Below are 115,343 nucleotides of genomic sequence, written 5' to 3' on the forward strand. Positions count from 1 at the left end.
ACTTAAACAAAATTGGATTGCATAACTGCGCGAACGCAGCTGATTAATTAGTTTAGTTTGGCGTGAGCCACTAAACGAATACTGTCAAAGTAAGCTTTTGTACCTTCCGCTGGGCTACCGGCGTAGAATAAATCAAACTCATCAACGCGTATTTCATCGCCGGTCGTTGAATTAAACTCGGCAAAAATGGTAACAGCCGTATTGTCGCCAGAATTAAAGGTGACTGTGTCTTGTTTAAAGCTATCTTCACCTGTTGGGGTATCACTCAAATCAGCATAAGTCGAAACTTTACTGTTTATGATTGTGGCGGCATTGAGTAATACATCGGTATCGCTACCATCCACGGCTTCGGCAAAAGCACCAAAGTTAATGGTTGAGTTTGTATGCGAGCTTTTTAATAATTGATACATCGCTAAGGTGTAATCCGTATTTGGATTAACCATCACGGTTTGCGCAATGTATGGGTCATGTGGTGTGCCATCATCACCTTTACTTGAGTCATATTTAAACTTAATTGAGTTATCGGTTGAGGTCGATGAGTTACTCGAGTCTTGTACTTGGCCAATGCCCGTACCTTCAACCACAACCCAATCTGTTTGCTTGTCATCAAAGTTTGCATTTTTAATACTTGCTTCGTTATTGACAAAATCATCGACAGTGGCTTTTATGACCGCTGTTGTTGCCGCACCTGAGTTAAAGCTGACCGACGCAAACTTATAATCGTTGCTGCTTACATCAACAGAATAAGGCGTGCCATCTACCATCACGCTTAGCTTCGCGATCCCTTTCATAAAGGCCGATAATGTGTAATTGGTATTGGCATCAAGTGTTATGGTTTGATTTACATCTGCACTGTTGCTATCAAGCATTAAGCTTGCACCGCGAGAGAACACTTCATCTGCGTTAGTGGTTACTGAGCCGCCATTGTTTGTCCAACCCGTTAAGTCGCCGCTATCAAAGTCATAGTTAGTAATGCCCAGTTTAGCAATATGCGGTGTAATGCTTGGCGGTGTGTAGTTTATTGGACCAACAAGTGCAGCGGTAAGTGGGCCACGTACCGGCTGAGCTGTCGTGGTTTCATCAGCGCCAATAGTTGTTGTTGCCGAACGTGTGTCGCCATCCATATCGACTGTTGGTAAGCTAAATGAACCCGTGTTAGCGGTTAAATCAGCACTTAAATCTGGGCTCTCTGCTGAAGGGCGGAATAAACCGGAATCACCTTTCACTAATTTTGCATCCGCAAATGTCATCCCAGGTAGAGAAGTTACACTGCTGTCATCTGAAAAAGCCTGACCAAAAACAAGGTTACCGGCGTAAACTGAATTAGTGGGTAACTTGTTCGCGCTTTTTATAACGGGGCCAATTGCGTTAGCAATAATGTTATTTACAAAATAGATGCTATCGGGTTGTGTGCTTTCTTTACCACCGAAAACGTTAAAACTATTAACACTATCAACAATCGTATTGTTGGCAATTAATACGTTTTCAACATCTTGATAACCGTTGCTAGTCGAACCATTAGATGACGATAAAACGATACCGCCATTCCAGTTTGTGCTCACGTAGCGAGCGCCTTCAACGTAGTTATTGGTAACCGTATGGTTGCCATCAACTAAACGGATACCGCCCGAGAAAGGATAATCATCACCAAAAATGAAATTGTTATCGATCGTTGCATACTCACCATGCCGAGTCACAATTGAACCATAACTGTCGCGGATCGTGTTGTGGCGAATGGTGTTATGGCCTGATTTATTTGAGATAACTTCAGCTTCACCTTGAATACGCTCAAAGTAATTATGCTCAACAACACTATAAGAATCGCCAGTATGTGAGTCACTGGTGCCTAAGCGAATACCTTCATATTCGTTGTCATTGCTAGCAGGGTAGGCGTTGCCGTTAACTGGAGGGCGATCACCAAAATAGTTATGATCAATTTGTGCGCGATCTACCTCAAATGTATCATCAACTACCACACCATCCGCAACATAACGGTCTACGGCTAATAAAGCACCGCGAGTTGTTTTACCGGCAAACCAGTTATGATCGATACGGTTGTTAGTACCATAGATGTAAACCCATTTAGTTGAGCTATCGATACCTTGATCCATATTGATAACGGATATTTCTGTGATACGGCAGTTATTACAAGGTGTATTACTGTTACCACGTGTTTGGATTAAAGTATTGTTCATGGTGCCATCTTTAAAGATGAAACCCTGTAACGTAACAAACTCACCACTCATCGCCACAGAAACTTCACCTGATATAGTCACTTTACCAGGTTCTGCTGCGGCAATAGTCACGGGCTGATCAGCTGTACCTGTACCACCAAAACTTAAATCTAAGCCGCTATATTCACCTGCGGCTAAACACAAGGTGGTGCCTGCTGCCATGCTATAACTGGCGGCATCTTCAAGTTGAGAGGTCGAGGTCACGGTTTCAGTACAGTTGATAGCGGGAACCGAATCGTTATCGCCAATTGACCCCTTAGCAAGTGAGCCTACTGGATGAGTCACGTCAGGTGTTTTACCTGCAATAATAATGTAGACAAGGTGTTCTGTACCATCTACCGATGTAACATCTATAGTTTCTGTTAATATTTTATCTTCGGAATCAAGCCCAATAAATTCTGCATTTGTCTCGTCTATTGTATATTGCCAAGCACCCGCTTCAGTCATACTGAATGAGCCATATGTTGTATCCAGGGTAGGGATCGCATTCACTAATGCTTGATTAGCATCCGCATCTGTCACGACCAACATACCTGAAATTGATTGGTTAACCCCTTTTGAAAGCATCCCTGAGTCAACTAATTCACCTGATGAAAATACCGCTTGATCGTTTTCGCCGGTGATACTCACACTAATATTTTTACTTGTGCCGTCTTTAGCTGAAATAGTAAAGGTTTCTGTTACCGTCTCATTTGCGGTTAATGCTTGTAATGCGGTGTTTGTTGTATCGACGACATAAGACCATTCACCCTCTGCGTTTAAGTTAAAAACACCATAATCACCCGGCGTATTGGTTTGCGCAATAAATACGGCTTCGCCTTCATCAGGGTCAGTAACTAAAATATTTCCAGAGAACGAAGTCGCTGAATCTTCAGTTAATGTTGCGGTTAAATCGCCTGAAATAACCGCTGAAGTAGGCGCCGCTGGGTCATCTGATTTATCACAAGCTGCAAGTGCCGATAACAAAGCGAGGGTAATTAAATTCCGGTTCATGTCTTATGTCCTAATTATTATTGTGGTTGATATAAATTGTTGTTTTATTATTAGTGCTTTAAGGTGTACATATTATTGGTAAAACCAATTTAAATTTAATTTTTAATTTTAACAATAATTAAATAGAGGATAAACATACCAATTATATTGACCATTTCAAGTTATATTTTAGTGTTTTTAATGATTTATTGGTAAGTCCAATTTGTATTTTTACAGTGGGGATATAGTGAGAAAATCGTGCTGTTTATGAGAATGAAATGAACTGGCCATGAAAAATGATTTTTTTCAATAAGTTAGGTTAAAAAAACAGATTGTTAGCGTGTTTAATTCAATTTTAAAAAGAAGATCGGGTTAAATAGCAATTTAAACGAGGTTGCTTTTTTGATATAAAAAAACCGGCAGGGTAGCCGGTTTTAAAATTTTGAACAATACAAAACGAATCTATAGCTTAAAGGCGACTCAGTATAAAAATCGTTAAGCTTGTTTGTGCATATTCATGACTTGTTTAGTTACGCTCGTTAATTCATTAACTAATTTCAGTTTCAGCTTCGTTTTCATTTACCACGCCATCTTCAACTTCACGCACGTTAAATTCAATTTTGTAAGCTTCTTGTGTTTCGCGATCAACACAGAATAATTCAAGCACACCGATATCGGTGAAGTGGGCTCTTAAATCTACTTGAGCCACACGGCTTTCGCCTTTAATTTCGGCTTCGATTGGTTTATGAAACTCTAGTTCTTCTTCATCTATTTCACATAACTGACCGGCTTCATCTTGCATACGACCTGTACTCGAAAGAAAATCGAATTCACCGACTTGACCCGTCCATAAACATAAATCGACCTCTTCGCCCGAGATCTCAAGCGTCGATCCTTCTTCCATTCCGTAAGGCACAATGCACATGGCGAGCATAGGTGGCTCAACACCCGGAATAGCCGGTTCAGCACTTTCTATTGCGATGTAATAACTGCGAGCACTACCGCCTTTAATTCGCACGCCTTGGCCTTGACGAGCCATGCCTAAATAGGCCGCGCCATTGGCAACGGCTAAATCTAAACTCGTGGTGGCTAAACTACAGGGTGCTGTTTTTTGTTCGGCTTGCGACCATTCGCTTAGTTGGTTCATTACGCGTTCGCGTAATGCATCGGCTTTAAATACGCCACCATTAAATAACACAGAAGTTGGAATAACCGTATTTGTGTGTTCGTAATTAGGTAATACATTTTCAAGCAAATCAGCATGCTGGGTTAAAAATTTAGCTAAATGCTTAGTAATGGCAGGTTCGCTAGAATAAGGTAAACCACTTGATTTAAAGCCCCAACGGCGCTTTTCTTTAGGCATGGCGCTTGAATCAACCATCGGAAAGAAGCCTTCAAGCAATAAGCTGTTTAGCTCTTCTCTGGTTAATTCTGTTTTAATTGAGCCACCAATAACCGAAGAGCTACGGCCTAAAATGGTTAACGGGCAATGTGTTAAGCTTGCATCCGATAATAACTGTTCTTTTGCAACACGGCATTGTTGTACAAGACCGGCTAGTTGCCAATCGTCTAATTTTTTGCTGCCTTGTTGTTTAAGCTTTTGTGCAACACTGTGGGCGAGGGCAAGATCCATGTTGTCGCCACCGAGCAAAATGTGCTCGCCAACGGCGATACGACGCAACTCTAATTGGCCTTCTTCTTCGGTTACCGCGATTAAAGAAAAATCGGTGGTTCCGCCGCCCACATCAACAACTAAAATAAGGTCATCTTTTTCAACTTTACTGCGCCAATCTCGTCCCATTGAGGCGATCCAACTATAAATAGCGGCTTGGGGTTCTTCTAATAAATGCAGGTTAGTAAAGCCTAATTCTTCTGCTACTTTTACCGTTAAATTACGTGCTCGTGCATCAAAACTGGCCGGTACACAAATTGTCACTTCTTGCGCGGTTAGGGCATAGTCGGCTTCGCCTTGAGCCACTTCATCATTCCAAGCTTCAATCAAATGTTGCAAAATCATTTTAGCGACATCAGCAGGTGATTGCTTAATGGCTTTTTCAGGTGTGCCTGGCGGTAACAACTTTTTCTCTGGATCAATACCAGAATGGCAAAACCAACTTTTAGCTGAATGAATATAACGAGTCGGAATTTTAGTGCCTTGCTCACGTGCAAAATGACCTACAACAACTTTATCTTCAGTGCGCCAAGGTAAATTTAATGAACCTTTTGGCAAATCATCGCCCGAGCTTAAATACACAGCAGAAGGTAATGACGGTTTATTTTCAATACTGCCTGAAGCAACCACTTGTGGGATGGGCATGCTCACCACATCGATGTTTTCACCGCTTTGTACGTTTTCTTTCTCAACATAAGATAACGCCGTGTTACTGGTGCCTAAGTCGATACCTACTACAAATTTACTCATGATTAAACCTCCACTTGCGCAGGCGCAACAATTGATTCATCTTGACCCGCTGCGATGGTGGGTAATTGAGTTTGGGTAGCCACCCAACCGCGATGTATTAACGTGCCTTTTAAGCCCGTTTGTTTGGTATCGTCTTTAATTAAATTGCCGACGAGTTCAATACGAGATGGATCAAATTCGGCGGCTACATCAACGGTGTCGCCTTCGTTTTGTTCAATTACCGGTTTAAGGGCGAAGTGCTTATCGAGCACTTTACGACAACCGCTGTGAATATCTCGTACAGCCGCGCCCACATCGGCGTCATCAAATTGGCTAATGTCTTCTTGTAAAAAATCGATTAAACGGCCATTTTTTTGCAAAAGGTTTAATACTTGAACAGCAGGAGCAGACGAAACCGTAAATTCAGGTCGAGGGGCTTCGTTTGAGGTCTCTGTGCTTTGGCTTGCTTTTAATACCGCGATACGAGCATCAAGCACGCTAGCTTCACCTTTAAAAAGAATTTTAAAAAAATATGAAAATGCTGAAAAAATACGCATAAGTACTCCAAAATTGTAGAAAAGGCTGGCTAAAACATTTATTTATTTAGCCAACACTTGTTATATAAGGGGGATTTAAATCTATGGTCGGAAATTTAATCAGCTATTTGAAACGGGGTCAAATAAATTAATAAAAACAAAATGTTACAGGGTTGTTTTATACTTGTTGCATAGGTTTGTTTGTTAAAAAAATAAAAATAAAATCGTTAAGTAAATTAAAGGGTTAGGGCGCTTTTTTTATAGCTATTTTAATTGATAGGCGTGTTAAGTTACCTGTTACTTTATTTTCTTTCTTATTGTTTAAATAACCCTCTGTTTATTTGGGTTGGTTTTTCGGGGTATTAAAATTGATAGCCTAAATATAGAACGCTATTTTTGACTTTAAAATCGAATGTTATTGCGTGATAAGGTATGTTCATCTGCGTGGCATTATATTCAATGCCTATGTAGGTTGTTGAGCTTATTTTGTATTGTACCCCGAAGCCATAGTAGAAGCTTTTGCCTTCGTAAACGATAGTGGATTGTGGAATGTGAAATTCGTTTAATCTATTTGTTTCACGGTTTATGTCCCATAACGAGCCACCAAACCGGCTGTTTAACGATAGCCCATTATCAAAAGGCCAAGATGCTTTAAGTCCTAAATTATATGACGTAGACATTAATTCACCTTTAGCAAAAAATCTTGACGGCGGTTCGTCACTCGATTTTTCTGCAAAGGTGTTAATACCCAACTCAACAGCAAAATAGCGATTTAATTCGTACAGACCTCTTAGTCCAAATGATGAGTATTTCCCATTCCGCATAGGAATATACGACCCCCGCTCGCCTAATGATTGCTCCGTATTTCCGACCAATAATTCACCTGATAATATACGGGCTTCTGCATCACTTGAAATGGCCGCCATTATGGCTGTAAATAAAACGGCAAGCAGAATACTTATTTTCAACATTTAATTATTCCTTTAATTTGGGATTTATGAGTGCAAACATAAAGATTAGCCGCGATGTTACTCATAATAGAGTAAGCGTTTAATAGCCGCTCAAGGCTGTGAAATATGCGAAAATATTAGCTTAGTTTGTTTTAGACGACAATGTAGATTTCGTTTTTGTAAGCTGAAAAGGGTATGCATACGTATGCGCAGGCCGGTTTCTGAAGAGTGTGTAATAAGCACTCGTAAGCATCATTTGATTCTTGTTGGTAATAAGAAGGTTGTATCGGAGGTGTTTTTTTGGGGAATGGAGAATTAACTAGGTCAACCACAGTTAATTTTTAATAACGTTTTTATTTAAATAAAAAAACGCAGAAAGCTAAAGCAGTTAATTTCTGATCTGCTACTTTTTTATCCTTAGCTGTCTGTTATTTTAGTTGCTTAACATCAGCCGTTAAGTTGATTGTTGTTTAATTAATGTGTGTCCTTGATATACTTATTTTACTAGCATGAGGTCAAGACTGACGAAAATGGAACATTAAAGTTTAATGAGATAAATGAGTTCAACGATATACAAGCCCTCGGTTTTAAGCGTTTTGTTAATCACCGCCACCGCTATCTCCTCCATTAGCGCTACTGCCGTTATCACTGCCGATAATTTCAACTAAATCGAAACCCCAATCATGGCGTTCTCGACACCGTTTATTTTTCCAACACGCTAAAATAAAACCGATCACGATTAAGCATAATATTTTTGGCTCATAGGCATGATGATAGCCATAAGTAATGGAACCTATCATTAATATTAAGCCTGTGCTGCGTATGCTTATTGATACTTTTTGGGCGAGCAACCCGCCGATGAAAAATACGATAATGCCAAGAGTCAGTTCGCCTTTATAAAGAAATAACCCCCCTAACGTGCTGATGAAATAACCCATTAATGTCGTCATGGTTACAATCCTTTGTCGTAAAAATAAGAGGTAATGTAAATGGAAATAATCCAATAATTGCTTCCTTAAAGGCTTGAACCTAAAATTTGTGTTTAGCCTTTCTCTTGTATGCAAGCGTATTTAATGGCTTATTGTGCTTTTATTTCGGTTTCGATAATAACGATTTCTGTATTACCGACATTTTTTACATTGTGTGTCGTTGCGGGTAAAAACAGTGATTTACCGTCGGCAACCGTAATTATTTTTGACGCTTGCGCTGCGTTTTCAGGCACTAATTCGAGTTTTCCGCCTTTAACAAAATACACTGCGCGGTTTGGATGGCTATGTGAATGCATGCCTGATTCGGTGCCAACCGGGTAGGTTAGTCTAACGACTTCGACAGAAGCATTATCCAGTAAGACTTCACGTGTACCCAGGTTATTTTCAGCAAAACTAAAAGCTGAAAGTGAAAATAATAAGCTTGTTAAAACAACGCATTTTAATGTTATCGTTTTATCTATCATGGTTGGTCTCTAAGTGGTTTATTTTTAAACGCATAGTGTAGTTAATCAATACGGTATTATGTTTAATTATTGTGTTTTCTTGTTCTGTTGTAAAACCATTGAGAGCAAAAAAGGGTTTCGCTATTGTTGATGCTTCAACATAGAGCTCTGTGATATTGGCTTTTTGGGCGCACATTATCGTGTGGTTAAGCAAAGCGGTTGCAATGCCCTGGCGCTGAAACTCAGGTGCTACATATGCGCAGTTTATATGGCCATCGTATTCTAGCTCAATAAAGCCAGCTATTTGGTCTTTTATTTGGGCTATATAAGGTTTTGTGCGAGCAAGACGTTGAGCCCAATAATGGTAATCAATGGGTAATGGTGCCCAAGCTTGTTTTTGTTGTTCAGAATAAACTGAGCTGTCGATTGCGTGTACTGACTGATAAAATAGCTCAGCAATATTATGGGCGTGGTTAGCGGTGTAATTGATTATTTTCACGACGACTATTTTAATATATAGGTGGTGGTTAGGTGGAGGCGAGATGTCGGTGTTAAAAACGAGAACAAAATGATTAAAAAGGTTTCACCTGTTCACGTCAATTTTATCTTATCAGCGCGGGTTATGTCAGCCCTGATGTTAAGCCCGCCCTGATTTAAAATACGGCCAAACGCCTTATTTATAAAAAGCTTCAACTTTGCCTTTTAATTTAATTAAAATCGGCTGACCTTTGCGATCTAATGCTTTAGGAGAAGGCACTTTTACCCAACCTTCGCTAATGCAATATTCTTCAACATTTGTGTAGTCTTTGCCGTTAAGACGGATCCCAATTTCATGTTCAAAAATTTCTTCTATGTAATTAGGGCTACGGGGATTGCCCGAAAGGTGATCGGGTAAATCCGGACGTGATACAGCATCGCTCATGTTATTAACCTGCAATAAATAAAAAGTGCGCCATTGTAGGCAATATCCGCTTAACGCTCAAGAAATTCACGATCGAATACTTGGAAACGGCTTTAGAGCAGTTAATAAAGAAGAACGAGCAAGTGACAACGTTGAGTTAAAAATGCTTACAAGGCAGTCACCGATAAATTATATCTTCACGCATAACATTTTTACCTAGGGTGCTGAAAGCTTGTGAACCACCATTATGTAATATCAAATAAAACCAATGGTTTATTTGTGCCTGTTCTACACGAATTTCTTGCACATTTTAGCGCAACAACTTTTGCGTGTTTAGCAAAGTGTTGGGTCATGTGCTCGACCTCAGTCACTCTAAGAGTCACTGGGCCAGTGTCATCAGTTTAAAAATATCGATGACTGTCCTGCTCGATTAATTACGGGTTTAATAGTTAAGTCAACTTCCTTTAAAAAGCAATTTCCTATAGCATTAAGCATTCTAATTTAAAGTTGGGCTTAGGCATCAGATTCGTTCAACAAGACATTATGCGATCACACACTACGTGTCGCATGAATGCTAAGCGTTAAGGGCTTTCCGCACAATTCGTTTAGTTCTGGAGATATCATGAAGCATGAAGAGTTACCTGAAAACACATCAGATAAATTATTGAATTTATTACACGCTAATATTAAATTTGCAATTAAAATACTTGCTATATTGATGGTGTTAGTTATCTATTGGAGTATTGCTGACGTTGTTTATGTGCTTTATATGAGATTATCAGCACCACCATACTTTCTTCTAGACGTAGAAGATATCCTTCAAGTTTTTGGTGCATTTATGATTGTATTAATCGCAGTTGAAATATTTATTAATATTCGGCTATACCTTGGGTCACATATAATTCCAGTTGAGTTGGTTGTGGCAACTGCACTCATGGCGGTAGCACGAAAAATTATAGTGTTAGACCTTAAAATTGTTTCAGCTGAACATGTTATTGGACTGGCTTTGGTTACTATCGCTTTAGGTGGGACCTATTTCCTACTAAAACGTAGGCCTCAATCAAGCCCAAACAACCAAATTAATCAGGACAAATAGCACGTGGTTTTTGCTCCAAATTATCAGGTGCAGGTTATCTAAAATTTTTGAGGTATTCAAAAAGTTTGTTGAATTCTTCACAATACGCACTTATCGCTATTTTACTGAGCCTTTGCCTTTATTTCGCCCTGTTGTCTCAGGGCGCTAATGAGCAATCTTTTGAATTGGCTAAACCTGCTATGTGTGCGTATCATCATGATGAGTGTGGTCATCATTACATTACTATTGATGAAGGGTTTCGGTTATTTTTAGAAGATAAACCTGTTACAAAAATAGACCTTTTTGAACATTTAAAACATCACGTCGATTGTGAAATGAAAAGTATAAGCATGGTCGTAAATGAAGATATACTCGCCGGAGAAGTAGTAACGTTTAACGAAGAGTTAAAACAACTAATGCCCAAAGTGCTATTTACATGGGCAAGCAAAGAAAAATAATGTTTTTTATGTAGGTGGCTTACACCTAATCAATAAGCAAAGGTGTCGCGAAGTCGGCACTTAATTCAATTGTTGAATAGGTCCGATCGCGCAAGTGATGCTATTTATAGGGAATTGCTTTTGGTAGGTAAGTCTGAAATGTATCGATGACTGTCCTGTAAAAAATTAGCTGATAAACTCAGATACTGTTTAACGCAATTAAAAATAACCATAAAAACGAGTAATTCTACAAGCTCGTTATGTTTCTTGGAGTAACCTAGTAGATGGAACCTAATTATGACGGTTATACGTTAGATGAGCTTCATGATATTTATCACAATGTTGATAGAGATAAATACCCTGAACGATTTAAAAAATTTGTGAAGCTATTAAGCTTAAAGACCTCCTTGAAGAAAAAGACGTTAATCAACCCCAAGTAGAAGAATCAGATGTTCCCACTAGAGCAGTAGATTCTGACGGAAATTATGTTCCCAATAGTATTTCTTCTATTGATAGGTTTTGGAATATTTTGCTTGCTCTAGTTTTTACATTTTACGGAGCTTATGGAATTTATAAAGATGACTTATACATTCCCTCTAAAAGAGGTGGTATACATTTAAGTGGGGAATCTGCTTGGATTATGTATGCAGCATTAATTTGTGGATGTATTTATTTTCTAACAATAATCGTTGATCATTATGATAAACGAGATAATGAAATTAAGTATTATATGTTTGGCAAAGGTGTTAAATACGTGGGTTTAGGCTTGGCTGTTATTGCTATTTTTTATTCGCTTTATAATAGTTGACGAAACATAAAATATACATGCGGGACACTCATCGATGTATAGCCGGTAAATCTATATAATATCAAATAAAACCAATGGTTTATTTGTACCTGTCCTGCAAAAATTTATTCTACCATGACTGTTCTAAGGAAGATTAGTGCCAGATTATAAATTTTGTGTTTCTTTAAAAATATCGCATCCTGAAATTGAACCAGAAGATATAAGTAAGGAACTAAATCTTGCACCTCACATAGCCCATAAAATAGGTGAACCTCGAATTACACCAAATGGCAGACGCCTTAAAGGTAATTACGAAAGTATGTTTTGGACTTTCGACTTTTGTAATGGTGATAGATTAGATGCTGAAGATATTCTTTTTGAAGAGTTTGTTGCCGCTAGAAATAACGAACTTGCTAAACACAAAAGTTTTTTCGAAAAGCTGAGAGTAACCGGAGGAACTATTGAGTATTTTGTTGGTTGGTTTAGTGTCGGTAGTATCAACATGAATATTTACCTAGAGCCACCCGTTCTAAAAAGTACAGCGGATTTAGGTATCTCAATTGTTTTATGTGCGTACCCTTCAAATGACGAAACATAATAAATAAAGATAGGTGTCGCCAAGCCAGCACTTAACCCAATTGTTGAACAAGCCCGATTGACCTGATGACACTATTTTATAGTAAATTGCTTTTGGTGGGTAAGCCTGATTTTAAGCCCTTTTTTGACTGTTTTTTCAGTCCACACTGAGCCAGTGGCGGTGTCGCTAATTTTACACTTTTTGGCAACGCTTAAATCTAAACTTTATGTTCGGTTGCTTAATTCATTTTTATCGTCTCGTTTATCTCGCTTTGAATGGATCGCCAGTCTTCATTGACCAATAACATCCTTATACACCATCCTCATTGGCTTACCCATCCTCCTCATTAAAATATCCATCAGTCCCTCACAATGTGTGCCGTGTTTTATCTATGCTACGTGCTTAGGTTTTTCTGGCTGTAAGGGCTGTTTAACTTTTAACATCAGCTGTAACAAAACGCTGATAAACGTTTAATAAGTTGAAGCCAACCGTGTTTACTCTACTTTTTCGCGGAAAATTCATTTATCTTTCTATTGTCCTACCTGTCTGCCTATCTGTCTTCACTGTCACTATTGGTCATATTGGGTTTTTTAACGCCATGCCTGTGTGTTTTTTCAGGTTTTTTTTGTTTTTATAGTTGTTTTATGGGGTTTGTTGATCTGTTGTGTTTGTTTGTGGTTTAATGTGATTGTTTGTTATGTTGTTTTTATAATAATGTTAATAAATGAGCGTGAAGTCATTAACACTTTTCTTCTAACAAAGAAGAATTTAAAACATTTGAGAAATAAATGAAAAAAATAACTAAATTAAAAAAATGGCTATTGCTTGCCTCTTTAGCGGGGCTTTCGTTGCAAGCAAGTGCAGCTGTTACATTAGAGCATCAAGTTAAAATTTCAGATCAAGGCTTACATTTTGATGGCGTTGATTTAGATTACAATAATGTGGGTACGCCTGATACTGGCGAGAAGTATGACTTTTTCTTTGGTCGTAATATTTCGGCTCACGGTGATGCGGTAAAAACATATAAACATTATGTATTTATGACTTGGTATCGTGGCGGTAAAGACGATCGTCATGTCATGTTATCACGTTATAATACACAAACCGGTGTCGTTAAAACAATTGAGTTTCCTCATCAACATACCGGTTTTAGAGGCGACCCTTTAGTCGGCGAATCTCATAACACGATTGGTTTATCGGTGAGTCCAGTTAATGGCACTATCCACATGGTTTATGACATGCATGCCTATGATAACAATAATCATGGTGGCAAATTTAAAGATGATTTCTTCCGTTATTCATTCAGTGTTCCGGGCACGGCTGAAGTTGCCGATGATGATTTCACGCTAAACCAGTTTGTTAAAGATACCAGTTCGGTAAGCCAAGGTGATGATGATTATAAGCATTTAACCATGACCGGTGATATCGCAGATAAAGGTAATTTTGCGCGTTTAACTTACCCTAAATTTTTTACTAATACCGATGGCACGTTATTGTTGTATATGCGTTTGGGTGGCAATAATAACGGCGGTTACGTTTTTAATCGCTACGATGCGGCTGCGCAAAAATGGTCTAAATTTACGGCCTTTAATGTGGTTACCGCTAAAAACTTCGGTAACGATTACAACTGGGGCCTTTACGGTAATATGAAGTATGTGAATGGCAAACTTCGTGTTGGTTTTCAACAACGTTCAAGCGATAACTCAGACCGCTATAAATATCAGAACGGGGTTTATTACGCTTATTCTGATCATCCAGAAGGTTTTGGTGAGTGGAAAAACCATAAAGGCGAGCCAATGACTTGGCCTTTAGTTAATTCAGACGAAATCAAAGTATTAGAACCGGGTGATTATATTAGTCACACCGAGGCTAACTCTGTGTATATTGTGGGTAGCTTTGATTGGACGGTAACCGCCAAAGGCGATGTGCATTTTATTAGTTTAGTGCGCTCAACCGATAGAAGCCGCCCTGACTACGAGCAAGTGTATTTACACTCATACAAACCAGCTGGCGCTGACGAATTTATCACGACAACTGATTTCACGGGGGCGAGTAATATCTATACATCGGGCGATAATATTTACATTATTGGCCTGAGAAATGGTTACCCATATGTTGAAAAAGCCGTGGGCGGAACTAATGATTTTGTGCGTATATATGAGCAAACCGAAGGGATAAAATTTGATCATGGTACGGTTCATATCAAAGATGGCAAAGTTTATTATTACTTGATGGAACGTGCATCGGGTAGTGCGATGCCACTTCACTTGCAAGTGATTGATTTAGATCTAGAAGGTGAAACGAATGCGCCTTTAGTCTCTTTTCCTTCATCTTCAATGACAGTAGAACAAGGTTATGAAAAACTCGCGTTAACTTTAGCCGCTTCAAGCCCTGTTGCTGATCGCACGATTGATACGGTGACGTTGTTTATCAATGGCGAAGAAGTGCGTGTTGATAATTCTGTGCCTTATCTTTTTGGTCATGGTTCTAAGCCACATGAAACTGGCGCGATGGGCTGGTTAGACACACATGCTGCTAACCCAAACCCGTTAGAAGCCGGCACTCACCTTTTTAAAGCGGTTGCGACCGATAGTGAAGGTGCAACGAGCTTTGCAACGATGCAACTAACCGTATTATCTAATGCGCCGATTGTGAGCTTTGCGCAGTCAGAAATGACGTTAGAGCAAGGTTACGAAAAATTTGCGGTGAGTATTGAAGCCGCGAGTGAAATTGAAGGCCGTACGATTGAATCGGTTAGTTTATACATTAATGATGAGTTTGTGAGAACTGATGATTCTGTTCCTTACCTTTTTGGCCATGGTAGCAAACCTCATGAAACGGGTGCGATGGGGTGGTTAGAAACACATACCGCAAACCCTAACCCATTTGTTGAAGGCGTTTATACGTTTACGGCAGTGGCTGTTGATAGCGAAGGTGTTGAAAGCACTGCTCAGATGACGGTGACCGTTAACGGATTACCCAAACCACCAACGGTTGTGTTTCCTAACGACGTTGTAACGGTTGTTGAAGGTTACGAAAAATTAGGCGTAACGATTCAAGCTGAATCGCCAGTTGAAGGACGCACCGTTGAATCCGTGGCCTTATATAGAAACGGTGAATTGGTACGTGTTGATACTAGACCCGTTTGGAACTTTGGCCATTCTCATGCGCCTTATGAATTAGGTGCAATGGGCTGGTTAGAAACTCATGAGCCAAATCCTTCGCCATTAGGTGTGGGTGAACATACTTTCACGGCTGTCGCAACAGATAGTGAAGGCCTAACCGCTGAAGGCTCGATGACACTTATTGTTAACGCATTACCAGCGCCTACGATACATTTTGTTGAATCAGACATTGAATTAACAGAAGGTTACGAAGCATTATCATTATCTGTTGATACTCAAACTGCTAATGAAAACGTCGATGTTGTTAGTGTTATTTTATACCTTAATGATGAACTCGTTCGCGAAGTATTCGAAGCACCTTATACTTGGGGTGATGAGACTCACACGCAAGAATTGTTAGGTTTAATGGCTGGCTCTCATGTTTTCAAAGCTGTGGTTACTGATAGTAATAACCGCATGAGCGAAGCTTCTATACTGGTGGATATAGCGGAAAGACCTATGTTAGGTGACTTAGATTTTGATTTTGATGTTGATCGAAATGATGTTAATGCCTTTAGAACCGCTATCCGTGAAGGCTCTATTAGTGACATGCGTTATGACTTTAACAACGATGGTGAAATTGGTTATAAAGACATGCGCGGACTGGCTTTATTATGCACACGCAGTGGTTGTCGAGTAGAAAGTGCAGTACCGATTGTTATTGACCTTGAAGGTATATTAGGTGATTTTGACGGTGATGAAGATATCGATCGCGTTGATGTGCGTACCTTTAGCGCGGCTATCCGAGAAGGACTCATCACTGATTTGAAATATGATTTCAATCAGGATGGTTTTATTAGCGGTAAAGATGTGCGTGGTGTAGCTTTGTTATGCACGCTAAGTGGTTGTAGAACAGAGTAATATAATGGTTTAATCGGTTTAATCGACTTAGTCTGGTTAAACTGACATCATTAACATTATTGAGCTTAAAAAATAAAAACCACGGCCCTGCGACCGTGGTTTTTCTTTAAATCCATTTGTTAAAATGTATTAAGTTTTAATGGGTTAAAGTGTTTTAATAAATTTAACCACTTGAGCTTGCTCTTGTGTGCTTAAACTATTGAAAGCAGCACGCGAGGCGGCACCATCATTAGAGTGTTGTTGGATAGCATCTTCTATTGAATCGGCCCCCCCATCATGCATGAACAAGGTTGCTTTACCGTTACGTTCGAGTAAGTCGATGTTTTGACCTAAACCCCATAAAGGCGCAGTACGGAAGTTACCACCATTGACATTCCATAATTTCATATCCGTGTAAGGGCGGATCGCAATATTACGGAACTCAACTGGCGCATCTTCACGCGTGACTTGTGTAACTTGATGACAGGTTGCACATTGAGCTTCATGGAATAACGCTTCACCTGCGGCGATATCGTCATCGGCATAAGTGGCGTATTCACGCACAGGCACATGGAGCGTTTCGGTATAAACCACGACTTGATCAAATACTTCTTCGCCTATATCGGCTGGTGTTAAGCCTAAATCAGCTAATAATGCATTTTCAGCTTGCTCACGCACGGTAGCGGCTGAGCCGTCCCAAGTTAGGCCAACCTCTGCGCCTTTGATCCACTCGAGTAAACCCACACCGTAAGTTGGTGGTGCTAAACGCGGGCCTTTAGCGGTTTCAACAACGAAGTCTGAACGACCATCACGAAAGTGACAATCTCCACATGAGCCTTGACCTGCATCTTTTTGACTGATGCCATTGATGTCTTTAATTTCACGACTGCCAGCAAAACCAGTTGAACCTGGCTTGGCTTGTGATACTTGTGCCATACCATGAAACGCATCATGCCCTTTCAAGAATGCATCCACTTTTTCTGCTTCTTGCACGGTTGTGATTTGTTGGGTAAAGCGTGCGTTACGCTCGTCGGTATCAACAGGGTTACAACCATCTGAATGCACCATTCGTACACCGGCTCGCCCTGATGAGTTAAGCCGAGGATCACCCGTTGAAGTGGTAAAACCTTGACCTACCGTGGTGTTTTGCATGGTGTTGTAGATTTGTGAACTAATCGATGTGCCACCCGGGAAGTTGTTTTGAGCGCTACCAAAGGTCGCTTCCCAACTGATTATTTGACCATAATCAAATTTACCCGGTGCCATTGGGTTATTAGCATTGATCATATATTGTGGACCTTGGCAATTACCCGCGCCCCATTCAAATGCTTCTATGCGTAAAATACTACCGTTTGCATGTGGTTGAATTTGAAACTCATTAGGGCCATCAACATAGGTTGTGGTGTAACGCTCTAAACCGCTAAGTAAAGAGGTGTTGTAAGGCATCGCATCAAAGGTGATGAACTCTTCAGGACGATCACGTGAATGTGGATGACCATGTCTTTGCCAGTTAGCACTGGTGTATGTTTTAGTATCACGATTTCGTGGATCAAATCGATCGGTTGGATTGGTTTCGTCATAAACAAATAAGGCCGTATAAACCCAATTGTCTTCTGGTTGGTTGTTAACCGTGCCAAAAATGCGGTAGCGCAAGAAGTAATAAAATTCACCGTAGCATGATGCAGGTATTTCAGCTTTATAAGGACCCGCTAACGTACCGGGCATAGAAGCTTTATGGAATTGTATTTGGTTATTTGAACAATACAGCTCAAGCTGTGGATCTTTTGCTTGCACAGGGGCACCTGGACCACCATAAGGTGAGAACTGCGTAATTAAACCTGCTGTGTTGCCGTTAATTGCACTTGGACGCCACGTGAGTTCACGACCTTCGATGTCGATTGCAAAACCAAAACCACTGGGTTCTAAACCGTTAACGGCCGCTTTAAGCGCTGGTGCCGGGTTTTTAACAAGCGGTAATTGTGGAATTAAATCAGCTTCGGCTAATGCCCAACCTGAAATATTTGCTCCGGCTGTTGTCGCCGCAGAGGTGTCACCAATAAAGAAGTAGAGCGGTTGTTGATTATATGTGACGTGATAATCGGTTACCGTGACGGTTTCATCACAAGCATTGGTTGTCGTTGTTGTGCGTTCAATCGTGCCAAACGTACCGGTTAAACCGCCTGCGCTGTTTAAATCTGACGGTTTGGCTACGACAACTTTAGGCCAGTTTTCTTCACAATTACCTGAACAATGACTGATGTTGTCTAAATCATTAGCAAAGGTATATAAAGCATAACCTTGTTGACCGGTTGCTTCGCCACCAATTAAGCGTGCTTTTGAATTTAACGCATCCGTAACCACCATGCCAACGGTTTGCTTAGGTGCTGCAATTGTAGGCGTATTGGCTGTGTTGCTTGTGGTATTGCTTGCGGTGTTACTTGGCGAATAACATTGTGCATCGTTAATGCCTTCACCGGGCTTAACTGAGAATGAATGAATACATTGACCGGTATTAAATTCACCGCCTTGTAAACGCATTTCTAGTTCATAGGTTGTGTCGGTATTAACCGAGCCTAAATCGACTTCGTAGCGATAGTAGCTTTCACCCGATTGTGTTGTATGTAGAACCGTTTGACCCGCTACGTTAGGTGCGCTGCCGATAAGTCCCCATACTGCAAAACCTCGTGATGCGCCGGCGACTTCTTGATGATAAGCAATGCCACTTGTTGTGATACCCGCTTCAAAACCATCACCAAATTCAGCTGCTGGATCACTTGAGCCTGTATCGCCGTTATCAATATTGCACTGATGTGGGTCAACAGGGTCGACAGGGTCAACAGGGTCAACAGGGTCAACAGGGTTGACTGGGTCGAAAGGGTCGACAGGGTCGACAGGGTCAACAGGGTCAACAGGGTCAACAGGGTCAATAGGGTCAACAGGGTCAACAGGGTCAACAGGGTCAACAGGGTCAACAGGGTCAACAGGGTCAACAGGGTCGACAGGGTCGACAGGGTCGACAGGGTCGACTGGGTCAATAGGGTCAATAGGGTCAATAGGGTCGACTGGGTCAATAGGGTCAGACACTACGTTCCCGCCTCTGAAGTCAGTACAGTCGGATTCAAAAACACCTGAACCGACTTCGATATTCGCGCCAAAAATACACTGACCAGTTGCATTGTCTTGTATTTTAAACTCAATTGAATGTGTACCTGTGGTCAAATCACTCGAACGCTCCCAACGGTCGCCTACGAGAGTCGCTGCACGACAGTCACCGCCAATACATAGGTAGTTCCAACTGGCTGATTGATTACCCGCATAGTGATATACCGTGCCATCAGCTTTTATCCCAAAAGCGTAAGTAATTTCTTCTATTGAACCTTCATCACTGAAATCACCATTATCCGTGTTATCCGTGTTATCCGTGTTATCCGTGTTATCCGTGTTATCCGTGTTATCCGTATTATCCGTATTATCTGAGTTATCAGAAGATCCATTACCTGTGAAATCATTACACTCAGAGATTAATGATCCCGAACCCACTTCAACCGCGGTTGCGGCAAATAAGCATTGACCTGTCGCATTGTCTTGTACTTTAAATTCAATATTATAAGTACCTGATGTAACGCCTGTTTCACGTTCCCAGCGGCCATTAATTAATGTACCTGGACGACAATCACTGTCTAAACAGAGGTATTGCCAAGTCGCACTTTGCCCACCATCGTAGTGATATAAGGTGCCGTCTGCTTCAAGACCAAATGCAAAACCATTTGGCGTGCCGGTATTACTTGAGTTACCTAAGTTATCGGTATCACCCGAATCGTCGGTATTACCAGAGTCATCGGTATTACCTGAATCGTCAGTGTTACCTGAGTCATCAGTATTACCTGAGCCATCGGTATTGTCATCTTGAGTCCAAACTTCAGCTCCATTTAACAAGGTATCAAATAAAGTAACTGATGCATTTAACCAATCGCTTTGTGTTGTTTCGGCTAGCCATTTTGCTTGGATCGTTGAGTTTGCTTCAACGCGGGTATCACCCCAGTAGCCTTCACCATAAGGAGGAGCCCATTTTGCTTGACTGTCCCAATCGGCGTTTATGTAAGCGGCAATTTTAATAACATCGTCGTTAGCATCAATAAAATCAAAATAGTTTACAAACCATTCATCCCAAACTTGTTCAGCACTTTTTTGAATATCGGCTGCTTGGCGTTGTACTTGCGGATTATAGGTTAAATCACTAATGTCATATCGTTGTGAAGCTGATTCTGCAATCATCAACGGTTTGTTTTTAGCGCGTGCAAAGTCAACAATCGGCGTTATTGCTGTGTTGTTACAATCTTGCGGTGTAAAGTAAGAAAGACCGATCCAGTCAACATATTCATCACCTGGATACCAATCTTGGAAACTACGCCCCTGATAGGCCCCCCCACAGTAACTCGCGCTTTGCCAAACCATGGCAATATTGGTTGCACCCGCTGCGGCTATTTTGTCATGCATGCGTTTCCATGCATTAATAAAAGCTGGGGCATCATAATGATTCCACTGGCCATCAAATTCATAGCCCCAACGAAGATAAATAGGGCGCTCCCACGCTTTTAACGTGCCAATGAGTTCATCCATTTGGCCGTCGAGTGCGCCGCTATTGATTTGATCTAATTGATTAACTAAATACACGGCAATCGCTAATGTACTGTCGCCGTAATTTGAGAATAACCGACCTGCATTATTGTTACCTGCGCCATTATCAACATCGGTTACAAAACCACCTAGGTCATTTAAACTGATGTAACCTGTCACACCACCCGGTTGTACACCGACGGCTGCAACATAGTTATCAATGCTTGTAATATCTTGCCCGACAACGAGTAATTTTTTGCCATCGGGTGGAAGAAGAGGGCCTTCAACAGCGACTGCTGATGTACTCATCGCCATCATTAACGCGGATAATTTGAACCCCTGTAATACACTTTTTCTAAAATTTTTATTATGTGTCATGAAAAACCTTACCCTAATTTGAGTTGGCTTGAAGTTAACTTCTTAATTATGTGCTGTATTAGCAATGATGAAATTACAGGTTGTTATCGTTAACATCAAGTTGTAAAAGGTATGAGTTTTGTAACATTTTATTAACTACGTAAATTTAAACTAATTGCACTTTTTAGAGATAATTAAAACCCGATTTAAACAAAGACTTGTACGTTTAGGATCAAGATTAATACCTTCAGAGACTGCATTTTAAAGCCACTTGAATAAACGTTAAGTCAACATGGGTTATAAAATGAATATATGTGTTTAGCAAATATAGACACTCAAGATAAATACGGCCTAAATAAAATATACTGCGCTGGTAACCCCCAGCTTATTGACTCAATAATGCTATTTTTGAAACGGGTTTCATGCTGTTTTTCTAAAGTGACTTGGAGTCATGCCAACGTTTTTTTTAAACAAGGTATTAAAAGACGATTTACTATTAAAACCAACTTCTTCATAAATGAGTTGAATTGATTTACGCCGCCAAGTGGGATCTTTAAGTAATTTTTTTGCATCGTTGATCCTGAACTCATTTACAAATTCGTAAAAATTCTTTTCATAGTATTGATTAATAATTTGTGAAACTTCACGAACCGGCAAGTTAACCACTTCGCTAAAAGCTTCTATTGTTAAGTTATGCTTTCGATAGCACTTTTGCTCTTGCATGATGTTAAACAAACTATCAATTTCGCTTTGAGGGTTAGCTAAATCGGTTTGAGAGGGGTGATCTGTTGTCGGGTACGGAATATTTTTTATTTTGTTGCTATGCAACAAATGTGAAAAAACAACATAGCTGACTAAGACTAATTCCCCCACATTTTTGAGGTGTGTCGTTAAATGATGTACGTACCAGTTCGCTTGGTTATACATAAAGGGGGCTAATATTTCGAGCATCCAAACGGTTAAAAAGCCGATAGCGACATTTTTTATCCATGCAAAATCAATGGTGTTTACATCTGCCGTTTGTTGTTTTAATTGGTTTGAATAACGTTTTAGATGCCAAATAGCCAATAACCCAAAAGCGGCACTTAACATAAACCCGACCATGGTAATAAAAACATGGTCGCGCCAAAAAATATCGGCCCACAAACCTTGATAGCGTTCAACAGGGTGCCAGATATAAGCCGCTATAAACATCACAAATGGGATGACGTGATATTTTTCAAATTCAAACTTGCCATAGGTCAGTGTTCGAACAAACTCATACAACAATAAACCGGGAAAATAAAATAAGAAGGGGGTTACACAAAAAATTTCTGTACTCACTGTATTATAAATTGTGTTGTAACTGCCTTTATAATAAGTCAAAAAGAAATTAAGTGACCCTAAGCTGATTGTTGCCATAAACACAGTAAACACTTTATGCGCCAACGTACTTTTTTTATGTAAAGCGAAAATCAGAGCAAATAGTAAACTTTGCGTAAAAGTGATTAATAGGATCACGTCATAAAAATTAAACGTGATGGTATGCGCACTTAACAGTAATTGAGCAACACTGCCCATTTCTGTGACCGTCGTCATAATGACTCCTAATTAATCAAAAAATAATAACCTCAAACCATTATCCTGATGTTTGGTGGTTGTTTATTGTTTGTTATTTGTTGTGTTTGTATCAATTGCGTTTTTTTATTGTGGCGAATATGATTTTTGCGTAAGGGTTTTGTGGTTTAAGGTTTTTTGGGCTTTTATGTTGTGTTTGGCGAGCTCAGTGCGACCTTCATTTTGCATAAATTGATAAAATAACGTCGCTAAATTTGAAGGGTTGCGGTTTTTGGTTCGAACTAAAAACCAAGTACTTTCGATCGGCATTTCATCTACCGCTAAAATCACTAGCCCACTTTCAAGAATGTAATCGAGGGTGTGACGACTAAGAATAGCTAAACCTAAATCGGCTACAACGGCGTGTTTTATGGCTTCGTTACTTTCGATTGTCATTTTTTCTTTAAGTTTTAGGTTATGTTGTTTGCAGAAAATATCGATGGTTCTACGTGTGCCTGAACCGTGTTCACGCATAATAAAAGGGTAATGAGCTAATCGAGCTAGACTAATGTGAGGTTGACGTGTCAATTCGTGTTTTTCTGGTGCCACGACGACCAGCGGGTTATCTAAAAAAGGTTCACTTATGATATTTTCATTATCGGGACAATGGCTGAATATATAAAAATCGTCTTTGTTTTCTTTGAGTCGTTTGATGACCTGCGAACGATTACCAATGTTTAACTCTACATCAATTAGTGGATATTTTTTGCAAAATGAACCAAGCAATAAAGGTAAAAAATATTTGGCCGTTGAGACGACACACAAGCGTAACTTACCTGATTTTATTCCCTTTAAATCATCTAACTGGCTATTTAAATTATCGAGTGAATCAAAAATTTCATTAGACGCTTTTAATATAGCAAAGCCAGCTTCGGTTAACTCGATGGTTTTACTATTGGCTTGATATAGGCTGACCTCATAAAGCTCACTTAACTTTTTAAGTTGGATAGAAACCGAAGGTTGCGAGATGAATAACTTTTGGGCAACGAGCGAAATATTTTTATAGTGAGCCAATGCTTGCAGTATTTGTAATTGCCGCAAAGTGGGTGTTCTATTTTGCATGGTATAGCCTTTTGTCTATTGTTGTTATATTTATTATATATTTTTAATTATTGTGTTGGCAGCATAATATCGCGCTATCTTATTTTAACAACGTTGATCTTTATGCCTGATATTTTAGCTGTCTTCTTTTTAGTTGCTTTAGTGACAAATCGTTTAGGCGTAGATTTACGCTTGCCTGATGCTGCCTATCAATTATTAACTTACATATTATTAATCACCATTGGGTTAAAAGGTGGGCAAGCAATTAGTGCTAATACGAGTTTCACTTTGGTTGGCCACAGCGTTGTTGTTATGTTTTTAGGTGTGGTGCTAATGTTTGTTGCGCTTGCCTTGATTCATTTATTTTCTAACCTTAATAAAGCAGACAAAGTGTCACTCGCTGCGCATTATGGCTCAGTGAGTGTCGGAACATTTGCTGTTGCGGTGAGCTATTTAGAAGTTAACAACATTGAATACAGTTCTGTTATAAATTTATTTGTCGCGTTGCTTGAATTACCGGCCATTGTAGTAGGCTTATGGTTATTAAGTGATAAGCAAAGCAAAGTGAATTTACGAACCATTTTGGCGCATAAAAGCCTAGCACTTATCGTAATGGGGATGTTTATTGGTGCATTGTATGGTGATGTTGCTCAACCTATGATTAAAAATTTGCAGCCTATGTTCGGGGTGATGTTGGCGCTATATTTAATTCACATGGGGGCTCTAGCGGGTGAGCAGCTTGATAAGATAGGCCCTAATAAAATATTTATCTGTTTATTTGCACTTGTGATGCCACTGGTTGGCGCTGCAATTGCATTCTTTTTTGCAATGTTAATGCAATTAGATGTGGGAACGGCGGCATTACTCGCAACCTTAGGTGCAAGTGCATCGTATATTGCGGTGCCAGCTGTATTTTCACAAGTTCATCCAGAAGCGAATATTAGCCAAGCTTTAGTGGCTTCTTTAGCGATTACTTTTAGTTTTAACGTGATTTTGGGTATTAAGTGGTACACCCAAATAGCATTTTATCTTTATTCATAATGGAGTACGTATGTTAGAACCCATTCAACAGAATGTTCGTGATTTAGGTGTGTTATTGGGCAAAACGATTGCAGCCGATCAAGGTGAGCAGTGGTTAGATAGCATTGAGACGGTGCGCTTACAAGGTCGAGATATTGCATTAGGTGATAAAGACGCAATAAAGGCACTACAAGATAAATTTGCAGGTTGTACCGAGCAAGAATTACTTATTTATGCTCGTGCATTTAGTCAGTTTTTAAACTTGGTTAATGTGGCTGAACAACAATATACAACAAGCCAACAAGGTTTAGCTGAGCTTGAAGTGCCGCATCCTTTAGAAGCATTGAAAGATAAAATAGGTCAAGTCTCTCCGGCCAAATTTAAACAAGCACTTGATAAACTGCATATCGAATTAGTTTTAACGGCACATCCAACAGAAGTTAACCGCCGCACGTTTATTCATAAATATAACCAAATTGGCCAAGAGTTAGATATTCATAATGATGCCAATTCAGATCGCGTGGCAGAGTTAGTTGAGCAAGCTTGGTATACCGGCGAAATTCGCCAGCAACGCCCAACACCGCTTGATGAATCACGTTGGGGTTTAAATACCGTGGCCAATAGTTTTTGGCATGCAGTACCTAAATTTATTAAAGAGTTAGATACGTTAGCATTAGAACTGACAGGTGAGGTTTTACCCGAAAGCTACACGCCTGTAACTATGGCTAGCTGGATGGCGGGTGACCGTGATGGTAACCCTTTTGTTACTGCCGAGTTAAGCACGCAAGCTTTAATTAATGCACGTTTAATGGCGTGCAAGTTATATTTAAAAGATTTTGAAAAGCTATATTTAGAATTATCGATGACAAAGGCGACGGCTGATTTAATTGACGCTGACGAAAGCCAAGTAGGGCCTTACCGTAATCAATTAAAGCAAGTAATTGATTTATTAAAAGTGAGTATTGACCAACTGCAGCAAGGTGAAACTAAGGCGGTGCTTGATGATTCAGAGCAGTTAAGAAAGCCACTGCAAAAATGTCGTCAAAGCTTACTTAACGTGGGTTTAAAGCATGTGGCTAATTCATTAGTACTTGATTTGATCCGTAAAGTTAACTGTTTTGGTATCTCGTTAGTTAAATTAGATATTCGTCAACACAGTGAAAGACATGACAGTGCATTAAGTGAGATAACTCAAGCGCTTGATATGGGCGATTATTTAACGTGGGATGAAGCTGAACGCCAAACTTTTTTATTAGCTGAGATTAATAACCCGCGTCCACTCTTACCAAAGCGCAGTTGGAGTGCGGATACGCAAGAAGTATTAAATACGTATGCGATGATTGCTTCACAACCGGCTGAATTATTCGGCTTGTATATTATTTCAATGGCGAGTGAAGTCAGCGATGTGCTAGCGGTTAATTTGTTATTAAAAGCCTCAGGTGTGAACTGGAATATGCCAATTGCACCCTTATTTGAAACCTTAGATGATTTAAATAATGCACCGGCTGTTATGTCTGAGTTGCTTAATATTGAAAGCTATCGCGGATATTGTAACGATCAGCATAACGTGATGATTGGGTACAGTGATTCGGCTAAAGATGCCGGAGTGTTGGCGGCAACGTGGGGGCAATATCAATGCCAAGAGAAATTAGTTGAGGTTTTTGTTGAGCAAAATATTGAACTAAAATTATTCCATGGCCGTGGTGGTACAATCGGGCGAGGGGGCGGGCCTGCTCACACAGCGATCGCGTCACAACCGCCAGGTACACTTGACGGTGGTTTACGGGTAACAGAGCAAGGCGAAACAATCCGTCATAAATTTGGTACACCTAATTTAGCGACACGTAGCTTGCACTTATATGCCTCTGCTATTTTAGAATGTTTAGTTACACCACCGCCAGTACCGACAACGGCATGGCGTGAATTAATGGAAACGATGTCTGAGCAGAGTTGTCATACTTACCGCCAATATGTGCAGGGTAATCCAGATTTTGTTAAGTATTTTAGACAAGCGACACCCGAGCAAGAACTGGCTTCTTTGCCATTGGGTTCACGTCCGAGTAAACGTAAATCAGACGGTGGTATTGAATCATTACGGGCAATCCCTTGGATTTTCGCTTGGAGTCAAAATCGTTTAGTTGTACCCAGTTGGTTAGGTTTAGGCAGCGCATTAAAAACGGCTTATCAAGATAATGCGCAATTAATGAAAGAAATGCTTAAACAGTGGCCTTACTTTTATTCACGTATTTCGTTAACCGAAATGGTTTATGTTAAGTCAGACAGTCAAGTGTCGGCTTTATACGATGAAGCGTTAGTGAGCCCAGAGTTAAAATCAATGGGCTCAGACTTACGTCAACAATTATCAGACGATGAAGAAACGGTATTAACTTTACTGGATCAAAAGCAATCGCTTGAACATAACCCATGGATATTAAGCTCATTTGACTTAAGACGTCCTTATTTAGCGCCGCTGCATATTTTACAAATTGAAGCACTAAAACGTTTACGCGCTCAACCAGAACACCCTGATAATGAACAGGTCTTAATGGTGACTATGGCTGGTATTGCCACCGGCATGCGTAATACGGGTTAATTATACCGGTTAATCATACTGATTTTGATCGTGTAAAATCGTTCTACGTTGAAACCGTGATCTGTAAAGGTCACGGTTTTTTTATGTGTTTTTTATTTGAATGCGATAAATTCGGCGTGCTAAAGTGAAGTCATTATGGTTACATATAGTCAAAGCGATCGGGTTTTAGGGGCAGGTTTCTAGTTCCAGACGAAACCTAAGTACTTACATCCATGTAAGCAAAGTCGTCAAAGCTACCGCGTCCTGCTCTCGCCCCTTACCTGCATCCATGCAGGCAAAGCTACCGCGTCCTGCTCTCGCCCCTTACCTGCATCCATGCAGGCAAGCTTCGAGACCCCATGAGCATATGCTCTATTATGTGATTGGGGCCGCCTAAATGGATTTAGGTGTTAGAACGACGCAGGAGCCAAAGTCGAGAGTAAGCGCTGACAATGAACCATAAAACCTGAGCGAGAAGACTATACAAGTGATATCAACCTAAGTCGTTGTTCTGTAGGTCGGTTTTAAAACGCGGTTATCGCGTTTGTTAACCCGTTAAAGCGATCTGCAATTAATGATGGTTGTATTAGACTCAAGTGACTTGGAAATACATTTATAAAAGGCTAGCGAAATGAGTGAATTGTTAAAAGAGTCTAACGCTTTTTTGCAAACCATGGGCATGCAGCAAATTGTTGATATGTTTGATTTACTACCGGATGCTTTATTTTGGGTTAAAAATACAGATAATCAATTTGTTTATGCTAATCGCAGTTTTCTCGACTTACATGCATTAAAAACACTCGACATGTTAATTGGTAAAACAGATTATGATCTGTCACCTGCTTATTTAGCTAAACAATATGCAACCGATGATGAAAAAGTCAAAGCAGGGCAGGTCGTGACTGATCGCCTTGAAATGAACGTAACTAAAAAAGGTGATGTGGCTTGGTTTTCGACTTCTAAGCGGGCGATCATTGACGGTGATGAACAAGTGATGGGCACGTATGGCGTGACCCGACATTTATACAAAAAAACGGCGGCTTTAACCAGTGTAGAGGCCGTGCGCATTCCAGTGGATTTTGTGCGCTCTCATTATGCAGATAATATTACGGTTGAGCAATTGGCAGAGGTGGCACATTTATCAGTTAGTGCTTTAGAGCGACGCTTTAAAAAATATTTAAGTAAAACACCTAAACAGTTTATTAATGAAGTGCGCTTAGAAAATGCCCGACAGTTATTAATGGAAACCGATAAAACCATTTCGCAAATTGTATTTGAATCCGGTTTCACCGATCATAGTTATTTCAGCAAGCAATTTAAAATATTGTTTGGTGACATACCGTCTGTTTATCGCTCTAACCAAGTTTAATTCATTTATAGTCTTCTCGCTCAGGTTTTATGGTTCATTGTCAGCGCTTACTCTCGACTTTGGCTCCTGCGTCGTTCTAACACCTAAATCCATTTAGGCGGCCCCAATCACATAATAGAGCATATGCTCATGGCGTCTCGAAGCTTGACGGCTTTGCTTACATGGAAGTAAGTACTTAGGTTTCGTCTGGAACTAGAAACCTGCCCCCTAAAACCCGATCGCTTTGACTATAATAGCAATCCGTAATAATAAGTGCCCACTCAGCGAGCGTTTAAAATGCGCTTAAATGAAAGAGTAGTGGTGCTCTTTTGAGTTTGAGCAATACAGAGTAAGCGCATTTAAAACTCGCATGAAAGGAATGCCCCAGCGGCTTTTGACCTGCGTTATCGGTATTTGAAAGGGAACAACCATTCCTGTACACCGACGCCTTGTTCAAAAACCGCTGGATGCATTCTGAGAGATCACTTATTTATATGAATTGGTATAACAGTGGGATCTAACTTTCGATATATGCTTCATCGGTATTTATTTTTATTTGAATCGCCAGTGTTTTAGCTAAGGCGATACCGTGTTCAAACTGCTCGGTATACTTTTCTTCCATTTGTTTAACCTTACTTGCAGCCGGTTTTAAACCATTCTCTGCCGCCAGTTGTAACCACGCTATTGCTGTTTCTATGTTTATTTCGGTGCCTTCACCAATAAAATAAGCGCGACCTAGTGCGCCCATGGCTTTTGAATTACCATTAATAGCGGCTTGTTCAAATAATTCGGTTGCTTTGGTAAATTTGTTTTCTTCCCTGTACTGATAAGCTTGTTTGACTAACTGGTCAAAATCTAATTTTTCAGGGACATCGGTATTTGCTGTGTTATTGACTTTATGCCGTTCAGACGTTAATGGTGTTGATTGCGGTTGATCTAAATTTTTAGCAACCGGGGTGATGTCACGCTCGATTGGATTTTCTTTATCGCGTAAAGCCAAAACAACCGTATCGTATCGGTTGTTGAGTTGCGCTAATGTATTTTGTTGCGCTAGCATTTGTTGTTGATAAAAATCAGAATCTTTTTCTAGTTTTTCGATGTGATGACTTAATGCAAGCAATTGTTCTTTATGTGCCGCTTTTATATCGTCAATATGGTCTGCATACTGCTGCTTGGCTTGAAGTAAGCGGTCTTGATAATGTTGTTGAATATCTGAAGTGTGATCGTCTTTTACTTTTTCAACACGCCGTAACATAGTTTGCATACTGACTTCATAAGCACGACGTAATTCATCAAACCATTTAAAAACGGTTCCGGGAATTTTTTCTTTTTCAACGGGGTTAGATGAATTAGGAAATAACGATATCAGTTGGTTTTTATCGAAATAAACTAAGTCCTGTTCCGTTTTGGTTAAGGGCATTATGCTGTTTATATTATGATCGGGTTTATATCGATTAATCGTATCTAATATGATGGCTTGTGAGGCGCCTGTTATATCTGTTGCTTGCTCAAGCGTTATCCATTCAACTTGCATTTTGATGACCTAAAACTAATTTGAGCGAGATTTTAGCAAAACTTGCATAAAGTTACAGCTTTATAAAGCCTGTTACTTTATGCAATTGTGCAGAGCGTTTAAGGTTGGTGTTTAAAATGCGTTATAAAAAAGCTTCAGGTTTTAATAATAAGCTGTTTTTACCGGCGGTGGTAATTAAGCCAATAATCATATTTTTTACTCGGCCATCAATCGCACCAGTATGAACCTCTAAATCTTTTAGCTCTCTGATCTCTTCATCTTCAACGTGTAATGAATCTTCAACGTTGTCTACAACAAAACCTAGAGAAGGTTGACGACCATCAATGGTCGTAAACACCGTGACCGGTTTATATGACGCTTTTACGTGTTCACGAGCGGTTTCAAATAAACGTTTGATAGTGGCTAAGCTGCCATTGCGTTCTTGGGTTAATAATTGCAATGCCTTTTGTGTTTCGCCATCATTATTAAGGGCGATAACCTGACTCGCGGCATTAAAAAGCTGTTGGCGAGGCGCTTGCATTTTTTGTAAAACATCGATGAGGTCAACATTTTGGCTGTTAAAAGTATCGTACCATTTGCCAAACTCTGTTTGTATTGGGTCAGTTGGTTGCGAAAATACCTGTTTATTACCAATAGCATCTTCTAATAAATCAAGCCAATGTGCGTGTTCTTTTTCGCCTTTATGAAGAATATCAATTAATACTTGATTGGTTTTTTGTGTAGATTGTTTGTTCATTGCAATACCCAAATCATAGATAGGAGTAGGCACGCCCATAAAATCTTTTATACCTAAAAATGATGCATCTTCTGAGGGAACCGATGTTTGTGCATTATCAAATTTTTCGGTTAATAATATATTTAAAATATTGAAAGCAACGATGCGATTGCCAACACTAAAATTAACAACTTCCATATGATTTTATTCACTATTTAGTAAGTGTAACGATGTATAGCTTAACTTTAGCTAATGAATGCTAAAATACCCAATATAATATGTTTTAAAAATGTAATTAAGTACAATAAAAATTAATTAGTCTTAAATGTCATAAGGAAAAGACGCTATGCGCTCCCCTCTCTTTTTAGGTCCATTATTCGCGATGGGTTTATATTTTATTTGTACTTATTTCGAGATTAGCCACGAAATCAGTATTACGCTTGCCATTACTCTGCTGGTTGCAGCTTGGTGGGTAACCGAAGCATTACCTATTCCAGTGACTTCATTGGTTCCTTTTGTTTTGTTTCCGCTTGCTGGCATTATCGATCACAAAACGGCAGCAAGTGCGTTAGGCAGCCATGTCATCTTGTTATTGATGGGCGCTTTTATGTTATCAAAAGCGGTTGAAAAAAGTGGGGTTAACGATAGGTTGGCTTTAAGTTTGGTCAACTTTTTAGGTAAAGATAAACCCCAGCGCGTGGTATTAGGGTTTATGATTTCAGCCGCATTAATGAGTATGTGGATTAGTAATACTGCCACGACCTTAATGCTTTTACCGATGGCATTAGCGGTTATCGCGTCAGTTAACAACAAGCGTTTTGCAACGGTTTTACTGTTAGGTATTGCCTATGCAGCTAATATTGGCGGTATGGGCACACCGATTGGCACTCCGCCCAACGTTATTTTATTGGCTATTTACGAACAAGAATTTGGTCGGAGTATTTCATTTTTAGAATGGATGAGCATGGGATTACCGGTTGTTTGTATTGGTGTGCCACTCTGTGCTTATTGGTTAACGCGAGGGATGACGTTAAATTTATCGTTTGAGTTACCCAAAGTACAGGCTTGGCGCTCGGCTGAAAAAAGAGTGTTGTTAGTATTTGGTTTAACCGCCTTAGCGTGGATTTTTAAACAAGCGCCTTTTGGTGGATGGACAGGATTATTGGGGGATATCAAAGTCGGTGATAGTACGATTGCGTTAGCAGGCGTTTGTTTGATGTTTTTAATTCCTGAAGGTGATAACAAAAAAGGGCGTTTGCTTGATTGGCAAACGGCAAATCAAATACCCTGGGGGATGTTGCTTTTATTTGCAGGCGGTATTTGTATTGCTAAGGCGTTTCAGGCGAGTGGCTTAAGTGAATTAATGGGCGAAGGATTATCCCAATTAGCCTTTTTCCCACCGTTATTAATGATTGGCCTCATTACGTTGTCAGTTGTGTTTTTAACTGAAATTACCAGTAATACGGCGACAACCACTTTGTTGATGCCGATATTGGCTATTGCGGGTATTTCAGCTGGCCTTGACCCTATTTTGTTAATGTTACCTGCCGCATTAAGTGCGAGTTGTGCTTTTATGTTACCAGTGGCGACCGCACCTAATGCAATTGTTTATAGTACAAATCGTTTTAAAATTGCCGACATGGCAAGAGAAGGCTTAGTGATAAATTTATTGATGATTGTCGTTATCACATTAATGTGTTTTTGGCTAATATAGTGGTTAATGTAATGGGTTTGTAAATAAAATGTAAATGCAGATAAAAACACTGTCTTTTTGAGATATGTCTTACATGCACTTTTTGAGGCGCTGACTACAATCTATTTACCACCAGCAAGAAGGAGATTGAAATGTCGGGTTTGGTAAGTATCTTTGCTTTTTCTATGATGATTGTGATGGCATCAGTAGTTATTGGTTGTACTTCAATGTTTTTCAATTCGTTACTGCAACGAAGTGATAATGTTTTAGGCTGGATAAATTTATTGTTGCGTGGTAAGTAAGACTTAGGCTTTATTTGATTGAACGGATTTCATGATAATAAAGGCTAATTGATTTAAATGTTGTTCTCTGTGTGTTGTATAGTCCCAACCTTAAGCTGCATATTTTATGCAGCTTTTTTTTTGTTTAAAATTTAAGTCTGCTTATTGGTTTTTTTGCTTCCATAATTTATCAAATTCTATTTTTTGTGCTTTTTCTAGCTTATTACACCAAACAAACATTTTTATTTCGAGTGTACCGGTGCATTCCGGTGAAGGTGTAAACCATGCATTCCAGGCTTTTAATTTTTTAGAAATAGTCGGTTTTGCTCTGGCTTTATTTACCCTATCACTCGCTGGGCCAATCTCCGCTATCTGTTCTTCGCTTAACTCTATATTATGTTTTTTTAAAATAGCTTTGCTGGATAGCTTTGGTTTCGTATTACTTAAATCTATATTTTGCTGTTGACCTCGCTTAACCACTTTTTTGGGTTTGTTTATGGCTGCGACGCCTGTTTCAGGAAAACACGTTTTATCAACATGCTTAAATAGTTCATCTTGGTAGCTAACTAAATCTCGCCCCCATTTTTTAGTTTCGCCTTGCTTTAATAATGCTTGCACACGCTTTAATTGGGTTTGCGAGAAATTACATTCTGGGGTGTTGGTATTCGCTTGGTTTGCATGAGCAGGATTAATCAATGTAAAAAAGATTAGCAGGCTAATATACGGGGTTATTTTCATGTTTTAGTTGTTATTAATTCTGAATTGCCGACACCTTAACGACTTATCACAGGTGGTTCAAGATAAGATTAGGCGAGTAGGGAATTATTCGCGCTTAATGTTTTGGTTTTAATCAAAAAATCATTTGGTTTTTTTATCTGATTGTTACTTTTTAAAGCTTTAGAGACTAAACTTACTTTGAGTTTATTTAAAACATAAAACCACTAATATATACCCAAGTGACTTCTCATATTACTGTGATTGCACGGAGTTTAATATTTTGACAGCCAAGCTAACATTAAGCCGCTTTACCACCGCTGGATTTCTCTGTGTTTTTATCGTTGGTTTAATTGTTATTTTGGGGTGGTTTACAAATAATACATTATTGGTACAAATACACCCTTCTTTTGTACCGATGCAATTTAATACCGCACTTGGTTTTGTTTTACTGGGCGGTGCAGGTATAAGCCTTTTGGGTGTAAACAGCCCATATAAAAAAATGACTTTAGGTTTAGCTGCTTCGTGTTTTGTTTTGTGTTTTTTAACATTATTACAATATTTGTTTGCGCTTGATTTTAAAATTGATGAACTTTTTATGGCGCACGCCATCACCACTAAAACTTATCACCCTGGGCGTATGGCGCCGAACACAGCGGTTTGTTTTGTTTTAGCGGCGAGTTGTTTTTTAATCTTGCAAGCAGAAGGTTTAAAAAAGGTACTGCAATACCAACTATTAAATATATTGAGTTATTTTGGCTTTGTGTTATCGCTCATTGCGTTAAGTGGTTATGTGATGGGGCTCGAAACGACTTACGGCTGGGGGCATTATACACGCATGGCGTTGCATACCTCGGTGTCATTTGTTCTTTTTTTCAGTGCTTTTATACTTTATGTTTTTATTCTTAGTCGCCTTAAGAAGAATAAAAATAACCATTATGCGAATATCGTTGTTGCTTTATGTGCCGTCTGTTCGATCAGTATTTGGCAATATTTAAATCAAAAAGAAAACGCCGATATTCAAGCTAGAATTGATTTAATTAGTCAAAACGTAAGCTCTTCAATAGATATAGAGTTGAATAGTATCGATCGCGCATTTACGCGTTTATCTATTCGTTGGATGCAGCAAAATGGCACCCCAAAAGTACTTTGGCAAGCGGATGCCAGCCAATATATTCAAGATAATTCGGCTTATCAATTTATTACCTGGGTTGATGCGAGCCATATTCCTCAATGGCAATCTCTTAATCCCTCACTTAAAGGTAATAGCGTTGATGTTGTATTAACGGCGTTAACTGAAATGCAAATACTCAATCAAATCAAACTCGCTAAACAGTGCCAGATGGTGATCGTTGATAAGGACAATGTGCGTCATAATGCCTTTGTTTATGTGTGTCCACTTTGGTTGAACAATCAGACATTTGATGGTTTTATGTTAGGCAGTGTATCTATTGACACCGCCTTAACCATTATATTAGATCGTTATAATTACCACTTGGTTTCGACAGCTTTAGCCTTTAAAAATAAACCGTTATTTAGTAATGCGATAGCCACTGAAGTATCGACGTTAAAGTTGAGTAAAAAACAGCCTATCACGTTAAAAAATCAAACATTAATGGTTAATGTTCAGGCAACCAATCGATTATTTGAATCATTTAATAACGCGTTAGATGAAGTTGTATTGTTTTTTTGCTTAGTCTTATCTGTTTTGCTTGGGTTTACTCTGCAGTACTGGTCGGTTGCTAAATTTAGTTTATTTAAATTAAATAAATCAAAAGCGGCATTAAGTCATTCACTGGTTATGCAAAAAGCAATTGTAGATAATTTAGGTGAAGCTTTAATCATTATAGATCAAAAAGGGCTGGTTAATCGTTTTACCGCAGCGGCTGAAAGTATTTTTGGCTATAAAATGGACGAAGTGGTTGGTCAAAGTGTTACTTTATTAATGCCTGAACGGTTTCAAGCCGCTCATGATAAAAAGCTTGCGGTGAGCGATATTCAAGAGCCTTCATTACAGTATGGTCAAGCTGCTCAATTATTTGCTAAACATAAACGAGGTCATGAGTTCCCAATTGAGTTGGTTATCACTAAAATTAATGGAAGCAACAAAACTTATTTTATTGGCTTAATTAAAGATATTAGTGAGCATGTTGAGACGCAAACACAGCTGATAACAGCTAAACATAATGCCGAGCTAGCAAGCGAAGCTAAAAGTCACTTTTTATCTAACATGAGTCACGAAATTAGAACACCATTGAACAGCATCTTCGGCACGTTGCAAATATTAGAAAAATCAGCCGATGACAACACGGATAAGCCTTTAATTCAAAAATCACTTTATTCAGCTCGCTCACTACTAACCATTATTAATGATATTTTAGATGTTTCAAAAATTGAGGCTAATCAGCTTAAAATCGAAAACTGTAATTTCGCGATGAGCCAACTTGTTGATTCTATAAAAAGTGAGTTAGCGGAGGTTGCCAATAAAAAGGGGATTGAATTTAAAGTCGAACTTGATTTACAAGGGCATGATTATTGGCAGGGAGATCCCGTTAGGATCCGTCAAATCATTCTAAATTTTGCTTCTAACGCGGTTAAATTTACTGAAAAAGGGCTGGTTACGATAAAGGCTGCCACCGTATTAAATAGCCATTCAGGCCTTAATAATAAACTCGAATTTTATTGTGAAGTTTCTGATACGGGTATTGGTATGACTGAGGAGTATTGCCAGCGCTTGTTTAATCGCTTTCAACAAGCGGATGAATCAATTACACGTCGTTTTGGTGGCACGGGTTTAGGCATGGCGATATCCAAAAGTTTAATTGATTTGATGGGTGGGCGTGTCGATATATTGAGTGAAGTTAATGCAGGCTCAACCTTTAAGATTTGGCTACCTTTGGCATTAGGTAAAGAAGAAGCGCAAACCGAGTTGTTGAAAGTCGATGATCTGGATTTATCAAATGTCACTATTTTGCTGGCAGAGGATAATGAGATTAATCAAATTGTATTTCAAGCCATGTTACAAAAAACGCAAGCGACGATCCATGTTGCTAATAATGGCCAAGTCGCTGTAGAAATGGTAAATCAGGTTAAGCCCGATTTGATTTTTATGGATATTCAAATGCCAGTAATGGGGGGAATAGAAGCAACTGATATTATCAAGCAGTCGCATCGTCACATTCCGGTTATTGCGTTAACCGCAAATGCCATGGCCGAACATCAGCGTTTATATGCAGAAAAAGGGTTTGATGATTTTGTGGCTAAACCAATTGAAATGGACGTGTTAAATCGAGTGATCAATAAAATGTTATTAAGGCATCGTTGATTTAAATAGTTAGCCTTAAGGGTAGTACTTTCTATATATCTGTATACCGCTTGCATTAGCGACGTGTCGATTAATCGATTAACGTCGCCCAAGCTTGTTCAACAAATTCGGCATCTTGTGGTGATAGCTCGCCAGATTGTCTTGCTGTAACCAAAGCTTTGTTCATACTGTTGATAAGTGTTTGTTCATCGAGTTCATTATCCATTTCTAATCGGCCGATAATGAGTGTAACGTGACCCCGTAAATAGCCGCTAATAAATAATGCATCGGCATCTTCTGATTGCATCATGGCATCAAGGCCATCTAATATTTTTTGTACATATAGCGGTTCTGCTGTGGTGCTCATTAATTTATATCTCCTTGTTTGTTATTTGATTGGCTACCGGATAAATCACATAGTCGTGATAACCCGTAACAATGTTAATCGGCCCGGCTAACTGCTGATTGAGTATTTCATCTCCTGTATCACAGATTAAAGGCTTACCATTGAGTTTAGAGATTTTACTTTTGGTTGCAACTACTATTATATTTTCTCGGCTAATATATTTGATTATTGAAGGACTTAGCTGTTGATTCCCCCTGCCAAATAAGTGACCTTGACCGCCAATTAGGGTCATGATTAATTTAACTGATGTGTATTGAGTGAAAAGCGATTCGATATCATGGCTTGTCAAATCAGCATTAATTAATGATTCTTGATAAACCGCATCGACACCGAGTAAGGTGCCGGTTATTCCCATTTCATTCAGCACTGATTGCGTTGTTGAACCAGAGCCAATTAAAAATAATGTGTCGGGTTCATCGTTCATTTTATCAATTACATCGGCGGCAATATCAGCTAAAACCAATTCATCTGATTCTTTTCCGCCCATTTTAACGGCTTGCATGTAACGCAAGTCCATTGGAATGCGCATGTCGCCATAGCGTTTGGCTTTTACCTGACCTTGGCGGAACAATTGCTCATCGATATCCATCACATCGGCTTCACCCAAAGTTAGTGCTTGGCCTTGAATTAAATCGGCCATCAACAGGCCTGCCGCTTTTGGGGTTATTGCGTAAACGCCTGAATGAATTTTACAACCAGCAGGTATACCCAGCACAAGCGTGGCTTCTTGTACTTGATTATAAATATTGCGCGCGGTGCCATCACCCCCTGCAAAAACGAGTAAATCAACTTGTTGATTTAAGATGGCTTGCACCGCTTGTTCTGTATCATCCGCTTCGGTGATGGGCGTTTTACTGTGATAAACCACTTGATGTTCATAGCCGAGTGCATTTAAGGTGCTTTGTCCCATTTCGTTGCTAGCGGTATAAAATACAACGGATTGATGCCAAGTTTCGATTTGTTTTAACGCGACTGTTGCTCGTTGGTTGGCTTGTGGGACCGCGCCCAGCGCGAGTGCTTTATCTCTTATTTCAGTTCCGTCACTGCCTTTTAATGCAACCGAACCGCCTATACCCGCATACGGGTTAATAATTAAACCTATTTTGAGTTTACGCATGTTTCGTCTTCTGTAAAATTATCGAGGGTAAGCGGGAGAGGTGTTTGATAAAAATGCGCTAACGCGTTAACTAACGTTGCCACTCTTTGTGGCAAACCCTTGGCTAAATACAAAGCGACTTGCTGATGAACTAACCGCCTGAAAGCGTACCGATCGGGCTCTGCAGTCCCATTTAAATTGTCAGTGCTAACCCTAAAGGTAAATTGCGCGGCGGCACTTAAAATCCATTCGATAGCTTGTGGTTTTATTTCAACTTTTTCAAATTTTTGTTGTTGTTCATGATCGCGACCATCTGCCGTATACCAGTAGCCATAGTCTTCTAATTTTCGGCGGGCATCGCCCGCGACACACCAATGCGCAATTTCATGCAACGCGCTGGCATAATAACCATGCGCAAAAACAATTTGATGATGATCAGATTGGTTCGCCTTAGTTCGGGCCGGAAGATAAATGGGTTCTTCATCACCTTTGATCAATTGAGTGTTATAGTGCTGAAAAAAAGCGTGTTCAAACAAGTTGATGAGGTCGGTATAACAATGCTGCACACTGGGTTTCACATTAATGGGTTTCACGTTAATAGTTTAAACGAGCATTTTACTTAAGTTGCTTGTGTATAACAACACACTGCCGGTTTTACTCTAATGCAGCTAAACGTGGTGTGATTGTTTTTATCGTATTATCGATAGGCTATATTGTGAAAGTGAGTATTGTGAAGTGAGGTATTTATTCAAGCGTTAATCGTTTGAGGTGTAATGCCGGTTAAATTGCTTAAGCGACATCTTTTGAACTGAGCAATAGCATCAATTCTGGCTTTAATGAATGGTAACGGCGCATGTTATTTTCAGATAAATCTGATTGCTCAATAACACTGACGCATGTTGTACACATGCTTTTCATTTCTTTAGGGCTATGGCCTTGAGTTAAAAAAGTACCGACTTTCGTGATCGCTTGCACCAAATTAAGCGCTAAGCTAGCGTTATTTGGCATGTAACCATAAGCTTCAACAAATAATTCAACCGATTGCGGATATTGCCCCGCTTGATACATTTTTAAACCTTCACTGTTTAAAACTCGAATACGCTCACGTAGTTCTTCATGGCTGTCTTTTTCTTTATCAATTAACACTTGTAGGGTTGCTGATATTAAATCGTCTTTATCGGCGACACTTTGCAATGACTCCATTATTTCATCACTACGCGATAAATTACCGGTTGCAAAGTAGGCCTTTGCTTTATCCAGCCGGTCATCGGCACTATCAAATGGCGAATCGTGTTTTTCACTTTCTTCAAGTAATTGGCGAGCATCGGTCATGTTGCCTTTAATTACATGCACTCGCGCTTTTATAACATGCTCTTGTGCTTGTACGGCTTCAGCGTAGAAACGTTTGTCGATATCTTTTAATAAGTCAGTACATTTGGCAATTTGTTTGGCGACTTCTAGTTTGTTTGAATCGTTACACAAATCGAGAATGCAACGAGCAAAGTTTAAATAATTTTCAGGGGTATCAAAAACGGAATAACGGCTGTTATTTAATATACGTGAATAGGCTCGAACCGCTTCATCTACTTCGTTATTAGCGATCGCCAAATTGGCAATCGCCCGTTGACGACTGATATTGCGTGGCGAAATTTTACCAGCCTCGATAAACATTTCAAAAGCGGTGACTGTGTCGTTGCGTGCTATGTTTAAACGGCCTAACCAATCATAAGCTTCTAAGCGTGTTTCGGGTCGGTCGAGCAATTCAAATAATTGGGCTTCGGCGGTAAAAAACTCTTCTAATTTAACGGTGGCAATGGCTTTGCCCATTAATGCCCAAGTGACAGAGCGTTTTTCGAGCACGCTTTCGTATATTTTTAACGCTTTTTTATATTCTTTAATGCCAATTAATAATTCGGCTTTTACCCGTAGAGCGACTAAAGCGTTTTTGGGTGTTTTTTTTATTATTTCATTACATTCAGTAATTGCGAGTTGGGTGTTTTCGTTACCAATTGCTTGATAGACATTACTCAACACTTTCTTTTTAGCTAAAGCGCGCGCAAAGCGTTTTTCGATGCCTTGGTATGTAAACGGTTTAAGTAAAAAGTCATCGGGTTGTAATTCAACTAAACCATGCACGTGTGGACGACGGTTTTCAGCTGAAATAATAAAAAAGCAACAGTGGGGGGCGAGGTAGTTTTTAAACTTAAGCTCTTCAAAGAGTTGATAGCCATCTTTACCATCACCTAAATTAAAGTCGACTAAGATAAAATCCCAACGCACTTCTTGTGCTTTTTGCAATGCTTGGTTGCCGTTATTAGCCGATTGTATATTAACAAAGCCTATTTTTTGCAGCATACCTTTTATAGCCGAGCGGATTGGCTCACAGTCATCTACCACCATGACTTTCTTTTTGGCATAAAATGCACTTTGCAAGATCATACTGATAAGCCACCCCCCCAATCGCATGTTGAAACGTTCATTATAGTAAACGCAGAAGAATAACTTAACATTAACTTAACAAAATTGACACTGATAAATAACGCGATTTTTTATCTATACATGTAGTCAATTACAGTTAAGGTGTGAATAAATAACGTACAGCGGAAAAATCATTATTCGCTTATGCAATTTAGGAACAAAGTCTTCCATTTTGAACGCTGATTTTTATATTTATTGTTGTATAATACGCTCACTAAAATTCTACTAATATGAACACACATAAACAGGAATAGAAGTATATGACAACCAAATTAGACCAATTACGTGCAGTAACAACTGTTGTTGCCGACACGGGCGATATCGAAGCAATCAAAAAATTCACACCAGAAGACGCTACAACTAACCCTAGCTTGTTATTAAAAGCATCAGAGATCCCTGAATATAAGTCATTAATTGACGACGCAATCGGTTGGGCAAAAACACAATCAAATGATGTTGAACAGCAAGTGATTGATGCGGGCGACAAATTATCAGTTAATATTGGCTTAGAAATTTTAAAAATTGTCCCTGGTCGTATCTCAACTGAAGTTGACGCTCGTTTATCTTTTGATAAAGATTCATCTTTAACTAAAGCGCGTAAATTAATGAAGCTTTATAACGATGCTGGTATCAGCAACGATCGTGTATTAATCAAGTTAGCATCAACTTGGGAAGGCATTAAAGCGGCTGAAATTTTAGAGCAAGAAGGTATTAACTGTAACTTAACGTTATTGTTTAGTTTTGCTCAAGCCCGTGCATGTGCTGAAGCCGGCGCTTTCTTAATCTCTCCATTTGTTGGCCGTATCTTAGATTGGTACAAAAAAGCAGAAGGTAAAGATTCATACGCACCATCAGAAGATCCAGGTGTTGTTTCGGTAACGGCTATTTATAACTACTATAAAGAACATGGTTATAACACGGTTGTTATGGGCGCTAGCTTCCGTAACATCGATGAAATCACTGAATTAGCCGGTTGTGACCGCTTAACCATTGGTCCTGGTTTATTAGACGAGTTAGCTTCAGCTGAAGGTGATGTTCCGGTTAAATTAGCATACGACGGTGAAATCAAAGAGCGTCCTGCTGTTATGACTGAAGAGCAGTTCCGTTGGGAACATAACCAAGATGCAATGGCTACCGAGAAACTTGCCGAAGGTATCCGCAACTTTGCTATTGACCAAGTTAAGCTTGAAAAAACATTAAGAGCTCAACTAGCTTAAGTAACAATAAATAAAAAAGCCGCGCTCACAGCGGCTTTTATATTTACAGCCTATAATAATGTTCAAATCGCTTTTAGGTTGGCTCTAGGCCAGCAAGCACATCAACTATTTAATTTCAGCAATTGCTTCGTGCTCGCGATCAGAACAAATAATACTGTGGCTACACCCATAAAATAACTCAACGCAGAAGATAATAATTATGGCGCAATTTACAAAATTAAAGAGCTTTGAAGCTTTGCAAGCTCATTTTGAACAAACTAAAACACTCCATATGCGCGACTTGTTTGCACAAGACGCAACTCGATTTGAAAAATTTTCAACCAAAGCCTGTGATATCGAATTAGATTATTCTAAAAACCGTATTACTGAAGAAACCATGGCTAAATTGTTTGATTTAGCGCGTGAAACACAGGTTGAAGAAAAGCGAGACGGTTTATTCGCTGGTGCAAAAATTAACACCAGTGAAGATCGTGCAGTATTACACACGGCTTTACGTAATAAATCAGGCGAGCCTGTTATTGTTGACGGCCAAGATGTGATGCCTGAAGTAGAAGCCGCATTAGCTAAAATTAAAACCTTTGTAAATGATGTACATAATGGTGTACGTAAAGGTTATACCGGCAAGCAATTTACTGATGTATTAGCGATCGGCATTGGTGGTTCTTTCTTAGGGCCTAAAGTGATGACCGAGGCGCTTAAACCTTATCGTCATGAAGGCATTAATGTTCACTTTGTTGCTAATGTCGATGGCACTCATATTCATGATGTGTTGGCTAAATTACCGGCTGAATCAACATTAGTGGTTATGTCGTCAAAATCATTTGGCACGCAAGAAACCCTTAAAAATACTGAAACTGCTCGTGAGTGGTTCTTAGCTAGTGGTGCAGAGTTTGGTGATATAGCGAAGCACTTTGTTTGTGTATCTTCAAATATTGCTAAAGCAACTGAATTTGGTATCGCAGAAGATAACATCTTCCCAATGTGGGATTGGGTTGGCGGTCGTTATTCTTTATGGTCAGCTATTGGTTTACCGATTGCATTATCGTTAGGTTTTGAAAATTTCTCTGAGTTGCTTGAAGGCGCTTATGAAATGGATGTTCATTTTAAAACCACGCCATTAGAAGAAAATTTACCGGTTATTTTAGGTGTGCTCGGTGTGTGGTACATCAACTTTTATGGTGCACAAAGCCACGTTTTATTACCTTACGATCATTACCTACGTGCGTTTCCGGCTTATGTACAACAACTTGATATGGAATCAAATGGTAAATCGGCAACACCGGGTGGCGAATATTTAGATTATGCGACTGGGCCGGTTATTTGGGGCGGTGAGGGCACAAATGGTCAACACGCATTCCATCAATTAATTCACCAAGGTAAAGTCTTGATCCCGGCCGATTTCATGTTGCCGTTGCAATCACAGCATGAAGTGAGCAATCATCATGCTATGTTGGCTTCTAACTGCTTTGGTCAAACCCAGGCGTTAATGCAAGGTAAAACAGAAGCAGAAGTGATTGCCGAGCTTAAAGCTAAAGGTTATAGCGAAGACGATGCTGCTAAAGAAGCGCCACAACGTGTATTTGAAGGTAACAAGCCAAGCAACACGTTATTGTTTTCTAAAATTACGCCACGCACATTAGGTAATATCATTGCGTTATACGAACATAAAGTGTTTGTTCAAGGTATTATTTGGGGCATTAACTCATTTGACCAATGGGGTGTTGAATTAGGTAAAGTATTGGGTAACGATGTGTTAGCTAAGCTTGAAGATTCAAACATTGCTTTAGATGGCGACAGCTCAACTAACGCGTTAATTGAGCGTTTTCGTCAGCGTTAATTTGTATTAAATTACATTAACTTGCCTTTTTAAAAACGCTTAGCTTTAAACGCTAAGCGTTTTTTTTATGCCTTAAATTTAATCATTAAGCTTTATACCAATCCGCAATAATAAGAGCCCACTCAGCGAGCGTTTAAATGCGCTTAAATGAAAGAATAGTGTTGCTCTTTTGAGTTCGAGCAACAAAGAGTAAGCGCATTTAAAACTCGCCTGAAAGGAATGCCCCAGCGGCTTTTGACCTGCGTTATCGGTATTTGAAAGGGAATAACCATTCCTGTACACCGACGCCTTGTTCAAAAACCGCTGGATGCACTCTGAGAGATCACTTATTTATATGAATTGGTATTAATCGGGTGAAGAGGCACGGCTATTTTAGAACCTTTTTAATATCGTATTATCGTGAGTTGAGGCTTATTTTAGGTTCATATTCAGTTATTTTGACTGTAAAGCGTATATTTATAGATTCTTATTTGTGTTCTGAATTAGCAAGCGTAAAATACGCGCCAGATAACTTTTTATTTATAGAATCGAAGACTCATACCCTATGACTGATTTTTTTGCCCTTGAACTTGATGACGATATTGTAAAGGCCGTAACCGACGCCGGTTATACAACGCCTACGACCATCCAATCTTTAGTTATTCCGAATGCTATGAATGAGTGCGATATTTTAGCGAGTGCGCCTACGGGTACCGGAAAAACAGCCGCTTTTTTATTACCGGCTTTACAACATCTCATTGATTTTCCGCGTGCAAAAAACAGTATTGGCGCTCGTATATTAATTATGGTGCCAACCCGTGAGCTTGCTGTGCAAATTTACGATAATGCGTTAATTTATAATAAATACACTGGCGTGACGTGTGGCTTAATTACCGGTGGCATTAACTATGGTTCGCATAAAGAGATACTCGAGAGCAAAGTTGATTTATTAGTGGCGACCCCTGGTCGTTTATTAGAATACATCGAAGATGAAAAATTTGATTGTCGTGATATTGAATGGCTTATTCTTGATGAAGCTGATCGTATGTTAGACATGGGCTTTCGTGGCACCATGCAACGTTTAGTTGATGAATCACGCTGGCGTAAACAAACGATGTTGTTTTCAGCTACATTAGAAGGCATTGGCATTCGTAAATTTGCTGAAGACGTTTTAAAAGATCCGGTTATGCTTGATGCAAGACCACCCCGTAAAGAGAGTGCAAAAATACACCAGTGGATCCATATTGCTGATTCACGCGCGCACAAACGTGCAATGTTATTTCATTGGTTGCGTGATCCGAGTGTAACCAAAGCGGTGGTGTTTGTGAAAACGAAAGATCAAGTTAATGAACTTGTTGGGCATATGAGTTCATCAAATTTATCTTGTTGTTGGCTAGAAGGCGATATGCCACAAGATAAACGCTTAAAAGCGATAGCGCGATTAACTAACAACACGGTTAAAACGTTAGTGGCTACTGATGTAGCTGCCCGTGGGATTGATGTTGATGACATTAGCCACGTATTTAATTTTGATATGCCACGTTCTGCCGATGTTTACGTGCACCGCATTGGCCGAACCGGCAGAGCGGGTAAAAAAGGCACTGCAATTTCATTTGTAGAAGCGCATGAAGCGGGTGTTTTAGGTAAAGTAGAGCGCTATACGCAGCAAGGCTTAAAACGCCGCGTGATAGAAGGTCTCGCGCCAACGAATAAAGAAGCTCGTCCGCCAACTAAAAAGAAAAAGCCTAAATTATCAAAAGCGGCTAAAGCGGCTCGCACTAAAAAGCAGCTTAAAAAGCGCAAGTAAAGCACGCCGATATACAGGATATAGAGTGGTATATTAACGCTCTGGGTCATTAAAATGCGTAGTCAGTGTTGTTTTAAGAATAATTAAAACAACACTGTTAATACTTAAACCTTCGATTTAATACTCTTCTTCAAACCTTTCTCGTTAAGCGCTTTTTATTAAACCTTTATCATTAAGCTGAGCCCGCTAAAAAATTATTTTAATTGTTAAACCATAACTCTTTGCGTTCGATTGGTGTTTGTGCAGTTAAGCCTGGATTTTCTAAATTAATGATCACTCTATTACCTAAGTTGGCTAATTGGATCGCATCTTGAATTTCGGTATGTGAATTAAATATTTCTTCATATTCGCCTGAGGTAATTAGGGCATTCAATTTTTCTGTTAAGTAATGAGCTAATTGTCGGTTTTCTTTATTCACAAAAAAGTAAAAGGGTGCCGTGTATTTAATTAAAAGATGCGGCTCAACAACTAAATTATATTCTGATTCGCGGTCTATCTCTGCCCAAGGTTCAGGTATTCCACGCGGAAAATAATCAAAACGCTCACCTTCTAGCATCGGAAATAAGTTGTTATATTTTAACTCTTTCACCACCGTTAATTCATTGTGTTCTAATATTTTTGTGTCTGCCCATAGGCTCCCTTGACCCGCTTTAAATGCACGTAGCTGATCTAAGTTACTGATATTAGAAAACAAGTTTTTATTTTCTTGTTTTACGATCGCAATGCGCATACCCAGCATGCCTTTGTAAAGCGGTATGTATATAGCTCTAAATTTTTCTTCGTGCTGCTTGCTGGTTAGTGTCCAAATAATATCGATATCGTTGTTTTGCACATCGGCATGTAGTTTTGTTTCACTGCTTAATGTTCGGTGTGCATCATCAGGAAAATTTAATCGGTAGGTTTTATCTTGGTTTATTATTTTTTTTAACACGGTGATTGGTAAACGGGTATCGTCAGAAAACCCTTGTACATTTAATTGCTCAGCAGCATGACTTACTGACGACGCTATAAGTCCTATTAATAAAAATAAGAAAGACTGTTTTAAATACTTCATATAGTACTCACTTTTCATAGCTGTTAATTAAAGTAAGGAGGCTTTATTTAGCTATCCTCGTTTTTATTAATCTTAGTGATGTGAACATTAAAGTCAAGTGGACTATAACTTTATTGGTTAGGTGATTAATTGGTTTTTATTTATCTTCATGTTTTTAAAGAGTAAATAGGTTTATATATTTATCCTTTAAAATTAAATACAAAAAACACTTGTAGTCAAATTAACAATAATCTACATTGTATGTATATTAATTGTTAAAATTAGGTAGTTCAATATGATGCAATTCAAAGTAAGTTTATTATCGCTCGCGATTGTTATGACGATGACAACAGGATGTGGAGAAAGAGATAAAGCGGTAGAGCCAGATTTTTCTGCCATTACGGCTCCATCGGGTAATGTACCAGTAGATGACACGCCAGTAGACGATACGCCAGTAGATGATACGCCAGTAGATGATACGCCAGTAGATGATACGCCAGTAGATGATACGCCAGTAGATGATACGCCAGTAGATGATACGCCAGTAGATGATACGCCCGTTAATGTTGAGCTTTTAGATAATGCTGACTTTGAAAGTGCAGATGGTAGCAGTTGGTTTGGTAATAATGCGGGAATTACGATAACGGCATCTACCGAGCAAGTAAAAAGTGGCACTTATAGCGGTAAGGTTGCGGGTCGCACTGACACATGGAATGCCCCCGCGCATTCACTTGTTGGTAAATTAACCGACGGTTATGCCTATACAATCTCGGCTTGGGTTCGCTTAGATAATGCCAGTGCTGATGAAGTGAAATTGAGCGTAAAAGTAACTGCAAATGGCCAAGACAGCTATATTGGTATCGCTAATGCGACGGCCACGAATTCAGATTGGGTTTATTTAGAAGGTTTGTACATTCATACAACGCCAACACCTTCTGACATTTTTGTTTATTTAGAAGGTCCTGCATCAGGTGTTGATTTTTATATCGATGATGTATCGGTTAAAGCACATGCCGCTTCTGGTTTAACGCAGATGACGCCCGTTACGGCAACTAATTTATCAAGCTTAGCTACCATGCCGATTGGCGTTGCGGTACCGGCCGGTTCGGCCAGTAATAGTTTATTAAACAGTGATGATCGTAAAACGGCGGTAACAACCCACTTTAATCAATTATCAGCTGAAAATATTATGAAGATGGATGCCATGCAGCCATCAGAAGGTCAGTTTAACTTTACCGAATCCGATGCATTAGTCTCGTATGCGGCCAATGCGGGTTTAACGATGCATGGTCATGTGTTGGTTTGGCATAGTCAAACACCCACTTGGATGCAAAACTACCAAGGTGATACCGATGCTTGGGTAGGTATGATGGAATCACATGTTTACAACATTGCTAAACATTTTGAAGGTAAGTTAGCGAGTTGGGATGTGGTTAATGAAGCGTTTAATGAAGACGGTACGTATCGTAAAGGTGCCTCTGATTCTGGTCACGGTGAAGGGCAGCGTGTCCCCTCTATTTGGTATGAAAATATCGGTGAAAGCTTTATTGAAAAAGCGTTTTTAAAAGCACGCGAAGCGGATGCCGCCGTTGATTTATATTACAACGATTATAATATTTCATGGAACTCGGCTAAGTTAGACGGCATTATCACCATGGCTAAAGACTTCCAAGCTCGCCAAATACCGATCACCGGTGTCGGGTTCCAAATGCATGTGGATGAAGTGACACCTAATACCACTTTATTGGCTAGCCAATTCAAGAAAGTGGTCGATTTAGGCTTAAAAGTTAAAATCACCGAACTGGATTTAAGCATGAATAGCCGTTTGAACTCAGCGACATTAACGCCGTTTATTGCTGAGTTACAAAAGCAGCGTTATTTCGATATTGTTAATACCTACCTTGCGACTGTCCCCCCTGCACAACGTGGCGGTATAACCGTTTGGGGTATAGCCGATTCGGATAGCTGGATCATTAATTTATATAATCGAGCTGATTGGCCTTTATTAATAGACAGCCAATACCAAGCTAAACCGGCTTTACAAGGTTTTGCTGATGCGTTAATAGCAGATAAAGATCGTGTATTTCCTGATGCACCTGTCGACGTACCTGTTGAACAACCGGTTGTAGACCCTGATGAATTGTTAGTTAATACCAGTTTTGAAGCGGGAAATGTTGAACAATGGTTTGGGCATGGTCCAACACAAGCGAGTATTGAAACGACTGAATTCTATGCGGGCGCTAATTCATTGAAAGCAACTAACCGTGATTCAAATTGGAACGGTATTGCGCATACCTTAAAAGGTAAATTAACATCAGGCCAAAAATACACCATGTCGGTTTGGGTTAAGTTAGCCGCAGCGGGCAGCGAGAATATGAGCTTGTCGGTTAAATTAGTTGATGATGGCAACCTTGATGCGGATAATGCTGTGCAAGATCAGTATATTAACGTGGCATCTTCTGCTGTTACTGATGGTGCATGGGTACAGTTAACGGGTGAGTACACTCATACTTTAATCGGTAACGAAACAGATGCTTATCTTTATATCGAAGGGGCGGCAGCGGGTGTTGAATTCTATATTGATGAAGCATCAGTAAAACCGGTTGCCGGAGCAAATGTGCCTGATAATACACCAACGCAATTACTAACTAACCCTGATTTTGACGCCGGTAATATCGATAACTGGTTTGGACATGGTAATACGCAAGGTGTATTAGAAAGCACAGAAGTACAAACGGGAACTCATGCGCTTAAAGCGACTAACCGTGATGCTAACTGGAATGGCATCGCTCATTCACTTAAAGGTCAACTAATTAAAGATAGCGTCTATACTCTATCGGTATGGGTAAAATTAGTTGCTGCGGGCAGTGAAAACATGAGTTTGTCTGTAAAGCTTGTCGATGCGGGCAATTTGGATGCAGCGGGAGCGGTCGTAGACCAATATATTAATGTGGCATCTGCAACGGTTACCGAAGGTGGTTGGGTGCAACTAACCGGTGACTATACCCATACTTTATTAGGTGTTGAAACTGATGCTTATGTATATGTAGAAGGCGCAGCTGCTGGTGTTGAGTTTTATATCGATACCGCTTCAGTCACTTTAAAATAAACGATAAGCGAAGTGATCACATATTCGGGTTGCTTCGCTTTAAAGGCCAGTGTTCTATTTTACAGAGATATATTTATGAAAAAATCGACATTCAAATTAGCATATAAAACATTACTCACATCTGCAGCTTTAGCGACGATTTGCTTACAAGGGTGTGTTAACACAGATGAGAAAGTAGCAGTAGAAACGGTTGCAACGGGTTCAAGCTTAAAAGATGCATTTAAAAATAACTTCCATATTGGCGCAGCTTTAAGTAAAACCCAAATACTTGATCAAGAGCCGGGTACACTCGATTTAGTGGCTAAACAATTTAATTCTTTAACCGCTGAAAATGAAATGAAATGGGAGCTTATGCAGCCTATTGAAGGTCAGTATCATTACGCAGTATCAGATAAGTTAGTTGAGTTCAGTGAAAAAAATGACATTTTTTTAGTCGGCCATACTTTACTTTGGCACCATCAAACACCTAAGTGGGTGTTTGAAAACGGTAAAGGTGAACCGGCATCTCGAGAAGTACTATTAAAGCGTTTAGAAACTCACATTAATAATGTAGCAGGGCGCTATAAAGGCCGTATTGAAGCGTGGGATGTGGTAAACGAAGCGTTAAATGATGATGGTACGTGGCGTGATTCTCCTTGGTATCGAATCTTAGGTGAAGATTATATCATCAAAGCATTTGAGTTTGCAGCCAAAGCGGCACCTAACGCAGAGCTTTATTATAATGATTACAATTTATTTAAACCTGAAAAGCGTGATGCCACGGTTAAAATTGTAAAATCATTACAAGCCAAAGGATTACGTATTGACGCAGTGGGTATTCAAGGGCATTACGGTATTAACTACCCTGATTTAAATCTACTTGAAGATTCAATTAAAGCCTTTGGTGCGTTAGGTGTAAAAGTCATGCTAACCGAGCTGGATATTTCAGTGCTGCCTTTCCCTGATTCTGAAAGCCAAGGGGCTGATATTTCGATTGACCTTGAGTTACAAGAAAAACTAAACCCGTTTGCTAACGGGTTGTCGGCAGAAATGTCACAAGCACTTGCTGATAACTACGTTAATCTTTTCAAGATATTCATGCGTCATGAAGCGGTGATTTCGCGCATTACCTTTTGGGGCGTAAACGATGCGCAAACGTGGCGTAACGATTGGCCAATGAAAAACCGTACTGATTATCCTTTATTATTTGATCGTAATAACCAGCCTAAATTAGCATTTGATGCCGTGCTTAACCTTGCTAAATAAAATGTCATTATACTATTTTATTTAGGTTTCAACTTCCCCGAGGCCCATGTGTCAAAGCGTGGGCTTTTTTGTTTTAAAATAACGAGATACGTTTTTAAAGCGTAAACATAATTATCAGGGGGCTTGGTATGCGGTGGTAACGGATTGCCTTTCAATTAAGTAAGGCATAAACAAATGCGTACGGTCAACGTATTTATCGGGGCCTTGCGCTAACGTAATGGCGAGTTCAACGGCGTATTCAGCCATATTGTGAATTGGGTATTTAATTGTTGTTAATTTTGGCCGATACATTTCGGCTAATTGTATATCATCAAAACCGATAACGGATATGTCTTCGGGCACACGAATACCATTATCGAGCAACTCATTAATGGCACCCACTGCCATTAAGTCGTTGTAAGCAATGATGGCGCTAAATTTTAGTCCTGAATTGAGTAAAGTCTTGGTTGCATGTTGGCCATCGGCAATATTACCCGCACTGAAAATGATCGCGTCTTTGCGGATCTTTATACCTTGATTTTCGCAGACTGACATAATGCCGCTGATCCGTTCTTGTGGATCTTGTAAATCTTCAGCATACGATATTAAAGCAAAATCTTTATGGCCTAAATCAACTAAGCTTTGGGCCGCTAGTTTACCCCCTAACATGTTATCCAACCAAACACAGCGATTAGCGATTTCGGGTATTAATCGACCTAATATGATCAAGCCTGGGATCTCGGCAGCCAGTTCGATTAAGATATTTTTATCTAATGTTAAACTGTGAATAATGATACTTTCGCATCCTTGATCGCGGTAAGTATTAATTGCGTTGAGTTCTTCTTCTGCGTTGCGGTAAGAGTTAGCTATTAAGGTTTTGTATTCTAGGCGTTTAGCCGCTGCTTCGGCACCAGCGGCGATAGTGGCATAAAAAGGCGCAGCAATATTAGGAATAATAATACCAATAATATCGGATTGATTAGACGCAAGTGCACGAGCATTTGAGTTAGGTCTATATTTTAATTCAGTGATCGCGGTTTGCACGCGTTGGTTAACTTCTTCACTAAATTTACCTTTACCGCTAATTATTCTTGAAACGGTTGATGATGAAACACCGGCTTTAGTGGCGACATCTTGAAGTGTTGTCATTACCGACCCTTAATATTAAATACAACGATTAACACAAGCGTTTGTGTATTTTACTTAATTAATTTTAGTTTACCCACTGTCAATGAACTCTGCCTTTTTGGTGAATTCAGCGGGGTTATATTGACAACGGTTTTCGTTTTTATTAAACGCGCTACTACCCATCTTCGGTTTAACGCACTGCTTATGTATAAAGCTTAATTATTGATTTTAGTTAAGTTGTTTAAAGTTGAATTGAATGAACCGATTTTTGCGGCGCGAAATTGATTATATTGTAGTACTTAAACATATTACTTTTGTATATATAGGTTGAATTAAAGTTTTTTATGCGTTAAATTTGCAAGTGCTTGTGTTGTTTATTGCGTGTTTTTGCGTAACTAACCCAACTGGTTTTATTTTGTTATTTAATCATTTTGCTTATGTTACTCAGATCGGTTCAATAAATTTTTCAAGTGGTTATGCCCGTTACTTATTTTTATCTCAGTTGTGGCGTTAAAGCAGATAAATTGGCATGAGTAACTAATGGTTTTTTGTTTTAGCTTTAATACCAATCCGTAATAATAAGTGCCCACTCAGCGAGCGTTTAAATGCGCTTAATCAAGGCGCTTGAATGAAAGAATAGTGGTGCTCTTTTGAGTTCGAGCAACACAGAGTAAGCGCATTTAAAACTCGCCTGGAAGGAATGCCCCAGCGGCTTTTGATCTGCGTTATCGGTATTTGAAAGGGAACAACCATTCCTGTACACCGACGCCTTGTTCAAAAACCGCTGGATGCATTCTGAGAGATCACTTATTTATATGAATTGGTATAAATTGATTCTCGTACTTTTGAGTGGGTACGTTATGTCGTTTGAGTTGTATATAGAGATAGAATAAGTGATGTTGAAGTTCTGTTTGTTGGCTTGAGTAACCAACTTGCAGAGCTTCGCCCTCCTTTTTCCATACTTGTCCTTTATTCATTAAGTATATTGCACTAACGTTAGCTCGTATCTTTGACATCTTTCAATTTTTATTTTGGAGAAATTTCTATGGTTCCATTCAGTAGAGTTGCAGCATTAATTGCATTGATAGGGTTGGGGGGAATGATCAGTTCAGTTTCATTTGCTACCTCGAATGCAGAGCCGCCTATACCTGATGGTGCTCAAGCGGATCAAATCCGTTGGTCTATATTACCTAGTCATACTGATGATTTTAATCAACCAAGCCTTGATGCAAAAAAATGGGATAATGCACCTAAATCATTAATTGTCGGTGCTTGGACATTTAGTAAAAATAATACCTTTGTTGCTGATGGCAAACTAAATATTGCCGCTACGCAAGAAACTCACACTCGTCCTTTTCCTGATGTTTGCCAAGGTGGCAAAACGGTCGATCGTGAACTTTATTATAAATCCGGTGCGGTACGTACACACACCGAAAGCGTTTATGGTTATTACGAAGCAAAAATGAAAGGCGTTAAGATATTTCCAGGTCTGAGTCCTGCTTTTTGGTTGTATAGTGATGGTCATCCATTTCCTGATCGTGATGTAGTTGGCTCTGTTGATTATAGTGAAATTGATATTGTTGAATTGCAACAATCGGATTGGCATGGGCCAGGCGACGAAGATCCAATCAATGTGATGGATCATAATTTACATGCACGCATTGTGGGTAAAAATGGTAAAACGTTTTGGCGACGTCCTAAGCCTTACCCTGAGGCGCAGTTAACGCGTTATGAAGCGCCTTTTGATCCCTCTTTAGACTTTCATACCTATGCGGTCGAAAACCGTAAAGATTTTATATTTTGGTATGTTGATGGCAAGTTAATTGGCAAGAAACCTAACTTGTATTGGCACCGTCCTATGCATATGATTTTTTCGATGGGCTTGCGTCGTATGTTTATTAAATATAATGCGAAATGCCAACGAGCTGATCCAAACCCTAATTATATTGTACAAAAAGGTTACCCTGAAGATGCCACCATGCAAGTTGATTATGTAAAAACATGGAAAGTTGCCCCTTCTGTTTGGTTAGCTAATGCGAGTGCTTATAAACAAACCACGTATCAAATTGGAAAATCAATTAAGGTCACTGTTAATTATCATGGCGGCAGTGATGATTATGTTGATAGTGCATTGAGCTTAGCGTTAGTTGAACGAAACAACCAAGGGTTTCGGAAAGAGATATCGCGTGTTGAAGATCGCGGTGTGATGGATAAAGCCAAACAATATGGCGGTGAAATACAATTCAAGCTCGATATTGATAAACGGGTTAAACCTACGAATGCATTACCTGCAGGGCATTATTATACGCTAGAGCCACGCTTTACTTCATCTAATGGTCAGTTGGTTGAAATGCAACAAGCCGTGCAAGGGATTAAAATAGATATTTAAAAAAAGATTAAAAAATCATTTTTAAAACCCAGTAACGTGTCGAGCTACTGGGTTTTTTATATGTGGCTGTAAAATTATCTATTTTCGTTTTGTGACAAATTCACCTTTAAATACACTTATAAAAAGTCTTTGATTTATTTTATTTTCGGAACTGAATGATTGATTTAAGAACTGTTCAAAAACAACTCATTTTTATATAAAAGCCGTGTCAGTAGGAGAGTTTTAAATGTATGAATTAGATAGCTACCCATTAAGATCTATAAACAAAATGATGCGCTAATTTGATTAGGGTGATGCTTTATATTCAAGCCGAAGTTTGCTTAATTTGTGGCTTCGGTTGTTGGGTGTGCTTTTAAAAAAATATTTTAACTTTTTTTTTGTGTTACTCGACGATTTATAAAAACTGATCTAGAGTTACTAATGACTGCTTTAAAATATAAGTACTTTGTATTACGTTCAATGATATTAGGAGGTCTGCTCGATTCGTTATGACTTCAAGCCGTTTAAATTTATGGATGAAGTTTTTATTTAATATTTTTGGCTTTAGGGCTTGTGTTTCAGTTTTATGACCCAAACTCTATTTATGTAGTAAAATTTTTACCCGTACGGCTTAACGATAATTGATAAGGAACAACTATGAAAGTAAATATTTCTGGTCATCATGTAGAAGCAACAGATGGTGTTCAAGAGCATGTGGATGAAAAATTTAAAAAGATAGCCAGCCATTTTCCTACTTTAATTTCAATTGATGTCATATTAACCAAAGAACATAATGAAAACATGGTTGAAGCAGTAACTACATATGAAGGTGTAAGTATTGCAGTTTCAGGTAAAGACAATGTTTTATATCCAGCAATAAATAAAGCGTGTAAAAAATTAGATGCGGCATTAAAGCATCGTAAAGGTCAGTTAAAAGGAGACTTGCACAAAAAACCTGAAGTAACGACCCCAGAAATTGCGCATGAGATCATTCAAGAGATGAATCTCACTTAAGCCCTTTTTTATTACTTATATTGAACGGTGCATGCTAATGCACCGTATCTAGATTCAAACATCAACCTGTATTCCTTTCCCAATCTAAAACTCTAAATACCAATTAACGGGTTTAATAGTCAATTTATCTCTCTAAATTCGTCTTTCATTGTTTAATATTAATTCTCGAATGAAATATCACTGTTTATTGAGCTGTTTAGATCGACACTCTAATATTGAATTGCGGGCGTTAGCGCGCTTAATGTGATGGTTAATCATGCTGCTTTGTATCGTTGGCATAGCATTAGTGAGTGTTAAGCAAGCTGTTAAATAACTTAAATTAATTGTTAATGAGTATAAGGCGTGAGAATAACTAACTAGGCTAATCTACCTGTTGTGTCTATAGTCTTCTCGCTCAGGTTTTATGGTTCATTGTCAGCGCGTACTCTCGACTTTGGCTCCTGCGTCGTTCTAACACCTAAATCCATTTAGGCGGCCCTAATCACATAGTAGAGCATATGCTCATGGCGTCTCGAAGCTTGCCTGCATGGATGCAATGCAGGTAAGGGGCGAGAGCAGGACGCGGTAGCTTTGACGGCTTTGCTTATCATGGATGTAAGAACTTAGGTTTCGTCTGGCACTAGAAACCTGCCCCTAGAACCCGATCGCTTTGACTATATTTTGTAAGCTTAAAGCAAAAAAAAGCTGGCTATCGCGGGGGAGAGCGAAGCCAGCTAAGGAGACAAATCGTTAATCTAGACACATTTCACTTAAAAACGGTGAACAAGTATCTTGAAGTTATTTGGGTATAAGTGCGTTATTACTTTCAATAAGTGTAAACACGATGGTTATTGTTACGCTTTATTATTCGGCTGGTATATCACCTAATATAAAGTTTTTGCCTAATTTATCACTTAAGCGTTCTGTTTCATCCACTGCGGTTAAATACATCACCCAAGCATATTTACCCGCTGGAAAGTCGTTTAGCATATTATTAATGGGTAGTGATATCTCACCTGGTTCTGTTACTTTAAATTTTAATGTGCCTTCGGCTTGCCAGTTTTTACGATTAAGTAGTCTTATATGTAGATCACGTACTTCGGTTAAGCTGTATTTAATATTTAAAATATGCTCATTATTATCATTAATTTGCTTTGGCCATTTAGCCGACTTTATTTTGTCCATGTTATTAAAATTAATGGTCTTTACATATTTATCGGCATCAACAACGGTTAAGTTTTGTCCTACTTGATCTCCTATTTTATCTTGCCAATCTTTGCCTCTAGGTGTTAAGTAGGCATTAACACGATATTTACCCGGTTTAATGTTTTCTATTGGCATTTTAAAATGATATTTGCCTGATTTTTTTATGCGTTTACGGGTTGTCTTAATGTTTTTCCATGTTTTCATTTCTTGAACAACAACATAGAGTTCACGGTTTTACTGATGTTGAGTGTAATGTTAATAACGGGTACTTCTTTGAGGCCTATTGTTTCCTGTACCGAGAATGCTGAGATCACATCAAGCCCTTCTGCTTTTGCTTGCGATGTAACAAGGCTGAGAAGGTAGGTTAGTAAAACAAGCATGCTCGTGAATTTTATATCTAATTTACGCATAAGGAGATCTCTTTTAAAAATGAGCATCCTGCTAGTTAATATCTATCTTTATAAAGGTCGTATGTTTATGTTTTCAATACTATAGGTGGCCGAGCAAAAAATACAAGTCTTTTGTTGTTTATTTGTTAATTTTTATTGGGCGCATATTATGCTACGGGTATTTAAAAGTCGGGCTTAAGTCAGTATTCGGGCTTATTTTGTATAGCAAAAATATTTATGAGGTTTGAAAAATGGGTAGCTTGACTTATTTTAGCTGCTCACGAATTTAGATTCATTAGTACAAAGAATAGGTGCAAAGTAATAGAGTAAAGTAAGAATGAAAGCAAAAAGTACAAAACGTGAATGGAATGTTGGTACGGGAAAGAAAGTCCCCAAGCATAAATGGCAATAGGTCACTTATAACCTTTATAAATTAATGGGCAATCTTTACACAATATTATTTTGATAACTCTATATATGTTTGCGCTTTATTTAAATTTTAAACTGTCTTGTTGTGCATTTTTTCTGTTTAAAAATTGTAGCGAGAGAGGTGAACTTCGATCTATTTATGTTATTACGCAATTTATCTCTTAGCTTTGTGGATCTCTCCTTATGCTTTTTTATGTTTTGATCTTACCTTAGTCAATTATATCCACACTTCGTATTTTAGAGTTAGGTAATAACTACCACGTTGCCAAATAAGTATTGTTAACTGTTACATATAGGTTTCAGGTACGAAAAGTTATTATTTCATCACTTTTGTTCCTATTTTCAACAAAAAAGTAACAAACTTATTGATAATATAAACATCATATGTTTATATATATGTTAGTAGCGTGAAGATGTTCCTTATTGGTTTTTGCTTTTACAGCTTAACTTAATAAAGGTGAAACCTGTCGTTTAGGTTTAATTACATCTCAATGAATGTTGATGATTAAATCAACAGCCAGCTAAAAATTTGAAAATATTACTCGTTTAAAGTGGTTAGCAACTCACTAACACTTTAAGTATTTGAAAATGTTCCCGTATTTGATGTTAATCAATACATAACTGAAGAGATAAATGAAATGGTTAATAAATTAGCCTCATTTTGCATCGCTGCATTAGGCGCACTAAGTGTAGCGTCATGCTCACTTACTGATGTGTCGCAAAACAAAACAACTGTAAGCATTTCCGCTGAGAAAAAGCCTAACGTGTTGATTTTATTTTTTGACGACATGCGATTTGACACATTTTCGTACCGTGGTGGTCCTGTGTCTACGCCAAACATTGATGCTCTGGCTGCTGAATCAACGCGTTTTGACAATGCGATGACTACGACCGGACTATGCTCTCCTTCACGTGCCGCTATGTTTACAGGCCGTTGGGGCCATAAAAATGGTTTAGATGATAATGTCGATCTTTACCATTCTCGTTTATCTGAATTACCGTTGTCAGAAGGCGGATTGCTGCGTAGAGCATCCGAATCAGGTTATTTAGTTGGGCATGTGGGTAAATGGCACTTAGGTGCTCAAGGAACAAAATTGCGCGGTGCTGAAATTGATTTAGGTCAAGGTCATGAGCCACGTGAACGTTTTTCACGTCCTTATACACCCACGAATAAAGTCACACAAGTGGCTGGTTATTATGCGGGTAAACTCGATGCAAATAATGAAAAACATGAATATTATCAAACGTTGCCAGGCACTTATGAAGATACACAAGCCTATAAAAAAGTGGTAGATGGTAAAAAAATGTTACGTCAGGTTGCTAAAGATGAGCGTCCATTTTTTGGGGTCATTAGTTTTAACCAGCCACATCCGCAATACCGTGTGCCAGAGCCTTATGCCAGTATGTTTGATCCGAATAAAGTCGTTTTACCGGTTAATCATGGTATTAAACGCGTCAATAAACCCTTTGCACAAGATGGTATTTGGTGGCCTTGGCATGATGTAGGTCATATGACCGAGATGGATTGGCGCAAATCACGTGCGCATTATTATGGCGCCATTGCCATGGTTGATCGCATTGTAGGTGAATTAATTAATACCGCAAAAGAAGAAGGCATTTATGACGATTTACACATTGTTTTATTAGGTGACCAAGGCAGCATGATTGGTGAGCACTCTTTATATGATAAAGGGCCTTATGCTTACGATGAGTTAATGCGTATGCCTTTATTAATTAAAAATCCTAAAGCGCAACCTCGAATTGTTAATCGTCAAGTTTCGATGATTGATATAACGCCGACATTAGCTGAGTGGATGGGGTTAGAAAATGACGGGGATGTAGATGGTTTTTCACTTAACCCACTTATTGAACAAGGCGATAGTGCTCCTGAATATAAAGATAAACCCAACACGGCTATTTATGCTTATGAATGGTACAACGGTGCATGGTTTGGGATAAGAGCCATTCGTACGCCTGAAATGAAATTCGTTTGGAATCCAGGTGAAGCACTTGATGAACTTTACGATTTAAGTAAAGACCCATACGAAATGACTAACCAAATTAAGAACCCTAAATATGCACAACAACTTGCTTATATGATTCAGTTATTAGATGACGAATTAGTTAGAGTTGATGACCCGTCAATTGAAACGTTCAGGCATCACATGAACGCACTTTTGAACCCTAAAAAGAAAGCTTCTGCACATTAATTAACTGTCGTGAACGATTAACGAACTTTAATCATTGTAGGTTGATGAGAGAGCCAATGAGGCTCTCATCAACTAGAAAAATTTTATCCACTTGGAAGATCAATATGAAAATAGAATGTATCCGTACTCATCATTTACGTTGTCACCTCGACAAACCTTTTGGTTTTTCACAGTGGTTTTATGATCAACGCAATGTTTTAGTGATCGAAATCGTCACCGACTCAGGTGTATCAGGGTGGGGTGAATGTTATGGCCCGGCTGATGTGATTCAATCTGCAGTTGAAAAGTTTTATGCACCACGCATTATCGGTATGGATGCAATCAATACCGATGCTATTTGGCAATTCATGTGGCGTGCATCTTTAGATTTTGCACGGGGTGGTGTGATGATGGCGGCTATGTCGGGCATCGATATGGCATTATGGGACGCTAAAGGTAAATCTCTTGGTTTAAGTGTAAGCGAACTCATGGGTGGCCGTCAGCGTGATGTTGTTCCTTGCTATGCAACAGGTATGTACTATTTAGATTTACCTGAAGACGAGCTACTGCCTCTATTAGTAGAAGAGGGTGTGGGCTATGCAAACGAAGGTTTCAAAGCCATGAAAATCAAAGTCGGTAAAAACCCTGATTTTGATGAAAAGTTTATCTATGCTTTACGTGAAGCATTACCTAACACCGAACTTATGGCTGATTCAAATCATGCATTTGATTTGCCTGAGGCTATTCGTATTGGTCGCGCATTAGATGCGTGTAAATACGGTTGGTTTGAAGAACCTGTATCGCCACAACATCCACATTTTTTTAAGCAGTTGCATGAAAAAATAGACGTGCCAATTGCGACGGGGGAATGTGAGCAAACTCGTTGGGGTTACCAAAAATTAATTGAAAACGGTGGCGTACAACTATTACAAGCTGACTTAGCATATTGTGGTGGACCAAGCGAAGCATTAAAAATTCGTACTTTAGCATCGACACATGGCATCAACATGATCCCACATGTTTGGGGCACACAACTTAACTTAGCCGCTGCCACACATTTCTTAGCCAGTGCTTATCATGAGCCGGGTCGGGCTGAACCAAGAGATTTATTACTTGAATACGATCGCACTGAAAACCCATTACGAGATGAACTTTATAGCGAAATGGTCGAGGTTAAAAAAGGTCAAGCAACGGTGCCCACTGCACCTGGCTTAGGCGTAACAATTGACCGCAATGCATTAAAAACTTTTGATATTAACGGGACCGAAACACGATGAACACACAATACAGAATGTTAATAAATGGTGAGCTCGTTAGCTCAGAAAAAACCTTTGATGTTGTTAATCCAGCAACAGAAGAAGCCATAGCGCAAGTTCCAGACGCAGAACCAGCACACATTGAAATGGCAATCCAAAGTGCGGATGAAGCCTTTAAAACGTGGTCAGTTTTATCATTAGCAAAACGTGAAAAATTGATCCTTGCTTATGCAAATATTTTAGAAGCGCATAAAACTGAAATCATCGATATTCTTATTTCAGAAACAGGTAAACCAGCAGATAACGCTGAATATGATTTCGACATGCTAACAACGTGTTTGCGCTTTTTTGTAGAAGAAGCAAAACGTTTAGATCAGCCCGTAATTGCGGATCCAGATGGTCGTTTTCTTAACTATATTTCACGTCAGCCATTAGGTGTTGTTGTGGGATATTTAGCGTGGAACTTCCCACTTCTAAATGTTGGTTATAAGATTGGTCCTGCATTAGCTGCTGGTTGTACGTCAATAATCAAGCCGTCACAAGCAACGCCTTTAGCAACATTACGTTGTGCTGAATTGGCAATTGAAGCGGGTATTCCAGCGGGTGTTATCAACGTTATTAGCAGTAATGACTATGACGTTACTAACCCATTATTAACCACCGACAAAGTCTCGTTATTCACCATGATTGGTTCAACTCGTGCCGGTGTAGGCGCAATGAAAACCGCGTGTACTAACATTAAGCATTTCTCGGTTGAACTTGGCGGTAATGCACCGGTTGTTGTTTATGACGATGCAGATGTTAAAAAAGCAGCTCACAGTATCATTGATTTAAAATTTGCTAATTCTGGTCAGGTTTGTGTTTCGCCAAATCGTTGTTTTGTTCATGAATCTGTATATGAGCAATTCATTGCAGAAGCGAAAGCGCATGCAGAAGGCATCGTATTAGGTTCAGGTCATGAAGAAGGCCGCTTAATGGGACCCGTCATTAATGCTAAAGAACGCACGCGTATTTTAGGCATGATTGAAGGTTCAGTCGAAAAAGGTGCCAAACTTGTTTTAGGTGGCTCAGCAGCTGATAAGCCTGGTTTCTTCTTAGAGCCAACTATCGTAGCTGATGTTGATTTATCAATGCCATTAGTGACTAATGAAATCTTTGGTCCTGTATTGCCTATTATCCCATTTAGCGACAATGACGATGTGATCGCTTTAGCCAATGACAACGAATATGGTTTATCGGCTTATGTTTACACCACCAATTTAACGCGTGGCTTGCAAGCTGCTGAAAAAATTAAAGCGGGTAGTGTGTGTATTAATGAAGTGCATTATGGCGTGCATTTACCGCACGGTGGTTTAAAACAAAGTGGTGTGGGTAAAGACTGCTCACGTTATAGCCTTGAAGAATATCATACGCTGAAACGTGTATCGGTTTTAATTAACGAATAAATATTTATTGTAAAAAATATTAAATAAGCGCCTAAACTTTATATTAAAAATAAGTATTAGGCTCTTCGCCACAACCCGTGCAACTACTCATTGCTGCTTTTTTTGGAGAAACAAAGTGTTGTTTAAACAAAAATCAAAACTCATTTTAGCCCTTGCGGGCCTTATTTTATCATCGGCGGTTAATGCTGGTACTCAATCTGATCGGCCTAATATTTTAGTTATATTAACTGATGATATGGGCTATGCCGATGTTGGCTTTAATGGTTCAACCGATATCATTACGCCCAACTTGGATGCATTAGCTGAAAATGGCACGATGATGACATCCGCTTATAATGTTCACCCTTTTTGTGGACCTAGCCGTGCGGGGATCATGACAGGGCGTTATCCGCATAAATTTGGTTCACAGTTTAACTTACCCACGAGTGATAACTCCGGTGGTTTAGGGATCCCAACTGAAGAAACCTTCATTAGTGAGGTTTTACAAGATGCAGGTTATTTTACTGGTGCGCTCGGTAAATGGCATTTGGGTGAAGAATCAGAGTTTCATCCGAACAACCGTGGTTTTGATGAATATTATGGTTTTTTAAACGGTGGACATCATTATTTTCCAGAACATTTTGACCGTCGCTATCAAGCTGAACGCAAAAAAGGTTTAAATCGTGCTATTTGGCATTATTTACGCCCGCTAGAACATAATGGCAAAGAAGTAAAAGAAACCGAATATATTACAGATGCGTTGTCACGCGAAGCGTCTAGTTTTATTGAAACAGCGGGTGATAAAAAACAACCTTTCTTCTTATATCTTGCTTATAACGCCCCGCATACGCCGCTTGAAGCTAAAGCTGAAGATGAAGCGATGTTTCCTAACATTAAAGATAAAAAGCGTAAAACCTATGCCGGTATGGTTTATGCAGTTGATCGGGGTGTTAAACGCATTGTTGATTCTTTAAAAGCCACGGGTCAATACGATAATACCTTGATTGTTTTCTTTAGTGACAATGGCGGTAAATTAAAAGCGGGTGGTAGTAATATGCCATTACGCGGTAGCAAAGGTGATGTGCTTGAAGGTGGCTTTAGAACGCCTATGTTTTTTCATTGGCCTGATAAAATCCCGGCTAATAACTCATACAACCACACTGTTTCAACGCTTGATTTATTTCCAACCTTTGCCAGTTTAGGTAAAGCGACGGTTGCTAAAACTAAAAAGCTGGATGGTAAAAATATCTTCACTAACTTGCTTAACAATACCAGTGCGCGTGCAGGCGAAAGCATTTATGTATTACGTCATAAAGCCGATTTATCTAATGCTGCCGCTCGACGTGATAATTGGAAAATTATACGTAACCATAATGAACCCTGGCGCTTATATGATGTTGAAAAGGACAAAAGTGAAAAAAATGATTTGAGTTATATGCATCCTCATGTTTTACGCGAAATGGTTGCAGACATGGAAATGTGGAGTTGGACGAATATTCAACCTAAATGGTTTCATATTCAAGCTGAAGGTTATCACTGGCGTAAAAACAGCATGCCTAGATTTCATGAAACATTTAGCTTAGGCGATATTACCAATTTAAATAATGCGAGATAAATGAGTTAGCCTTAAACATCAAATTTTGTTTTCACAAAAAGCCATGGGTATTTATTACCTGTGGCTTTTTATATTTTGGGGTTAGTTTTAGCTATCATATTTCCTTAGTATTACCCTCTTGATAGTGTTAACAGTTGACGTTGAAGTAAAGAATAAATTTTGCAACTAGCGCCTTATTTTGAGTTCGGTATAATTGCCTTTCTGACTATGATTTAGTGTCTGGAATTGAAGTGCTAAGCGGCTAATCATTTCAGAATTAATCTAACTTCAACAAGGTAAACTATTCAATGCGATTACTTAAATCCACTGTTCATAGCGATATTAAAGATTTATCGGCTACTAAATTTCATCGAAAAGCCGCACGGGCGATCGTATTGAAAAACGATAACATCTTGATGTTATATACAGCGCGTTACCATGATTATACTTTACCGGGTGGGGGAATAGATGACGGTGAAGATGCAATCGAAGGTATGAAGCGGGAATTACGTGAAGAAACAGGAGCACAAAATATCCGTGATATTCAAAGCTTTGGTTTGTATGAAGAGTTCAGACCTTGGTATAAAAACGATTGCGATATCATGCATATGGAATCTTATTGTTATGTTTGTAAAATTGATGATGAACTATTGCAACCTGAATTTGAAAGTCATGAAATTAACAATGGGATGAAACCCGTCTGGATGAACATTCATCAAGCCATCGAACACAATGAACATACCATGGCTAATAGCGCCAAAAAAGGCATGTCGATTGAGCGTGAAACCTTTCTGTTAAAATTGATTGTTGAAGAGCTGCTAGAAGCGGCTTAATTATTTTAGTGGCCTATAAATTAAGGTCATCTAAGTTGATGACCTTGTTTATATATTCGAAAATACACCTGTATACTCGGGTGACTTGAGTATATTTACGCGCGCTTACCTAAATAAACTAGCACAACCACGGCGGCACAGGCCATTAAATTGTGCGCCTCAAATACTTCGCCTAATAACCAACTTGCAGCAATTAAAGTACCAAACGGTTGTAAAAGCTGTAATTGACTCACCTTTGCGATCCCGCCTAGCGCTAATCCTTTATTCCAAAAGAAAAAACCAAGTAATTGACTAAATAAGGCTACATAAATTAAACCAAACCAGCTATTGGTTGCCACGTCAGATACCGTGGTTGGCCAATAAACAACAGTATAGGGTAGGGTGATCGGTAAACATAAAATCAAGGTCCAACAAATAACCTGCCACGCAGGCATTTGTTTTGATAAATAGCCGCCAGTCGCATAGCCTAAAGCCCCTAATGGTAAAGATAAAACCAGCCATAAATCGCCTTGGTTAATCGCCCCAGTTGCGGCGGTTAAGCTAAAAACTAAGACCAAGCTCGATGCTAGAAAGGCATATAACCAAAAACGCTGACTTTGTTTTTCGCGAGTGATCAAGGTAGCCGCAATAGCCGTGCTTAAGGGTAATAAAGCGGCAATTATCCCACCATGTGTAGCGGATGTTGATTGCATAGCAAGCGCCGATAGAATTGGAAAACCAAACACAATACCAATAGAAGAGCTGATTAACCACACCACCTGCTTTAACGATGGGAGCGGCGCTTTGGCTCTCCATAATAATAATACGGCAATAATGCCGGCTATAGCACTGCGGCCTAATGCGATAAACATTGGCGAAAAGTCGGGCAACATAATTTTAGTAACCGGTAAGGTTAAACAGAAACATAAAATACCTAATCCTGCCCATAAATAGCCCGTATGTTCATGAGGAGGGTTAACCTGACGAGTTTGCGATAAAGCATTATTATTTAGCATGAGCGTTCCTTCATATTAGTGACAAATCGTGAACTCAGCATAAATAACTTGCATAAAGCGAAACAGATGTAATAAATTATAAAAAAAGCGGTACAGTTTAGGTTCTACTTAATAATAAAGATAATACCCAAAGGTTTTAAATTATTGAGTCGAGTGGTCATTGAGCGGATTCAAACGCGTGTATTAAACGTTTGTATCAGACGTTTTTATAAAAATAGACTTAACAATAGGTAACGGAAATAGTGAGAGTTTATGGCATTTAAATATGAAGCATTAGCAGGGCAGCTTGCTGCTTCTATTCGTAGCTCTATATTAAAAGCAGGCAGCGCTTTACCCTCGTTACGTCATTTTGCCGAGCTTCATAGTGTGAGTTTAAGCACGGCGACTAAAACATACAATTTGTTAGAGCAGCAAGGTTTGATTTGGGTAAAACCACAATCTGGTTATTTTGTGCGTGCCGAGTTTACCGACAAGATGCCAAAGCGTTTTTTGTCCCAAGCTACGTTAGTTAAGCAAGATACTTCTGACGTGATTTTTGAAGTATTACAAAATGCAATGCGTCCCGATTTAGTGCCGCTAGGCGGTGGGTGTTTGCCGCCTGAGTTATTACCGATTGAAGAATTACAACGTAGCTTATATCGTGCGGCTAGGCGCTCTCCTGCCGCGGCTTATAGTTATGGCCATCAATTAGGCTATCAGGGTTTGCGTGATGCGATAAGTGAACAACTGGCCAAACGGCATTGTCATATTGCGCCTAGTCAATTATTGATCACCAATGGTTGTTTAGAAGCCGTTAATTTAGCCGTGATGGAATGTACGGTTGTTAATGATGTTGTGGCTATTTTCACACCTTGTTACAGTGGTTTGTTAATGGCATTAAAGCAAGCCGGCCGACAAATATTAGAAATACCCTGTAATCAATCTGGACCTGATTTAGATTATTTAGCGGCGTTAATGGAAGAACAAAAATTTAAAGCCCTAATTTTTAGTGCCATTGCATATAATCCGTTGGGGTTTAACTTATCTGTCGCGGTAAAAAAACGCTTAGCGGCACTGATTATGCACTATAAAATACCCAGTATTGAAGATGATGCATTTGGTGAATTGGGGTTTATGCATGAACAAACAACGCCTGTATTTGCTTATGCCAATCAATTAGACAACCAGAATAATTGTATTACTTACTGTAGCTCGTTCTCTAAACCTTTAGCGTCGGGTTTTAGAATTGGTTGGTTAGGGCGCGCTGATTCGGTTAGTGTTTTTGCCAAGCATAAAATGAATCTCAATTTGACGTCTTCATTACCTGCCCAAGTCGGGTTGGCTGATTATTTATTTAGCGAAGGTTATCGCGCTCATTTAAAACGATTAAGTGTAGAGATTGAGAAACGCTTGAATCAAATGGCACAGTTAATACAGACTTATTTTCCTAGCTCAGTCGCTATCTGCCAACCTAAAGGCGGATTATTTCTTTGGCTTGAATTTCTAGCCCATGTAGATTCAATGGACTTTTATCAAGCCGCGTTAGCGCAGGGGATCAGCGTGAGCCCAGGTGAAATATTTTCGATGACCGGTCGTTACAAAAACTGTGTTCGTTTAACTATCGGCTTAACTAACGAAATTAAGTTAGAAGCCGCAATCAAAAAATTAAGTGAGTTGGTTTAAAAATTTATATATTGGGGATAAGCAGTTTGAAGAGTTAAAAAAATTTGTTCTAAATTAATAGCACTTTAAAAACGAACTCAACCTACTAATAAATAATGAGATGTAGTAATTATTTAATATTTTACAAATCATTAATGTCTTAAAATAAATTAATAATTTATGATTTAAAATTAATACCTTGAGAAAAACATTAAGGTAATTAATGGTATATTAAGATTGAATAGCAGCATAAATTTGACTCTTGATTAGTAGAGATATCGTGTTTTTAATTGCGTAAAAATTAAAATTTGATATAGTGCTGCCATAAAGTACAAATGCATATAAATTTGTAAAAATAGATTGTTTTGTTATAAACGTTTTTAAATAAAAAATGCAAGGATTGTAACAATGAAGCTCTTCGGCTTTTTCTTTTTGTTAATTAGTTTTTCTTTATTAGCGGTTACACCATCCCAAGAGCAAATCGCTCAATTCAAACAGTTACCCAAAGCTCAGCAAAAAATTCTAGCTAGTCAATATGGTGTTGATCTTAATCAATTAGATTCGGTCAGTTCTTCAACTCAGAAAATCGATAACCCAGCTGTTGTTACAGATCGTGCTGTAGATGATGTCGTAATGACTAAAATTGATAGTGGTTTAGCTAGTGCAACTAATTTAGAATCTGATGGCGATGCTGAAAATAAAGGGGTGTCGACACGGATTTTAAAACCTTTTGGTTATGAATTATTTGCGGCATCGCCAAGTACTTTTGCCCCGACGAGTGATGTTCCTGTACCACATGAATATGTGCTTGGTCCAGGTGATACCCTTAAAGTGCAATTATTTGGTAAAGAATATAAATCATATAATGTGTCGATTGACCGTAATGGTACCTTTATATTGCCAGAAACCGGACCTTTGCAAGTTGTTGGCATGTCATTTGGCGAATTTAAAGCTTTTTTAAATGAGCAAATAGAACAAAAAGTTATTGGTGCCAAGGCGAATATAACAATGGGTGAAATGCGCTCTATTCGTATTTTTGTATTGGGTGAAGCATACAAACCTGGCGCCTACACGGTTAGTTCTTTGTCGAGCATTACTCATGCTTTATTTGTTTCGGGCGGCGTGACTGAAGTTGGTTCACTTCGTAATATTCAGTTGAAACGAAAAGGTAAAGTGGTTACTACGTTTGATTTGTATGATTTGCTATTAAAAGGTGATACTTCTAACGATACTAAATTGTTACCTGGAGATGTTGTTTTTATTCCTCCTGTCGGCGATACCGTCGGCATTGACGGTGAAATTAAACGTCCAGCTATATATGAACTAAGAAAATCAGAAAGTACCAAAGACTTAGTTGAATTGGCGGGCGGTTATCTACCAACTGCCTATGCTCAAGCATCGAAACTTGAAAGAATTGATCATAACGGCGAAAGAACGGTATTCGATTTAAATTTAACCTTAGATAAAAATCTCAATCAACCATTAAGCAATGGTGATGTATTGCGCGTTTACTCCGTATTAGAGCAGCAAGAAAATGTTGTATCGCTTAAAGGCCATGTTTATCGCCCCGGCGCTTTTAAATGGAAAAAAGGTATAAAAGTTAGTGATTTAATAAACGATATCAAGCAATTAAAAGCTGAACCTGATCTAGTCTATTCTATTATTGTTAGAGAAGAACAACCGTTAAGAACGATTAAAGCGCTTCAATTTTCAATTGGTAATGTATTAGAAAATCCTAATAGTAAAGACAATATTACGCTTCATCCAAGAGATGCTGTTTATTTATTTGCAGCGAATCAAGGGCGTGAATTAGGTGGGTTAATATCTCGATTAAATTCACAGTCTCGTGCAACACTTGCACCTAAAGTCGTTTCTATCGCGGGGCATGTTGAATTTCCAGGTCGTTATCCATTAACTGAAAAAATGACGGTAAAACAATTGGTTCAGGCCGCTTATGATTATAAATTAGATACAGACTTGCAATATGCCTTATTACAAAAGCGGACAAGGAACCCTAAACGCACATGGTTTGAAGGTGTTGATTTAACAAAAGAAGCAGATCTGAACACCCTATTAGATTCAGAAGATAGATTGTATGTGTTTGCTAGTGGTGAAGCTCGTCAAAATACGATTAACGCTTTAGCGCCGGCTTTATTAGAGCTAAATCAGCAAGCTCGAAATAATGAGCCGCCTGCTGTTGTTGAAATCGTGGGCAATGTTAAATTTCCTGCTCGTTACCCACTACAATCGAATATGATGGTTAAAGACTTATTAAAAGCCGCGTATGATTTTAAACTCGATACTGATTTGAATTACATGTTATTGAAGCGTTTTGATATGAACTTTAATCGTTTTGAATTCGAAACATTAAGCATCAATAATTTAGATGATTTGAACTTTAAATTACGCGCTCGAGACAAGTTATATGTGTTTTCTATCAATGTGGCTCGCACTGAATTGTTAAGTGACTTAATCAGCCAAATTAGTCAACAAACAAATAAAGAAAACCAGCAAAAGCTCGTGACTATTAACGGTGAAGTTAGGTTCCCAGGTACTTATCCCTTATCTAATAATATGGTTTTAGCCGACATTATTGATGCTGCTGGGGGTTATACTGAGGCTAGTTATTTGAATGATGTTAATGTCAATCGTTTTAAAACCAACTTACAAGACTCCTCAGATTTTGAATTATTAGACATTGCTCTCGATCAAAAAAATCTAACCAGTTTTGAATTACAACCACGTGATGTTGTAAAAATTAAACGCATCCCTGATTGGCGAGATCATGAAACGGTCACGTTATTAGGTGAATTTAACTTTCCTGGTATTTACCCAATAAATAAAGGTGAAACATTAGCCCAATTAATTGATCGCGCGGGTGGTTTTAGTGAAGAGGCCTTTATTAATGCTGCTGTATTCACCCGACAACAGTTAAAAGCCAGCCAACAGGTCTTGCTTGATAAAGCGGCATCTAGTTTAAAAAGAGAAATCATTTCTGCTCAAATAAACGGCGGTTCAGATTCTAATTCAGAAACTGTTTTGGCTTTATTAACTCAGCTTGAAGGTGTAGAAGCAAGTGGACGATTAGTTGTTAATTCTGAACAGTTATTAGGTATGGAAGACTCTCTTGCTTTACAAGATGGAGATACGTTGATTATTCCTCGTATTAATCAAGCTGTTTCTGTTATTGGTGAGGTATATGCGCCAACTGCGTTAATGTATTCTGATTCTTTGGATATGCAAGATTATGTAGACGCTGCCGGCGGATATAATCAAATTGCTGAAGATGATGACACTTATATTATTAAAGCTAACGGTCGAATTGTTAGCCAAGCGAGTTGGTTTGTTGGCAGCTTAGATATTGCGCCAGGCGACACTATTGTTGTACCAACCAATGTCGATCCTATTCCTGCACTAACTATCTGGAAAGAAGTGACGAGTATTATTTATCAATCTACAGTGGCTATTGCTGCAGTGAGTGCTTTATAAATATGAAAATTGAATCTAAATTAAATGAGCCTAAAATCGATCCTAAATGTTTCGAAGCTAGCGATGATATAATTAATATATCACAACTTTGGTATGTTATTTGGCTCAATAAAGTTAAAATAATTGTTACTACCAGCATATTTTCTCTATTAGCTATAGTATATGTTTTATCTCTTCCTGATATATATAAGTCTTCAATAACGTTAGCACCTACCAAAAGTGATGGAGGGTCACTAGGTGGTCTTGCATCACAATATGGTGGACTAGCTGCTATGGCTGGAATTAATTTAGGTGGGCAAAGTAATGATGTTGAACAAGCGATCGAACTACTTGAAAGTTGGCCTTTTATTGATAATTTTGTTAAAAAGCATGATATCAAAGCCGATATTATGGCAGTTGATAAATGGGATAAAGTAAGTGGTAAGTTAATTTATGATGAGGACCTTTATAACTCAGCTACTGGTAAATGGGTAGTTAAGTCTGGAGAAACGGAGGATTTATCGCCTTCTAGTTATAAAACATTTAGAAAAATTTCAAAAATGATTTTTGTAAGTTTAGATAATAAAACGAATTTGTTAAATATAGACGTCGAGCATTATTCTCCTCTTGTAGCTAAAAAATGGGCTATATGGTTAGCGAATGATATAAATAAACATTTTCAAGATCGTGATATAGAAGAAACAGCTAAAAATATTGATTACTTAAAGAATAAAGTTTTAGAGACTAATATAACAGACATGCAGTCTGTTTTTTATAATATGATAGAAAGTCAAACTAAAGTTTTAATGTTAGCTGAAGTAAGTAAAGAGTATTTATTAAAAACTGTAGTTCCCCCTATGGCGCCAGAAGAAAAATCAAAACCAAAACGTGGATTGAAAGTTATTTTTATTACATTATTAGGTGGCTTGATGTCGGTTGCTTTCTTTATAATGAGGCATTTTCTAAAGAAAAGAAATTGATATATATTTATTACTAGAGTGTTTATACATGTTACCCAAAAATAATATTACATTTGTCACTGTTTTTAAAGAATTCAAAAGTTTTCATTTACGAAAAGATGTCGGGATGATTCCTTTTTTGATGGGAAAAAAGCTAGGTACGAAATCTAAAGTATTCGTAACCGAAGATATTGATATGAGTGCCTTACCTCAAAGTGAAAATCACCTAGAAATTATAAAAGTTCCGTACAAATCGAAGGTTTGTTTTTATCTTTATGTTCTTTATTTTTTACGTAAAGGACATTTTATTGTAAATACATATCATTACAAAAAATCTAATTTAGTACTTAATTTTTTTCTTAAGCTAATTAATAAAAAAATAATTACATATATTAAATTGGATATATCTCCTGAATACTCTAAGGGGATGTTCGATCGAGTAAAATGGTTTAATCGGATATTTAGAGATACATTAATTAAATTTACAACATATATATCAGTGGAAAATAAATTATGTTATGAACATTTGCGTGACTATGGAATGATAAATGGTAAATTGCTACATATACCTAATGGTATTTCACTTCCGTGCATGCAAGAGTTAAAGGCTAAAGTCAATAATAAAAAAAATATTATCATGACAGCCGGTAGATTAGGTACGGAACAAAAAAACACAGAATTACTCCTTAAATCTTTTATTGAATCAAACTTATCTAATGAATGGGAATTGGTTTTAGCCGGTACCGTAGAAAAGTCTTTTATGCCTAAATTAGAAGAAGCTATCAATCTACATAATAATATAAAGTATCTTGGCTCTTTAAGTGAAAGGGATTTATTTAATGTATTATCTGTAGCTAAAATTTTTTGTTTATCATCTCGTTGGGAAGGTTTTCCTTTAGTACTACCTGAAGCCGCTGCACATAAATGTGTTGTGATAGGAACTGATGTTGGAGGGGTAAGAGATATCGTAAATGGTGGTGATTATGGTTTAGTTGTATCTGCTGAATTAAGTTTACTTGAAGCGTTCAATCAAGTAGAAATGTTAGACCTTGATAATATGAGTAATGGAATTCAAGAATACTGTTTTAATAACTTTGATTGGGACGTTATTATTTCTAAATTATTGTTAGAGCTTACTAAGTCAACGGCAAGATAAAGTGAAATACTCTCTCGGATTAACTTTTTTAAATATCGGATTTCCAATCCTATCATATCCAATTATACTTTCTCGGTTAGACCCTGAAAACTTCGGCCTTGTAATTCATTCGAGTTTACTACACCAACTTCTTTGTACAATTTTAATTGTTTTTTTTATTCCATTTAGTATAGCTCAATTATCTAAGTCGAGTGTATTTAATAATAAAAGAATAAAAATAGTTTTGTCCCGTTTATATACAATTCAATTTTATTTAAGTCTGTTAGCTTTTTTATTGCATTTATTTATATTTTCATTCATAGAAGTAGAGCAAAATAATTTTGTATACATGGTATATGTATTTGCTACCCTTTCATTTATTTTCAATTTAGATTGGTATTTATTTTCAAAACAAAGTTATAAAGGTTTATTTATTAGAACCTTATTTATTAAATGTATGACTTTACTGCTCATTTATAATTTTGTCTATGAACATACATATTACTACTTAGCGTACATCATGAGTGTTAGTATAATTATGACTAATATTGTTTCATGTTTTTTAGTTTATAAATTAGAACCATTTAAATTTAGCTTTAAGGTTAAAATAAAAATAACTGCATTGAGATTTTATTTTGCTAATAATTTTTTAGGAAGTATTTATCAGTATTTAGATCAAGTTTTAGTTGGAATGATCTTTTCTAAAGAAGCTCTAGCGTACTTAAATATTCTAAAACAAATTATTAATACACTAAATTCATTATCAGTTGCTATATCGAGGTATTATATGCCTGTGACTATAAAGAGCTTACAAATTAGTGGTATAGGTAAAAATGTTATTAATGTAACAAAAATTATTATAGTATTTAGTTTTGTTACCATAATTTCAGTGTTGTTTGTTTTACCATCTATTATATCGTGGATCACTAATGATAATTATATATATTCGACATTTGCGATGTTAGTAATCTCGACAGTTTTTTTATTGACTACAACATCTGTATTATTAGATAACCACATATCAATTCCTTTAAATAAGGTTCATTACACGACAATATCAAATATAATTGTTGCAACGTGTTCATTAGGTTCTTTCATTCATTATTCGTCATATTTAACACCTTTAATTGGTTTGGCTATTGGTGAATTTATTGGTGGCATAACTATTATATATCTACATTTTTTTTCTCGGAAAGTACAAAATACAAAAGATTGGTTTGCGAATTATGAAAGATAGTCATTGTTACGGGGTTCTTCTATGTTTTTATGAAGATAAAGTAGATCAGGCCATTAAAGAGTTTGAAAATTTAATTTCTTCATTTAATGGGGAGGCGACTTTAATTATTATAAACAACTCTAATGTTAATGTTAATATTGAAAACTGCCATATAAAATTTAAATTAATTGAAGGAGATAATGAGAATTGGGAATTTTCTGGATGGCAAAAAGGCCAAAAATATATATTAAATAACTTTAATATAAATAAAAATGATTTATTTATATTTGCAAATGATACTTTCAATTCTCATCGTAATTTTACATTTATAGATAGGCATTTATTTATCAAAGCAGCTAAAAAAATAAATATAAAAACACAAAAAATTATATTAGGTGAACAGAATCATATTCATAACTCAGAACAAAGTTTTATGCTATTTGATAAAGTAAAAAATGGATGGGTTTCTACATATTTATTTGCTGTGAATTATAATTATATTTCTAATTGTAATATTGATATGGGCGATGAAAAGCGTGAAAAACTTTATTATCAAAATGTGCCTTATTTGGGAGCTCATATAAGTAAAAATCTATTTGATTACATAATTAATTTCTTGACATCGAACAAAAAAGGTGAGGGGTGGTATGGTAAGTCAAAGTTATCTAGTAACCCTGAAATATTTAGAAAGAAATATGCTTCGATTATAAATGAGAAATCTCTTTCTATTAATGCTGATTGTATAATCGATGTTTATAATTCTAGATTAGCAAAATTTTACCAATTTTTTAATAGACAATACTATGCTCGAATTAAATGCAAGCAATAAAAAAATTAAGATATTATTAGTGATACCCACAGATTTTGAATCTAAAGAGTCTAATGGTGGTATTCGAGTATTTAAAAATCATGTAGAAGAGTTATCAAATAATCAAAATATAGATTTAACCTTAATGCAGCCTAAAAGCCAAAGCTTTTCGTTGAAAAAAAAGGAACTTTACCATGTTGGTATCTCAACTCCTTTTATGTTTGGCCAGATCAATAAATTAATAAAATTAATAAACTATTTAATAAATAGATTACCATATGATGTATTTGCTAGACTTCCAAGCGCTAAAAATGGAATAGATATCAATTTGAATGATTATGAATATATTATTGTCGACCATATTTATTCATTTGGACTTCTAAAAGGTGATATTGGTCAATATAAATCTAAATGCTATTACATCTCTCATAATATCGAAACTAAGATATGTGTTGAAAGGGAAGATAAAGCAATAAATTTTTTTGAACGATTTTTTTATAAGTTCGATACTTGGTTGATGAGTAAGTTTGAAAAAGTAATATTAAATTCTATTGATAATATAATATGGTTAAGTGAAGTTGATTTACTTGCCGCTCCTGACCTGCCAAAAAGCCGCTACTTCATACCTGAAATGTTACCTGTCAGAAATAGTCGATGGCGTTATTCTAACTCTAAATATGTGGTATTTTTAGGGGGACTTAATTATTTCCCAAATTATGATGCTATGGAGTGGGTTTGCAGTTATTTAGCTGAAGAACTTAAAAATATTGGAGTAGAAGTTTTTCATGTTGGGAAATCTGAAGGTTACTTAAATAATCTTAAATCTGATAATGTTAATTTTAAAGGTTTTGTAAGTGATGACGACCTTCAAAATATTCTAAATAACAGTATTTGCCTTATAAGTCCTATTGAATTAGGGTCTGGAGTTAAAGTTAAAGTTCTTGAAGCTGTATGTAGGGGAGTACCTGTTGTTGCTTCTGAACAGTCTTTTTATGGAATAAAGCACACATCCGCTAGCTATATATTAAAACAAAGAGATGAAGTTCATTGGAGTGGTGTGATTAAAGATGTAATGAATAAAAGGGACGAACTCGAAATAGCTTATGATGAGTATGAAAAATGTTATAATAATCGGCTAACAATATCGAAACTTATAGGGTGTTAGAGTGTTTTTTATAAGCCCATTTAAAAGTTTAATTGCTGTTCTTTGTTTAGCTTGGTCATTAAGCCAATTTGAGTTTTCTTCTTTATACGGCAAGCCAAGCCTAGAGCTGAATGTATTATTATTATTAGTTATATTTGTTTTAATATTTTCGGAATTTCTTTATTTATACGTATCTAAATGTAACCGTTATATCTCATATTTTAGAGCTAATAATGTTGATGATAAAATTGTCCATTCAAAATTTCCAAAATTTTTGTTCATAACAACTTTATTTCTTTTTTGTTGCGAAGTTGCTGTTTATGGCGTTCCTTTATTTGGTGGGGATTATAAAGACTTTGGGTTTCCGGTTGTACATGTAATTATGTACTCTTTGTGCCTTTATCTCGTTTTGGAATACTCAGTTGTCGTTCGAAAAAATACAATATTTTCAAGTTATTTAGTTATTGGTGTTGTGTTTTTAATATCAATTTTGATGTTATCTCGTCATTTATTAATGTATGGTTTATTTATCATGTTGTTAGCCTATGTGATAAGAAGGAAGTTGACATTTAAACTTTGTCTTATTGCCGCTATTAGCGTCTCAACTTTATTGATTTTATTTGGCGTTTTAGGCACATACCGTATGTCTGGCTTGCTAAATATTAGTTATGGAGAGGCTGAGCAATATATATTAGAAGCAGGGGGGGCCAGTGACCATTTTATTAGTGAAGGTGGTAGTGCTGTTTTTTATTGGTTTTGGTTATATGTAACATCACCAATTTCTAATTTAGATTTTAATATCCAACATGTAAATTTAAACTCAGAATATGATTTAAATAATTTTGTAAGATTTTTCATATTTGAGAATTTACCTCAAACTATATCAAAGAGAGTTGCAGTCGTATTCGATATAGCCCCCAGATCTAATAATTTAGTTGCGGAGCATCTTAATGTATCAACTGCATTCTCTGAGTCATATGGCTATTTAGGTTTACTTGGAGTACTTTTACACACATTAATGTTTGCTTTTTATTTTTTTATAACATTTATCCTTTGTAAAAGGAGGGAGTCTAGAGTTATGTCTTTAGTACTTTATATACTAGTTGGGTTATTTATGGTCTTTGATAATATGTTATCATATCCAGCCACTATTTTTACTACCATATTTATCATTATACGTGATGGCTACTTTGTATCATCTACTAAGGGAATTAAATGTATATAGACATTTTGTTAGCTACATATAACGGTGGGAGTTATATTGTTGAACAATTAAACTCTATATTATCTTCCAAAAATATAGAAGAACATAATATATCTATAATAATAAGCGATGATGGTTCTACAGATGACACAATAAGTAAAATAGAATCAATAAAAAATATACCAAAAAATTTTAACATATCTATTTTATCGACTGATCGAGTTGGTGGGGTTCAAGCTAATTTCCTTAGGCTTTTAAAAAGCTCTACTGCTGATATCGCATTCTTTGCAGATCAAGATGATTTTTGGAACTCTTCTAAAATCTCTTTATTTGTAGATAGATATAGATCTGTTGTTAAAAATAGTGGTGAGAATATTCCTATTGGAATACATTCTGATTTATGTATCACTGATGAATTATTGGCACCTGTTCACTCTTCTATGTTTCATTGTCAAAAACTTTCAACTAAACCATCACTCCTAGATCTTTTAAATCAAAACTCAGTTACTGGTTGTGTGTTCATGTTAAATAAGTATGCGATTAAGGAAGTGACTAAATCAGATTTTAGTGGTGCTATTATGCATGATTGGTATTGTGCTTTATATGTGCAAGCATTTGGTAAGCTAGAATTCATTGATAAGAGTTTGAATCTTTACCGGCAGCATTCTGGAAATCAAGTCGGAGCAAAAGATATATCATTTCGTAGCTTATTAAAAATTAGTCCTCAAATTAAGGAGCTATGTGTTGAATCTAAGCATTCCCTTACAAAAACTTTTTATCAGGCGAAAGCATTTAAAAAAGATTTTGGAGTTGATTTGTTAGCTAAAGATATAGATGATATTGATTTTTATATTGATTTTTTTGAGAAATCAAGTTTTGTTAAAAAATTATATTTTACTTTAATAGGTAAAATAAGAAAAACAGGCTTTATAAGGCAATTTGTATTTGTATTGATGGTTTTAATGGGGCAGGTTAAATAATGGTACCTTTTGAAATTGTCATACCTGTAAGAAATGGAGGCAGCCTTTTAGCAGATTTACTCTTGACTATCGAAGCAGAGGGATACAAAGATAATACTCTTATTATTGACTCTGAATCAACTGATGGTGTGTTATGTAAGTTTATAGAAAAAGGTTTTCACGTTCACGAAATATTAGCTAAAGAATTTAATCATGGCGGAACTAGAAACCTTGGTGTACAGTTAATAAAAAATAAAGCTAAATATGTTGTTTTCTTAACTCAAGATGCTTTGGTGAAACCTGGAAGTTTAGATGAGATTTACCATTACATAGTTAACAATGAATTATCTGCTGTTTGCGGCAGACAAAAGCCTCATTCAAACGCGAACCCGCTGGCTTCACACGCAAGAATATTCAATTATCCTATTAAATCGAGCATCAAGTCTAATAATGACATATCGAAGTACGGTATTAAATCCGTTTTTATGTCTAATTCTTTTGCTATATATAATATCAAAGATCTAGAAGGTGTTGGTCTATTTCCTAATAATACTATTTTATGTGAAGATATGTATGCAGTAGCTAAAATGCTGAAGGCTGGGTATAAGGTCGGTTACTGTGGTGAAGCAGCAGTAAGACATTCTCATAATTATTCAGCTAAAGAAGAATTTAAACGCTATTTTGATATTGGCGTTTTTCATGCGATGGAGCCTTGGATTCAGAATGAATATGGTGGCGCTGGTGGTGAAGGTGGACGATATTTAAAATCGGAATTTAGTTATTTATGGAAAGGTCATAAAAAGTGGTTGCCAAATTTTTTAATAAATAATTTGGCAAAAATAGTTGGAATGAAATTGGGAAAACATTATAAAAAGCTTCCTTCTTCTTGGATTAAAAAATTTAGTATGCATAAAGGGTTTTGGAAATAATGAAAATATTAGTTACAGGTGGAGCAGGGTTTATTGGTAGCGCCGTTGTTCGACATATCTTAAATAATACAACGGATACCGTTATAAATTTAGACAAATTGACCTATGCGGGTAATACGGAATCTATACCGACTGATTTACAGAATGACCGTTACATATTTGAACAAGTAGATATATGTGACACTGCTAATGTAGCCCGTGTATTTATGGAACATCAGCCAGATGTTGTTATGCATTTAGCTGCAGAAAGTCATGTCGATCGCTCTATAGATGGGCCGAGTGAATTTATCCAAACTAATATTGTTGGCACTTTTGTTTTACTTGATGTCGCTCGTCAATATTGGATGACTCTATCTGATGATCTTAAAGCTAAATTCCGTTTTCATCATATTTCAACTGATGAGGTTTATGGTGATTTACCTCATCCCGATGAAATACAAGAAGGGGCTAGCCTTCCTCTATTTACTGAAGAAACTTCTTATGACCCTAGCTCTCCTTATTCTGCGAGTAAAGCGAGTTCAGATCATTTAGTTAGAGCTTGGAAACGTACCTATGGGTTACCGACTATAGTAACCAACTGTTCTAATAATTATGGACCGTATCATTTTCCTGAAAAATTAGTCCCACACATTATTTTGAATGCTTTAGAAGGCAAACCTTTACCTGTATATGGTGATGGCAGCCAAATACGTGATTGGCTATATGTCGAGGATCATGCAAGAGCATTGTATAAAGTTGTTACTGAAGGTGATGTTGGAGAAACATATAATATCGGTGGTCATAACGAAAAGCGCAATATAGAAGTAGTTAGAACCATATGCACGTTATTAGAAGAGCTTGTACCAAATAAACCTAATGGTATAGCTAAATATGAAGATTTAATTACTTATGTAGCTGATCGTCCAGGACATGACGTTCGTTATGCAATTGATGCATCCAAAATGTCTAAAGAATTAAACTGGCAACCCGAGGAAACATTTGAGTCAGGTATTAAAAAAACAGTTCAATGGTACTTGAATAACTCTGCTTGGTGGAAGCGAGTTATGAGTGGTGAATATAAATTAGAGAGAATCGGTGCCTAGTTAAGGTAGCAATAAAAATTTTAGTTTAGGAATTATTATGAAAAAATATAAAGGAATCATTTTAGCCGGAGGAAGTGGCACTCGATTACACCCACTGACCTTGGCAACCTCTAAGCAATTAATGCCTATTTATGATAAGCCCATGATTTATTATCCTTTGTCTGTTCTTATGTTGGCAGGCGTTAATGAGATTTTAATTATCACGACACCTGAAGATGCTGATAATTTTAAAAATTTATTAGGCGATGGAAGTCACTTTGGTGTATCTATTGAATATGCAATACAGCCATCACCTGACGGTTTAGCTCAAGCATTTGTTATTGGTGAAGAGTTTATTGGTGAAGATAATGTTGCTTTAGTATTAGGTGATAATATATTTTTTGGCCAACATTTTTCTGACAAATTAGCTGAAGCGACGGCTCGACAATCTGGTGCAACTGTATTCGGTTACCATGTATCCGATCCAGAACGATTTGGTGTTGTGGAATTTGATGACAGTGGTAAAGCATTAAGCATTGAAGAAAAACCAGAAAAAGCAAAATCTAACTACGCAGTTACTGGTTTGTATTTTTACGATAATGACGTAATAGAAATAGCAAAAAATATTAAGCCATCAGTACGTGGTGAATTAGAAATAACAGATGTCAACAATGTGTATCTAGAACGAGGTGATTTAAATGTTGCTGTTTTAGGCCGTGGCTTTGCTTGGTTAGATACAGGTACGCACGACTCTTTATTAGAAGCTGGTCAGTTTGTACAAACCGTTGAGCATAGGCAAGGGTTTAAAGTTGCATGTTTAGAAGAAATTGCTTTTTATAAAAAATGGATCTCAAAAGCCGAGCTACTTGAAGCAGGTAATCGTTTAAAGAAGACTGGTTATGGTCAATATCTATTAAAAGTCGCAGATGGATACAAATAAATGGAAATTATAAAAACTAATATTAGTGATGCAATAATCATCGAGCCCAAAGTATTTGGTGATGAGCGAGGTTTCTTTTTAGAAAGTTTTCAAGCTGAACGTTACAAAGAAATGTGCGGTATCGATCTAAATTTTGTTCAAGATAACCATTCTCGTTCATCTAAGAATGTATTAAGAGGCTTACATTTTCAAAAGTCTAAACCACAAGGCAAGTTGGTTAGAGTTGTTCGTGGTAGTGTATTTGATGTAGCCGTTGACATAAGAAAAAATTCTTCAACTTATGGACAATGGGCAGGGGTTTTATTATCTGAAGAAAATAAAAAACAGTTTTGGGTACCACCTGGTTTAGCTCATGGTTTTGTTGTTTTGTCTGACATTGCTGATTTCGAATATAAATGTACTGATTATTACGAGCCTAGTGATGAAGGTTGTTTAGCTTGGAACGACGAAACTGTAGGTATTGAGTGGCCTGAAGGTATAGAACCTATTTTGTCGGCTAAAGATAAACTAGGTTTAAAGTTAACTGAGTTATAAACATATGAAAATTTTATTAACGGGCGCTAACGGCCAAGTGGGGCGTTGTTTTCAAGATGTTATTGCACAGCAGCAGTCTAGCAAGATCGTGCTAAAAGCTTGTAGCTCGGCTGATTTGGATATTACCGATAAAGCCAGTGTAGAAAGTGTTGTATTAGACTTTAAACCAGACTTTATTGTTAATGCGGCTGCTTATACAGCGGTAGATAAAGCTGAAGCTGAAATTGAACAAGCATACGCAGTTAACGAACTAGGTGTTAAAAATTTAGCCGAAGCTTCAAATGCAATTGGTTCAGCTATTATTCATATATCTACAGATTACGTGTTTGACGGCAATGAAACTGCACCTTACCAGCCAACTGACGCAGTAAACCCGCAAGGTGTGTACGGTAAGTCAAAACTAGCTGGTGAACTTGCTTGTATTGATGCAAATAAAAAGCACGTTATTTTACGTACAGCTTGGGTGTTTAGTGAATACGGCAACAACTTTGTTAAAACCATGATTAAGTTGGCTCAAACACGAGATAAATTAAGTGTGGTTGCCGACCAGTATGGTTGTCCTACTTATGCTGGTGATATTGCAAATGCTATTTTATCTATATGCGTTGGGTACACTAATTCTTCAATCGAATATGGTGTTTATCATTATAGTGGTGATTTGCCTACAAGTTGGCATGGTTTTGCAAGAGCCATATTCGATGATGCTAAAAATATAGGTGTGATTGATAATGTGCCTGAAGTTCGTGCTATAAACACAGATGAATACCCACTACCAGCCAAAAGGCCTACTTACTCTGTTATGGATTCAAGTGCTCTTTTACCTATGAATATATCACCTTCTGATTGGCGCACTAGTTTATCTAAAGTGATAAATTTATTGAAAAATTAGTTATCTAATTTTTCAGAATTATTAACAAATTTCAAATAACCTGCTTTACATCTAGCGATCTTGGTTGTATAAATAACTAAGATCGTGATTATCTCTATATATTAACTTTAGGCGCGCCTATTTAGAGTGTTTATCTTTTCCCATTATCTAACTTTAAAAAGTCACTTGCTTATCGACGTAATGTGTTTAATTAAAGTTGATTCTAGTTGGGTTTTAATTTTATCTTTTGACATTGTTTCTGATACAAAAGGAAAATCTTTAATTTCAAGTGTCCAATTAGGTAATTGAATTAAAGAGCCATCTTTTATTTGAGTCATGATGGCTTTGCCACGAGCATATTTTAAAATGGTAGGATCAGGCTGTAGTGTAAACTCCCCAATTTCAAATTCAGTATCGATAATAATCACACTTTGCGATGTATCTAACATAGATAAGTGAGCCGCTGCAACATCACATTTGTTACCTAAGCTCGTTTTAGCCTTGATTGTATCATTAACCGTATTCGAGACTATGATTTCAGAGATATCGATCGCCTGCTTACCCGCTACAATAATTAGGTTAGTTTTATTGTCTGAGTTAGTTTTAACTAACGTTGAAATGGACTGATCTAGATGGATAGTAAACTGATTCACTATTTTATTATTTTCGTTAACGACCGCCAGCATTAAATTATTTTCGTTAAGGGTAGAGATAAGTAAGTTTTTATTAATTAGCTGCTCTGCATTGTTTTTTATCGCGTCACGTTGAAATAACAAGGTAGTGGCATTTAGGGTTTTACATATAGCCGCTTCGTTTTTAAGTGCTGTAAAAGTTATTATATTTTCTATATGTTGTACTGAACTGACATTTGATTCGCTATATCGCTTAAAAAGGCTGTCAATTGATTGATCTAGTTGACGTAATTTATCAATTGACGTTGGAATTTGTCCCGCTAATACTTTCAAAATATCACTAAATTTAGCCTGTTTTTTATAACGGTTTATGTCATTTTTTTGTGTAATCAACTGTTGAAAAAAAACATCGCTTAACTCGATTTTTTTAGTCGAATCAAAATGTTGGTTTATATACTGGTAAGCAATTTGATACGTTTTTAATTCGATCTGTTGTAACCGTAAATCAAATGCGTTAATGGTTTTTATCAGGTCAAGCGTTGCAGTCGCTTTGTAGCCATTTTCAGTTTTACTCTGTGTGAAGCTAACCCCTAATAACTCGACATTACTTGAGGTTTTTATTTGAGAATCGAAGCTTTCTTTTACATCAATAACATCATCGGTTGACTGTCTAGACGCGGTTAATTCCGTATTGTTATTAACAGTAACCGCTATTTGATTGGCTATATCACCTAATGCGTCTTGTTTTGCGCTGGCAAGTGAAGCGCCAAAACCTTCACCATTAATTTGTGTTACCGATAAAGCGGGGAACGAGATTAAGGCGATTATAATAATTTGGAGGTTAATTTTTAAGTAATTCATGTGCGAACTTATTTTTTAAATTATGATTTCACCATTAGATACAGTATAAACATAAAATTAATTAAAAAGAGTAGTGGTTTATGGTTAATGTAACAACTATTTTAAAATGCGCGATGGTAGCGTTCATGCTCTGTTACACAAACAGTGCTTTTTCTTTGAGCTTTTCTGTCGACTCATTTTCATTTGTTAATACAACTGCCAAGGCTGAACAAAATTCAGATAAGCTCTCTCAACCATCATTGGTCAATTTAGCGGAGTTAAGTGCAGGTCAATCCAACTTATACTATCGTAATATTGCTTGTGATTTTTCATTTTGCAGTTCTTTTCATAGCGCTTTTTTCAACCAACTTAATCAAGGTGTTATTATTCCTCTTATAGATACTGATTCGCTCAATAAAGTCAATAATGAACAAGTTTTATGTATCGTTGGGGCGCTTAAAAAATGTAGTGACGCGCTTAGTCAAAAAACACTTAATTTTGATCCCATTATGATCGTAACTGAATTTGTTCAACTTGATAATAAGGTTATTGCTCGAGTGGCCATCCTCAAAAATAATCACGTTATCGGTGCATATCAAGCCGAAAAATTAACCTCGTTTAACCCAATAAAGTTAAAGAAAGAGGGCAAAAAAATAATGGCCCAATTATTTCAATAAACAGGATTTATAGAAATGCGTAAATGTTTTTCACTTTCACTTTCACTTTTATTTTCGTTTTGTTTTTTACTTTTATCTTGTAACGCTAGCGCACCCAGTATTCATTCCGACAATTATGGTCAATGTGGTGTGTTGAATACCAGTTTTGGCGGTGATTGGTTCGACTATTATAAACGAGCCATCACTTATATGGACTGTGAAAAATGGCCTGAAGCCGAAAGTGATTTGCGTCAGGCCGTTAGTATTCGAGATACTGATAAACGACGTGTTTATACACTAGGCATGCATTTTCTAAACAATTATTTCCCTAATCGTGAATTAGGTATTGTTTTGTACCAACAGCATAAATTTGATGAAGCGGTTACTGTTTTAACTAAATCATTTGAACAGTTTCCTTCTGAAAAAGCCCGTATCTTTTTAATTAAGTCTCTTCAACAAAGTAGCGCAGCCGCTTTAGATAAAAATGCGCCCACGATCACCTTAAAGGCGCAGACAGAAAAAGAACTATCAGTTGTAATCGAAGATAACAATATGATTGATTTGGTTTCAATTAATGATCAGCCTTATTTACTACAAGCGACTAAAGTCATTGATGATGCATCTATTACTTATCAACCCATAGATGCCAAGAAAGAGATTATTATTGATCCCTCAGTATATGGCGATGATGATATAAATATTGTTGTTATGGATGTATTTCAAAATAAAAAATCCATGATCATTAAAAATCTTAACGATATCACACCACCATCATTTTCTTTATTAAGCAGAAAGCTAAACAGTAATAGCCTACATATTCGGGTCGAAGATAAGGGAGTTGGCGTTAGTCAAATAGTGATCGATTCGCATCTATTTAAATTTCCGTTGTCTAATCATAATAGTCAGATCGCGGGCATCAATATTCAATGCACAAATGCTTACCATATTAAATGTAATAAATTAGCTCAACTTAATGATGTTGAGCTAATGATCACATTCGATTCAACTAAACAAAATAAACGTTTGATCGGGGTTGGTGATGGCAAAGGTAATTTAACGTCACGCTTAGTTGCTATTGCACCGACAATGGCAAATGCAGAGATAGAAATTGATATTGCCGAAATAGGAAAAGTAACACAAGAATCTTCGGTTTTATTAGAAATCTACGTCGCTGCGGCAGAGGGGCTGCAATCAATAAAAATAGGCGATAAGAGTATTGCGCTGAACAACTCAATAGAACAAGTGCTCAATTATTTATACCCACTGAAAAGCGGCCATAATGAAATTGATATAACAGTAGTAACCGATCAAACTGAAAAACAGCATAAAGTAACCATTGTCAAACAAGACGCCGGTTCGTTTAAATTTGCTGAGCGGTTAAAATTAGCGCTATTTCCTTTTGATTGCCAAAAGCAAGATTCGGTCACCTGCGCAAAACAAAATTCAGCATTCAACGAGTTCTATGCTGAATTTGCGGCGAGAAAGCGTTTTCAAGTACTCAATCGGGATCAAATGGTTAATCGTCTTGAGCGTTTGAAAGTTTGTGAGTTTGTAGCTGATGAAAAATGTGCTTGGGAAGCCACTCAATTATTAGGATCACAAGCTATGCTAGTGGGTAATGTGATCCGACGTCCTTTAAATAATACCAACAAAGAAAGTGTAGAAATATACGCTAAGTTAATTGATGCTACCTCTGGTGATTTACTTATTTCATTTGATCACTATGCCGAGGTACCAATGAATGAGTCAATTGAACCGTTACTATTATCGACTAAAATTCATCGTTATTTTCCGCTGCTTAACTTCACTTCAAATGATGATGTGCTCATACCGTCGCTGCCTAATTATAAATTGTGGCATAAAATGCCTATTTTAGGTAAAGGCGACGATATCTGCTATTTTGGCAAGCTCAATATGTCAAATAAAACCCCTGCTTTAATAGAGCAACCCGCTTGCGAGATTAAGGTGTTTGAATCGCTCTGATTTTTGTCATAAAAGTGACTTAGGTATAATTAGGCTTTAATAGATTGACGTAATCAAATCACAACGTAATCACTTAATACATTAAGTGATTACCCCCACCTTTTATAATTATTTTTATACCGCTAAACATATTTTGTCAAAATGACTAGCTGGAAAACCTAGGGGCTTTTTAGCTTTAGTTATTTAATAGTTTTTATTTCGAGTGGTTTTAAAAGTGAGCTTTTTATGATTTTTAATTAAACACTTTTAAATTAGATAGTTAGCAGTAACGCTTTAAATTTGAGCAATTATTTTTTTATATTTATTTTAAAACGTAATATTATTAAAAGGTTAATCAAATTTCTAAATGTATCGAGTTAGACTATTTGACTCATTTTTTTCATTTGCAGCCTTTCAAATAAAGGGATTTTTATGTTTCGTTTTACTAATGAAACCCAGTCCGTTAATCGTTCTGTTTTTTTGTTTTTAATTGTTTTTTTACAACTTGTTTTTACTGTTAACGCGGCTGAAATACATGGTCGATTTACAGTAGATGGAAGTGTCATTGCGGGAGCCCCCGTTATATTATATGACCGCAATTTAAACGAATTGTCATCTTCCGAAACTGATTCATCCGGTAGTTACCGATTATTTTTTAATGAACCTGGTATCTACTTTCTCAATGCCGCGAGCGGTCAAGCCTCCACCGGCTTTTATGAATTAGATCTAGAGTTAGTTGATGAACAGCTAGATATCAATTTATTAATAACTAAAAAAACCATTGAGCTGCAAGGTCATGTGAGTACGGTTGATGGAACCCCGCTCAGTTTTACCGAAATATCAGTATCGAGTGAATCGGCATCAATTGAGCATGAACGTATAGTCACCGATAAATACGGTAATTATTCGGCTTCAATTGATATCCCCAATTTTGATGACGAGCTAACATTTGAAGCTTGGGTAATGGGCGGCATCAGTGATTTAAATAATGGTGAATCGCGTTTACCTGTTTATGCCACAAAGCAAACAACCTCAAAATTTGTTGCGAGTGAAGAGTTAGCAGTAGAGCAAAATATTGTTCTACCCAACTTTGCTAAGCAAACGTTAAAAATATCGTCGTTAGACGGGGCCGGTTTTACGGCTAGTGTCACGTTATATCAAGTTGAAGATGACGGTTCACGATTTAGGTTAGGTAATACCTTGGTTGATGCCTCTGGCTTATTTGATTTTTATTTTCCGCTCATCACTGAAGATAATGCGACAGAATTAGCTTTTTCTATACAGCCGCCAAATGCGGTTGTCGGTGATTATAATGTTGAATTACTTAATCAAGATCAAAATCCCTTTTTAGCCGTTAGTTTTAATAAAAATATCAACCCAGAGCAGCAATTAAGCAGTGTGCTAAGTGGTCAAGTCCAAATTCAAAATGAGCAAGGCTTATTGGTAAATAATTCATCAACCGTTAGTGTGATGAATAATCAATATGAATTAATTTCTGTGGTTGAATCAGATAACTCAGGTGTATTTACTTTAGATCTTGAAACCTGGGGTCAGTATTTTATCAGAGCAGAAAATGCAGCTTACAAAAGCCCTTGGCAATCAATTGTTGTTAATAATGCGTTATTTGAACATGATATTTTGCTCGATACGTCTTTCAATATCGTTGATGTTAACGGGGTTATTAAAACTACTAATGATTTAACGCTTGGTGGTGTTGATGTTGTATTTTCTGCGGATGAGCTGCCTGTGGCTTTTTATAGCTTTGGTGGTCAATCAAATCCAAGTGTTGTCACCAATGCACTCGGTGAATTTGTTATTTCATTGCCTACTCAAGTCGCGAGTGAGGGTGATGCTTTTATTCAATACAAAGCGACGGTTGAATCAAGAGGGCGTAGACTCAAAATTAATAACCAAGCCTCTTCATTTATCACTTATATACCTGAAACGCATTTTTCAATCGACCCATCAGAAACAAACCCGACATTCATTTTACCTGCCATACATAAACTTAATTTAGTCACGCTTGATCCCCAAAACTCACCGATCGATTTATTTGTAAATTTATCATTATCTAACGGCGACTGGTTAACCTCATTAGCAACCGATGTAGCCGGTAGTTCTACGCTTTATCTTGCGGGTGTTGATGGTTTAGGCAGTAACATTGAATATAACCTAATACCTGAAATTCCGAATAACAATAAAGCGACGTGGTTTCCGCCTGAAATAACAAACATTGTCATTACCGAAGAAACAACGCATTCAATTTTATTAAACGCTAAACGAACGGTTAATGTGAGTGGTAATGTCACCGATCTTAATGGCAACGCAATTGTCGGGGCGACTATCGGCTTTAGCACCACTGATCTTGATGTTGACGACTATACCGCCGGATACGGACGTTATTATCCTCATCACATCAGCACCAATACGGGTTATGAAATTGCCCTGCGCGCCAATAATTCATTAACGCAATATACTGCACGTTTAGGTAATTGCGCGACCTGTAATGATAAATGGGGTTTCGTTAATGATGACGGTCGTCATATTGAAGCTTATTGGGGCAATACGGTTTTATCTCAGCAAGTAGACTTGGCAGGCGACTCAACTTTACAAGTTAGCGACCTTCAATTATCGGTTGATTTGAAAAAGCTGACTCTAAATGTTGTAGATACCAATGGTTTAGCGCTATACGATATCGCGGTTTCTTTATACCTTAATTCCAATTCTTCTACTTTAATTAAAAACTTTCGCAGTGATAAGAATGGCCAAGTCGTCTTGTATTTACCTAAAAATACAACAGGCGAGCAATACCATTTAAAAATAAACCCCACCGGCAATAAATTATATAACCTAGCGCCAACCGCTATTGATGTAACACTTGATCAAAATTTAAGTGTAGACGGAGTAGTGACGATCACAGAGCGCCGCTATGTTGACTTAGTGGGTCAGGTCACGGATGCGAATGGCTTGTTGCTTGATGCGGTGACGATTGGCACGCGCACAGAGACGACGGGATTAACGACGAATTACGCTCTATTGGATAGTGCCAATGGAGGTGCGTTTAGCTTACGAGTTGAAGCGCCGTTAGATGAAGTGGTGACCTACCAAGTTAAAAATAACAGGGGAGCGAGTCGAGATTATAGGTTCAGCAATGAGGGTTATGATGATTATTGGGGTTCGATAACGGATGGCGTGGGCACGTATCCAGCGTGGTTACGAGAGATTCAATTATCGACGGATGTTGAAGTGCCGGTTGGGCAAGATGATATTACGGTTAATTTAAATACCGGTGTGGCGTTACAAAAAGCGGCGTTTACGGTATTGGGCAGTGATGGCTTCCCACAAGAAAATTTGTCGGTATACATTGAATTCAGAAATACGTTAGGTGATTGGTCATATTTAACAACTGTGCACACCGATACCAATGGTATTGCCGGGCTTTATTTACCGGTATTAAACGATGTGCGCGAGGGTTATCGTTATACGACGCAACCGGTGAATACCACGAGTGCCACCACGTATATCTTGCGTGATGGTGAGACGCAAGAGTTTGTCTTGGATGATACGACGACTGGTGTTGCGATTGATTCAGAAGTGGTTATTACGATACAAGACCGCCGCTATGTTGACTTAGTGGGTCAGGTCACGGATGCGAATGGCTTGTTGCTTGATGCGGTGACGATTGGCACGCGCACAGAGACGACGGGATTAACGACGAACTATGCTCAATTGGATAGTGCCAATGGAGGTTCGTTTAGCTTACGAGTTGAAGCGCCGTTAGATGAAGTGGTGACCTACCAAGTTAAAAATAACAGGGGAGCGAGTCGAGATTATAGGTTCAGCAATGAGGGTTATGATGATTATTGGGGTTCGATAACGGATGGCGTGGGCACGTATGAAGCGTGGTTACGAGAGATTCAATTATCGACGGATGTTGAAGTGCCGGTTGGGCCGGCAAAAATAGCTGATTTTGATCAAGTGGATGTTAATTTAGTTGTCCCGCTTAAATTACATAAATTTTCTGCTCAAGTTAGAGATAAAAATGGTTACCCGTTAACGGGCACTCAGGTTAAATATAATTATTTAAATCGTTTTGGTGATGCAACTGCACTTAAAACCTTAACCATTGATGGCTCAGGTGAAGTCGGGTTATATATACCGAATTTACAAGAACCACGTGAATTATATGAAGTAACGGTGACTGATAATGGTTTTTATGGCTTTGAAGAATCGACAACAGAATTTCATACCTTAACGGAAGATAAAACGTTCTTAAATATCACGACGTTTGTTGATATAGATGCGCCAAAATTTGTTTCGCGGCCGCGCATTAGTTATGTATCAGACACACAAGCTGTTGTGCAATGGTTTACTGATGAACCTTCGAAAGGCCAAGTGACGATTGAAGGCGTTGATTATGTTGGCAACGCGTTGTCTAAAAAACAAAGCATTATTGTTGATGGTTTAACGCCAGGTAATGACTATATTGCGGATGTGACGTCGAGTGATGCGTCTGGTAATGATTCATTAATTGAGAAAGTTAACTTCACTACTTTGCTTGAAGTCGACTCTACACCAGCTGCTTACTTTAATGAGCCGATGGCAATTCAAGTGAGTGCTACGCAAGCGGTATTAAGTTTCACGGCTGATGAACCTATAACCTCGATTGTTGAGGTTAAACAAGGTGATAGCGTGGTTGCGACATTTGAGGCGAATGAGCTGAGCTCGTCACATCAAATTACAGTGGATAATTTAATGCCGCTTTCGCAGTATCAATTAGTGGTTGTTTCAACGGATGCGGCGGGTAATGAAAGCCAAGCGACGGCTCCGTTATCGGTTGAAACTAAATCGAATGAAGATGTGAAAGCACCTATTTATACCCTTCAGCCTGTTGTACGTAACATAAGCCAAGACAGTGTAACTATCTATTGGGAAACCGATGAGCCTGCAATCAGTGCGATTAGTTATAATTTAAAAGCCGGTGGTAATCATATACCGTTGCGCTCTGATGATTATTCACGTGTTCATGTTCAAACCTTAACGGGATTAACGGCGAATACGGAATACGAATTTACGGTATCTGTGACTGATGCGTTTGATAATGGGCCGCGTTTATCTAAAACTCAGCGTTTCTATACTCGTAATCAAGCTGATACTGACGCACCTCTTTTATTATCTGATGTTGCGGTATTACAACTGGGCGAAAGTGATGCAACGCTCGTTTGGGCCACCGATGAAGCAGCGAGTGCGGTGCTTAAATATGGTCAATCAGCTGATAATTTAAATCAATCTATTGTGATTGCTGAACCTCGAATTGATCACCTTTTATCGATGAATGGGTTAACGGTTGATAGCACTTATTTTTATCAAGTTGTGATGACTGATACCAGCGGTAATAATGCTGAATCAGTTGTGGCGAGCTTTACCACTAAACCAGCCGGTGAAAACAGCTTGTTAACGTATGTTGACCTGCCAGGTTTATTACAGGTTAAACACGATACGTTAACGATAGGTTTAAGAACTAACCGTGCTGCTTATGGTGAAGCTATTTGTTATGGCGATGACGGCGAAGTTTATGATGCTCGTTCGCTAGATGCGCGTTTATCTCAGCAACTTACGGTTACAGGCTTATCGCGTGGTCGTTATTATCAATGTCATGTTGCCAGCTGGACACAAAGTGGTGAGCGCATTGGTAGTGCATTAACGGGTGATACGCTTGATGCGGGTTATATTCGTACACTTGAGCAAGCTGATACCACGGCTCCGGGGGTTATTGGTGGGCCAACGGTTGTTTACGTTGCTGATTCTGTTGCGGTAATAGAATGGCGCACGAATGAGCTGTCGTTAACCAATATTGAATATCGTCAATCGGATTTAAATCGCTATCAAGTGGCATCTGCTTTTGGTTTTGCTGATAATAAACAGCAAATTATCAAAGGTTTAGCGTCTAACACTGAATATAGATATCGTTTAGCGCTGCAAGATATGAACGGTAATTTGACTTATTCAGGCGAACGCAGCTTTACCACCCTAGCGGATGCCGATGACACCGCACCGGTATTTGATATTGAGCCATATTTAATTTCTGTTCTTGGCTCGCAAGTGACGATTGGCTTTAACACTGATAAGCCTGTTGATGCACAAGTGCTTTACACACGTGAAGGTAGCAATCGTCAGCTTGAGGCTGTTCGCTCAACATCTGCCGCGTTAGATCATCGTTATACGGTTGATTTGGGCGCTAATCAAAATTACAGCCTTAAGGTTCGTGTTAAAGGCTTATCGGGTCATACAGTCGAGTCAAGCTCGCTGGTTATTGATTTCACGGCCGATGCTGATGCTAATGGGTTAACTGATTTATTTGAATCGACTTATGCTCAAGAGGGTGTTGAGTTTTTAGCCGATGGTGATGCAGATAACGATGGTGTATCAAACATAGATGAACAACGCCAAGGCACGCATCCGTTAATTGCCGATACGGATTATGATGGTGTTGCAGATAATTTAGATCTATTCCCGTTGGATGGCACTGAATATGCTGATGCCGATAATGATGGTGTTGGCGACAATGTTGATAATTTAAATGAGCAGTTGGGCCAAGTTTATGTGTTTGAACAAATGCTGCCTAATGTCAGTGGTGATTGGTACTTTGAACAAGTTGTAGCCAGCGCTGCAGATGATAAAGGCACGGTAAGTGTACTTGAGTTTCATGGTGCTGATGATGTTCGATTGAAACAATATAATACCAGTGATAATGGCCGCATGGTGAAATCTCAAAACCTAGGCCATAAAATTACCGGTTGGCAAAAAATAGCTAATATGGGTTATAGCCATCAACGCTGGCACATTGTTGCTTATCATATTATTGATGGTCAAAGTCAGTGGTTGTGGCATCAATTAGCGCGTAATGGACGTTATATTAAAAGCGTTGCGTTAGATGGTGTTTCATTGGTTGGAGAGGCCTCTGATTCTGATATCGCTGATGTTTATTTTGAAGATGATGGCTTAAGTGTATTAGCAACGGTGGGTGGTGAAGTTTCAATAAGAGCACTTGATGAACAAGGGCTACTCACATCGCTTTATACATTGTTAGAAGTAGGTGCTACCGCTCAATTACAATTATCTCAAACGCTAGATGGATCACATTACGCGGTTGCTGAAGGCAATCAAAGTTGTGGGGTTGTTCATCTTTATGATGTGAATGGAGATGATAATACCGTTGAGTTGGCCAACAGCTTTAATGTGGATGATTATCAACAAGACGCGTGTGGTGTGTTGCAGGATATCGCGTTGCTTGATAATGGTAATTTGTTAATTGATGCCCAAAGAGAGTTATATGAAATTGATAGCGCTGGTGGCTTAGTTCGCAGCAATATTACCTTGCAAACCGGTAGTGATACTCGTTATTTGTCTGTATCGGGTGATCGTCGATATATTGTTGGTAATGGTTTATTGCGTAAATATGATGACCAGTTAAAACTAAGTTCTAACTACTCTGCCTTTGGTGGACAGAATGGTTTCTTTGCCGATGATAGTTTTAGCATTCATGGTGATATTCAATCAGGTTCTGCTAATCGTGTTTGGACAGTAGAGCGCAATACCGCTCGTGTTCAGCTGTTTAATATGGATAGTCAAAACAGCGATAAGTTTGAGCGTAGCTTTACATTAAAAGATACAAATAATCGTATTTTAGCGGCTCAAGATATGACCATGGGCTTGGATGCTAATAGTGATTCGCCACGCCTATTTGTTATTGAAAATACCGATAGCCAAACGTTACTACATCGCTTTAGTGCGCAAGGTGGCTGGGGTGGTCAATTATTGTTACCGGCTGGTTACGTAGAAGCGATACACGTGCAAAATGAAAAAGCGTATATCTTGGCTCGAAGTTCAATTGCTAATATTAACAGCAGTAATCATGTTTTATTAACCGTTGATTTATCAACAGATGAAATAACAACGCTTGATATTTCGGCGTTGAGTGCACGTGCATTTGATTTAACGGGTGACGGTAGAGAATTATTTATTTTACATGAGTCGGTTAACGATAATGCGCATTTATCGGTTCTGCGTTTATCGCTTGAAGGCGAAACCTTAGCCAACGTGGCTTTACCTCGATTACCGGCTAATTCAGACGCTAGCGAATTAGCTAATATTAGTTATGGTCAGAATCGCTTAATTATTGGTTATGGGCCTGAAGTATATATGCATCAGGTAGATCAAAACTTTAGTTTGGCTCAAGCTTTTGATGAGATTGGTTACAGTGTTGCGCAAAATGCCTTAGCCTCGAATGTGAGTGCGCAATTAACTCAAAGTGGTAAGTTAGTTTGGGCTGATACCGCTCATGGTCGTTTACAAGTTTTACAGCCGACTTTAGTCGATATTAATGCTAAAGCGATTATTGTTGCTGGTGGTGGCGATTACATCGGTAATAATTTATGGCCTGCAACGTTACAACATGCTATTCAAGCTTATAGAACGCTGCGCCGACAGGGTTTTGCCAAAGACAAAATTTATTATTTATCGGATGAAGCGATTGATTTTGACGGCAATGGTGAATTAGATGAATTATTTTTACCGGCTTCAAGTGAAAATATCCAAGCTGCGTTAGATTGGGCTGATTCTGCCGATTCATTAACGGCTTATTTAGTTGATCACGGTAATGTTGATACTTTCCGTGTGAAAGCCGATGAAACGATGGCCGCGAGTGAATTCGCTAATATGCTTAATGGTTTTTCAGGGCGTATTAATTTAGTTTACGATGCCTGTAAATCAGGTAGCTTTATTGATGATTTAGAGGGTGAAAACCGCACTATAATTACCAGTGCTAACGACACGCAAGATGCGATGTTCTTGCAGGATGGCGCAATTTCATTCTCTGGTTTGTTCTGGCAATACATTGATAATGGTTTTGATATGCACACTGCCTTTAGCGAAGCGCAAAAGTTCTTTAGCTATAATGGTTTGAATCAATCACCACAAGTGAGTGTTAACGGTGAAAATAATGTTAACCACCTGAAAGGTCGTTTCATCGGTTATGGTAATAAGCAGTCGCAAGCGCGCTTTAATTTTGCTGATAGCAGCTTAAATGTTGAATCTGGCATTGTTAATGTAACCGCTAAATTAAATGGCGATGTGAGTGGTTTACAACGTGTTTGGGTTACTTTATTACCTCGAAATAAATCAGCGACTAATGACGATATAGCCAGCCCAGTTGTTGATACTAAAGCGTTTGATATGACGTTGAATAATGAAGGGGAGTATAACGTTGCTATTCCTGCATCGTTGATTAATAACTCAGATTATTTATCTGTGTTAGCTGCCGATAATCAAGGTAATAAATTACTACCGCGTGTACATCATGTGAACACCGCCGGTGCAAGTGATAAACGGGCTGTATTAGTTGCCGCGTATGCTAACGGCGAACAAATAGACGCTATTAATCAACAATTGGATGTCGCTTATGACGCTTTAATTAAGCAAGGTTATAACGCAAGCCAGATTAATGTATTAGCCCAAAACTTGTCACAAGCGGATGATGTTGCAACGCTTGATTCACTTGATACCGCGATGAACACTTGGGCGATAGAAAGCAAAGGTGATTTCTTATTGTATGTTGCGGGTGATGTTAGCTCTGCCGGATTAAACCTTAAAGGCGATGTGCTCGCCGCGAGTACGTTAATTAACTGGATTGATAGTGTTAATGGTGCTCGTGAAGGCCAAGTGACTGTGATTGTCGATAGCTCTCAGTCAGCTGTTTTTACCAGTCAATTAACCGGACTATCGAGTGATGCAATTGTTATTGGTAGTACGCAAGATGATGAGTTTGCTCATTGGTTACAACAAGAGTACACCAGTTTTACCAGCGTGTTCTTTACTCAAGTGGGTCAAGGGCAAACAACTCGAGAAGCGTTCTTAGTTGCTAAGCGCACATTAAGAAATAGACCATTAGCCCAAACACCTTATTTAGATGTAGACGGTGATGGTGTGAGCAGCAATAAAAAAGATGGACGTCAATTGTTAGCGTCTGGTCATACGCTTGGTTTTGGGATGGTTTTTGCAGGTGATGAACCGCTTATTACTGCGGTAGCACCGAGTATAGAATTAACCGATACTGATAGCACCACTTTATGGGCTGAAAATATCACTTCAACGAGTTTACTTGAAGAAGTATACGCCATTGTTGCTTATCCAAGTGCTATTGGCGGCTCACCTAAAATTGAACGTATTACGCTCGAATACGATGGTAATGGTCGCTATAGTGGACAGGCGTTAAACTTAACGACACAAGGTGAATATCGAGTGCAATATTTTGCTCGTAATAGTGAAGGTTATGAATCAATTTTAACTGATTCGCAGCAAGCCATTATTACTCAATCTCAGTTATTGCCTGATGTTTATGAAGTTGATAACAGCTTAGAGACCGCCTCGGTAATAGAAATCAATCATGAGCTAGGTCAAGTACATAGTTTGCATGACTCAACCGATGTTGATTGGTTTGTTTTTTATGCCAATGGCTCGGTTGATTCACCTGCTGCCTTTGAAATATTAATTGATGATGTAAGTGATTCACTTGATGTTGCCGTTACTATTTTTGAGGCCGATGGTACAACTGTGATTGGTGAGTTAGCCCAAGAAGAACTGGGTTCACAATGGGTTGATGATGGGGTAGAAGGTGAGGGTGAGTTGTTATCGATGAATTTACCTAAATCTGATTATTATTACATTAAAGTAGAAGCGTCTAACCCTGACGAGTTTAATTTGGGTGATTACCGAATTGAATTAAATACACCTATTGTCGCTTTTTATGGTTATGTCACTGGCTTAGTAACCGATGGTCTTACCGGCAATGCGGTTAGTCGAGTGAAAGTAACAAGTAGCGAAGGCTTTACTGCATTAACATTACCTAATGGTAGCTACCGCATGAAGCATGATCCTGCTGAAGGGGTAACCGTTAGTTTTGATTCAACAGATTACGATATCGTTAATAAAGATGTTGCCATTGAGGAGTTAAAAACGACTCGATTAGATGTACTGCTTGTTGAAAGTAATGCTGCGCCCGTTGTTATTAATGACGCATTACTGGCGGTTAATGAAGATGAGACACTCGCCATTACATTGGATATAAGTGATGCAGATGATGATCCATTAACTTATACCTATACCGGATTACCAAGTTGGGTAACCACTAATAATGCTGAGTTAAGTGGTGCGCCAACGCAAGCTGAAATTGGCGTGTATAACTTTAGTGTTAGTGTATCGGATGGTGAATTTACAATGCAAGGTGAATACACATTAACGGTTGTGAGTGTTAATGACTTACCTCAAATTAACAGTACTGCCAGCACACAAGTTAATGAAAGTAGTGAGTATCGTTATGAGTTAGATGTATCTGATGAAGATGGTGATACGCTTAGCTACGTTATAGTTGACGGACCAGATTGGTTAAGTGTAGAGAACGGTGTGTTAACCGGAACGCCGGAACAAGCTAATGTGGGTAGTTATACTTTCACTATCGCGGTGTCAGATGGTTCGGCAACGGTTAATGAAACGGTCACCTTGGTTGTTGATAATATAAATGACGCGCCGGTGTTTACGAGTGACCCCATCAATGAAGTTATTGAAGCTGAAATGTACACATATAATGTGAATGTTTTTGATGAAGATGGTGATGATGTAAATGTTACATTATCAAATGCGCCAACGTGGTTATCATTAACAGATTCTGTTTTAACTGGGGTACCTAGTGACGCAGAAGTCGGGTCACATGAGGTAACGTTAACGGTGAGTGATAGTATAACGAGCATCAATCAAACATTTACGTTAACGGTGCTTGATAATGGTATTTCTGGCTTAACTTTAAGTGCGCCGAGTGATATTACACTTGAAGCGAACGGAAGATTAACGTCGGTAGATCTTGGTGATGCGATTGTTAAAGATGATAAAGATATCGGTTTAATTGCGACGGCAGATAATACCGGGCCATTTACTGTTGGTGAGCATGTCATTAATTGGCAAGTAACTGATAGTGATAACTTTGTTGAAACGGCTACACAAATTGTGCGAATTACCGATACCACTGCGCCTGTATTTTCGGAATTGCCTGAGATACAGATTAATGCGACAGGGCAGCAGACAAATATTGCTAATAAAGTAAGCGTTGAAACAAGTGATGTCGTTGATGGCGTTGTTCAAGCTGAGCTTGTTAGCACATCATCACTTCGTTCTGGTCGTCATACATTAACGTGGCGAGCCGTTGATGCTGAAGGCAATGCGAATACGAGCAATCAATCAATTGTTGTTAAGCCTCTTGTTAAGGTGGGTGGCCAGTATTTAGCTGAAAATGGAAGCCAAGTTCGTATTCCTGTATTGCTTAGTGGTCTGGCTGCTGATTACCCTGTTTTAATGGATATTCAAGTTGATAGCGCGCTTGCTCATACCCTTGAACAAACCCAAGTTATTATTACTGAAGGGCAAACGGGGGAAATTGCATTAACGGTAAATGATAATTCCATTGTTGGAGACGAAACGTTAAGTGTTTCAGTTAGCAATATTGAACATGCAGTTAGTTCATCTCAAAATACCGCTATTGTGAAGATGACGGTATTAAACGAAGCGCCCAAAATGTCGTTAGCTATTATGCAAAATGGACAGCGCGTTAACTATATCTATCAAGATAAAGGTGTTGTGGAAGTTCGAGCCAATGTAAAAGATACCAATGTGCTAGATGAACATAGTCTAACTTGGGACTCTACACTGGCTAATACGAGTACGGACGAGACTAGCTTTGTATTTGATCCTGCGATTATTGATGCTGGTATTTACAATATTAGCGCAACCGTTGCTGAAATTAATACGACGGATGCTCATTCTGTTATTGATAAAATTCGCCTACAAATTATAGCGAGTGAACCTGTGTTATCGGATAGCAGTGATAGTGATGGTGATGGTATTGTTGATAGTGAAGAAGGATTAGGTGATGCTGATGGTGACGGCATCTTAGATCATAAAGACAACAACAGTGATAACACCGTACTGCCATTAGTTGCACTTGGTCAAGACATTGAAATGGCGCCATTACAAGTAGGCTCAGGTTTAATTCTTAGTTTAGGTGACACCGTTAAAGCAGCATTGGGTAGTGAAGCAGAAAGTGCTGTATTAAGCTTAGATATGTTGTCGCAGTTTGGTGGTAACAATGGTGCACCGGTTGAAAATACGCAAATAGCGGTATCACCGGTATCACCGATACTCGATTTTGTGGTTAGTGGGCTTGTGCGTGCCGGTGACTCAATCAGTATTATCGTACCTTTACCTAGTGGTGTTTCATTGCCTAATCAAGCTGAATACATGAAGTTTGATGCTGCATTAGGGTGGCGTGCATTTGTTTCTGGTGATGGAAATGCATTAGCATCGTCAACTTTGAATGATGATGGTGTTTGTCCACCGGCAGGGGATGCACTCTATATTGCAGGCTTAAATGAAGGTCATCAATGTGTGCAGTTAACCCTAGTTGATGGTGGTACTTATGATGCCGATGGTCAAGCTAATGGTGTTGTAAGAGATCCTGGCTTTATTAGTGCGAACTATGCGCCAATTCTTACTTTACCTGAGAATGTGATCGTAAATGAAAGTGATGAAAGTATCGTTACGCCAACTGAAGTGAGTGATCCTGAAAATGCGACGCTAACTTATGAATGGAAACAACTTACAGGAACGTCGGTAAGCTTTGATAGTTCACTGTCAGAACTTCGATTTAGTAACCCTAATCTAACAGCGGATGAAACACTTAGCTTTAGTTTAACCGTTAATGATGGCGTTAATTCAACGACTGATAATGTTGATGTTATTGTTAAGTGGCAACCTCAAGCATTAAATGTAACCATTAGTGCTGAAAGCGCTGCTAATGAAGGCACTACATTGGCTGTTGATGCAAGTAATTCGAGTGACCCTGATGGTTATAGTTTGAGTTATCAATGGGCACAAACATCTGGCCCGAGTGTGAGCTTAGGGAGCACTAATAATGCACGTATAAGCTTTACTGCACCACAAGTGACTAGCCAATCGGTTATTACACTTGAAGTAACGGTAACTAGCTCTGATGGACGTTCTAAAATTGAGCCAGTGTCTATTACTATTAATAATGTAGCAACTAATGGTGGTAATAACGGTGGTGGTTCGCAAACACCGTCAGGTGATTCTGGTGGTGGCGGCGGTACGTTTAATTACTGGATACTGCTGATGTTATTTGCATACGGTCTGTATGCAAGAGGTAAGCAGGTTTACTTGAAAAGGTAAGCTTAGCTTACCGCGGTAAAATAATAATAAATGACGAATATTGTGGAAGATATAGGAAATTAAATGAATTATAAAATAGGACTTGTGGCTGCTGCTAGCCTGATATCTGGTGCCTCAGTGGGTGCCGATAGACTTGAAATACCTTCTAGTTTTAACCCTGTTGGATCGGGTGCCCGCGCATTAGGCCAAGGTGGGAGCTTTATTGCAACTGCGGATGATGCCTCTGCTGCATCCTGGAATCCGGGGGCGCTAACTCAGTTGCGTCAGACCGAAATCGCGGCCATGTTTTCACATACTCAATTATCAGAAGATAACAGTTTTAGTTCAGAGACCGATTTAAACGGTAAGCAAGATGTGTCTAATAGTGAATTAAATTATCTTGCTTTTAGCATGCCTTGCCGCGCGGCTACCTGTGGAAAAAACATGGTTTTTTCGGTGAATTACCAGCGTCTTTATGATTTTTCTCGTGAATGGAAATTGTCTAGAAAGATCGATGATGGTCTTTCGTCTGGCAATGAAAAAATAAATTATGAACAAGATGGCTCTCTATACGCACTTGGATTAGCAGCAGCGGTTCAACTAACGGATAATTTATCGGTGGGTTTAACGGTTAACTTTTGGGAAGACTTTGTTAATGACAATGAATGGACTCAAAATTACAACAGTAGTGAATCTGTTACTCAAATTGATACATTAAGAAATGAAGACGCGCAATTCACGACGACTAACGGTTTTACCGGTACTAATTTCAATTTAGGTTTATTGTGGGATGTGTATCAACAAGGTCAACAAAAATTAACAATTGGTGCTGTGTATAAATCGGCTTTTGAGGCGGAGGTAAACCAAACCTCTCAGGCAAAAATTAACACTGTTTACCCTGAACTTAATGGATTTGATGAGCAAAACTCCGTTGGCCCTAATAATGAAAACCTTAAAATAGATATGCCATCGTCTATTGGACTCGGGGTTGCCTTTCAGTGGAACGATAGCTTTACTACATCACTTGATGTATATCAAACGGCTTGGTCAGACTTTGTATTAACCGATCAAGACGGTAACAAACGCTCTCCACTTAGCGGCAAATTATTATCGACTGTTGCTCAATTGAAAGATACTACACAAATTAGGCTCGGTGGCGAGTATCGTATTATTAGTCAAAAAGCGGGATCTAATTATATTATTCCAATTAGAGCTGGATTGTTTATTGATCCTGCGGCAGCTGAAGGTGAAACCGATGATACCTATGGCTTTAGTGTTGGGACTGGGATCGCTTACCAAAACTGGGTTTTTGATGTGGCTTATCAACATCGAATAGCGAGTGATATAGGTCAATCGGCAATGCAATCGTTAGGTTATAAGCAAGATATTACTGAGCACTTGATTATGGGATCGGTTTTTTATCGTTATTAACCATATTAACCATATTAACCATATTTACCAAAATCAGCTTAATAATACCAATCCGTAATAATAAGTGCCCACTCAGCGAGCGTTTAAATGCGCTTAAATGAAAGAATAGTGGTGCTCTTTTGAGGTCGAGCAACACAGAGTAAGCGCATTTAAAACTCGCCTGAAAGGAATGCCCCAGCGGCTTTTGACCTGCGTTATCGGTATTTGAAAGGGAACAACCATTCCTGTACACCGACGCCTTGTTCAAAAACCGCTGGATGCATTCTGAGAGATCACTTATTTATATGAATTGGTATAACATAAATTATTGAGCTGGTTTTTTGCTAACCCCACCTTAAAATCACTCATGCTGATCGCATTTTTATTAATAATATATACAGATTTAAATTAATTATTTTGGATAAAGATGGATTAACTAGATAAAATTGAAGAGATAAGGTTGATAATGAATCTACTCTTAGGTAACAGTAGATTTGGTACGACCGAGTGGACTCGAACCACCGACCCCCACCATGTCAAGGTGGTGCTCTAACCAGCTGAGCTACGGTCGTACAAATGAGAAAAGGTTTCTCAGAAGACGGGCGCATATTAATCACATAATGCACCCGATGCAAGCTTAAAATTAAATATTCTAACTGTTTGCTTTAAAATTGCGCAATTATGTAAAAATCAGTGCTTAGCTTGCAATGTAGCTGATGCATAACTCAGTTACGGCGGGTAATAAACTGATCGTGAAACAAAGTTGCGTGCTTAAATTGGTTCGTGTCGCGATTAAATAAAATAATAATAAGTAAGACCAGATAGAGAACACATCGAGCCCCGCGGCAAAGGCATAAAATGGAGAGCTTTCATCTAAATTAATAATATTGTTAATTGAGGTGACGAATAAATCGGTATGCAAGGTTTGTGGATCATTCAATACAAACATGACTAATAAAGCGAGCAGAAGCTGCGGAATAGCAGGCAGTTGAGTCCACCATACATTACCTAACCAGTCTTTAAAGTTATCGGTATTGCTTTCATCTATTTTAGTAAATAAGTTTAAAATGGCCGCTAAAATTAACCCTTGCAGCGTTAATACGATAAAACTGCCAATAAGCGCATTATATTTTAACATGTCACCTTGAGCTATTTGTTCTCGTTCTGCTGGACTTACATTATTGGCTAATGTGTTAACGGTATGTTCGTGTAACCATGTTTGATCAACCATTGCAAGGTAACCTAACCAAAATAAAGCAATCGCTAGCAATAAAAAACAATAAGGGATTAAACCACCTCGTTGCTCGGATTCGATAATTTGAAAAGCATGTTTAGGACGTTTTATTAATTGTTGTATTAACTCAAGGGTATTCATGTGTTTACCTTTAACACCGTTGAAGCTTGCTTTGTAAAACATATTGTTTACAAATGGTAATCGCCTCTAGATTTATACGTAGATTTCGCTTTACACTCTACCGTAGTGAATTAAAAATGATAAGGGAATTAACAGAACATTATGATAGAAGTTAAGCAAATATCGAAGCGTTTCCCACTAAAAGATGCCAAGCTGGTTAATAAAGTGGCAAATGATGACCCGAGAGTGAAAGGTCGTTTTTTTAATGTCCTGAATAATGTTTCTTTTCATTGTCAGCAAGGCGAAGTATTAGGGCTGCTTGGGGCTAATGGTGCAGGTAAAACGAGTATTTTACGTACGCTTTCAACGGCGTTAACACCGAACTCGGGCCATGTTTTGTATGAAGGGCTTGATGCTCATGAAAATAAATTGGCGATCAGAAAAAACATCGGCTTTTTATCGGGTACAACGGGGTTATATGAGCGTTTAACAGGGCGTGAAAATTTAGCTTATTTTGCTAAATTATATGGCGTAAAAGATAATGATTTTAAGCGAGTATTAGATGAACTAACGGAACAGCTTGGCATGGCTAGCTTTTTAGATCGCCGATTTAGTGATTTTTCGACCGGTATGAAGCAAAAAATAGCGATCGCACGAGCTGTGATCCATGAACCCAAGGTTATTATATTTGACGAGCCAACAACGGGTTTAGATATTGCGGCGAGTGAAGTCGTGTTAAGTTTTATGACTCGATTGAAAGAGCAGGGCACGCCGATTATTTTTTCGACTCATCATTTGGCCGAAGTCGAGCGTTTATGTGATCGCGTGTGTATTATCCATCAAGGTGAAGCTAAATTTGAAGGGTCGATTGACGAGCTTAATCATTTAACTGGACATGATATTCTGCAAAAATCAATTCTCTCTGTTATGTCGAATAATGTCATGACTAACCCCATCGCACAGGATGTCCCCGCATGATAAAAACTATCTATTTAAAAGAATTAACGGAGTTAGTCCGCGATAAAAAAACGCTAATTTTTATGATTATGCTGCCGTTATTCATTTTTCCTGCCTTATTTGGTTCAATTACATTTTTTGCAGCTAAAACAGTACAAAAAGAACAAGCACGGGTATTAACCTATTGGGTTGCCAATGCGACAGAAAAAAATGCAATTGTTGACTTACTTGCACAAGAAAGTGGTTTTAAAGCTTATGTTGATGAGAGTTCAGATAGTGAAAGCGCGGTTGATCATAAAACTGATGATTGGGAAAAAATGGTGCGTTCAGGCAAAGTAGATTTTGTGCTCGAAATCCCCAAAACGTTTGATGATGAATTAGCGACTAATGTGCAAAGCCAATGGCAACTGCATTTTAATAATGCTGAACTCACTACTTCTGTTTGGCATCGAGTTAATGGTTTGGTTAATCGACTCAATAAACAACTCACCCATGATAAGCTCATTCTGTTAGACGTGAGTGACGCTGAAATAGCTGGGCTTGTTCATCCTATACAATTAGTGAAAGTGGATATTGCCAAAGCGAAAGAATCATTAGGCACTAAACTGGGTGGCATGATCTCTTATATCTTACTGCCGTTATGTTTAATGGGGGCTATTTACCCTGCGGTTGATATTGGTGCCGGTGAAAAAGAGCGCGGTACATTAGAATCTTTACTTATTGCCCCCGTGAGCAGTATGCAATTGGTGCTGGGTAAATTATTGACGATCGTAACAACATCCTTTTTAAGTGCCATGATGGCGGTTATCAGTTTGGCCTTGTGGGGATTCATATTTGCTCAAGCTTTGGCGGTTAAAGCCATATCCGATATTATTGGTACACTTGGCTTAATGGATTTAGGTTTAGCTTTGTTGATGCTGGTGCCTGTTATTCTATTTTTCTCTGCACTCGTTTTAAGTATTTCAATCTATGCTCGTAGTTTTAAAGAAGCACAAAACTATATGGCGCCTTTATCATTTTTAGTTTTTGCGCCTTTAATTATTGCAATGTTACCGGGTATAAACCTAGATTGGCAATGGGCTATGGTCCCTATTACGAATGTGGCTTTAGCCATAAAAGAAATTTTAAAAGGTGATTTTGATTGGCTAATTATTGGTTTTATTTGGTGTTCACAATTTATTATTTCGTTATTTATGATTTTGTTCGCCGCGTTTTGGTTTAAACGTGAAGCGGTGCTATTCAGGTAACATTTATACAGAACGTATTATTGATAGTGTTTAATTGAGTGTGTTTAATTAAGTGCGTTTTATTATGAAAGTAGGCGATAAACAGTGATGCAATTTATTGTTATTTTTATGCTGTTTTATCGCGCTTTGAATTAAAACTCATAAACGATACGCAAGGTGTTATTGGTTTCAAGCACCTTGTTTATTCTTTAGGGGGGCGTCATATAACCATTTACTGAGTAGGTAAAGCTCATTTTTGTTAAGGTGGGTGAATGTTGCTTGGTTATTCAAGAAGAGTCATTAGCACTTTGTCATAGGTTAAATCCCACTTTTCTTGGCTCGGGTTTAAATAACGTGAATAAACAGTAAAATCTAACTTTTGCCACTCTTGGTATACAACTAAACGTTCTACATGTTCAATTTTGTCATCTATACGGCTGAGTGACTGTTTAACTATTCCATCATATTGCGCATAAAAATCTAAGCCGTGATGATAATCATATATAAGCGCTAAGCTTATTGCGCCATCTAAAAAGTGTCCGCCTAAGCTAGTCGTTAAATCTCCTGATTTATACAACGCGATCCCTTTGGGAGACCAGTCCATTCCACCTATAACGAGGTGTTTATTAGGTTTTAAGCCAATCTTTTTGATGTGAATAATCGCTTGTTCTGCGGTCGGCTCATCATTAACGGCCCATACAATACCAATATTTTTAAACCGCTCGAATAATCGATTAAGTTGAGATTGAACCCGGGTTAATGTCCAATCGGTGTAACTTACCTGTTTTAATTTAAAGTTTTGACTTTGCTGAATACTAAACGCTAAGCCTTGGTTGCGCATTGCGACTGCTGGGTTTTCTCTTGGACCGGTAATGCCGACTACTTCATTGTTTTTAATGCCGAGTTTTGTCGCCTTTTGCATCAGTATATCGGCTAACAGTCTACCGGCCTGATAATCATTTGGTGCGATATGTCCTATCCAACGAGTATATTTCTCTCGGGGCTTTTTAACGATATTGAGTTTGTGTTCGGTTACATCATTGATTATTGAAAATAGTTTTACGTTGTTAGCTTCAACCAATTCGAGTAGGTGTTCTGTTTTTTCTAAGAAAAATCCAGTGATCAAATAATCGATATTAGGTGTCTCTTCGATTGTTTTTTTTGTTAGCTCATAATGATAAAAGCGGTTGATATAATCACTATGGGGGATTAATGCCAGTGATAAATTGATATTGAATTGCTGGGCTGCAACTTTCATATTTTCTATCACTAAAGTCCAAAAAGGATTATCTTTTTGAGCCGGTACGATAAACATCACATTGATAGGTGATTGACAAGTCAGGTTTATATTTTTAGTTGTGTGTTTATTTATACTTGAGCCCGCTTTTAAGCTGGGATTGAGGCAGAGTGGTCTTGCTTGACTTGTTGTAAATAGAAAGCTCAAAATTATCAACAAAATAAATTTAATGCGGTTCAATTGTATGAGTCCATTTCTGCAACAGCGTATTGTAATTTTAAGCTATAAACGCATTTTCTGCTTTGATATCAGATTAATTTTCAACCTATTTTATATTGTGCGAGAGCGACTCATCTTTATTTGATCTGATTTTGATGTTTGCGTGGGGTAAAGCCCAAAAAGGCTTGTCTTTTTTCTTATTATAATGGTAATTTTTTGATGAGATCTTTAATTTGTCATGTCAATTGATCTCAATAACCGATAAAATGAATATTCGACAATTAAGCTCAGTTTTTTTATTGAACTCAGGTTTATTTTTTTATTCCCTGAGGGAGAACGTTCCCATTGGGCTTTTGTACCTAATTCAGACAACATAGGAATAATTATGAAAGTATTAGTAACTGGTGGTGCCGGCTATATTGGTTCGCATACTTGTATTGAGCTATTGAATGCTAACCATGAGGTTATCGTTGTGGATAATCTAGGGAATAGCAGTGAAGAGTCTTTACGCAGAGTAGAAAAAATTTGTGGCAAAGCGCCTTTATTTATTAATGCTGATATCCGTGATGAAGCTGCACTTGACGCCATTTTTTCTGCGCATAATGTTGATGCCGTTATCCATTTTGCGGGTTTAAAAGCGGTTGGCGAATCAACCCAAATTCCATTAGCTTATTACGATAATAATGTGAACGGTTCACGTGTTTTAATGCAAGTTATGGACAAGTTCAATGTCAATACGTTAGTCTTTAGTTCTTCTGCAACGGTTTATGGTGATCCGGCCACCGTTCCAATTACTGAAGATTTTCCACTCAGCACCACTAACCCATATGGCCAAACTAAATTAGTTGTTGAGCAAATGTGTCGTGAGACGGTTGCTTCTAATAGCGATCTTTCAGTGGTGTTATTACGTTATTTTAACCCTGTTGGGGCGCATGTTTCAGGCACTATTGGTGAAGACCCTAAAGGTATTCCTAATAATTTAATGCCATTTATAACACAAGTTGCTGTGGGTAAACGTGAGTTTTTATCGGTATTTGGTAATGATTACGATACAGTTGATGGCACGGGTGTTCGTGATTATATTCATGTTGTTGATTTAGCGGTTGGGCACTTAAAAGCGATTGAAGCTTTACATGGAAAGGCCGGTTGTCATACGTTTAACTTAGGTACGGGTCAAGGCTATTCTGTTCTTGAAATGGTAAATGCGTTTTCTAAAGCATGTGGTAAAGACGTACCTTACAAGATTGTTGATCGTCGCCCAGGTGACATTGGCCAATGTTATGCTAACCCCGCTTATGCAGAATCAGTATTAGGTTGGAAAGCCGAAAAATCATTAACTGATATGGTTGAAGATTCTTGGCGCTGGCAATCAAATAACCCTAATGGTTATGCCGAGTAATGGATTTAAGCTTGAAACGTCCGTCGTTTTGAGCGCATCTTTATTTAATAAACGCAGTATGACAATTCGTTATTGTCAGCTGCGTTTTTTTTTAGTTATGCTTTAACGCCTGTAGATAGAAAGAATAAAACTGACAAATCACGACTGTCGATAATGCGCTATTTAACGCGGTTAGCCAGTCGGGTTAGCTTTAACACAAAATAATATTTAGAACTCTCTTTAAAAACACAAGTGAAGTAAATGACATGACAGATTCTTTGAAAGTAATAACATTAAAAAATGCGAATGGCATGCAAGTTGAGTTATTGAATATTGGTGCTCGTATTCGCTCTATTAAATTTCCGGTTGCAGGTGAATTAACTGAAATGACCGTCGCTTATCAAAATGTCGACAGTTATGCCGATGATGTTTTCTATTTAGGTGCAACTTGCGGACGAGTATGTAACCGCATCGCAAAAGGACAATTCGCCCTGAATGAAAAAACGTATCAACTGGCGATTACCAATGGCGAAAATTGCTTACACGGTGGCGAACTTAATTTTTCTTATCGTTATTGGCAGATTGATAACAGTCAAACAACAGAGCAAAAAGCTGTGTTTAATTTGACCTCAGCAGCGGGTGATGAAGGTTTTCCGGGGCAATTAAATGTATCTGTTGTTTATACGTTAACCGATGATAACCGCGTTGAAATAACCTATTTAGCCGATAGTGACGCTGACACGATTATTAATTTAACTAACCACTGTTATTTTGATTTAGGTGAAAAAACCAGTAACAACTTGTTATTGCAATTAGAAGCCGCGAGTTATTTACCACTTAATGAGCAAAGTATTCCAACAGGTGAATTAAAAGCCGTTGGCCAAGGCGATTTTGCTTTTCGTGAATTTGCGCAGCTTGGTGATCGTCAAGCCAAAGCAACTGATGAGCAAGTATTAGCGGCGGGTGGTTTCGATCATTGTTATGTACTTGATAACACGCCATTCTCGCAAGCTAAAGCCACTCTTGTCTCAGAGAAAAACCAAGTTAAATTACAATTGTTTACCGATCAAGCCGGTGTTCAGTTGTATACCGGACGTTATTTAGGCGGTGAGTTTGATGGTTTTCAAGGCGTGTGTTTAGAAGCTCAAAATTTTCCTGATGCGATTAACCATGCTCATTTCCCTTCGCCTATTTTGCGTAAAGGCGAGCAATACAAACGCGAAGTGGTTTATCAGTTTAGCGCATTATAATATGAGTCGAATGCGCGGGCTGACATAATAAAAGGTGCGATTTACGCACCTTATAGTCTTCTCGCTCAGGTTTTATGGTTCATTGTCAGCGCTTACTCGCCCCAATCACATAGTAGAGCATATGCTCATGGCGTCTCGAAGCTTGACTGCTTTGCTTACATGGATGTAAGTACTTAGGTTTCAGAAACCTGCCCCTAAAACCCGATCGCTTTGACTATACATCCATCTTTTAACACAATTTTTAGATACTAATACTATTCGGTATTTGTGAAGGTAATTGAAATGGATATTCCATTGGCCGTTTTTTATTACGCTTTCTGATTTCTATTTCGATTAAACTTAATTCTTCATGTAGATCACATAAAGGCTCCGCTAACCTGTCGTCGGCAAAATAGGATTGACGTGGGTTATCACTATAATGGCCAAACGTATCGTATTGCACGCCGGTTAATAAATATTCAAACAAAAAAGTATACATAGAGACATCAACCGGTGGGTACCATTTAATGCAATCATTTTCGTCTTTGATTTCAGTCTCTTTAGTGGGAGCCGGGTTATAAATTGTGCCCGCGACACTAGGCATATACGACATTAACGGGTATTGAGCATAGTTAACCGAAGCATGTTGCGGACCCGCTATATAAATGATTTGTGCAATCACTTGAATTAAGTATTCTCGGTTAGTTATTTTGTATGGTTGATCTTCATCTCCTGTTGCCGTTAACCCATTCATGCCTTTAATACCCACCAATTTAGGTGAAACCATTTCTTTGATCCAGCCTTGTAATTCAATATCGTTAACGACATCTTCATCTGATGTGTAGTAGGTTTCAATATAGGCTTTCACCCATTTTTGTGTTGATTGCCAAAGTAATAAGGTATCGTCTTTAAAGGGGAAGTTCTCGATGGTGTCGACACCGCGCAATGCAAATATATTTTCAGGTGAGTTATCATCAAAACGCCATTTTTTATGTGCTTTAGAAACTAAGTCCCAGGTATCTTGAATGGCGGGGCCGACATTGGTAGCCACCACGCCACCGGGCACAATTAAGCTATGCAAAGCACTATTGTTTATATTAATAGTGAAACGAAAATGCGGTTTTAATAACACCATTAAAGGGTGCTGTGCGGCAAATTGGCGGTTAGCGGCGACAATCATAGGGTCTATGGTTAGATGACATGAACCTAAATGAGCGACGGCTTCATGTTGAATGGCGCAGCAAACATTGACAAAATACTTAGCAATACGCCATTTTAAACCATTTTCATCATTAGCTTCTGCCGCATCAGTTGGCGTAAAAATAGGTGAGTCAGTGGCATCAAACGCTTGTGATAATTGAATGGCGATAGGCTGCATGACGCCATTCGCTAAGGGGGGATAACCCGCTGGTGCTGTTGGATTTAAATAGAATAACGCGATGGGGGCTGCTAGATAGCGCTCTTTATTATGTACGGGTATCGCTTTGGCACCTTCAAGCTGGGCATAATCTACTGCAAATAATCGATTATTTGCGATCGCACTTTCTAATGTTAACGTGTTATCGCCTGTTTCAGCTTGCAATATAGCATCGGTAATCGGCATTTTTGCTTTTAATGCGGCTAACGCAATTATTTCGCTACCCACTGGTGATGTGATTTGAACGCCTCGTAAATTGGTTGTATTAAATCCTCCGATTTGAATATAACCAAAAAACCAATCTTGCAAACAAGGTTTATCGGTTCCTGTCATCCAATCTTGTGTTGGAATGGTCAGCATTTGCGGTAAATCGAGTGTTGCAAATAAACTTTCATAATCTTCGATTGATTTGGCTGCCAAATAATCTCGACCTTCCTTTGTGCTAACGGTGTCGTATAAGGTATCTTTTAAAAATGCAGTGCTACCTTCACGTAATGCTTCTTCGGTTACATCTTTAAAACCACTGATTATTTTTTCAATGTCACCTGGTAAATGAGCTAAATTTTCTAACGCTTTTGGTAGTTTACCAATAAACCCAATGACTTTTTTTAAGGCGTCTAGTTCGTTACCTAAGTGACGAAAATCAACACCATTAGATAATTCTTCAGCGGCTTCTTTTAATTCATTGAGTACATTTATTGATAAATCATCGGCAATTTCTTTGGCGATGATTTCCTTCACTACGGCTATAAAGTTTTTGGCAATTCGTTGTGCAACGGGTAAAACTTTGGCGTAGTAGTCAATAGTAAATTCTTGTTCTTTAGGTAAATCAGCTGATAGTGGCACATCGTCGATATAAGAGGTCATGTAATTATAGTTGGTTCGGTTTAATGATATATCGAATTGGCGTGATGCTTGTTGTTCAGGTGTATCATGTTGCGGAAGCGTCGGGATTGTACTCATGAATTTATCCTTTTTTATTGTTATCAATTAATGACTTATTAAATTTAATGTTAGCGATATTATCTTGTTAAGTTGTTATTAATCTTTTTTGAAATAAGAAAACCACTGGCTTTTTATGTTTTATAAAACAGTAATATCAATTTTTAGCCTTGTTCGGACTAAAAAACAAGGTAACGCTTTATTTTTAATAATAAATTAGTTAACAATAGGGTAAAAATAAGGCATAAAAATTAGTGTTATTTGTAAATTCGTTAATAATTAAAACCAAAGAATGATCGAGTTATATACTATAACGTCTTTTTTCAGTTTTTTTACGTTAAGTTAAGGCAAACCAAGGTTGTAAATTATGAAAATAGGTTCTTATTCGGTGACGGATATTCGTCATGTAAATGGAAATGTGTCGTTAGCCAATGCGCGACGAGAAAATGGAAAACCTGTTATTATCAAGTACATAAACCATGAGCATCCTAGCCTAGAAATGACGGCGCGTTGGAAACATGAACTTGAAATAATTCAACTCTTGTCGACGACATACGCGGTTCGTATGGTCGATCTTATTGCCACAAACACTATTTTAGCTGTTGTATATCAACCGCATTCGGCAACAACGCTGCAAGATTTAATTAATAAAAATCAGTTAACATTAATTGATAAAATAAGCATTGCTTGTAATTTAGTCACGGCTGTGAGCGATTTGCACAGCCGAGATGTTGTTCACCGTAACTTAACGCCAGACAATATATGGGTTAATTTAACCGATCACAAAGTTCAGTTATCAGAGTTTGAATTATCGACACAATTAAAAACGGAATATCCATCAGATAACAATATATCACTTTGGAATTCGCTTGCTTATATGTCACCAGAGCTGACCGGGCGTACTCGTTTAAATGTCGATTACCGTGCTGATTTTTATAGTTTAGGTGCCGTTTTATATTATTTATTTTTAGGTCAAAAACCCTTTTTAGTTTCAGAAGCCATGGCATTGATCCATGCACATATCGCGACTACACCTAATGCACTTGCCATCCTTGATCCGAATATTCCACTGGTATTATCTAACATTGTACAAAAACTGTTAGCAAAAAGCCCTGATGAACGTTACCAAAGTAGCTATGGTATTTTAGAAGATCTTAAAAGTTGTAATTTGCAATTGGTGCAACAAGGCAGTGTTAATGATTTTGCTATTGCACAGCAAGATTTGCCAGAGCAATTTTGTTTGCCACAAAAGCTATATGGACGTGAAGCTGCTCTCGATTGTTTACTCGCCGCTTTTGATCGTGCGAGTCGTGGTAAAGCCCAATTATTGGCAGTTGCTGGCTATTCGGGTATTGGTAAAACGGCATTGGTTAATGAATTACATAAACCGGTATTAGCCAGAAGAGGTTTATTTGTTAAAGGTAAGTGCGACCAATATAACCGTAATCAACCTTATACCGCACTTGTGCAAGCATTCGATCCACTTATGCGACTGTTTTTATCTGAATCACCTGCTAAAAAAGCCTATTGGAAAACCACGTTGATTAAAACGCTGGGTGATAATGCCGGCGTGATCACACAGATAATCCCAACGTTAAAAGAGTTAATCGGTGAGCCTAAAGAATTAACACCTTTACCGCCGGCAGAAAGCGAAAATCGATTTTTATTAACCTTCGCTAAATTTATTAACGTGCTTTCTTCCGGAGATGCATGCTTAGTTATTTTTGTGGATGATTTGCAGTGGGCTGATTTGCCCACATTAAAATTATTAGAGCATCAGCTCGTAAATGAAAGTGAATCTAATCTACTCATTGTGGGCGCGTATCGTGATAATGAAGTGGGGAGCATGCATCCACTCATTTCAATGTTGAATTCAGTGGAACAGCAAGCAGCACAATTTGAAAGGCTGATATTGTCCCATTTGTCCTTACAAAATATTAAGCAACTCATACATGATGCGTTTAAAACGGATGCAGGCAGTAACACGCAATTAGCGAAATTATGCATCGAAAAAACAGGTGGCAATCCTTTCTTTTTAAATCAGTTTTTACATACTTTACATGAAGATAAGCTTATTCATTTTAATCGCCATTATGGTTTGTGGCAGTGGGAATTAAACAAGATACGCATCTGTAATACGACCGATAACGTTGTTGATTTAATGGTGAGTAAATTACAAAAGTTACCCGCGAGCACACAGCATTTATTATCTGTAGCGGCTCATTTGGGCAACCGTTTTGATATGGCGTTATTGATCACGATAACCGATCAAAAGGCGCATCGTTTAGCTAACGATTTATGGCCTGCATTGCAAGTCGGTTTGATTGTCCCGATTGATGAAGATTATAAATACAATCAATCACCTGATGTTATACAACATGCCAAATATCGTTTTTTACACGATAGGGTACAACAAGCTTCTTACACCCTAACTCATGATAACGACCGAGCTCAATTACAGTTAAACATGGGGCGACAGTTATTAACTTATTGCGAAAATGATATTGTTCTTGATCGTTTATTATTTATCGTTTTAGAGCAATTTAGTAAATCGCTAAGTTTAATCACCGATGAAAAAGAAAAGCAAAAATTAATTGCGTTATATGTGCGAGGGGCATTAAAAGCGAAGTTATCTTCAGCATATGCGATGGCATGTCGG

Annotated in this window: 72 protein-coding genes and 1 tRNA gene (1 of these 73 only partly in view); 46 read left to right on the forward strand and 27 right to left on the reverse strand. The window is 38.1% G+C overall.

What is annotated here, in order from left to right; all coding sequences use genetic code 11:
* Window positions 1-47 precede the first annotated feature (47 nt).
* The 8 genes from DPX34_RS07730 to DPX34_RS07765 all read right to left on the reverse strand — a co-directional run bounded on the left by DPX34_RS07730 (window position 48) and on the right by DPX34_RS07765 (window position 9,447).
* A complete protein-coding gene (locus tag DPX34_RS07730) occupies window positions 48-3,227 on the reverse strand; it encodes a chondroitinase-B domain-containing protein (RefSeq protein WP_111977837.1) in 3,180 nt (1,059 codons plus the stop codon).
* Between the two features lie 526 nt (window positions 3,228-3,753).
* The gene (locus DPX34_RS07735; RefSeq protein ID WP_111977838.1) at window positions 3,754-5,628 is read right to left on the reverse strand and encodes an Hsp70 family protein; all 1,875 of its coding nucleotides are present in this window, start codon (window positions 5,626-5,628) and stop codon (window positions 3,754-3,756) included.
* A 2-nt stretch (window positions 5,629-5,630) separates the two neighbouring features.
* Window positions 5,631-6,164: a DUF2760 domain-containing protein gene (locus DPX34_RS07740; protein ID WP_111977839.1), complete on the reverse strand. Its 534-nt coding sequence runs from the start codon at window positions 6,162-6,164 to the stop codon at window positions 5,631-5,633.
* A 341-nt stretch (window positions 6,165-6,505) separates the two neighbouring features.
* Window positions 6,506-7,114, reverse strand: a complete 609-nt coding sequence (locus DPX34_RS07745) for an outer membrane beta-barrel protein (protein ID WP_111977840.1) — start codon at window positions 7,112-7,114, stop codon at window positions 6,506-6,508.
* A gap of 578 nt (window positions 7,115-7,692) precedes the next feature.
* Complete coding sequence (locus DPX34_RS07750) at window positions 7,693-8,043, reverse strand: hypothetical protein (protein WP_111977841.1); 351 nt, start codon at window positions 8,041-8,043, stop codon at window positions 7,693-7,695.
* A 128-nt stretch (window positions 8,044-8,171) separates the two neighbouring features.
* Entirely contained in the window at window positions 8,172-8,546 is a 375-nt protein-coding gene (locus DPX34_RS07755) for a cupin domain-containing protein (RefSeq protein WP_111977842.1), read from the reverse strand.
* Window positions 8,536-9,024 carry a GNAT family N-acetyltransferase gene (locus DPX34_RS07760; protein WP_111977843.1) on the reverse strand — a complete coding sequence of 163 codons (489 nt, stop codon included), beginning with the start codon at window positions 9,022-9,024 and terminating at the stop codon, window positions 8,536-8,538. Before DPX34_RS07760 ends, DPX34_RS07755 begins: the two co-directional genes overlap by 11 nt.
* A gap of 174 nt (window positions 9,025-9,198) precedes the next feature.
* Window positions 9,199-9,447 (reverse strand): DUF3297 family protein, encoded by a 249-nt coding sequence (locus tag DPX34_RS07765; protein ID WP_111977844.1) that lies wholly within the window; start codon window positions 9,445-9,447, stop codon window positions 9,199-9,201.
* A gap of 598 nt (window positions 9,448-10,045) precedes the next feature.
* Between DPX34_RS07765 and DPX34_RS07770 the strand changes: the two genes are divergently transcribed.
* The 5 genes from DPX34_RS07770 (at window position 10,046) to DPX34_RS07785 (ending at window position 16,327) form a co-directional block, all read left to right on the forward strand.
* The gene (locus DPX34_RS07770) at window positions 10,046-10,522 is read left to right on the forward strand and encodes a phosphate-starvation-inducible PsiE family protein (RefSeq protein ID WP_198673653.1); all 477 of its coding nucleotides are present in this window, start codon (window positions 10,046-10,048) and stop codon (window positions 10,520-10,522) included.
* Between the two features lie 65 nt (window positions 10,523-10,587).
* Entirely contained in the window at window positions 10,588-10,959 is a 372-nt protein-coding gene (locus DPX34_RS07775) for a hypothetical protein (protein WP_157964651.1), read from the forward strand.
* A 508-nt stretch (window positions 10,960-11,467) separates the two neighbouring features.
* Window positions 11,468-11,746 carry a hypothetical protein gene (locus DPX34_RS21705; RefSeq protein ID WP_157964652.1) on the forward strand — a complete coding sequence of 93 codons (279 nt, stop codon included), beginning with the start codon at window positions 11,468-11,470 and terminating at the stop codon, window positions 11,744-11,746.
* Window positions 11,747-11,882: 136 nt separating this feature from the next.
* A complete protein-coding gene (locus DPX34_RS07780; RefSeq protein WP_111977846.1) occupies window positions 11,883-12,323 on the forward strand; it encodes a DUF4279 domain-containing protein in 441 nt (146 codons plus the stop codon).
* Between the two features lie 767 nt (window positions 12,324-13,090).
* Window positions 13,091-16,327 carry a BNR-4 repeat-containing protein gene (locus DPX34_RS07785; RefSeq protein WP_111977847.1) on the forward strand — a complete coding sequence of 1,079 codons (3,237 nt, stop codon included), beginning with the start codon at window positions 13,091-13,093 and terminating at the stop codon, window positions 16,325-16,327.
* Between the two features lie 144 nt (window positions 16,328-16,471).
* On the opposite strand, the gene DPX34_RS07790 is transcribed toward DPX34_RS07785, so the two are convergent.
* The 3 genes from DPX34_RS07790 to DPX34_RS07800 all read right to left on the reverse strand — a co-directional run bounded on the left by DPX34_RS07790 (window position 16,472) and on the right by DPX34_RS07800 (window position 23,938).
* Window positions 16,472-21,301, reverse strand: coding sequence for a family 31 carbohydrate-binding protein (locus DPX34_RS07790; RefSeq protein WP_111977848.1), 4,830 nt, complete (start codon window positions 21,299-21,301; stop codon window positions 16,472-16,474).
* A gap of 399 nt (window positions 21,302-21,700) precedes the next feature.
* The gene (locus DPX34_RS07795) at window positions 21,701-22,858 is read right to left on the reverse strand and encodes a helix-turn-helix domain-containing protein (RefSeq protein ID WP_111977849.1); all 1,158 of its coding nucleotides are present in this window, start codon (window positions 22,856-22,858) and stop codon (window positions 21,701-21,703) included.
* Between the two features lie 105 nt (window positions 22,859-22,963).
* Window positions 22,964-23,938 carry a LysR family transcriptional regulator gene (locus tag DPX34_RS07800; protein WP_111977850.1) on the reverse strand — a complete coding sequence of 325 codons (975 nt, stop codon included), beginning with the start codon at window positions 23,936-23,938 and terminating at the stop codon, window positions 22,964-22,966.
* A gap of 102 nt (window positions 23,939-24,040) precedes the next feature.
* Here DPX34_RS07800 and DPX34_RS07805 point away from each other — a divergent pair, with 102 nt between their 5' ends.
* From DPX34_RS07805 to DPX34_RS07815, 3 genes are all read left to right on the forward strand, one after another.
* On the forward strand, window positions 24,041-24,958 hold the full coding sequence (locus DPX34_RS07805; RefSeq protein ID WP_157964653.1) for a sodium-dependent bicarbonate transport family permease: 918 nt from the start codon (window positions 24,041-24,043) through the stop codon (window positions 24,956-24,958).
* A gap of 10 nt (window positions 24,959-24,968) precedes the next feature.
* Window positions 24,969-27,530: a phosphoenolpyruvate carboxylase gene (gene ppc / locus DPX34_RS07810; RefSeq protein ID WP_111977852.1), complete on the forward strand. Its 2,562-nt coding sequence runs from the start codon at window positions 24,969-24,971 to the stop codon at window positions 27,528-27,530.
* 610 nt (window positions 27,531-28,140) lie between these two features.
* Window positions 28,141-28,878 carry an AraC family transcriptional regulator gene (locus DPX34_RS07815; protein ID WP_111977853.1) on the forward strand — a complete coding sequence of 246 codons (738 nt, stop codon included), beginning with the start codon at window positions 28,141-28,143 and terminating at the stop codon, window positions 28,876-28,878.
* A gap of 496 nt (window positions 28,879-29,374) precedes the next feature.
* Here the strand turns inward: DPX34_RS07815 and DPX34_RS07820 are convergent, their stop codons facing one another.
* Both DPX34_RS07820 and DPX34_RS07825 read right to left on the reverse strand, forming a co-directional pair.
* Entirely contained in the window at window positions 29,375-30,391 is a 1,017-nt protein-coding gene (locus DPX34_RS07820; RefSeq protein WP_111977854.1) for a tetratricopeptide repeat protein, read from the reverse strand.
* Window positions 30,392-30,512: 121 nt separating this feature from the next.
* The gene (locus tag DPX34_RS07825; RefSeq protein ID WP_111977855.1) at window positions 30,513-31,304 is read right to left on the reverse strand and encodes a CZB domain-containing protein; all 792 of its coding nucleotides are present in this window, start codon (window positions 31,302-31,304) and stop codon (window positions 30,513-30,515) included.
* Between the two features lie 148 nt (window positions 31,305-31,452).
* On the opposite strand from DPX34_RS07825, the gene DPX34_RS07830 reads away from it, so the two are divergent.
* Both DPX34_RS07830 and DPX34_RS21710 read left to right on the forward strand, forming a co-directional pair.
* Window positions 31,453-32,820 (forward strand): SLC13 family permease, encoded by a 1,368-nt coding sequence (locus tag DPX34_RS07830; RefSeq protein ID WP_111977856.1) that lies wholly within the window; start codon window positions 31,453-31,455, stop codon window positions 32,818-32,820.
* A 131-nt stretch (window positions 32,821-32,951) separates the two neighbouring features.
* The gene (locus tag DPX34_RS21710; protein ID WP_157964654.1) at window positions 32,952-33,101 is read left to right on the forward strand and encodes a hypothetical protein; all 150 of its coding nucleotides are present in this window, start codon (window positions 32,952-32,954) and stop codon (window positions 33,099-33,101) included.
* A gap of 141 nt (window positions 33,102-33,242) precedes the next feature.
* Here DPX34_RS21710 and DPX34_RS07835 read toward each other — a convergent pair whose 3' ends face one another.
* Complete coding sequence (locus DPX34_RS07835; protein WP_111977857.1) at window positions 33,243-33,818, reverse strand: hypothetical protein; 576 nt, start codon at window positions 33,816-33,818, stop codon at window positions 33,243-33,245.
* A 259-nt stretch (window positions 33,819-34,077) separates the two neighbouring features.
* Here DPX34_RS07835 and DPX34_RS07840 point away from each other — a divergent pair, with 259 nt between their 5' ends.
* Complete coding sequence (locus DPX34_RS07840) at window positions 34,078-37,119, forward strand: ATP-binding protein (RefSeq protein ID WP_111977858.1); 3,042 nt, start codon at window positions 34,078-34,080, stop codon at window positions 37,117-37,119.
* Between the two features lie 70 nt (window positions 37,120-37,189).
* Here the strand turns inward: DPX34_RS07840 and DPX34_RS07845 are convergent, their stop codons facing one another.
* The 4 genes from DPX34_RS07845 to DPX34_RS07860 all read right to left on the reverse strand — a co-directional run bounded on the left by DPX34_RS07845 (window position 37,190) and on the right by DPX34_RS07860 (window position 41,039).
* Window positions 37,190-37,465: a YfcL family protein gene (locus DPX34_RS07845; RefSeq protein ID WP_111977859.1), complete on the reverse strand. Its 276-nt coding sequence runs from the start codon at window positions 37,463-37,465 to the stop codon at window positions 37,190-37,192.
* 4 nt (window positions 37,466-37,469) lie between these two features.
* Window positions 37,470-38,621 carry an ATP-NAD kinase family protein gene (locus DPX34_RS07850; protein WP_111977860.1) on the reverse strand — a complete coding sequence of 384 codons (1,152 nt, stop codon included), beginning with the start codon at window positions 38,619-38,621 and terminating at the stop codon, window positions 37,470-37,472.
* A complete protein-coding gene (locus DPX34_RS07855; RefSeq protein ID WP_438938512.1) occupies window positions 38,603-39,193 on the reverse strand; it encodes an elongation factor P hydroxylase in 591 nt (196 codons plus the stop codon). Before DPX34_RS07855 ends, DPX34_RS07850 begins: the two co-directional genes overlap by 19 nt.
* Window positions 39,194-39,389: 196 nt before the next feature.
* Window positions 39,390-41,039, reverse strand: coding sequence for a tetratricopeptide repeat-containing response regulator (locus DPX34_RS07860; protein ID WP_157964655.1), 1,650 nt, complete (start codon window positions 41,037-41,039; stop codon window positions 39,390-39,392).
* Window positions 41,040-41,338: 299 nt separating this feature from the next.
* Between DPX34_RS07860 and tal the strand changes: the two genes are divergently transcribed.
* From tal to srmB, 3 genes are all read left to right on the forward strand, one after another.
* Window positions 41,339-42,295: a transaldolase gene (gene tal / locus DPX34_RS07865; RefSeq protein WP_111977863.1), complete on the forward strand. Its 957-nt coding sequence runs from the start codon at window positions 41,339-41,341 to the stop codon at window positions 42,293-42,295.
* A gap of 199 nt (window positions 42,296-42,494) precedes the next feature.
* Window positions 42,495-44,132 (forward strand): glucose-6-phosphate isomerase, encoded by a 1,638-nt coding sequence (gene pgi / locus DPX34_RS07870; protein ID WP_111977864.1) that lies wholly within the window; start codon window positions 42,495-42,497, stop codon window positions 44,130-44,132.
* A 544-nt stretch (window positions 44,133-44,676) separates the two neighbouring features.
* Complete coding sequence (gene srmB, locus DPX34_RS07880) at window positions 44,677-45,918, forward strand: ATP-dependent RNA helicase SrmB (RefSeq protein WP_111977865.1); 1,242 nt, start codon at window positions 44,677-44,679, stop codon at window positions 45,916-45,918.
* A gap of 199 nt (window positions 45,919-46,117) precedes the next feature.
* Here srmB and DPX34_RS07885 read toward each other — a convergent pair whose 3' ends face one another.
* Window positions 46,118-46,972, reverse strand: a complete 855-nt coding sequence (locus DPX34_RS07885) for a transporter substrate-binding domain-containing protein (RefSeq protein ID WP_157964656.1) — start codon at window positions 46,970-46,972, stop codon at window positions 46,118-46,120.
* A gap of 274 nt (window positions 46,973-47,246) precedes the next feature.
* Here DPX34_RS07885 and DPX34_RS07890 point away from each other — a divergent pair, with 274 nt between their 5' ends.
* The gene (locus tag DPX34_RS07890) at window positions 47,247-50,060 is read left to right on the forward strand and encodes an endo-1,4-beta-xylanase (RefSeq protein ID WP_111977867.1); all 2,814 of its coding nucleotides are present in this window, start codon (window positions 47,247-47,249) and stop codon (window positions 50,058-50,060) included.
* A 75-nt stretch (window positions 50,061-50,135) separates the two neighbouring features.
* Window positions 50,136-51,305 (forward strand): endo-1,4-beta-xylanase, encoded by a 1,170-nt coding sequence (locus tag DPX34_RS07895; RefSeq protein WP_111977868.1) that lies wholly within the window; start codon window positions 50,136-50,138, stop codon window positions 51,303-51,305.
* Window positions 51,306-51,419: 114 nt separating this feature from the next.
* On the opposite strand, the gene DPX34_RS07900 is transcribed toward DPX34_RS07895, so the two are convergent.
* A complete protein-coding gene (locus DPX34_RS07900) occupies window positions 51,420-52,433 on the reverse strand; it encodes a substrate-binding domain-containing protein (protein ID WP_111977869.1) in 1,014 nt (337 codons plus the stop codon).
* A 1,024-nt stretch (window positions 52,434-53,457) separates the two neighbouring features.
* On the opposite strand from DPX34_RS07900, the gene DPX34_RS07910 reads away from it, so the two are divergent.
* On the forward strand, window positions 53,458-54,801 hold the full coding sequence (locus DPX34_RS07910; RefSeq protein ID WP_111977871.1) for a family 16 glycosylhydrolase: 1,344 nt from the start codon (window positions 53,458-53,460) through the stop codon (window positions 54,799-54,801).
* A gap of 636 nt (window positions 54,802-55,437) precedes the next feature.
* Complete coding sequence (gene hpf / locus DPX34_RS07915; protein WP_111977872.1) at window positions 55,438-55,794, forward strand: ribosome hibernation-promoting factor, HPF/YfiA family; 357 nt, start codon at window positions 55,438-55,440, stop codon at window positions 55,792-55,794.
* An 843-nt stretch (window positions 55,795-56,637) separates the two neighbouring features.
* On the opposite strand, the gene DPX34_RS07920 is transcribed toward hpf, so the two are convergent.
* A complete protein-coding gene (locus tag DPX34_RS07920) occupies window positions 56,638-57,183 on the reverse strand; it encodes a hypothetical protein (protein WP_111977873.1) in 546 nt (181 codons plus the stop codon).
* A 1,252-nt stretch (window positions 57,184-58,435) separates the two neighbouring features.
* Here DPX34_RS07920 and DPX34_RS07930 point away from each other — a divergent pair.
* The 5 genes from DPX34_RS07930 to DPX34_RS07950 all read left to right on the forward strand — a co-directional run bounded on the left by DPX34_RS07930 (window position 58,436) and on the right by DPX34_RS07950 (window position 65,093).
* A complete protein-coding gene (locus tag DPX34_RS07930) occupies window positions 58,436-60,007 on the forward strand; it encodes a sulfatase-like hydrolase/transferase (RefSeq protein WP_111977875.1) in 1,572 nt (523 codons plus the stop codon).
* A 104-nt stretch (window positions 60,008-60,111) separates the two neighbouring features.
* Window positions 60,112-61,263, forward strand: a complete 1,152-nt coding sequence (locus DPX34_RS07935; protein ID WP_111977876.1) for a mandelate racemase/muconate lactonizing enzyme family protein — start codon at window positions 60,112-60,114, stop codon at window positions 61,261-61,263.
* Entirely contained in the window at window positions 61,260-62,687 is a 1,428-nt protein-coding gene (locus tag DPX34_RS07940; protein WP_111977877.1) for an aldehyde dehydrogenase family protein, read from the forward strand. The genes DPX34_RS07935 and DPX34_RS07940 overlap by 4 nt, the downstream gene beginning before the upstream one ends.
* Before the next feature lie 115 nt (window positions 62,688-62,802).
* Complete coding sequence (locus tag DPX34_RS07945) at window positions 62,803-64,281, forward strand: sulfatase family protein (RefSeq protein ID WP_111977878.1); 1,479 nt, start codon at window positions 62,803-62,805, stop codon at window positions 64,279-64,281.
* Between the two features lie 287 nt (window positions 64,282-64,568).
* Entirely contained in the window at window positions 64,569-65,093 is a 525-nt protein-coding gene (locus tag DPX34_RS07950) for an NUDIX hydrolase (protein ID WP_111977879.1), read from the forward strand.
* A gap of 95 nt (window positions 65,094-65,188) precedes the next feature.
* Here the strand turns inward: DPX34_RS07950 and DPX34_RS07955 are convergent, their stop codons facing one another.
* Window positions 65,189-66,088: a DMT family transporter gene (locus tag DPX34_RS07955; protein ID WP_111977880.1), complete on the reverse strand. Its 900-nt coding sequence runs from the start codon at window positions 66,086-66,088 to the stop codon at window positions 65,189-65,191.
* Window positions 66,089-66,340: 252 nt separating this feature from the next.
* On the opposite strand from DPX34_RS07955, the gene DPX34_RS07960 reads away from it, so the two are divergent.
* The 14 genes from DPX34_RS07960 (at window position 66,341) to rfbD (ending at window position 82,975) form a co-directional block, all read left to right on the forward strand.
* Window positions 66,341-67,750 carry an aminotransferase-like domain-containing protein gene (locus DPX34_RS07960; RefSeq protein WP_111977881.1) on the forward strand — a complete coding sequence of 470 codons (1,410 nt, stop codon included), beginning with the start codon at window positions 66,341-66,343 and terminating at the stop codon, window positions 67,748-67,750.
* Between the two features lie 387 nt (window positions 67,751-68,137).
* Entirely contained in the window at window positions 68,138-71,218 is a 3,081-nt protein-coding gene (locus tag DPX34_RS07965; protein ID WP_111977882.1) for an SLBB domain-containing protein, read from the forward strand.
* Window positions 71,219-71,220: 2 nt separating this feature from the next.
* Window positions 71,221-72,177, forward strand: coding sequence for a Wzz/FepE/Etk N-terminal domain-containing protein (locus tag DPX34_RS07970; protein WP_111977883.1), 957 nt, complete (start codon window positions 71,221-71,223; stop codon window positions 72,175-72,177).
* Between the two features lie 28 nt (window positions 72,178-72,205).
* Window positions 72,206-73,312 (forward strand): glycosyltransferase family 4 protein, encoded by a 1,107-nt coding sequence (locus DPX34_RS07975; protein WP_111977884.1) that lies wholly within the window; start codon window positions 72,206-72,208, stop codon window positions 73,310-73,312.
* 517 nt (window positions 73,313-73,829) lie between these two features.
* Window positions 73,830-74,528 (forward strand): lipopolysaccharide biosynthesis protein, encoded by a 699-nt coding sequence (locus tag DPX34_RS07980; protein ID WP_157964658.1) that lies wholly within the window; start codon window positions 73,830-73,832, stop codon window positions 74,526-74,528.
* Window positions 74,518-75,336, forward strand: coding sequence for a hypothetical protein (locus DPX34_RS07985; RefSeq protein ID WP_111977886.1), 819 nt, complete (start codon window positions 74,518-74,520; stop codon window positions 75,334-75,336). Before DPX34_RS07980 ends, DPX34_RS07985 begins: the two co-directional genes overlap by 11 nt.
* On the forward strand, window positions 75,311-76,480 hold the full coding sequence (locus DPX34_RS07990) for a glycosyltransferase (protein ID WP_111977887.1): 1,170 nt from the start codon (window positions 75,311-75,313) through the stop codon (window positions 76,478-76,480). Before DPX34_RS07985 ends, DPX34_RS07990 begins: the two co-directional genes overlap by 26 nt.
* Before the next feature lies 1 nt (window position 76,481).
* Complete coding sequence (locus DPX34_RS07995) at window positions 76,482-77,684, forward strand: oligosaccharide repeat unit polymerase (protein ID WP_111977888.1); 1,203 nt, start codon at window positions 76,482-76,484, stop codon at window positions 77,682-77,684.
* Window positions 77,675-78,643: a glycosyltransferase family 2 protein gene (locus tag DPX34_RS08000; protein ID WP_111977889.1), complete on the forward strand. Its 969-nt coding sequence runs from the start codon at window positions 77,675-77,677 to the stop codon at window positions 78,641-78,643. The genes DPX34_RS07995 and DPX34_RS08000 overlap by 10 nt, the downstream gene beginning before the upstream one ends.
* A complete protein-coding gene (locus DPX34_RS08005; protein ID WP_111977890.1) occupies window positions 78,643-79,551 on the forward strand; it encodes a glycosyltransferase family 2 protein in 909 nt (302 codons plus the stop codon). Before DPX34_RS08000 ends, DPX34_RS08005 begins: the two co-directional genes overlap by 1 nt.
* On the forward strand, window positions 79,551-80,633 hold the full coding sequence (gene rfbB, locus DPX34_RS08010; protein WP_111977891.1) for a dTDP-glucose 4,6-dehydratase: 1,083 nt from the start codon (window positions 79,551-79,553) through the stop codon (window positions 80,631-80,633). Before DPX34_RS08005 ends, rfbB begins: the two co-directional genes overlap by 1 nt.
* 37 nt (window positions 80,634-80,670) lie before the next feature.
* On the forward strand, window positions 80,671-81,552 hold the full coding sequence (gene rfbA / locus DPX34_RS08015) for a glucose-1-phosphate thymidylyltransferase RfbA (RefSeq protein ID WP_111977892.1): 882 nt from the start codon (window positions 80,671-80,673) through the stop codon (window positions 81,550-81,552).
* A complete protein-coding gene (rfbC, locus tag DPX34_RS08020; RefSeq protein ID WP_111977893.1) occupies window positions 81,553-82,086 on the forward strand; it encodes a dTDP-4-dehydrorhamnose 3,5-epimerase in 534 nt (177 codons plus the stop codon).
* A 4-nt stretch (window positions 82,087-82,090) separates the two neighbouring features.
* Window positions 82,091-82,975 carry a dTDP-4-dehydrorhamnose reductase gene (gene rfbD, locus DPX34_RS08025; protein ID WP_111977894.1) on the forward strand — a complete coding sequence of 295 codons (885 nt, stop codon included), beginning with the start codon at window positions 82,091-82,093 and terminating at the stop codon, window positions 82,973-82,975.
* A 161-nt stretch (window positions 82,976-83,136) separates the two neighbouring features.
* Here the strand turns inward: rfbD and DPX34_RS08030 are convergent, their stop codons facing one another.
* Window positions 83,137-84,447, reverse strand: a complete 1,311-nt coding sequence (locus DPX34_RS08030; RefSeq protein ID WP_111977895.1) for an LPP20 family lipoprotein — start codon at window positions 84,445-84,447, stop codon at window positions 83,137-83,139.
* A 125-nt stretch (window positions 84,448-84,572) separates the two neighbouring features.
* On the opposite strand from DPX34_RS08030, the gene DPX34_RS08035 reads away from it, so the two are divergent.
* The 4 genes from DPX34_RS08035 (at window position 84,573) to DPX34_RS08050 (ending at window position 102,746) form a co-directional block, all read left to right on the forward strand.
* Window positions 84,573-85,103, forward strand: a complete 531-nt coding sequence (locus DPX34_RS08035) for a hypothetical protein (protein ID WP_157964659.1) — start codon at window positions 84,573-84,575, stop codon at window positions 85,101-85,103.
* A 15-nt stretch (window positions 85,104-85,118) separates the two neighbouring features.
* A complete protein-coding gene (locus DPX34_RS08040) occupies window positions 85,119-87,065 on the forward strand; it encodes a tetratricopeptide repeat protein (protein WP_111977897.1) in 1,947 nt (648 codons plus the stop codon).
* 411 nt (window positions 87,066-87,476) lie between these two features.
* A complete protein-coding gene (locus DPX34_RS08045; RefSeq protein WP_111977898.1) occupies window positions 87,477-101,336 on the forward strand; it encodes a putative Ig domain-containing protein in 13,860 nt (4,619 codons plus the stop codon).
* Window positions 101,337-101,399: 63 nt separating this feature from the next.
* Window positions 101,400-102,746, forward strand: coding sequence for an OmpP1/FadL family transporter (locus DPX34_RS08050; protein WP_111977899.1), 1,347 nt, complete (start codon window positions 101,400-101,402; stop codon window positions 102,744-102,746).
* Window positions 102,747-103,220: 474 nt separating this feature from the next.
* Here DPX34_RS08050 and DPX34_RS08060 read toward each other — a convergent pair.
* Together DPX34_RS08060 and DPX34_RS08065 are read right to left on the reverse strand one after the other, a co-directional pair.
* Window positions 103,221-103,297: transfer RNA gene (locus tag DPX34_RS08060), tRNA-Val, on the reverse strand.
* 125 nt (window positions 103,298-103,422) lie between these two features.
* The gene (locus DPX34_RS08065) at window positions 103,423-104,100 is read right to left on the reverse strand and encodes a YIP1 family protein (RefSeq protein WP_157964660.1); all 678 of its coding nucleotides are present in this window, start codon (window positions 104,098-104,100) and stop codon (window positions 103,423-103,425) included.
* Between the two features lie 141 nt (window positions 104,101-104,241).
* Between DPX34_RS08065 and DPX34_RS08070 the strand changes: the two genes are divergently transcribed.
* Together DPX34_RS08070 and DPX34_RS08075 are read left to right on the forward strand one after the other, a co-directional pair.
* The gene (locus tag DPX34_RS08070; protein ID WP_111977901.1) at window positions 104,242-105,057 is read left to right on the forward strand and encodes an ABC transporter ATP-binding protein; all 816 of its coding nucleotides are present in this window, start codon (window positions 104,242-104,244) and stop codon (window positions 105,055-105,057) included.
* Window positions 105,054-106,283, forward strand: coding sequence for an ABC transporter permease (locus DPX34_RS08075; protein WP_111977902.1), 1,230 nt, complete (start codon window positions 105,054-105,056; stop codon window positions 106,281-106,283). The genes DPX34_RS08070 and DPX34_RS08075 overlap by 4 nt, the downstream gene beginning before the upstream one ends.
* 262 nt (window positions 106,284-106,545) lie before the next feature.
* On the opposite strand, the gene DPX34_RS08080 is transcribed toward DPX34_RS08075, so the two are convergent.
* Window positions 106,546-107,706 carry an ABC transporter substrate-binding protein gene (locus DPX34_RS08080; RefSeq protein ID WP_157964661.1) on the reverse strand — a complete coding sequence of 387 codons (1,161 nt, stop codon included), beginning with the start codon at window positions 107,704-107,706 and terminating at the stop codon, window positions 106,546-106,548.
* Window positions 107,707-108,103: 397 nt separating this feature from the next.
* Here DPX34_RS08080 and galE point away from each other — a divergent pair, with 397 nt between their 5' ends.
* Both galE and DPX34_RS08090 read left to right on the forward strand, forming a co-directional pair.
* Window positions 108,104-109,117: a UDP-glucose 4-epimerase GalE gene (gene galE, locus DPX34_RS08085; RefSeq protein WP_111977904.1), complete on the forward strand. Its 1,014-nt coding sequence runs from the start codon at window positions 108,104-108,106 to the stop codon at window positions 109,115-109,117.
* Between the two features lie 245 nt (window positions 109,118-109,362).
* Window positions 109,363-110,346, forward strand: a complete 984-nt coding sequence (locus tag DPX34_RS08090; RefSeq protein ID WP_111977905.1) for an aldose epimerase family protein — start codon at window positions 109,363-109,365, stop codon at window positions 110,344-110,346.
* A 241-nt stretch (window positions 110,347-110,587) separates the two neighbouring features.
* Here the strand turns inward: DPX34_RS08090 and DPX34_RS08095 are convergent, their stop codons facing one another.
* Window positions 110,588-112,705 carry a lipoxygenase family protein gene (locus tag DPX34_RS08095; RefSeq protein ID WP_111977906.1) on the reverse strand — a complete coding sequence of 706 codons (2,118 nt, stop codon included), beginning with the start codon at window positions 112,703-112,705 and terminating at the stop codon, window positions 110,588-110,590.
* Window positions 112,706-113,051: 346 nt separating this feature from the next.
* Between DPX34_RS08095 and DPX34_RS08100 the strand changes: the two genes are divergently transcribed.
* A protein-coding gene (locus tag DPX34_RS08100; protein ID WP_111977907.1) for a response regulator crosses the window boundary here: on the forward strand, window positions 113,052-115,343 show its beginning. The gene runs 4,386 nt beyond the window's last position; the window shows 2,292 of its 6,678 coding nt (coding positions 1-2,292); the start codon lies at window positions 113,052-113,054; its stop codon lies beyond the right edge, outside the window.

It is taken from the genome of Algibacillus agarilyticus, assembly GCF_003286125.1.
Taxonomy (GTDB): domain Bacteria; phylum Pseudomonadota; class Gammaproteobacteria; order Enterobacterales; family Alteromonadaceae; genus Algibacillus; species Algibacillus agarilyticus.

Coding starts and splice junctions, on each gene's coding strand:
- DPX34_RS07850 (WP_111977860.1), bottom strand. CDS start 38,621: ATGCGTAAACTCAAAATAGGTTTAATTATTAACCCGTATGCGGGTATA.
- DPX34_RS07830 (WP_111977856.1), top strand. CDS start 31,453: ATGCGCTCCCCTCTCTTTTTAGGTCCATTATTCGCGATGGGTTTATAT.
- DPX34_RS08095 (WP_111977906.1), bottom strand. CDS start 112,705: ATGAGTACAATCCCGACGCTTCCGCAACATGATACACCTGAACAACAA.
- DPX34_RS07735 (WP_111977838.1), bottom strand. CDS start 5,628: ATGAGTAAATTTGTAGTAGGTATCGACTTAGGCACCAGTAACACGGCG.
- DPX34_RS08005 (WP_111977890.1), top strand. CDS start 78,643: ATGGTACCTTTTGAAATTGTCATACCTGTAAGAAATGGAGGCAGCCTT.
- DPX34_RS08000 (WP_111977889.1), top strand. CDS start 77,675: ATGTATATAGACATTTTGTTAGCTACATATAACGGTGGGAGTTATATT.
- DPX34_RS07790 (WP_111977848.1), bottom strand. CDS start 21,301: ATGACACATAATAAAAATTTTAGAAAAAGTGTATTACAGGGGTTCAAA.
- DPX34_RS08070 (WP_111977901.1), top strand. CDS start 104,242: ATGATAGAAGTTAAGCAAATATCGAAGCGTTTCCCACTAAAAGATGCC.
- DPX34_RS07900 (WP_111977869.1), bottom strand. CDS start 52,433: ATGACAACACTTCAAGATGTCGCCACTAAAGCCGGTGTTTCATCATCA.
- DPX34_RS07930 (WP_111977875.1), top strand. CDS start 58,436: ATGGTTAATAAATTAGCCTCATTTTGCATCGCTGCATTAGGCGCACTA.
- DPX34_RS08030 (WP_111977895.1), bottom strand. CDS start 84,447: ATGAATTACTTAAAAATTAACCTCCAAATTATTATAATCGCCTTAATC.
- DPX34_RS08075 (WP_111977902.1), top strand. CDS start 105,054: ATGATAAAAACTATCTATTTAAAAGAATTAACGGAGTTAGTCCGCGAT.
- tal (WP_111977863.1), top strand. CDS start 41,339: ATGACAACCAAATTAGACCAATTACGTGCAGTAACAACTGTTGTTGCC.
- pgi (WP_111977864.1), top strand. CDS start 42,495: ATGGCGCAATTTACAAAATTAAAGAGCTTTGAAGCTTTGCAAGCTCAT.
- DPX34_RS07795 (WP_111977849.1), bottom strand. CDS start 22,858: ATGACGACGGTCACAGAAATGGGCAGTGTTGCTCAATTACTGTTAAGT.
- DPX34_RS07825 (WP_111977855.1), bottom strand. CDS start 31,304: ATGGAAGTTGTTAATTTTAGTGTTGGCAATCGCATCGTTGCTTTCAAT.
- DPX34_RS07955 (WP_111977880.1), bottom strand. CDS start 66,088: ATGCTAAATAATAATGCTTTATCGCAAACTCGTCAGGTTAACCCTCCT.
- DPX34_RS07740 (WP_111977839.1), bottom strand. CDS start 6,164: ATGCGTATTTTTTCAGCATTTTCATATTTTTTTAAAATTCTTTTTAAA.
- DPX34_RS07800 (WP_111977850.1), bottom strand. CDS start 23,938: ATGCAAAATAGAACACCCACTTTGCGGCAATTACAAATACTGCAAGCA.
- DPX34_RS07980 (WP_157964658.1), top strand. CDS start 73,830: ATGACTAATATTGTTTCATGTTTTTTAGTTTATAAATTAGAACCATTT.
- DPX34_RS08050 (WP_111977899.1), top strand. CDS start 101,400: ATGAATTATAAAATAGGACTTGTGGCTGCTGCTAGCCTGATATCTGGT.
- DPX34_RS07910 (WP_111977871.1), top strand. CDS start 53,458: ATGGTTCCATTCAGTAGAGTTGCAGCATTAATTGCATTGATAGGGTTG.
- DPX34_RS07935 (WP_111977876.1), top strand. CDS start 60,112: ATGAAAATAGAATGTATCCGTACTCATCATTTACGTTGTCACCTCGAC.
- DPX34_RS07920 (WP_111977873.1), bottom strand. CDS start 57,183: ATGAAAACATGGAAAAACATTAAGACAACCCGTAAACGCATAAAAAAA.
- DPX34_RS07895 (WP_111977868.1), top strand. CDS start 50,136: ATGAAAAAATCGACATTCAAATTAGCATATAAAACATTACTCACATCT.
- DPX34_RS08065 (WP_157964660.1), bottom strand. CDS start 104,100: ATGAATACCCTTGAGTTAATACAACAATTAATAAAACGTCCTAAACAT.
- DPX34_RS07815 (WP_111977853.1), top strand. CDS start 28,141: ATGAGTGAATTGTTAAAAGAGTCTAACGCTTTTTTGCAAACCATGGGC.
- ppc (WP_111977852.1), top strand. CDS start 24,969: ATGTTAGAACCCATTCAACAGAATGTTCGTGATTTAGGTGTGTTATTG.
- DPX34_RS08045 (WP_111977898.1), top strand. CDS start 87,477: ATGTTTCGTTTTACTAATGAAACCCAGTCCGTTAATCGTTCTGTTTTT.
- DPX34_RS08040 (WP_111977897.1), top strand. CDS start 85,119: ATGCGTAAATGTTTTTCACTTTCACTTTCACTTTTATTTTCGTTTTGT.
- DPX34_RS07750 (WP_111977841.1), bottom strand. CDS start 8,043: ATGACGACATTAATGGGTTATTTCATCAGCACGTTAGGGGGGTTATTT.
- DPX34_RS07835 (WP_111977857.1), bottom strand. CDS start 33,818: ATGAAAATAACCCCGTATATTAGCCTGCTAATCTTTTTTACATTGATT.
- DPX34_RS07990 (WP_111977887.1), top strand. CDS start 75,311: ATGCTCGAATTAAATGCAAGCAATAAAAAAATTAAGATATTATTAGTG.
- DPX34_RS07785 (WP_111977847.1), top strand. CDS start 13,091: ATGAAAAAAATAACTAAATTAAAAAAATGGCTATTGCTTGCCTCTTTA.
- DPX34_RS07745 (WP_111977840.1), bottom strand. CDS start 7,114: ATGTTGAAAATAAGTATTCTGCTTGCCGTTTTATTTACAGCCATAATG.
- DPX34_RS21710 (WP_157964654.1), top strand. CDS start 32,952: ATGTCGGGTTTGGTAAGTATCTTTGCTTTTTCTATGATGATTGTGATG.
- srmB (WP_111977865.1), top strand. CDS start 44,677: ATGACTGATTTTTTTGCCCTTGAACTTGATGACGATATTGTAAAGGCC.
- DPX34_RS07730 (WP_111977837.1), bottom strand. CDS start 3,227: ATGAACCGGAATTTAATTACCCTCGCTTTGTTATCGGCACTTGCAGCT.
- DPX34_RS08035 (WP_157964659.1), top strand. CDS start 84,573: ATGCTCTGTTACACAAACAGTGCTTTTTCTTTGAGCTTTTCTGTCGAC.
- DPX34_RS07820 (WP_111977854.1), bottom strand. CDS start 30,391: ATGCAAGTTGAATGGATAACGCTTGAGCAAGCAACAGATATAACAGGC.
- DPX34_RS07940 (WP_111977877.1), top strand. CDS start 61,260: ATGAACACACAATACAGAATGTTAATAAATGGTGAGCTCGTTAGCTCA.
- DPX34_RS08090 (WP_111977905.1), top strand. CDS start 109,363: ATGACAGATTCTTTGAAAGTAATAACATTAAAAAATGCGAATGGCATG.
- DPX34_RS07845 (WP_111977859.1), bottom strand. CDS start 37,465: ATGAGCACCACAGCAGAACCGCTATATGTACAAAAAATATTAGATGGC.
- rfbA (WP_111977892.1), top strand. CDS start 80,671: ATGAAAAAATATAAAGGAATCATTTTAGCCGGAGGAAGTGGCACTCGA.
- DPX34_RS07755 (WP_111977842.1), bottom strand. CDS start 8,546: ATGATAGATAAAACGATAACATTAAAATGCGTTGTTTTAACAAGCTTA.
- DPX34_RS07950 (WP_111977879.1), top strand. CDS start 64,569: ATGCGATTACTTAAATCCACTGTTCATAGCGATATTAAAGATTTATCG.
- DPX34_RS07860 (WP_157964655.1), bottom strand. CDS start 41,039: ATGATCTTGCAAAGTGCATTTTATGCCAAAAAGAAAGTCATGGTGGTA.
- DPX34_RS07965 (WP_111977882.1), top strand. CDS start 68,138: ATGAAGCTCTTCGGCTTTTTCTTTTTGTTAATTAGTTTTTCTTTATTA.
- rfbB (WP_111977891.1), top strand. CDS start 79,551: ATGAAAATATTAGTTACAGGTGGAGCAGGGTTTATTGGTAGCGCCGTT.
- galE (WP_111977904.1), top strand. CDS start 108,104: ATGAAAGTATTAGTAACTGGTGGTGCCGGCTATATTGGTTCGCATACT.
- DPX34_RS07885 (WP_157964656.1), bottom strand. CDS start 46,972: ATGAAGTATTTAAAACAGTCTTTCTTATTTTTATTAATAGGACTTATA.
- DPX34_RS07970 (WP_111977883.1), top strand. CDS start 71,221: ATGAAAATTGAATCTAAATTAAATGAGCCTAAAATCGATCCTAAATGT.
- DPX34_RS07985 (WP_111977886.1), top strand. CDS start 74,518: ATGAAAGATAGTCATTGTTACGGGGTTCTTCTATGTTTTTATGAAGAT.
- DPX34_RS07975 (WP_111977884.1), top strand. CDS start 72,206: ATGTTACCCAAAAATAATATTACATTTGTCACTGTTTTTAAAGAATTC.
- DPX34_RS07890 (WP_111977867.1), top strand. CDS start 47,247: ATGATGCAATTCAAAGTAAGTTTATTATCGCTCGCGATTGTTATGACG.
- hpf (WP_111977872.1), top strand. CDS start 55,438: ATGAAAGTAAATATTTCTGGTCATCATGTAGAAGCAACAGATGGTGTT.
- DPX34_RS07765 (WP_111977844.1), bottom strand. CDS start 9,447: ATGAGCGATGCTGTATCACGTCCGGATTTACCCGATCACCTTTCGGGC.
- rfbD (WP_111977894.1), top strand. CDS start 82,091: ATGAAAATTTTATTAACGGGCGCTAACGGCCAAGTGGGGCGTTGTTTT.
- DPX34_RS07960 (WP_111977881.1), top strand. CDS start 66,341: ATGGCATTTAAATATGAAGCATTAGCAGGGCAGCTTGCTGCTTCTATT.
- rfbC (WP_111977893.1), top strand. CDS start 81,553: ATGGAAATTATAAAAACTAATATTAGTGATGCAATAATCATCGAGCCC.
- DPX34_RS07805 (WP_157964653.1), top strand. CDS start 24,041: ATGCCTGATATTTTAGCTGTCTTCTTTTTAGTTGCTTTAGTGACAAAT.